Annotated in this window: 116 protein-coding genes, 1 pseudogene and 1 riboswitch (2 of these 118 running past the window's edge); of the genes and pseudogenes, 67 read left to right on the forward strand and 50 right to left on the reverse strand. The window is 68.5% G+C overall.

The window, feature by feature from the left end; genetic code table 11:
• From D7316_RS25930 to D7316_RS25955, 6 genes are all read right to left on the reverse strand, one after another.
• Positions 1–99, reverse strand: partial view of a VOC family protein gene (locus tag D7316_RS25930; protein WP_124710815.1) — the 5' end (the start) only. The gene continues 339 nt to the left of window position 1, outside the view; only the first 99 of its 438 coding nucleotides appear in the window; it begins with the start codon at positions 97–99; its stop codon lies beyond the left edge, outside the window.
• 64 nt (positions 100–163) lie between these two features.
• A complete protein-coding gene (locus tag D7316_RS25935) occupies positions 164–766 on the reverse strand; it encodes a DUF1707 SHOCT-like domain-containing protein (RefSeq protein WP_124710816.1) in 603 nt (200 codons plus the stop codon).
• Positions 767–807: 41 nt separating this feature from the next.
• Positions 808–3,552 (reverse strand): patatin-like protein, encoded by a 2,745-nt coding sequence (locus D7316_RS25940; RefSeq protein WP_124710817.1) that lies wholly within the window; start codon positions 3,550–3,552, stop codon positions 808–810.
• A 32-nt stretch (positions 3,553–3,584) separates the two neighbouring features.
• The gene (locus D7316_RS25945) at positions 3,585–4,319 is read right to left on the reverse strand and encodes an alpha/beta fold hydrolase (RefSeq protein ID WP_124710818.1); all 735 of its coding nucleotides are present in this window, start codon (positions 4,317–4,319) and stop codon (positions 3,585–3,587) included.
• Between the two features lie 149 nt (positions 4,320–4,468).
• Complete coding sequence (locus D7316_RS25950; RefSeq protein ID WP_124710819.1) at positions 4,469–4,804, reverse strand: histone-like nucleoid-structuring protein Lsr2; 336 nt, start codon at positions 4,802–4,804, stop codon at positions 4,469–4,471.
• A gap of 213 nt (positions 4,805–5,017) precedes the next feature.
• Positions 5,018–5,815 (reverse strand): hypothetical protein, encoded by a 798-nt coding sequence (locus tag D7316_RS25955; protein ID WP_232017084.1) that lies wholly within the window; start codon positions 5,813–5,815, stop codon positions 5,018–5,020.
• Position 5,816: 1 nt separating this feature from the next.
• Between D7316_RS25955 and trhO the strand changes: the two genes are divergently transcribed.
• From trhO to D7316_RS25985, 6 genes are all read left to right on the forward strand, one after another.
• Positions 5,817–6,713: an oxygen-dependent tRNA uridine(34) hydroxylase TrhO gene (gene trhO / locus D7316_RS25960; RefSeq protein WP_124710820.1), complete on the forward strand. Its 897-nt coding sequence runs from the start codon at positions 5,817–5,819 to the stop codon at positions 6,711–6,713.
• Complete coding sequence (locus tag D7316_RS25965; protein WP_408610056.1) at positions 6,710–7,804, forward strand: CobW family GTP-binding protein; 1,095 nt, start codon at positions 6,710–6,712, stop codon at positions 7,802–7,804. Before trhO ends, D7316_RS25965 begins: the two co-directional genes overlap by 4 nt.
• Positions 7,805–7,968: 164 nt before the next feature.
• Positions 7,969–9,090, forward strand: coding sequence for an N-acetylmuramoyl-L-alanine amidase (locus D7316_RS25970; RefSeq protein WP_124710821.1), 1,122 nt, complete (start codon positions 7,969–7,971; stop codon positions 9,088–9,090).
• 47 nt (positions 9,091–9,137) lie between these two features.
• Positions 9,138–10,073 carry an SDR family oxidoreductase gene (locus D7316_RS25975; protein WP_124710822.1) on the forward strand — a complete coding sequence of 312 codons (936 nt, stop codon included), beginning with the start codon at positions 9,138–9,140 and terminating at the stop codon, positions 10,071–10,073.
• Positions 10,070–10,843 carry a fructosamine kinase family protein gene (locus D7316_RS25980; RefSeq protein WP_124710823.1) on the forward strand — a complete coding sequence of 258 codons (774 nt, stop codon included), beginning with the start codon at positions 10,070–10,072 and terminating at the stop codon, positions 10,841–10,843. Before D7316_RS25975 ends, D7316_RS25980 begins: the two co-directional genes overlap by 4 nt.
• A 9-nt stretch (positions 10,844–10,852) precedes the next feature.
• Positions 10,853–11,413 (forward strand): nucleosidase, encoded by a 561-nt coding sequence (locus D7316_RS25985; RefSeq protein WP_408610057.1) that lies wholly within the window; start codon positions 10,853–10,855, stop codon positions 11,411–11,413.
• Positions 11,414–11,428: 15 nt separating this feature from the next.
• On the opposite strand, the gene D7316_RS25990 is transcribed toward D7316_RS25985, so the two are convergent.
• From D7316_RS25990 to D7316_RS26005, 4 genes are read right to left on the reverse strand one after another with little or no spacing between them, the layout of a single operon-like run.
• Entirely contained in the window at positions 11,429–12,397 is a 969-nt protein-coding gene (locus D7316_RS25990; RefSeq protein WP_408610058.1) for a DUF6542 domain-containing protein, read from the reverse strand.
• Between the two features lie 34 nt (positions 12,398–12,431).
• A complete protein-coding gene (locus D7316_RS25995; protein ID WP_124710824.1) occupies positions 12,432–13,637 on the reverse strand; it encodes a DNA recombination protein RmuC in 1,206 nt (401 codons plus the stop codon).
• A gap of 59 nt (positions 13,638–13,696) precedes the next feature.
• On the reverse strand, positions 13,697–14,260 hold the full coding sequence (locus D7316_RS26000) for a methylated-DNA--[protein]-cysteine S-methyltransferase (protein WP_124710825.1): 564 nt from the start codon (positions 14,258–14,260) through the stop codon (positions 13,697–13,699).
• Positions 14,257–15,894, reverse strand: coding sequence for a DNA-3-methyladenine glycosylase 2 family protein (locus D7316_RS26005; RefSeq protein WP_124710826.1), 1,638 nt, complete (start codon positions 15,892–15,894; stop codon positions 14,257–14,259). The genes D7316_RS26000 and D7316_RS26005 overlap by 4 nt, the downstream gene beginning before the upstream one ends.
• Before the next feature lie 120 nt (positions 15,895–16,014).
• Here D7316_RS26005 and D7316_RS26010 point away from each other — a divergent pair, with 120 nt between their 5' ends.
• The 10 genes from D7316_RS26010 to D7316_RS26055 all read left to right on the forward strand — a co-directional run bounded on the left by D7316_RS26010 (position 16,015) and on the right by D7316_RS26055 (position 25,244).
• Positions 16,015–16,380, forward strand: a complete 366-nt coding sequence (locus D7316_RS26010) for a hypothetical protein (RefSeq protein WP_124710827.1) — start codon at positions 16,015–16,017, stop codon at positions 16,378–16,380.
• Between the two features lie 90 nt (positions 16,381–16,470).
• Complete coding sequence (locus D7316_RS26015) at positions 16,471–17,736, forward strand: AI-2E family transporter (RefSeq protein WP_232017085.1); 1,266 nt, start codon at positions 16,471–16,473, stop codon at positions 17,734–17,736.
• Between the two features lie 75 nt (positions 17,737–17,811).
• A complete protein-coding gene (ychF, locus tag D7316_RS26020) occupies positions 17,812–18,891 on the forward strand; it encodes a redox-regulated ATPase YchF (RefSeq protein WP_124710829.1) in 1,080 nt (359 codons plus the stop codon).
• 43 nt (positions 18,892–18,934) lie between these two features.
• Positions 18,935–19,426, forward strand: coding sequence for a peptide-methionine (S)-S-oxide reductase (locus D7316_RS26025; protein WP_232017086.1), 492 nt, complete (start codon positions 18,935–18,937; stop codon positions 19,424–19,426).
• A gap of 45 nt (positions 19,427–19,471) precedes the next feature.
• Positions 19,472–21,136, forward strand: a complete 1,665-nt coding sequence (locus D7316_RS26030) for an ABC-F family ATP-binding cassette domain-containing protein (RefSeq protein WP_124710830.1) — start codon at positions 19,472–19,474, stop codon at positions 21,134–21,136.
• Positions 21,137–21,243: 107 nt separating this feature from the next.
• Positions 21,244–22,221: a glycoside hydrolase family protein gene (locus D7316_RS26035; RefSeq protein ID WP_232017087.1), complete on the forward strand. Its 978-nt coding sequence runs from the start codon at positions 21,244–21,246 to the stop codon at positions 22,219–22,221.
• A 194-nt stretch (positions 22,222–22,415) separates the two neighbouring features.
• Positions 22,416–23,387: an alpha/beta hydrolase gene (locus tag D7316_RS26040; RefSeq protein WP_124711590.1), complete on the forward strand. Its 972-nt coding sequence runs from the start codon at positions 22,416–22,418 to the stop codon at positions 23,385–23,387.
• Between the two features lie 42 nt (positions 23,388–23,429).
• A complete protein-coding gene (locus D7316_RS26045; protein ID WP_124710832.1) occupies positions 23,430–23,771 on the forward strand; it encodes a DUF1801 domain-containing protein in 342 nt (113 codons plus the stop codon).
• Positions 23,772–23,780: 9 nt separating this feature from the next.
• Positions 23,781–24,275 carry an HIT family protein gene (locus D7316_RS26050; protein ID WP_124710833.1) on the forward strand — a complete coding sequence of 165 codons (495 nt, stop codon included), beginning with the start codon at positions 23,781–23,783 and terminating at the stop codon, positions 24,273–24,275.
• 93 nt (positions 24,276–24,368) lie between these two features.
• Positions 24,369–25,244, forward strand: coding sequence for an acyl-CoA thioesterase (locus D7316_RS26055; RefSeq protein ID WP_124710834.1), 876 nt, complete (start codon positions 24,369–24,371; stop codon positions 25,242–25,244).
• 72 nt (positions 25,245–25,316) lie between these two features.
• Here the strand turns inward: D7316_RS26055 and D7316_RS26060 are convergent, their stop codons facing one another.
• Positions 25,317–26,027, reverse strand: coding sequence for a DUF427 domain-containing protein (locus D7316_RS26060; protein WP_124710835.1), 711 nt, complete (start codon positions 26,025–26,027; stop codon positions 25,317–25,319).
• Between the two features lie 265 nt (positions 26,028–26,292).
• On the opposite strand from D7316_RS26060, the gene D7316_RS26065 reads away from it, so the two are divergent.
• On the forward strand, positions 26,293–27,534 hold the full coding sequence (locus D7316_RS26065) for an ATP-grasp domain-containing protein (RefSeq protein WP_124710836.1): 1,242 nt from the start codon (positions 26,293–26,295) through the stop codon (positions 27,532–27,534).
• Complete coding sequence (locus tag D7316_RS26070; RefSeq protein ID WP_124710837.1) at positions 27,531–29,594, forward strand: hypothetical protein; 2,064 nt, start codon at positions 27,531–27,533, stop codon at positions 29,592–29,594. The genes D7316_RS26065 and D7316_RS26070 overlap by 4 nt, the downstream gene beginning before the upstream one ends.
• On the opposite strand, the pseudogene D7316_RS26075 reads toward D7316_RS26070, so the two are convergent.
• Positions 29,549–30,954: pseudogene (locus D7316_RS26075) on the reverse strand (amino acid permease). The gene D7316_RS26070 and the pseudogene D7316_RS26075 overlap by 46 nt on opposite strands.
• 173 nt (positions 30,955–31,127) lie before the next feature.
• A complete protein-coding gene (locus D7316_RS26080) occupies positions 31,128–31,634 on the reverse strand; it encodes a MarR family winged helix-turn-helix transcriptional regulator (protein WP_232017088.1) in 507 nt (168 codons plus the stop codon).
• Positions 31,635–31,727: 93 nt separating this feature from the next.
• Between D7316_RS26080 and D7316_RS26085 the strand changes: the two genes are divergently transcribed.
• A complete protein-coding gene (locus D7316_RS26085) occupies positions 31,728–32,375 on the forward strand; it encodes an FMN-dependent NADH-azoreductase (protein ID WP_124710838.1) in 648 nt (215 codons plus the stop codon).
• 33 nt (positions 32,376–32,408) lie between these two features.
• Here the strand turns inward: D7316_RS26085 and D7316_RS26090 are convergent, their stop codons facing one another.
• From D7316_RS26090 to D7316_RS26105, 4 genes are read right to left on the reverse strand one after another with little or no spacing between them, the layout of a single operon-like run.
• On the reverse strand, positions 32,409–32,762 hold the full coding sequence (locus D7316_RS26090) for a Fe-S protein (RefSeq protein WP_124710839.1): 354 nt from the start codon (positions 32,760–32,762) through the stop codon (positions 32,409–32,411).
• Positions 32,763–32,788: 26 nt separating this feature from the next.
• Positions 32,789–33,553, reverse strand: a complete 765-nt coding sequence (locus D7316_RS26095) for a class I SAM-dependent methyltransferase (protein ID WP_124710840.1) — start codon at positions 33,551–33,553, stop codon at positions 32,789–32,791.
• 59 nt (positions 33,554–33,612) lie between these two features.
• Positions 33,613–34,941 carry a diacylglycerol/lipid kinase family protein gene (locus D7316_RS26100; protein ID WP_124710841.1) on the reverse strand — a complete coding sequence of 443 codons (1,329 nt, stop codon included), beginning with the start codon at positions 34,939–34,941 and terminating at the stop codon, positions 33,613–33,615.
• Positions 34,942–34,996: 55 nt separating this feature from the next.
• Positions 34,997–35,464, reverse strand: a complete 468-nt coding sequence (locus D7316_RS26105; RefSeq protein WP_232017089.1) for a nitroreductase/quinone reductase family protein — start codon at positions 35,462–35,464, stop codon at positions 34,997–34,999.
• A gap of 139 nt (positions 35,465–35,603) precedes the next feature.
• Here D7316_RS26105 and cynS point away from each other — a divergent pair, with 139 nt between their 5' ends.
• From cynS to D7316_RS26130, 5 genes are all read left to right on the forward strand, one after another.
• Positions 35,604–36,056, forward strand: a complete 453-nt coding sequence (gene cynS / locus D7316_RS26110) for a cyanase (protein WP_124710842.1) — start codon at positions 35,604–35,606, stop codon at positions 36,054–36,056.
• 84 nt (positions 36,057–36,140) lie between these two features.
• Positions 36,141–36,512 (forward strand): YciI family protein, encoded by a 372-nt coding sequence (locus D7316_RS26115; protein WP_124710843.1) that lies wholly within the window; start codon positions 36,141–36,143, stop codon positions 36,510–36,512.
• Positions 36,496–37,737, forward strand: coding sequence for an RNA polymerase sigma factor (locus tag D7316_RS26120; RefSeq protein ID WP_408610059.1), 1,242 nt, complete (start codon positions 36,496–36,498; stop codon positions 37,735–37,737). Before D7316_RS26115 ends, D7316_RS26120 begins: the two co-directional genes overlap by 17 nt.
• An 88-nt stretch (positions 37,738–37,825) precedes the next feature.
• Complete coding sequence (locus D7316_RS26125; RefSeq protein ID WP_124710845.1) at positions 37,826–38,347, forward strand: hypothetical protein; 522 nt, start codon at positions 37,826–37,828, stop codon at positions 38,345–38,347.
• Positions 38,348–38,495: 148 nt separating this feature from the next.
• Positions 38,496–39,917, forward strand: coding sequence for a purine-cytosine permease family protein (locus tag D7316_RS26130; protein WP_124710846.1), 1,422 nt, complete (start codon positions 38,496–38,498; stop codon positions 39,915–39,917).
• 10 nt (positions 39,918–39,927) lie between these two features.
• Here D7316_RS26130 and D7316_RS26135 read toward each other — a convergent pair whose 3' ends face one another.
• On the reverse strand, positions 39,928–41,511 hold the full coding sequence (locus D7316_RS26135; protein WP_124710847.1) for a PucR family transcriptional regulator: 1,584 nt from the start codon (positions 41,509–41,511) through the stop codon (positions 39,928–39,930).
• An 88-nt stretch (positions 41,512–41,599) separates the two neighbouring features.
• Between D7316_RS26135 and D7316_RS26140 the strand changes: the two genes are divergently transcribed.
• Together D7316_RS26140 and D7316_RS26145 are read left to right on the forward strand one after the other, a co-directional pair.
• The gene (locus tag D7316_RS26140; protein ID WP_124710848.1) at positions 41,600–42,094 is read left to right on the forward strand and encodes a nucleoside deaminase; all 495 of its coding nucleotides are present in this window, start codon (positions 41,600–41,602) and stop codon (positions 42,092–42,094) included.
• Positions 42,091–43,062 (forward strand): isopenicillin N synthase family dioxygenase, encoded by a 972-nt coding sequence (locus D7316_RS26145; protein ID WP_124710849.1) that lies wholly within the window; start codon positions 42,091–42,093, stop codon positions 43,060–43,062. Before D7316_RS26140 ends, D7316_RS26145 begins: the two co-directional genes overlap by 4 nt.
• 110 nt (positions 43,063–43,172) lie before the next feature.
• On the opposite strand, the gene D7316_RS26150 is transcribed toward D7316_RS26145, so the two are convergent.
• Both D7316_RS26150 and D7316_RS26155 read right to left on the reverse strand, forming a co-directional pair.
• Positions 43,173–44,552 carry a S1C family serine protease gene (locus tag D7316_RS26150; RefSeq protein ID WP_232017090.1) on the reverse strand — a complete coding sequence of 460 codons (1,380 nt, stop codon included), beginning with the start codon at positions 44,550–44,552 and terminating at the stop codon, positions 43,173–43,175.
• A 130-nt stretch (positions 44,553–44,682) separates the two neighbouring features.
• Entirely contained in the window at positions 44,683–45,276 is a 594-nt protein-coding gene (locus tag D7316_RS26155; protein WP_124710850.1) for a TetR/AcrR family transcriptional regulator, read from the reverse strand.
• Between the two features lie 113 nt (positions 45,277–45,389).
• Between D7316_RS26155 and D7316_RS26160 the strand changes: the two genes are divergently transcribed.
• Positions 45,390–46,424, forward strand: a complete 1,035-nt coding sequence (locus D7316_RS26160; RefSeq protein ID WP_124710851.1) for an oxygenase MpaB family protein — start codon at positions 45,390–45,392, stop codon at positions 46,422–46,424.
• 16 nt (positions 46,425–46,440) lie between these two features.
• Here the strand turns inward: D7316_RS26160 and D7316_RS26165 are convergent, their stop codons facing one another.
• On the reverse strand, positions 46,441–47,148 hold the full coding sequence (locus D7316_RS26165; RefSeq protein ID WP_232017091.1) for a guanylate cyclase: 708 nt from the start codon (positions 47,146–47,148) through the stop codon (positions 46,441–46,443).
• A 35-nt stretch (positions 47,149–47,183) separates the two neighbouring features.
• Here D7316_RS26165 and D7316_RS26170 point away from each other — a divergent pair, with 35 nt between their 5' ends.
• Together D7316_RS26170 and D7316_RS26175 are read left to right on the forward strand one after the other, a co-directional pair.
• Positions 47,184–47,369 (forward strand): hypothetical protein, encoded by a 186-nt coding sequence (locus tag D7316_RS26170; protein ID WP_124710853.1) that lies wholly within the window; start codon positions 47,184–47,186, stop codon positions 47,367–47,369.
• Complete coding sequence (locus D7316_RS26175; RefSeq protein WP_124710854.1) at positions 47,366–48,418, forward strand: PHP domain-containing protein; 1,053 nt, start codon at positions 47,366–47,368, stop codon at positions 48,416–48,418. The genes D7316_RS26170 and D7316_RS26175 overlap by 4 nt, the downstream gene beginning before the upstream one ends.
• Before the next feature lie 89 nt (positions 48,419–48,507).
• On the opposite strand, the gene D7316_RS26180 is transcribed toward D7316_RS26175, so the two are convergent.
• The gene (locus tag D7316_RS26180) at positions 48,508–49,320 is read right to left on the reverse strand and encodes an ABC transporter permease (protein ID WP_124710855.1); all 813 of its coding nucleotides are present in this window, start codon (positions 49,318–49,320) and stop codon (positions 48,508–48,510) included.
• On the reverse strand, positions 49,320–50,240 hold the full coding sequence (locus D7316_RS26185) for an ABC transporter ATP-binding protein (protein ID WP_124710856.1): 921 nt from the start codon (positions 50,238–50,240) through the stop codon (positions 49,320–49,322). The genes D7316_RS26180 and D7316_RS26185 overlap by 1 nt, the downstream gene beginning before the upstream one ends.
• Positions 50,241–50,364: 124 nt before the next feature.
• Here D7316_RS26185 and D7316_RS26190 point away from each other — a divergent pair, with 124 nt between their 5' ends.
• The 4 genes from D7316_RS26190 (at position 50,365) to D7316_RS26205 (ending at position 53,125) form a co-directional block, all read left to right on the forward strand.
• Positions 50,365–51,531 (forward strand): sensor histidine kinase, encoded by a 1,167-nt coding sequence (locus D7316_RS26190; protein ID WP_124710857.1) that lies wholly within the window; start codon positions 50,365–50,367, stop codon positions 51,529–51,531.
• Positions 51,528–52,187, forward strand: coding sequence for a response regulator (locus tag D7316_RS26195; RefSeq protein ID WP_232017092.1), 660 nt, complete (start codon positions 51,528–51,530; stop codon positions 52,185–52,187). Before D7316_RS26190 ends, D7316_RS26195 begins: the two co-directional genes overlap by 4 nt.
• A gap of 100 nt (positions 52,188–52,287) precedes the next feature.
• Positions 52,288–52,698, forward strand: a complete 411-nt coding sequence (locus tag D7316_RS26200) for a hypothetical protein (RefSeq protein WP_124710858.1) — start codon at positions 52,288–52,290, stop codon at positions 52,696–52,698.
• 35 nt (positions 52,699–52,733) lie between these two features.
• Positions 52,734–52,796, forward strand: a riboswitch (guanidine-III (ykkC-III) riboswitch).
• A 14-nt stretch (positions 52,797–52,810) separates the two neighbouring features.
• The gene (locus tag D7316_RS26205) at positions 52,811–53,125 is read left to right on the forward strand and encodes a DMT family transporter (RefSeq protein WP_124710859.1); all 315 of its coding nucleotides are present in this window, start codon (positions 52,811–52,813) and stop codon (positions 53,123–53,125) included.
• Between the two features lie 28 nt (positions 53,126–53,153).
• Here the strand turns inward: D7316_RS26205 and D7316_RS26210 are convergent, their stop codons facing one another.
• Both D7316_RS26210 and D7316_RS26215 read right to left on the reverse strand, forming a co-directional pair.
• Positions 53,154–53,579, reverse strand: coding sequence for an acyl-CoA thioesterase (locus tag D7316_RS26210; protein ID WP_456298025.1), 426 nt, complete (start codon positions 53,577–53,579; stop codon positions 53,154–53,156).
• A gap of 197 nt (positions 53,580–53,776) precedes the next feature.
• On the reverse strand, positions 53,777–54,562 hold the full coding sequence (locus D7316_RS26215; RefSeq protein ID WP_124710861.1) for a hypothetical protein: 786 nt from the start codon (positions 54,560–54,562) through the stop codon (positions 53,777–53,779).
• Between the two features lie 138 nt (positions 54,563–54,700).
• Here D7316_RS26215 and D7316_RS26220 point away from each other — a divergent pair, with 138 nt between their 5' ends.
• A complete protein-coding gene (locus D7316_RS26220) occupies positions 54,701–55,942 on the forward strand; it encodes a cation:proton antiporter (protein WP_124710862.1) in 1,242 nt (413 codons plus the stop codon).
• Positions 55,943–55,991: 49 nt separating this feature from the next.
• Here the strand turns inward: D7316_RS26220 and D7316_RS26225 are convergent, their stop codons facing one another.
• From D7316_RS26225 to D7316_RS26240, 4 genes are all read right to left on the reverse strand, one after another.
• Positions 55,992–56,309 (reverse strand): transglycosylase family protein, encoded by a 318-nt coding sequence (locus D7316_RS26225; RefSeq protein ID WP_124710863.1) that lies wholly within the window; start codon positions 56,307–56,309, stop codon positions 55,992–55,994.
• A 280-nt stretch (positions 56,310–56,589) separates the two neighbouring features.
• A complete protein-coding gene (locus D7316_RS26230) occupies positions 56,590–57,225 on the reverse strand; it encodes an HhH-GDP family DNA glycosylase (protein ID WP_197718304.1) in 636 nt (211 codons plus the stop codon).
• Between the two features lie 114 nt (positions 57,226–57,339).
• On the reverse strand, positions 57,340–57,534 hold the full coding sequence (locus tag D7316_RS26235; protein WP_124710865.1) for a YbdD/YjiX family protein: 195 nt from the start codon (positions 57,532–57,534) through the stop codon (positions 57,340–57,342).
• Positions 57,531–59,816, reverse strand: a complete 2,286-nt coding sequence (locus tag D7316_RS26240) for a carbon starvation CstA family protein (RefSeq protein ID WP_124710866.1) — start codon at positions 59,814–59,816, stop codon at positions 57,531–57,533. The genes D7316_RS26235 and D7316_RS26240 overlap by 4 nt, the downstream gene beginning before the upstream one ends.
• A 111-nt stretch (positions 59,817–59,927) precedes the next feature.
• On the opposite strand from D7316_RS26240, the gene D7316_RS26245 reads away from it, so the two are divergent.
• Positions 59,928–62,237, forward strand: coding sequence for a glycoside hydrolase family 3 C-terminal domain-containing protein (locus D7316_RS26245; RefSeq protein WP_124710867.1), 2,310 nt, complete (start codon positions 59,928–59,930; stop codon positions 62,235–62,237).
• 208 nt (positions 62,238–62,445) lie between these two features.
• Here the strand turns inward: D7316_RS26245 and D7316_RS26250 are convergent, their stop codons facing one another.
• Positions 62,446–63,825, reverse strand: a complete 1,380-nt coding sequence (locus D7316_RS26250; protein WP_124710868.1) for a cytochrome P450 — start codon at positions 63,823–63,825, stop codon at positions 62,446–62,448.
• A 104-nt stretch (positions 63,826–63,929) separates the two neighbouring features.
• Between D7316_RS26250 and D7316_RS26255 the strand changes: the two genes are divergently transcribed.
• Together D7316_RS26255 and D7316_RS26260 are read left to right on the forward strand one after the other, a co-directional pair.
• Positions 63,930–64,550 carry a TetR/AcrR family transcriptional regulator gene (locus tag D7316_RS26255; RefSeq protein WP_232017093.1) on the forward strand — a complete coding sequence of 207 codons (621 nt, stop codon included), beginning with the start codon at positions 63,930–63,932 and terminating at the stop codon, positions 64,548–64,550.
• A gap of 129 nt (positions 64,551–64,679) precedes the next feature.
• Positions 64,680–65,489, forward strand: a complete 810-nt coding sequence (locus tag D7316_RS26260; RefSeq protein ID WP_124710869.1) for an enoyl-CoA hydratase — start codon at positions 64,680–64,682, stop codon at positions 65,487–65,489.
• Here the strand turns inward: D7316_RS26260 and D7316_RS26265 are convergent.
• Positions 65,484–68,702, reverse strand: a complete 3,219-nt coding sequence (locus D7316_RS26265) for a BTAD domain-containing putative transcriptional regulator (protein ID WP_124710870.1) — start codon at positions 68,700–68,702, stop codon at positions 65,484–65,486. The genes D7316_RS26260 and D7316_RS26265 overlap by 6 nt on opposite strands.
• A gap of 128 nt (positions 68,703–68,830) precedes the next feature.
• Between D7316_RS26265 and D7316_RS26270 the strand changes: the two genes are divergently transcribed.
• Complete coding sequence (locus tag D7316_RS26270; protein ID WP_124710871.1) at positions 68,831–69,538, forward strand: hypothetical protein; 708 nt, start codon at positions 68,831–68,833, stop codon at positions 69,536–69,538.
• Positions 69,539–69,613: 75 nt separating this feature from the next.
• Here D7316_RS26270 and D7316_RS26275 read toward each other — a convergent pair whose 3' ends face one another.
• The 5 genes from D7316_RS26275 to D7316_RS26295 form a co-directional block, all read right to left on the reverse strand.
• The gene (locus tag D7316_RS26275) at positions 69,614–70,759 is read right to left on the reverse strand and encodes an acyl-CoA dehydrogenase family protein (protein ID WP_124710872.1); all 1,146 of its coding nucleotides are present in this window, start codon (positions 70,757–70,759) and stop codon (positions 69,614–69,616) included.
• A gap of 23 nt (positions 70,760–70,782) precedes the next feature.
• Positions 70,783–72,018, reverse strand: a complete 1,236-nt coding sequence (locus D7316_RS26280; RefSeq protein WP_124710873.1) for an acyl-CoA dehydrogenase family protein — start codon at positions 72,016–72,018, stop codon at positions 70,783–70,785.
• A gap of 120 nt (positions 72,019–72,138) precedes the next feature.
• Positions 72,139–72,435, reverse strand: a complete 297-nt coding sequence (locus D7316_RS26285) for a YiaA/YiaB family inner membrane protein (RefSeq protein WP_124710874.1) — start codon at positions 72,433–72,435, stop codon at positions 72,139–72,141.
• A 48-nt stretch (positions 72,436–72,483) separates the two neighbouring features.
• Entirely contained in the window at positions 72,484–73,728 is a 1,245-nt protein-coding gene (locus D7316_RS26290) for an AI-2E family transporter (protein WP_124710875.1), read from the reverse strand.
• A gap of 126 nt (positions 73,729–73,854) precedes the next feature.
• Positions 73,855–76,242 (reverse strand): acetyl-CoA acetyltransferase, encoded by a 2,388-nt coding sequence (locus tag D7316_RS26295; RefSeq protein ID WP_124710876.1) that lies wholly within the window; start codon positions 76,240–76,242, stop codon positions 73,855–73,857.
• 205 nt (positions 76,243–76,447) lie between these two features.
• Between D7316_RS26295 and D7316_RS26300 the strand changes: the two genes are divergently transcribed.
• Together D7316_RS26300 and D7316_RS26305 are read left to right on the forward strand one after the other, a co-directional pair.
• Positions 76,448–76,966 carry a hypothetical protein gene (locus D7316_RS26300; RefSeq protein WP_124710877.1) on the forward strand — a complete coding sequence of 173 codons (519 nt, stop codon included), beginning with the start codon at positions 76,448–76,450 and terminating at the stop codon, positions 76,964–76,966.
• Positions 76,967–77,116: 150 nt separating this feature from the next.
• Positions 77,117–78,328: an acyl-CoA dehydrogenase family protein gene (locus tag D7316_RS26305; protein WP_124710878.1), complete on the forward strand. Its 1,212-nt coding sequence runs from the start codon at positions 77,117–77,119 to the stop codon at positions 78,326–78,328.
• Here D7316_RS26305 and D7316_RS26310 read toward each other — a convergent pair.
• The gene (locus D7316_RS26310) at positions 78,325–78,792 is read right to left on the reverse strand and encodes a hypothetical protein (protein WP_124710879.1); all 468 of its coding nucleotides are present in this window, start codon (positions 78,790–78,792) and stop codon (positions 78,325–78,327) included. The genes D7316_RS26305 and D7316_RS26310 overlap by 4 nt on opposite strands.
• Positions 78,789–79,403, reverse strand: coding sequence for an RNA polymerase sigma factor (locus D7316_RS26315; RefSeq protein ID WP_124711596.1), 615 nt, complete (start codon positions 79,401–79,403; stop codon positions 78,789–78,791). The genes D7316_RS26310 and D7316_RS26315 overlap by 4 nt, the downstream gene beginning before the upstream one ends.
• 196 nt (positions 79,404–79,599) lie before the next feature.
• On the opposite strand from D7316_RS26315, the gene D7316_RS26320 reads away from it, so the two are divergent.
• From D7316_RS26320 to D7316_RS26350, 7 genes are read left to right on the forward strand one after another with little or no spacing between them, the layout of a single operon-like run.
• On the forward strand, positions 79,600–80,103 hold the full coding sequence (locus D7316_RS26320) for an Asp23/Gls24 family envelope stress response protein (RefSeq protein WP_124710880.1): 504 nt from the start codon (positions 79,600–79,602) through the stop codon (positions 80,101–80,103).
• A complete protein-coding gene (locus D7316_RS26325; protein ID WP_197718305.1) occupies positions 80,103–80,456 on the forward strand; it encodes an Asp23/Gls24 family envelope stress response protein in 354 nt (117 codons plus the stop codon). Before D7316_RS26320 ends, D7316_RS26325 begins: the two co-directional genes overlap by 1 nt.
• Before the next feature lie 4 nt (positions 80,457–80,460).
• Positions 80,461–80,643, forward strand: a complete 183-nt coding sequence (locus D7316_RS26330) for a DUF2273 domain-containing protein (protein WP_124710881.1) — start codon at positions 80,461–80,463, stop codon at positions 80,641–80,643.
• Complete coding sequence (locus tag D7316_RS26335) at positions 80,636–81,097, forward strand: Asp23/Gls24 family envelope stress response protein (RefSeq protein WP_124710882.1); 462 nt, start codon at positions 80,636–80,638, stop codon at positions 81,095–81,097. The genes D7316_RS26330 and D7316_RS26335 overlap by 8 nt, the downstream gene beginning before the upstream one ends.
• Complete coding sequence (locus tag D7316_RS26340; RefSeq protein ID WP_124710883.1) at positions 81,094–81,684, forward strand: DUF6286 domain-containing protein; 591 nt, start codon at positions 81,094–81,096, stop codon at positions 81,682–81,684. The genes D7316_RS26335 and D7316_RS26340 overlap by 4 nt, the downstream gene beginning before the upstream one ends.
• Positions 81,681–82,238 carry a hypothetical protein gene (locus D7316_RS26345; protein WP_124710884.1) on the forward strand — a complete coding sequence of 186 codons (558 nt, stop codon included), beginning with the start codon at positions 81,681–81,683 and terminating at the stop codon, positions 82,236–82,238. Before D7316_RS26340 ends, D7316_RS26345 begins: the two co-directional genes overlap by 4 nt.
• A 4-nt stretch (positions 82,239–82,242) precedes the next feature.
• Positions 82,243–83,595, forward strand: a complete 1,353-nt coding sequence (locus tag D7316_RS26350) for a wax ester/triacylglycerol synthase domain-containing protein (RefSeq protein ID WP_124710885.1) — start codon at positions 82,243–82,245, stop codon at positions 83,593–83,595.
• On the opposite strand, the gene D7316_RS26355 is transcribed toward D7316_RS26350, so the two are convergent.
• Positions 83,553–84,488 (reverse strand): hypothetical protein, encoded by a 936-nt coding sequence (locus tag D7316_RS26355; RefSeq protein WP_124710886.1) that lies wholly within the window; start codon positions 84,486–84,488, stop codon positions 83,553–83,555. The genes D7316_RS26350 and D7316_RS26355 overlap by 43 nt on opposite strands.
• Before the next feature lie 110 nt (positions 84,489–84,598).
• A complete protein-coding gene (locus D7316_RS26360) occupies positions 84,599–85,174 on the reverse strand; it encodes an HhH-GPD-type base excision DNA repair protein (protein WP_124710887.1) in 576 nt (191 codons plus the stop codon).
• 116 nt (positions 85,175–85,290) lie between these two features.
• On the opposite strand from D7316_RS26360, the gene D7316_RS26365 reads away from it, so the two are divergent.
• Positions 85,291–85,728, forward strand: a complete 438-nt coding sequence (locus tag D7316_RS26365; protein ID WP_124711597.1) for a hypothetical protein — start codon at positions 85,291–85,293, stop codon at positions 85,726–85,728.
• A 176-nt stretch (positions 85,729–85,904) separates the two neighbouring features.
• Complete coding sequence (locus D7316_RS26370) at positions 85,905–87,422, forward strand: sugar porter family MFS transporter (protein WP_124710888.1); 1,518 nt, start codon at positions 85,905–85,907, stop codon at positions 87,420–87,422.
• A gap of 19 nt (positions 87,423–87,441) precedes the next feature.
• Here the strand turns inward: D7316_RS26370 and D7316_RS26375 are convergent, their stop codons facing one another.
• The 4 genes from D7316_RS26375 to D7316_RS26390 all read right to left on the reverse strand — a co-directional run bounded on the left by D7316_RS26375 (position 87,442) and on the right by D7316_RS26390 (position 91,291).
• Entirely contained in the window at positions 87,442–88,098 is a 657-nt protein-coding gene (locus D7316_RS26375) for a lysoplasmalogenase family protein (RefSeq protein ID WP_124710889.1), read from the reverse strand.
• On the reverse strand, positions 88,095–89,282 hold the full coding sequence (locus D7316_RS26380) for an alpha/beta hydrolase (protein ID WP_124710890.1): 1,188 nt from the start codon (positions 89,280–89,282) through the stop codon (positions 88,095–88,097). Before D7316_RS26380 ends, D7316_RS26375 begins: the two co-directional genes overlap by 4 nt.
• A gap of 48 nt (positions 89,283–89,330) precedes the next feature.
• Positions 89,331–90,173, reverse strand: coding sequence for a hypothetical protein (locus D7316_RS26385; RefSeq protein WP_124710891.1), 843 nt, complete (start codon positions 90,171–90,173; stop codon positions 89,331–89,333).
• Positions 90,174–90,460: 287 nt separating this feature from the next.
• Positions 90,461–91,291 (reverse strand): Rv1157c family protein, encoded by an 831-nt coding sequence (locus tag D7316_RS26390; protein ID WP_124710892.1) that lies wholly within the window; start codon positions 91,289–91,291, stop codon positions 90,461–90,463.
• 276 nt (positions 91,292–91,567) lie between these two features.
• Between D7316_RS26390 and D7316_RS26395 the strand changes: the two genes are divergently transcribed.
• Genes D7316_RS26395 through D7316_RS26415 form a run of 5 tightly spaced genes read left to right on the forward strand, consistent with a single transcriptional unit; the run spans position 91,568 to position 96,601 of the window.
• Complete coding sequence (locus tag D7316_RS26395) at positions 91,568–92,677, forward strand: thiamine ABC transporter substrate-binding protein (RefSeq protein ID WP_408610060.1); 1,110 nt, start codon at positions 91,568–91,570, stop codon at positions 92,675–92,677.
• Complete coding sequence (locus tag D7316_RS26400) at positions 92,653–94,308, forward strand: ABC transporter permease (protein WP_124710894.1); 1,656 nt, start codon at positions 92,653–92,655, stop codon at positions 94,306–94,308. Before D7316_RS26395 ends, D7316_RS26400 begins: the two co-directional genes overlap by 25 nt.
• Positions 94,309–95,328 carry an ABC transporter ATP-binding protein gene (locus D7316_RS26405; RefSeq protein ID WP_124710895.1) on the forward strand — a complete coding sequence of 340 codons (1,020 nt, stop codon included), beginning with the start codon at positions 94,309–94,311 and terminating at the stop codon, positions 95,326–95,328. It abuts the gene before it with no gap.
• Positions 95,325–95,735 (forward strand): (deoxy)nucleoside triphosphate pyrophosphohydrolase, encoded by a 411-nt coding sequence (locus D7316_RS26410; RefSeq protein ID WP_124710896.1) that lies wholly within the window; start codon positions 95,325–95,327, stop codon positions 95,733–95,735. Before D7316_RS26405 ends, D7316_RS26410 begins: the two co-directional genes overlap by 4 nt.
• Entirely contained in the window at positions 95,735–96,601 is an 867-nt protein-coding gene (locus D7316_RS26415; protein ID WP_232017094.1) for an EamA family transporter, read from the forward strand. Before D7316_RS26410 ends, D7316_RS26415 begins: the two co-directional genes overlap by 1 nt.
• 10 nt (positions 96,602–96,611) lie before the next feature.
• Here the strand turns inward: D7316_RS26415 and D7316_RS27235 are convergent, their stop codons facing one another.
• On the reverse strand, positions 96,612–96,788 hold the full coding sequence (locus D7316_RS27235; RefSeq protein WP_164473855.1) for a hypothetical protein: 177 nt from the start codon (positions 96,786–96,788) through the stop codon (positions 96,612–96,614).
• A 229-nt stretch (positions 96,789–97,017) separates the two neighbouring features.
• Between D7316_RS27235 and typA the strand changes: the two genes are divergently transcribed.
• The 7 genes from typA to cofG are packed head-to-tail and all read left to right on the forward strand — an operon-like array spanning position 97,018 to position 106,081.
• On the forward strand, positions 97,018–98,928 hold the full coding sequence (typA, locus tag D7316_RS26420; RefSeq protein WP_124710897.1) for a translational GTPase TypA: 1,911 nt from the start codon (positions 97,018–97,020) through the stop codon (positions 98,926–98,928).
• A 45-nt stretch (positions 98,929–98,973) separates the two neighbouring features.
• The gene (locus tag D7316_RS26425; RefSeq protein WP_124710898.1) at positions 98,974–100,854 is read left to right on the forward strand and encodes an ABC transporter family substrate-binding protein; all 1,881 of its coding nucleotides are present in this window, start codon (positions 98,974–98,976) and stop codon (positions 100,852–100,854) included.
• A complete protein-coding gene (mshB, locus tag D7316_RS26430) occupies positions 100,851–101,783 on the forward strand; it encodes an N-acetyl-1-D-myo-inositol-2-amino-2-deoxy-alpha-D-glucopyranoside deacetylase (RefSeq protein ID WP_269462517.1) in 933 nt (310 codons plus the stop codon). The genes D7316_RS26425 and mshB overlap by 4 nt, the downstream gene beginning before the upstream one ends.
• Positions 101,783–102,157: a facilitated glucose transporter gene (locus tag D7316_RS26435; RefSeq protein ID WP_124710899.1), complete on the forward strand. Its 375-nt coding sequence runs from the start codon at positions 101,783–101,785 to the stop codon at positions 102,155–102,157. Before mshB ends, D7316_RS26435 begins: the two co-directional genes overlap by 1 nt.
• A 53-nt stretch (positions 102,158–102,210) precedes the next feature.
• Positions 102,211–103,335 carry an FO synthase gene (locus D7316_RS26440; protein WP_124710900.1) on the forward strand — a complete coding sequence of 375 codons (1,125 nt, stop codon included), beginning with the start codon at positions 102,211–102,213 and terminating at the stop codon, positions 103,333–103,335.
• Positions 103,332–104,837 carry a flavin-containing monooxygenase gene (locus tag D7316_RS26445; protein ID WP_232017095.1) on the forward strand — a complete coding sequence of 502 codons (1,506 nt, stop codon included), beginning with the start codon at positions 103,332–103,334 and terminating at the stop codon, positions 104,835–104,837. Before D7316_RS26440 ends, D7316_RS26445 begins: the two co-directional genes overlap by 4 nt.
• Complete coding sequence (gene cofG, locus D7316_RS26450; protein WP_124710901.1) at positions 104,834–106,081, forward strand: 7,8-didemethyl-8-hydroxy-5-deazariboflavin synthase CofG; 1,248 nt, start codon at positions 104,834–104,836, stop codon at positions 106,079–106,081. Before D7316_RS26445 ends, cofG begins: the two co-directional genes overlap by 4 nt.
• Positions 106,082–106,143: 62 nt before the next feature.
• On the opposite strand, the gene D7316_RS26455 is transcribed toward cofG, so the two are convergent.
• On the reverse strand, positions 106,144–106,515 hold the full coding sequence (locus D7316_RS26455) for a rhodanese-like domain-containing protein (protein ID WP_124711601.1): 372 nt from the start codon (positions 106,513–106,515) through the stop codon (positions 106,144–106,146).
• A 5-nt stretch (positions 106,516–106,520) separates the two neighbouring features.
• Entirely contained in the window at positions 106,521–107,105 is a 585-nt protein-coding gene (locus D7316_RS26460) for a cupin domain-containing protein (protein WP_124710902.1), read from the reverse strand.
• Positions 107,106–107,494: 389 nt separating this feature from the next.
• Here D7316_RS26460 and fdxA point away from each other — a divergent pair, with 389 nt between their 5' ends.
• Positions 107,495–107,824, forward strand: coding sequence for a ferredoxin (fdxA, locus tag D7316_RS26465; protein WP_124710903.1), 330 nt, complete (start codon positions 107,495–107,497; stop codon positions 107,822–107,824).
• Between the two features lie 9 nt (positions 107,825–107,833).
• Positions 107,834–108,955: a succinyldiaminopimelate transaminase gene (gene dapC, locus D7316_RS26470; protein ID WP_124710904.1), complete on the forward strand. Its 1,122-nt coding sequence runs from the start codon at positions 107,834–107,836 to the stop codon at positions 108,953–108,955.
• A 170-nt stretch (positions 108,956–109,125) separates the two neighbouring features.
• Here the strand turns inward: dapC and dapD are convergent, their stop codons facing one another.
• On the reverse strand, positions 109,126–110,091 hold the full coding sequence (dapD, locus tag D7316_RS26475; protein ID WP_124710905.1) for a 2,3,4,5-tetrahydropyridine-2,6-dicarboxylate N-succinyltransferase: 966 nt from the start codon (positions 110,089–110,091) through the stop codon (positions 109,126–109,128).
• A gap of 38 nt (positions 110,092–110,129) precedes the next feature.
• Between dapD and D7316_RS26480 the strand changes: the two genes are divergently transcribed.
• A complete protein-coding gene (locus D7316_RS26480; RefSeq protein ID WP_124710906.1) occupies positions 110,130–110,876 on the forward strand; it encodes a helix-turn-helix domain-containing protein in 747 nt (248 codons plus the stop codon).
• Here D7316_RS26480 and D7316_RS26485 read toward each other — a convergent pair.
• Complete coding sequence (locus D7316_RS26485; RefSeq protein ID WP_124710907.1) at positions 110,858–111,259, reverse strand: VOC family protein; 402 nt, start codon at positions 111,257–111,259, stop codon at positions 110,858–110,860. The two genes, D7316_RS26480 and D7316_RS26485, sit on opposite strands and share 19 nt — an antisense overlap.
• 79 nt (positions 111,260–111,338) lie before the next feature.
• Positions 111,339–111,629: a zinc-ribbon domain-containing protein gene (locus tag D7316_RS26490; RefSeq protein WP_124710908.1), complete on the reverse strand. Its 291-nt coding sequence runs from the start codon at positions 111,627–111,629 to the stop codon at positions 111,339–111,341.
• Positions 111,630–111,769: 140 nt separating this feature from the next.
• On the opposite strand from D7316_RS26490, the gene D7316_RS26495 reads away from it, so the two are divergent.
• The 3 genes in view from D7316_RS26495 to dapE are tightly spaced (at most 33 nt apart) and all read left to right on the forward strand, a layout consistent with a single transcriptional unit that may run on beyond the window.
• Positions 111,770–112,330: a DM13 domain-containing protein gene (locus tag D7316_RS26495; RefSeq protein WP_408610061.1), complete on the forward strand. Its 561-nt coding sequence runs from the start codon at positions 111,770–111,772 to the stop codon at positions 112,328–112,330.
• Between the two features lie 33 nt (positions 112,331–112,363).
• Entirely contained in the window at positions 112,364–112,714 is a 351-nt protein-coding gene (locus tag D7316_RS26500; protein ID WP_124710910.1) for a VOC family protein, read from the forward strand.
• Positions 112,715–112,733: 19 nt separating this feature from the next.
• Positions 112,734–112,926, forward strand: partial view of a succinyl-diaminopimelate desuccinylase gene (gene dapE, locus D7316_RS26505; protein WP_124710911.1) — the 5' end (the start) only. 911 nt of this gene lie beyond the right edge of the window; 193 of the gene's 1,104 nt are visible here — the first part of the coding sequence; its start codon is at positions 112,734–112,736; its stop codon lies beyond the right edge, outside the window.

The following is a 112,926-nucleotide window of genomic DNA, read 5'->3' on the forward strand; positions in this document are numbered from 1 at the left end:
GTCGCGGCCGAGGACGGTGAGTCCGAGGTCGGTGAAGAAGGCGATCGTCGCTTCGAGGTCTCGGACGGCGATGCCGACGTTCTCGAGTTTGATGGGCATGCGTTGCACGCTACCGGGCCCGGGTCCTCGCGATCGGGGATCTCGAACGTCGCATCCGGAGCCGTCAGGCGCGCTTGATCGTCACCCCGGACATCGCCGAGATCGAACCGGTCACGTTGATCACCGCCCCACCTGGGCGGGTGGGAGGACCACCCTTGTCCTTGATGCTCGACCACCCGGTCTTGGTGAGTGCGGCGTACCGGATCTCGTGGTCCGGACCGAGCCGGAGTTTGACCGTGCTCGTCGACACCTGGAGCGCGAGATCGATCACCGGGCCGGGCAGGGTCGCATTCGTGAAGTCGAGATCGACGGTACCCATCGAACCCGTGACGAGGATGTTCGCGGGTACCTGCCAGATCCCCTTCCGACGCAACGTTTCCCAGTCCACTGTGAACTCCGCGACCGGTGCGACCGATGGGACGCCGGAGGCGGGCTCGGCTCCGTAGCCCACCTGGCTGTCGGGGAAGAGGTGGGTGGCAACCGGCAGATGTTCGAGCACCGCACGCAGGTCGGCCCGGGTCTTGGCGGTGTAGATCAACTGCGAACGATCGTCGAACTCGGCGATCTCCAGGTATCCACCGGACAGGGCGTCGTTGAGGAGGGTGATCGCCCGTTCGCGTTCCGGGTTGCCGACCCTGAGGTGGTCGTCGGAATGATCCTCGGCCATGTCGCCACACTATGGGATCGCGTCGTGAGGCGTCCGCACGGTCAGGCGTCGGCGCTCCCGAAGCATCGCCGCAGCCAGTCACTCGACGCGGACGGGATCTTCGTCAGACCGCGCTCCGATCGGTACACCGCGGACATGGTCTCCATGGCGCGGGCACCGACCGCGGCGTCCCCGGTCGTCTCCGCGAGGAGTCGGATGATGAGGTCCGCGCCGTCGAGCCGGCCGTAGAGGTAGTCGCTCTGGCGGTAGCCGGGTGCGAGGAACGCGCGGAAGTGCGCGAGCGCGTTGCCGTACAGCGGTGGGCGTCCGTCGACGTCCTTCGACAGGGTGGTCGCCTCGAGGGGACTGAACTGACTCACCGCGATGGGGGAGAACTGAGGGATCTTCGACAGCGCCATGACCGGAAAGAGGATCGCGTCCCACTTCGGGAAGCCGAGATAGCGCGATGCGAGAAGCCGGAAATCGTCATCGGTCCAGCCCCGGCCGGGACGTGGCACACCGTCGATGTGTGTTCCCTCCGACATCGCCGTGTGGACCGTCGAGGCGAAGGTGGTCCAGATGAGATTGTTGTCATCCCCGAGGTGCTCGGCGAGCGCGCGTGAATAGTTCTCGAAGAATGTGGTGATCTGACCGCTGAGCGATTCCGGCATCACGCTGCCCGGCAGGTACGCACGCAGCGCGGCCACGAAGTCGGTGTCGTATATCGCGTCGACGACGTTCTCGGGCGCCCGCTGGGTCCGACTCAATTCCTGCCAGACAACCGCTTTGAGGCCGTCGACGTCGATCCGATCCGGACCGCCATGCGCATACAGCTCGTTGATCCCGGCGATGATGAACAGGAAGCGGCGTTCTCGATAGGGGGTGTCGGTCCCCTTGAGGAAGGTGTCCGCCAGCTCGGCGCCCCCGTCCTTCCACGCGGGCAGCGTGCGGACATGTCGCGACAGCGCCGACCGAATACCGGCGGCCTCGGATGAATCCGGTGGGAGCTGCTCGGTACGGATGATTGCTGTCGCGACGCGGTCCGCGATCGCGACCGCCTTCAATCGTTGATACGTCTTCCACGTCGGTTTGAGTGTGGACTCCGCCTCGGCATAGAAGTCGTCGGCGATTCCTTTCGCACTCTCGAGCACGAGGAGTTGCTGGAGAAAGGTGGTGGTCTCCGGAATCGTCAGCTTTTTATCGGCGCCGAGGGCGCTCCGCAGTTCGGCGACCTGCCTCTGCGCGTCGATGGCGACCCGTTTCTGGATCTCGGCCTCGATGTCACCTTTCTGCAGCGTCGCGATATCGCCGATCTCGTCGATCCGCGCGTTCATGTCCCGGAGCCGCAGCAGGTCCTTCAGAAACGAATGACTTGTCAGGGGGCCTTTGATACCCATGAGATCGTCAACAAAACTGCCGGCTCCCCGGGAATAGCTCCTGACGGCCTCGCTCAACGACTTCTTCGGATCGGGTTCGATGTAGACCAGTCGCCGGATCACCTCGTGATGCGCCTCTTCACGCGAGATGGCATCGATCACGAGATCGAATGGTGCGTTGTTCAGCAGTCCACCGTCGATGTAGAGGCTTTCCCCATTCTGGTCCCCCTTCTCGTCCTCTGTGTGCCCTCGGCGCCAGAACGCGATCCGTGACCATCGGCGGTGGGGCGCGTCCGTGCGCGTCACCGCCGTGTTCTGCGGCCCCTGAAAGCGGAACATCTTCCCGAAGTCGGCGTCCTTCACTGTGATCGCGTTCCTGACCTCGGTGAGGAAGCGGCTGAGCGAGACCGGTTGGAACGCCGCGGGAAACGCGGAGGTCGCGCGGGCCGCGAATGCGAGCAGGGGCGTGGCGGTCTCATCGAACGGCAGCACGCTGCGTGGGTCGTCGGTGTGGCCGCTGCGGAACTCCATCACCTGCGCGTAGGAATGGTCGCGCTGGGCCAGCCCACCGGCGCCGGACGGCACCACGACCTCGAACCCGGCCTGATCGGTCGTCGTGACGAACAGTTGGAGTCGGCGCCCCCAGGGGATGAGTGACGTGGGCTCGTCGCCGGGCACCGTCGGCGACCCCGCATCCATCTTCTGCAGGGCGTCCAGCAGATTCTTCGACATCACGTCGGACCGCAACAGCGACGTCGCACGCCATGCCGAGGCGGCGGCCCACACCACCGCGAGTCCGGCCTGCACCTTCAGACCGGCAATTGCCGGTGCACGCAACAGTTTTCGCAGATCGCCTTCGTTGATCCACAGATCACGAAGAGCATCCTGCGGTGCATTGATCGCGATCGCCTTGGCCAGGACGACTCCGTTGATCCCGCCCGCCGACGTCCCGCCGATGATGTCGATGTTCACCGCCAACGGGTGTCCGCGATCTTCCAGATCCGCCAAGACATCGAAATAGACCGCTTCGGTGTCGTATTTGGGGGCCGGTGTGTTCGTCCCCGGGACGAGAAATGGATTCGTCCGGTTACCGCTCTGGCGCGCGCTGTCGAACTTCCGCGACGCCACGATCAGTTTGTGTAGTTCCTTGGTCACGCCGTGCATGTAGACGGCAAGTGACACACCTCCGTAGCAGACGAGGGCGAGGCGGAGTTCGGCCAGTTCGGGTTTCGGCTCAGACTTCTCAGACTTCTCAGACTTCTCAGTCGGCTCAGAGGGCTCAGTCGGCTCAGACGGCGAATCGGATTCGGGCATGAGCGCGGCTCCGGTCTGTGGGGCGAAAGGTCGGCGACATGGTGCGGTGACATGGTGCGACGACTTCGATTCTGCGCGCTTTGGGAATGGGCGGGGAGCACAATGCGCCTCATTCATCCGTCGAAATGACCAGTCGACGCAGGGACCGATCAGACGATCGCGGCGGCGACGGCATCCGGCCGGCTGAGCGCGGCGAGATGACCGCCGGGAATCAGCGACGCCGACAGGCCCAGGCGATCCAGGGCGAGCTGTTGCTGGAAATCGGCGGGGAACAACCGGTCGTCGCGTCCGACGACCACGGTGACGGGGGCGGGCCAGACGTCGAACGGGGTAGCACAGCCCATGATCTCGTCCGATTGTTCGGGCTCGCCCTGGTTCATCGCCTCCGCGACAACAGACTCGGGGACGTCGTGAAAGAACTCTTCCATCTCGTCGATGTCGTCGCCGAGCACCCGGCCGTCGGCCGCGGCACGGGCGACCCTGGCCGGTCCGGCGCCACTGGTGGTGAACCAATGGCCGGGCGTCTCGTGGGGGAGTGGGATCATCGCATTCAGCAGCACGATCCGTGCGGCGTGAACTCGGTGTGCCAGCACCGGTGCGGTGAAGCCGCCCAACGACTGCCCGACCACCACGAGGTCACCGGCCCCGGAAACGTCGACCCCGGAAACGTCGAGCCCGGAAACGTCGACCCCCGAAACGTCGACCCCGGAATCCTGCATCTGCGCCACGCAGGAATCGGTGTAGGTGTGAAAGTCCGCAGTCGGGTCACCCGAGGGCAATTCGAGCGCGACGGCTTGATGGCCACGATCGCTCAGTTCCGCGACGACCCGATGCCAGTACCATGCGCTGCCTCCGGCGCCGGGAATGAGCGCGAATGTCGCCATGGGGCCATGGTAGGCGGCTCCGGCCCGCTCCGAGCGCGATCGGTTCGGTCGGTCGGGCACACGGAACACGAAAGGACCCGGACGCCGCAGCGGTCCGGGTCCTTGTTCAGTGTGCCCGAATGTCGATGAACGACAGTCGAATCAGGTTCTCAGTGCGCGGCTTCGAATGCGTCGATCACGCTGAGCGGGATACGGCCCCGGTCGCTGACGTCGTAGCCGTTCTTGTTGGCCCAGTCGCGGATGGCCTTGGTCTGCTCTTTGCTCCGGGTGGTGGATACCGGCGTCGTGCGCTTGATACCGCGAGCGGAGGTCACCCGCGAGACCGTGATGTATTTGGTCAACGAATCGCGGAATTGGGCCGCGTGCTTCGACGACGTGTCGAACTCGTAGGTCTTACCGTCGAGCGACCAACGCACGGTCTCGTAATCGTCGAGGACCTTGCCGTCGATGTCATCGATGACTTGGACGATTTCTTTCTTCGCCATGGTGAACTCCCTGTCCTCGTGGAGAGAATCTGCTCTCTTGTGAATTCGGCACGACCAACCGGTGCTGTGCGCAATGTCGGCCGGCGGGCTGCATCCGTTGTTTCGCTTTGTTGGTCGCATACATGATAAGCACAGGGAATAAGGAGTTCCTGAGAACCCCTGACCATTCCTTCGGGTATGTCATGAAATCAATCGACAATGCGCCGATCACGATCAAGAAGTCGGTACCGCGGGGGTGGTGGTAACGGCTTCCCGATCTCTTGTGGTGGATACGGAGTCGCGAGAATCCGACTCGGAAATACCGGTCAGGGCTGACGGTGCGCGGTCGCCGGCCGAGATCTCCCGATAACCCGTTGGCGTGACGGCGAATCCGGATCTCGACCGGGATTCGAGGCAGAACAGACCGGCGGTCTCCACGAGGCAAGAAAAGCGCGCGAGCGCAATTGTGTGGCCGTAGTCGACGATTGTGCTGCGGTACAGGACCGGATAGCGATTGGCGCAGGCGCCACGCTGGGGACCTTCGGTGCTCAGTGTCACGAGGTTACGAATCCATCGACAGGCCGCGGGCGTGTCTGTCGGTGGGGTTCCGCGCGACTGTCCGTTCAGCCGGCAGGCCAGTGTCGCGGTCCCATTGGTTCCCGTCGAACAGTTCACCGCGCGGTCGGGTGTCGAGAAATGGAAGCCCGAGGTGTCCACCAATGGCGACTCCGGCGTGACCGACCCCTGGTGGTAGCGCCCGTTGTCGACGCGGGGGGCCAGCGCGACGACGCGACCGATCGTCCAGTTCGGGAGGGCGGTCGCGGTGTCGTCCGTCGTCGGTCCGGTGTCGACGGAGGTCGTGGTGACCTCCGATTCCGTCGAGAGCACGTCGGTCGGCGGCAGGACGATCCGCGACGGCGTCGTGTCGGTCGACACCGAGCACGCCGTGCCGACCGCGGAGGCGAGTACCACCAGGGCGGCGACGACGCACAGGCGTACCGAGCCGCGGTGCAGGCTTCCGTAACCTTGCACTGTGTCGACCCCCAAGATCGTGTTGTTCTACGTGTTCACGCCGCTGGCCGATCCCGATGCCATCCGGTTGTGGCAGCAGGCCGTCTGCGAGCAACACGGCCTGCGCGGCAGGATCATCGTGTCACCTCATGGGATCAATGGCACCGTCGGCGGTGACATCGCCCAGGTCAAAAGGTACGTCAAGGCCACGCGCGCGTATCCCGCGTTCAAGAATGCCGACATCAAGTGGTCGGACGGGACCGGCGACGACTTTCCGCGGCTCAGTGTGCGTGTCCGGCCCGAGATCGTCACGTTCGGCGTGCCCGACGAGGTCCGGGTGGACGAGGACGGCGTCGTCGGTGGCGGCACCCACCTGAGCCCGCGCGCCGTGCACGATCTCGTCGCCGAGCGCGGAGACGAGGTGGTGTTCTTCGACGGGCGCAATCAGATCGAGGCGGCGGTCGGCCGGTTCACCGGCGCGGTCGTGCCGGCCGCACAATCCACCCGGGACTTCGTGCCGCTGCTCGACAGCGGCCGGTTCGACCACCTCAAGGACCGGCCGGTCGTCACCTATTGCACGGGCGGCGTGCGGTGTGAGGTGCTCAGCAGTCTGATGCGGGCGCGCGGCTTCCAGGAGGTCTATCAGCTCGACGGTGGCATCGTCCGCTACGGCGAGGAGTTCGGCGACGACGGTCTCTGGGAGGGATCGCTGTACGTCTTCGACGAGCGGATGACGGTCGACTTCTCCGATCACGTCGCCGTCGTCGGGGAGTGCGCCCGGTGTGGTGCGCCGACCAACTCGGTGTCCAATTTTCCGGACGCGCTCGGTCGCGAGCTCGCCGTGCTGTGCCCGTCGTGTCAGCAGGTCGTCGGGAGCGAGGCGACCGGGGATTCGACCGCGGAGGCGACGGCACGGTGACGTCGGTGCCGCGTGGCGGCCAGGTCCCGGTGGTCGTCGTCGCCGGGTTCCTCGGCTCCGGCAAGACGACCCTGCTCAATCATCTGCTGCGCACCGCGTCCGGGTCCCGTATCGGTGTGTTGGTCAACGACTTCGGGGCGATCAACATCGACGCCATGCTCATCGCGGGACAGGCGGACGGCGCGGTCAGCCTGTCGAACGGCTGCATGTGCTGCAGTGTCGACGCCGACGGTGTCGAAGGTGCCCTGACCCGACTGCTGCGGCCGTCGGCGCGGATCGACGCCATCATCATCGAGGCCAGTGGCATCGCGGAGCCGCGGGCGCTGATCAGGATGATCACCGGGTTCGCCGACCCGCGGCTGCGATACGGCGGTCTGCTGTACGTCGTCGACGCGGCCGACGTGCACGCGCTGCGTACCCGTCACCCCGAGGTCGACAGCCACATCGAGATCGCCGATCTCGTGGTGATCAACAAGTCCGACCTGGTCGACGCGCGCGAACTCGGGCGGATCCGGGAGGCCGTGGCGCAACTCAACGACACGGCGCCGACCGTGGCCACCACCGATGCGGTCATCGACGCGGAACTGTTGTTCGATGCGCGACGTCGGGCTCCCGACGCCCGTCCGCGCAGCGGGCAACTGACCTTCGACGAACTGCTCGTCGACGCCGATGGGGGCCACGATGACTGCGACGGCCAGATTGACTGCGACGGCCAGGATGATTGCGACGCCCACGGGCACCTCCACGACAGCTATGAGTCGGTGGAATTCGTGTCCGAGGCGCCGATGAACCCCCGGCGCCTGGCCGGATTCCTCGAGCGGCCGCCGGCCGGGTGTTATCGCATCAAGGGGGTCGTCGCGTTCGACGTCCCGGCTCACCGGCAGAAGTTCGTCGTGCACGCGGTCGGCGGCTTCGTCCGTGCGGAACGCCGGTCCTGGTCGGGCGAACCGAGGAGGTCCAGCATCGTCGTCATCGGTGCCGGCCTGGTCGCCGATGAGGTGCGGGCGCGACTCGCCGCCGCAGTCGACGACGGTACACACGACGAACACGGCATTCTGAGCATCACCCGGTACCTGGTCACAGCTCCCTAACGGTTTCCATCGGCCCAGGTCGCGAATTTCGCAAACTCTCGTCGGCCTGTTTCACTTGTTACGAATGTGACTAATGTGGCCAGTGTTGCATCTTGGAAGGGAGTGTGGCGCCACCGTCCGACGCCCGTCGGATCGGCGCCCGATGAGTGATGACCCAGCGACGCATGACGAACCCGAGTCCGGCGACCCCGATCGAGTCGACCAATGACGGCCGGCGCGCGAAGGCGGGTGGTCGCCGACTGCGGCTGGCCGTCGCGGCCGTGTCCGCCGTGAGCCTTGCCGTCGGCTCGATGACGATGTCCACCATCGGCGCGCCGCAGGCGGCCGCCGCGCCACTGCCGGCGCCGAAGGTCCTGGTCGGTAAGACGATCTTCCTGGACCCCGGACACCAGGGCAGCGCCGCGGGGCACAGCCTGAACGCGCAGGTCCCCGACGGTCGAGGCGGCAAGAAGGATTGCCAGACCACCGGTGCCACCGCGGTCAACGGCGCCAAGGAACACACCGTCAACTGGCAGATCACCCAGCTCGTCAAGTCCGGTCTGGAGAGCCAGGGCGCCCGTGTGGTGCTCAGTCGGCCCGACGATTCCGGCTGGGGCGGCTGTGTCGATCAGCGTGCGGCGGCTGCGAGCCGATCCGGTGCCGCGGTCGCGGTGAGTCTGCATGCGGACTCCACGACGGCGGGCGCCGACGCGTCCAAAAAGGGCTTCCACATGATCGTGCCGACGCTGCCGGTACCGGACGCGACGGTCAATCGGGTGCAGGGCGGGGAGGGCCGCAAGGCATCCTCGACGATGCGGGATGCATTCGTGAAGGCCGGGTTCCCGGCCGCGAACTACGCCGGGGTCGACAACGGCATCCAGACGCGCTCGGACATCGCGGCGGTCAATCTGACCAAGGTGCCCGCGGTGTTCATCGAGATGGGCAACCTGTCCAACCCTGCTGAGGCCGCGGCGCTCTCGGGCAAGGACGGCCAGCTGAAATACGCCATGGCGATCACCGACGGCATCCTGAACTATGTGCGCGGTCCGGCCGCGGCGCCCGCGCCCGCACCGAACGCCGGGACGCAGAACGCGGCTCCGCCGTCGACGACGCCGGCACCGCAGGGTGACAGCGATGCGGGTCTCGCGACGGTCATCCCGTTCGTCCAGCAGTTGTTGGGCACCGATGACCCGGCCGCCATCGCCCAGTTGCTTCTCGGCCAGGGTCAGGACGTCTCGGCCGAGGTCCTCAAGGCGATGCTGACGGTGATCTACGGACTGTTCGGCGGAAAACTGCCGATCGGCTGATCCTCGGGGTCGGCCTGCCCGGCCCGGACAATCACTAGGGTGGGCTCATGGGGTTCACAGATCTGATCATGATGAAGACTCCGGTACCCACCCTCGGCGGGCGCACCGTGCTCATCACCGGCGCCGCCAGCGGGATCGGCCGGGCGACCGCGCTGGCCACCGCAGCGGCGGGCGCGCACCTCGTGCTGACCGACCTGCACGCGGACGCTCTCGAGACGGTCGTCGTCGAGATCAACGAGGCCGGGGGCTCGGTGGCGTATCACCAGGCCGGTGACATATCGGATCACGACTGGGTGCGATCGTTCGCGAACCAGGTCGATGCCGAGGTCGGCGTGATGGACGTGGTGATGAACATCGCCGGGGTCTCGGCGTGGGGCACGGTGGAGAATCTCGAGCACCGGCACTGGCGCACGATGATCGACGTCAACCTCATGGGTCCGATCCACGTGATCGAATGCTTTGTGCCGCAGATGATTCGACGTGGACAAGGCGGGCATCTGGTGAACGTGTCGTCGGCGGCCGGGCTGCTGGCGTTGCCGTGGCATGCGGCGTACAGCGCCAGCAAGTTCGGTTTGCGTGGGGTCTCCGAAGTCCTGCGCTTCGATCTGCGCCGGCACGGCATCGGCGTGTCGCTGGTGTGCCCGGGTGGGGTGGACACGCCGTTGGTGGACACCGTCGACATCGTCGGCGTGAACCGCGACGATCCGCGGGTCAAGGCCGCGATCGGTCGTTTCCACAAGGTGGCGGTGTCCCCGGAGAAGGCCGCCGCCGCGATCCTCACGGGCATCCGCAAGAATCGCTTCCTCGTCTACACCTCGTTCGACATCCGCTTCGGCTACTGGTGGGCGCGCAAGTTCGCGTTGCCCTACGAGATCGCGATGCGCGTGGCCAACAATCAGTTCGACCATCTCGCGCGGGTGAGCGCGCGGTCGCTCGAACGCGACGCCGCGGCGCAGAACGGCACCGACGTCCCGTCGGCATGACACCGACCTTCCGCAAGGATCGGCGCGATGTCGATTCGGACTTCTTCGCGGCCGAGGCGGCCGGTCTGCGGTGGCTGCGCGACGGCGGCGGACCCGTGGTCGAGGTCCTCGACGTCGGGGACGACTTCATCGAGTTGGCACGCCTGCCGTCGGCGCGCCCGACTGCGGGCGCGGCAACCGCGTTCGGCGCGGCGCTGGCGACCATGCACGATTCAGGGGCGTCGGCGTTCGGCGCCGCACCCGATGGGTACCGCGGCCGACAGTTCATCGGCGAACGTCGACTCGGTTCCGGCACGCATGACCGGTGGGGCGAGTTCTATGCGGCCGAACGTGTGGCGCCCTACGTACAGCCTGCGATCGACGCCGGCAATCTCGACTCCGACGATGCGGCGGCCACCCGCGAGGCCTGCGCGGTGATCGCCGAGGGGACCTTCGATGACGACGATGTCCCCGCCCGCCTGCACGGCGATCTCTGGAGCGGCAACGTGCTGTGGACACCCGACGGGGTGGTGATGATCGACCCCGCCGCCCATGGCGGACATCGCGAGACCGACCTGGCGATGCTGGCACTGTTCGGCTGCCCGATGCTCACGGAGATCATCGCCGGCTATCGACGTGCGCATGACCTGCGGCCCGGCTGGCAGGAGCGGGTCCCGCTGCATCAACTGCATCCGCTGGCGGTGCACGCCGCCGGGCACGGGCCGTCGTACGGCGCGGCGTTGGGGCGGGCCGCCCGGGCGTGCATCGCGCTCGCCGGCCGCGAGCGATAGTTTCTCCGGGTGACGATCGACCGTTCCACCCTCGTGGTGGCCGCGACCCGCGCCGAAGCGCGATACGTGCCCGCCGACACCCGCTTGTTGATCACCGGCATCGGAAAGGTCCGCGCCGCGACCGCGTTGACCCGCGCACTCGCGGGGGACGGCGACGTACCCGTCCGGCAGGTGGTGAACGTCGGTACGGCGGGAGCCCTGCACGATCATCACGCCGGGCTCTATCTCCCGTCGGTCGTCGTCGAACACGACATCAGCGCAACCGAGCTGCGGGCGATGGGCTATCCGGTCGTGGACCGATGGGAGATGGCCGGCGGTGACGGCACGGTGCTGGCGTCGGGTGACACGTTCGTCGCCGACCCGGGACGTCGGGCGACCCTCGCCGCGATCGCCGACCTGGTCGACATGGAGGGGTGCGCGGTTGCGCACGTCAGTGCCGAGTTCGGAGTGCCCTGCCGGATGGTGAAGGTGGTCAGTGACAGTGCCGACGAGGGCGCGTTGGACTGGCCGTCACTCGTCGACGCCGCGGCGCGGCAACTCGGGGAGTGGCTGACCACCGCCGAGTGGTGAGTGCGGGTCGGCAGCTCAGGCGCGGTTACGCGCCCGCGTCGACGGATACTTGGTAGTCGACGTCTGCCGGGTCACTGATTCGTATCGCTCGTGTTCGGCGGGCACTCGGCGTCGCTGCGCCGCGGCCGGTGGTCGCGCGTCGACGGTGGCCGCCTGCGCCAACGGGCGGTCGACGGGATCGTCGGCGGCGTCGATCTGCTCACCCGCCTCGGCACGGTAGACCGCGCCGGCCGAGCGGCGTGCGGGTGTGGCGGCGTCGGTCGCCGTGGGCCGGGCCTCGGCGTCGGGAACCGGACCCTTGGGCCCCGGAGATCTGGGCCCCGGACGTTTGGTGGCCGACTTGCGGACCTGCCCCTCGGGTGTGCCCGCGGTGGCCTGCCGCCGGCCTGGCTCGGCCGCCTGGCCCTTGGCCTTGGTGGGGCGGGCCGCACGCTTGGCGGGGGTGCGTGTGCCGTCCGCGGGCGCCTTCACCGCGGTCGTCTTCGCCTCACCGCTCGCGGCGGGCTTCGATGAGGTCCGTGCACGGCGCTTGCCCGCACCGCCACCCGAACGGTCGCGGGTGAGGAACCAGCGGGCCAGGACCAGGCCGAGTGTGACCAGGAAGGTCAAGGCCATCCACGGGAAGTCGTTCGCGATCGGCAGCAGGACCTTGAAGATCAGGCTCTTCAGACCGGACGAGGCCTGATCGGCGTTGAGGCCATAGAGCGTGATGACGCCGACCAGGAAGGCGATCAGCGGCGGCTGCGCGGCCGCCGTGAACAGCGCCCGCCGACGGACGACGAGCGCGGCAGCGACACAGCCGACCAGGTAGCAGAACTTGAACACGGCGCCGAGGGCATCGGTGTTGCTCGCGTCGATCGCCGCGCCGATACCCGTGATCACGGTTGCGACCAGGACCGCACCCCACCAGGGGACACCGCGCACCGTGGGCAGCACGGACTGCTGATCCAGCGGCACCGCTGAACGCTGTTGGGCAGAAGACACATCTAGACGGTACCGGGTCGATCCTTAAATTCCGCTAACCCCCGGGTGATGTTGCCCATTGGCCGGAGCCGGCTGCGTCGTCACTGGTCCGGATGCCGCCGGCGCTGCGAACGGTGATGTCGATCGGCCCGGCGGAGGTGTGTTCCGGCTCACCCTGCAGGGCGTCCAGCTCGGCGAGCTTGCGAGCTGTCACGCCGACCCGCGCGTCGACCGCCCCGACCGTGGAGTTGAACGATTCGACCGCCCGACGCAGCGAGCCGCCGAGCCGGTCGAGGTGGCCGAGAACCCCGCCGAGCCGGTGATGCAGCTCGGTGCCGAGCTGATGGATGACCGCGGCGTCGCGTGCCATCGCGTCGTGCCGCCAGCCGAGTGCGACCGTCCGCAACAGCGCCACGAGGGTGGCCGGAGTCGTCAGCACGACATTCTTGCCGAACCCGAACTCGATCAGTTCGGCGTCGGCGCGGAGGGCGGCTTCGAGGACCGGGTCGCTGGGTACGAACAGGACCACCATCTCCGGCGTGTTCTCGAACGCGGACCAATATGCCTTCGACGACAGATGCGTGATGTGCGCCCGCATCGCACGGGCGTGGTCGGCGAGCAGACGCGTCGACGTCGCGGTGTCGTCGGCCTCGATCGCCGCGAGATAGGACTGCAACGGCACCTTCGCATCGACCACGATGTCGCGCCCGCCGGCGAGGTGGACCACCATGTCCGGGCGGACCGGACCCGCCGGGCCCTCGACGCCCACCTGGGTCGAGAAGTCACAGTGACGCGACATCCCGGACAGCTCGACGACGCGCTCGAGTTGCAGTTCACCCCATCGTCCGCGCACCTGCGGCGTGTGCAGCGCGTTGGTGAGTTGCCGCGTCTGGGTGCTGAGTTGGGCGGACACCGCGTGCATGCCCCGGACCTGTTCGGTGAGACCGGCATAGGCGCTGATGCGGTGGTGCTCGGTGCGGCGCAATTCGTCGGACAGTTGCGACAGCGTCGCCCGCAGCGGATCCACGATGTGGGCCACCTGTGACCCGATGGCCGACGACTGACGCCGGGCGGCATCCTCACTCGCCGAGGTCAACGAGCGTGCCGCGAGATCCTGCGCCGCGCGCACCGCGTCGAGTTCGGCGCGGGCCGCGGCCACGGTCGCGGCGGACCGGGAGGCATGCGCGAGCCAGCCGATGAGGAGCCCGACGACGATGCCGGCGATCACGGCGACGACCACTGAGGTGTTCATGGGCGCCATGGTGCTCGATGGGTACGACACGTCGTCCCACGCCGTGATCGCCGGCGGGTCGGCAGGGCTCAGTCGAACCGGTAGCCCTCGCGCACGAGCAGTGACCGCTTGATCGGCAGTCCGTATCGGAACCCGCCCAGGGAGCCGTCGCTACGCAGCACCCGATGGCACGGGACGAACAACGCTGCCGCGTTGCGCGAGCACGCGGCGGCGGCTCCGCGGATCGCGGTGGGCGCACCCGACATCTCGGCGAACGCGGTGTAGCTCACCGGCTCGCCGGGCCCGACGGTCCGCAGCACCGGCCATGCCCGTTCCAGGAACGGACCGGAATGCTGCCGCACCTCGACGTCGTCGATCGCGGAAAAGGTTCCCGCGTAATACGATTCGACACTCGCCCGCAAGGCGTCCAGGCCGTCGGTGCGGGCCAGGGTCGCCGGCCGGATCGACCGGTGCACGAGGGCCGTCAGATATTCGGGGTCGTCGGTCCACCCGGATGCGAGGACGCGCTCGGCGTCATCGGCGATGACCGTGAAGGTGCCGTCGGGGGTCGGTATCGAGGTCCATTGCGCTGTCGTCGCAGAGGTGGTCGTCGCAGAGGTGGTCGTTGCCGGGGTGGTGATGGTGGAGGTCATGATGCTCCTTCAGTGAGGTCGTCGGAGTGACTCCGACGACTCGGGGTGGTCGATCGCGGTGACCGCGATCGTGCTGAGGGGGCCCGCGTGGAATGCGTCGTCATCGTCGGATGGCTCAGTATGGGTTCGGTCTCCGACAATCGGTGCCGCCAGAGATGCATCGACGCATAGGACCGCCAGGGTGCCCACCGGCTGCCGGCCGACGCCAGGTCGATGCCGAGGGTCTCGGCGGCCTGGACGACCACCAGATCCCGATCGAGCAGGATGTCCGGGTCGCCGGTCACCCGCATCGCGACGTAGTCGGCGGTCCACCGCCCGACGCCGGGCAGCGCGATCAGTGCGTCGCGGAGGTCGGGGGTGGTCCACCCGGCGTGCAGATCCAGGCGGCCGTCGGCGAGTGCCTGCGCCGCACCGACGATGGCATCGATCCGGCGCCGCGGGCCGGTGAGCACGCGATGTCCGTGCTCCGCGATCGTCGCGGGGTCCGGGAAGAGGGTCCAGTCCGAGTCGGGTCCCGCGGGTCCCTCGGGTCCGTCGTGCCACGGTGCGGGGCGGCCGAGTTCGGCGACCAGTCGCGCCGTGTGATGACGGGCCGCCTTGACGCTGATCTGCTGGCCGATCATCGTCCGGATCAGCGTCTCCGCCGGATCCACCGAACCCGGCACGCGCAGGCCGGGTGCCGCGGCGACGAGCGGGGCCAGCGCCTCGTCGGTGGCGAGCGCACTGTCGGTGCTCACCGCATCGGCGTCGAGATCGAGAAGTCGGCGGAGTCGATTGACCGCGACGCCGAGGTCGCGCATGTCGAGATGGGCGATGCGCGCGGTGATGTACGACTCGGCCGGTTCGACGGTGACGAGGGCCGCTCCGTGCGGCAGGTCGAGGGCCCGCCGATGGCGCCAGCCTCCTCCCGGTAGATCGTCGACGCGCTCGGCCCCGGGCGCGGCGTGCGCGGTGAGAAACCATCGCAGCCACCGCGTGTCGAGTGGCAGGCGGTGGGCCAGTCGCAGCGTCACCTCGCCGACGGCGGCCTGCCCGGTCGATCGGGTCGGCGAGGGGAGGGTGCGCAGGCGCGTCGGGGTGAGTGCGAAGATCTCACGGATGGTGTCGTTGAACTGCCGGATGCTGCGGAATCCGGCGGCGAATGCGATGTCGGACATGGGCATCGACGTGCACTGGATGAGGACGCGGGCGGTGCCTGCGCGGTGGGCGCGGGCCAGCGCGAGCGGTCCCGCCCCGAGCTGTTCGGTGAGCACGCGGTTGAGGTGGCGCGGGGTGTAGCCGAGGTGAGCCGCGAGCCCGTCGACGCCATCGCGCTCGACGATGCCATCGGCGATCAGGCGCATCGCCCGCGATGACAGGTCTGCGCTCGTGTTCCAGCGCGGCGACCCGGGAACCGCGTCGGGGGCACACCGGCGGCAGGCGCGAAAGCCCTCGTGTTGTGCGGCCGCCGCGGTCAGGACGAAATGCACGTTTTGTGGTCGGGGTGTCTGGGCGGGACACGAAGGTCGGCAATAGATCCCGGTGGTGTGCACGACGACGAAGAACTGGCCGTCGAACCGCGCATCGCGCGACGAGACGGCGCGGTAGCAACTGTCGAACTCCAGCGTCGGCGCGAGTTGGGTGGTCGTGGTCACCCCTCCACTCTGGCACCGATCGGGCCGCGGACCTGGCGGGAATCGGACATCGCGACGTCGGGCTGATCGAATCCGACAATATGGTGACGTAGGTAACAATTCCTGGCACCATGAGTCCTCATGAACACACCGTTCGGCGGTGCCCGACAACGAGGTCGGAACCGTGAACCGCAGCTGTCGGAATTTCCGGCGTGGGGGCTCGAGATCATGATGGGTCTGTATGGACCCGACACGATCGAGAAGGCATGCGACCAGCAGAAAGCTCGTGCGCTCGCGCCGGGTGAGCCGGAGGGCCATCCCACGGACAGGCCCTGGGAGGACTGTCTCGACGCCTATGACTGGGCCGCGCCGCGTCCGGTCGTCGACGATCGTGACGTCCGCGGTGCGCCGCCGGCGCCACCGCAACCGGTGTCGCCGATCGTCGTGGAGCTCGAGGCGATCAACGAGCTCGTCCGTTACCTGGAGCGCAAGTTCAAGCGCCACTGAGCCGGGTGTCGCCCGCCGCGTGACGCGCCGGGCGGTCCGACACACGCGTCGGTCTACGCAGACCCGCGACGAGTGTGTGACGATCTGTGCGTGACAGACGAATCGGGTGTTTCCGGCGTTCCGGATGCCCAGGACGCCCCGGACTCCGCGACGACTCATCTCGTCGCACCGAAGGAGACGCGTCCGACCCGCGTCCAGGTGGTGCTGACGGGCCTGCGATCCAGTTCGGTCGTCAGCCTGCAGGTGGTGCTGGTCGTCGCAGCGTTCTGGGTGCTGATGTGGGTGGTCGGCAAGCTCTGGGTGATCCTGCTCCCGATCCTGTTCGCGATCATCGTGTGCACGGTGCTGTGGCCGCCGGTGCGCTGGATGCGCAAGCGCGGTGTCCCACCGGCTGCCGCTTCGCTGGTCATGATGTTGGTCGCCGTCGGCGTGCTGGCCGGTGTGATCAGTGTGATCGTGCCGTCGATCGTCCGCCAGGCGCCGGAGCTGGCGTCACGCGCGACCGACGGTGTGCGCAAGCTGCAGGACTGGATTCAGGGTCCACCGCTCAACATCAAGGATGAGCAACTCGACAACATCGTCGACACGATCACGCACCGGCTGCAATCCAGTGCGTCGTCGATCGCGGCCGGCGTGTTCAGCGGTGTCGGGACCGCGACGTCGATCCTGGTCACCCTGTTCACCGCGTTGATCCTGGTCTTCTTCTTCCTCAAGGACGGACCGAAGTTCGTCCCGTGGCTCGACCGCACCGTCGGCAAGCCCTCGGGTACGCACATCGGCGAGGTGCTGTCGCGGATGTGGAACAGCCTCGGTGGATTCATCCGGACCCAGGCCATCGTGAGCTTCGTCGACGCCACCCTGATCGGCGCCGGGCTGTTCATCCTGCAGGTGCCGCTGGCCGGTGTGCTGGTGGTGATCACATTCCTCGGCGGATTCATCCCCATCGTCGGTGCGTTCGTGGCCGGCGCGCTCGCCGTGTTGATCGCGCTGGTGTCCAACGGCCTGACGACCGCACTGATCGTGCTGGGCATCATCCTCGCCGTGCAGCAACTCGAGGGCAATGTGCTGCAGCCGTGGCTGCAGTCGAAGTCGATGGACCTGCATGCGGTGATCGTGCTGCTCGCGGTGACCCTCGGCGGCACGCTGTTCGGTATCACCGGTGCGTTCCTCGCGGTGCCCGCGGCGGCGTCGCTGGCGGTGATCCTGCGCTACCTGAACGAGCAGATCGCCGAGCGGGCGGGGGAATCTCTGCCGCCGGAGGGGACTGAGGTGACGGCCAATGCCGGCAGCGTCCCCGACGAGGAGCCCGCGTCGGACGCCCCGCAGGACGATCCCGGCACCGCCGACAAGACCTGACGCGGACCGCGGGTGCCGGGCCGCGTGCCCACGCGCCCGTCGGATGCGGGCCGGTGGCCGATAGACTGGCTGTCCGTGAGTCTCACCCTCGGAATCGTCGGTCTTCCCAACGTCGGCAAGTCGACCCTCTTCAACGCGTTGACCCGCAATGACGTGCTCGCGGCGAACTATCCGTTCGCCACCATCGAGCCGAACATCGGCGTCGTCGAGCTGCCGGACAATCGCCTCGATCGCCTCTCGGAGATCTTCAGCAGCGAGCGCATCCTGCCGGCGACGGTGTCGTTCGTCGACATCGCCGGCATCGTCAAGGGCGCGTCGGAGGGGGAGGGGATGGGTAACCAGTTCCTCGCCAACATTCGTGAGGCCGACGCCATCTGTCAGGTCGTGCGGGTATTCGCCGACGACGATGTCGTGCACGTCGACGGTCGCGTGGATCCGCTCTCCGACATCGGCGTCATCGAGACCGAGCTGATCCTGGCCGACCTGCAGACCATCGAGAAGGCCCTGCCGCGCCTGGAGAAGGACGCCCGCAAGAACAAGGATCTCGCCGAGACCGTCGCGGCCACGCAGAAAGCGCAGGAGCTCCTCAACGAGGGCAAGACGCTGTTCTCCCAGAAGGATTCGTTCGACCTGTCGGCGGTTCGCGAACTCCATCTGATGACGGCCAAGCCGTTCCTCTATGTCTTCAACTCCGATGAGTCGGTACTCACCGACGACGCGCGCAAACAGGAACTGCGCGACACCATCGCTCCTGCCGACGCGGTCTTCCTCGACGCGAAGGTCGAGAGTGAACTCCTCGAACTCGACGAGGAGGACGCCCAGGAACTCCTCGACTCCATCGGCCAGACCGAACCCGGCTTGCGGTCGCTCGCCCGCGCCGGTTTCCACACCCTCGGGCTGCAGACCTACCTGACGGCCGGCCCCAAGGAGTCGCGCGCCTGGACCATTCATCGCGGCGACACCGCCCCCAAGGCCGCGGGTGTGATCCACACCGACTTCGAGAAGGGCTTCATCAAGGCCGAGATCGTCTCCTTCGACGACCTCGACGCCGCCGGCACGATGGCCGCGGCCAAGGCCGCGGGCAAGGTGCGCATGGAGGGCAAGGACTACGTCATGCAGGACGGCGACGTCGTGGAGTTCCGCTTCAACGTCTGATCGGGCGCTTGCCCCTTCCCGCGTGGCCCGTACCATCGCCCACGTGGATCTGGAGCACGAGACCGAGGATGTGTATTTCGCGGGCGGCTGCCTCTGGGGCGTGCAGGCATTCATCGCGACGTTGCCAGGGGTGACGTTCACGGAGGCCGGCCGGGCCAACGGCACCAGTCAGTCCGTCGACAGTGAGTACGACGGGTATGCGGAGTGCGTGTGGACCCGATTCGATCCGACCGTCGTGAGCGTCACGCAACTGATGGAGTACTTCTTCGAGATCATCGACCCCTACAGCGTGAACAGACAGGGGCCGGATACCGGCGAGAAGTACCGCACCGGCGTGTATTCCCAGCGGCTGACACACCTCGAGCAGGCGCGCGAGTTCATCGCCGCGAGAGATGACTCCGATCGCGTGGCTGTCGAGGTGCTGCCGCTCGCCAACTACGTCCGTAGTGCGGAAGAACATCAGCATCGGCTCGCACGTTTCCCTGAGGACTCCTGCCATATCCCCGAACGGCTGCTGACCAAGTACCACAGCTGACGCCTGACGATGATGTGCCTCCGATCGAGGTGCGATCATCTCCTCATGACCGCAACACTCGTCGCCAAGGACATCGCCGGCGGGTACGCGCACCGCGTCCTCTTCGATCATCTCGACCTCACCGTGGCGCCGGGCGACGTGATCGGCGTCGTCGGGGCCAACGGGTCGGGCAAGACCACACTGCTGCGGGTACTCGCGGGTGACCTCGCGCCGCTCGACGGCAGGGTGACACGCGCCCCGGCCGACGCCTTCGTCGGCTGGTTGCCACAGGAGCACGCCCGGGTCCCCGGCGAGACCGTCGGGCAGTACGTCGCCCGCCGAACCGGCTGTTCCGCGGCGACGCAGGCCATGGATGCGGCCGCGACCGCCCTCGCCGACCCGTCGTCCGCGTCCGGAGCCGAGGATCCGGCCGAGGTCTACGCCGCCGCGCTCGACCACTGGCTGGTGACCGGTGCCGCCGACCTCGACGAACGTCTGCCCGAGGTCCTCGCGGAACTGGGCCTGGCCGGCGACGCCGTGGCGCCGGAATCGGCGCTGATGACCGACCTCTCCGGCGGGCAGGCCGCACGGGTGGGGTTGGCGGCGCTGCTGTGCTCGCGGTTCGACGTGGTGCTGCTCGACGAGCCGACCAACGACCTCGACCTCGACGGGCTCGCTCGGCTGGAGGGGGTCGTCGACGGTATGCGGGGCGGTGTGGTGCTGGTGAGTCACGACCGGGAGTTCTTGTCCCGCAGCGTCACCGGGGTTCTCGAACTCGATCTCGCGCAACACACCAACACCCTGTTCGGGGGTGGCTACGAGAGTTACCTGCACGAGCGTGAGGTCGCACGTCGGCACCGGCGAGCGGAGTACGAGGAGTTCGCCGAGAAGAAGGCCGATCTGGTCGCCCGTGCGCGAACCCAGCGTGAGTGGTCGAGCCAAGGGGTGCGCAACGCGATGCGCAAGGCTCCGGACAACGACAAGATCCGGCGGCGCGCGGCGACCGAGTCCAGTGAGAAGCAGGCGCAGAAGGTCCGCCAGATGGAGAGTCGGATCGCGCGGCTCGACGAGGTCGTCGAACCCCGCAAGGAGTGGACGCTGGAGTTCACCATCGGGACCGCGCCGCGCTCGAGTTCGGTGGTCGCGACCCTGAACGATGCCGTCGTGCGGCTGGGGGATTTCGCACTCGGGCCGGTCTCGCTCCAGGTGAACGCGGGGGAGCGGATCGGTATCACCGGCCCCAACGGTGCCGGGAAGTCGACACTGTTGCGGTTACTCCTCGGCCGGGTGACCCCCGACGCCGGGACCGCACAGTTGGGTGCCAATGTCGCGATCGGCGAAATAGACCAGACGCGTGCCGAATTCGCGGGATCGCAGCCACTCGCGGAGCGCTTCGAGGAGCTCGTACCGGACTTCACGACCGCCGAGGTGCGAACGCTTCTCGCAAAGTTCGGTCTCCGTGCCGACCACGTCGACCGTGCCGTCGCCGATCTGTCCCCCGGGGAGCGCACCCGGGCCGCGCTGGCCCTCCTGCAGGCGCGGGGCACCAACGTCCTGGTGCTCGACGAACCCACCAACCATCTCGACCTCGCCGCCATCGAGCAACTCGAGTCCGCGTTGGACACCTACGATGGCGCTGTCCTGCTGGTCACCCACGACCGGCGAATGCTGTCGAACGTGCGCCTCGACCGGGGCTGGCACGTCGAGGGCGGTCACGTCACGGAGCAGTGAGCAGCATCGCCGACGGCATCGGGTGAACCCCCGGTCGCCAGTCACGATTTCGCCCGCCTGCGGCCAAAGTTGTGCAGAGTGTGCCCACCGGCACGGATACTGCACCGGTGACCCCAACCAAGCGAACCACGTTCTCCGCCGTCACGGTGGTGTTGCTCGTCGTCGCCGGATTACTCGTCTCGGTTCCGGCCGGCAGCAGCGCCGCACCGTCCGGGTGGCGCTACACGATGGTGGCGTTCAGCAGCGCCAGCGATCGCGACATGGATGTCTACGAGTCGGGGAACGGAACGCAATTCGAACTACTCCGGAGGTCGGCGTACCGACCTCCATCGGGTCGTGTGCGCGACGCCAGCATCTTCCGGAACAGCGATGGCTGGTACTACATCACCTACACGACAGTCGACGGCGCGAACATCGGCTTCGCACGCAGCCGGGACCGCATCAACTGGACGTTCCTCCACAACTACCCGGTGCCGTTCTGCTGCGCCTTCCTGCCGGGCACCGGCGACGGCAAGGGGCTCGGCTCGTCGAGCGGGCCGGGCTCGTCCGGGTCGGCCGGGTCCAGCGACGGTCCGTCGCTGTCGCCGTTCACCACCAAGGCCTGGGCACCCGAATGGTTCGTCGAGGGTGGACGGGTCAACGTCATCCTGTCGATGTCGACCGGTGGTGGCTTCGTGCCCTACCTGATGACGGCGCTCGAGCCATCGCTCCGGTTGTGGAGCCCGCCGGTTCCGCTCGCCGGGATCGGCGCCGACCACATCGACACCACCGTGGTCAAGGTCGGCGCGACCTACCACGCGTTCACCAAGAACGAGACGAAGAAGTTCATCCAGCATGCGGTCGCGTCGTCGCTGATCGGGCCCTATCGCTTCGTCCCTCCCGGAAATTGGGGCACCTACGTCGAGGGGCCCGCCGTGGTGCAGCTGCCCAACGGCGCGTGGCGGATGTACCTCGACGCCTATACCCGGGGAAAGCAGCTGTACTCGGACAGCAGGAACGGATTGCGCACCTGGTCGTCCCCGAAAGAGCTGCCTGGTCTGTCCGGCGCCGTGCGCCACGTCGGGGTGATGCGCGAGCCGGCCTGACTGCGACCCCGGAAGTATCCGCGAAGCGCTGACAACGGCACATCGGGCGGTTAGGCTCACCACTTCAACGGTGGGTGGCTCGCCTCGGTGTCTGACCTCTCGACCATTCATCCCGGGGGCACACATCTGCGCGCAGCGTGGAGGTAATCGATTCGCGCGCGGCGCGGATACGGGGGACGAGAGTGTTTCGATCAATGTGGCGCGTGGCGACGGTCATGTGCCTGACGACATTGTGTGTGGCCACGGCCGCCGCGACCGCGGAAGCCGCACCTCAGGGCGCATACATCACGTCGTTTGTGCAGGAGACCGCCACCCGAGCCGGCGTGTGGGTGCACTCGGCGGCGATGAACAAGAACATCAAGGTGTTCGTGCTCACGCCCCGTCACACGACCGGTCCCCGGCCGACGCTCTACCTGCTCGACGGTGCCGGTGCCCGCGGTGAGGACAGCGGTTGGCTCGAAGCGGGCAACGCCGAGCGGTACTTCGCCGACAAGGACGTGAACGTCGTGCTCCCCACCGGGGCCTATGGGACCTTCTACGCGGACTGGGAGCGGCGCGACCCGGTCGTGGGCAAGCCGATGTGGGAGACCTTCCTGACCAAGGAACTGCCGCCCCTCATCGACGACCGGTTCGACTCGACGGGGTCTCGGGCGATCGCCGGGGTGTCGATGGGTGGGCAGGCGGCATTCACGATCGCCTCGCAGGCCCCCACCCTGTACAAGGCGGTGGCCTCGCTCAGCGGGTGTCCGCCGGTGTCGTCGCCGGAAGGCGAGGCGTACGTGCGGGCGACCCTCGCCCGCGCCGGCGCGGACGCCGGGAACATGTGGGGACCCGTCGGTTCCGCCGGCTGGCGCGACCACGATCCGGCGCTGCACCTCGACCGTTTCCGCGGCAAGAAGCTGTATCTCTACTCGGGAGCGGGTCGCCTCGGACCCGCGGACATGAAACGCCAGGTGACGCCCGAAGAGGGTCTCTACCAGGTCGTCCTCGCCGCGTCGGCGACATTCGAGATCGCCACCAGCACCTGCTCGCAGCGGTTCGCCGAGGATCTGCACAATGCCGGGCTACCGTTCACCGACGCCCTGCAGGTCGTCGGGACCCACCACTGGTACTACTGGGCGAAGGACCTGCCCCGGATGTGGGATTCGATCTCGCCGGCTCTGTGAATCGGTGACCTCGACCCCGGCCGTCGCGACTACGGTGATCCCATGAGCAACGATTGGCGGGCAGCCAGGGTCTCCGAGGTGCGGTCACTGATCATGGCGGCCGAGCCGGGCATCATCGAGGAAGTCAAGTGGCGCAAGCCGTCCAATCCCGATGGTGTGCCGACGTTCTCGCTGGACGGCCTGGTCTGCACGGTGGAGACCTACAAGGACAAGATCAAGGTCACCTTCGCGAAGGGCGCCTCGCTTCCCGATCCCGCGACACTGTTCAACGCCAGTCTGGACGCGGGGACCCGGCGCGCGATCGATGTGAAGGAGGGTGACTCCCTGGATGCGGACGCCTTCACCGGCCTGATCAGTGCCGCGGTCGCGGTGAATCGGGAGTGAACCGGCGACGTGGCGGACTGGCGAGCGGACCGCGTCCGATCCGCGGCGCAGGGCCGCAATCCGACGGTGCTCGCCGAACTGGACACCGTCTTCGCCGTCATCGGTGACACGCAGTTCCTTCCCGGCTATTCGCTGGCGCTCAGCAGGGTTCCGCACGCGGACCGTCTGTCCGACCTCGATCGTCGGAGCCGCCTCCGCTTCCTGGCCGACGTGGATCTGCTCGCCACCGCGGTGGAGAACGTGTGCGCGGCACGGGACCCGATGTATCGCCGGACCAACGTCGAGATCCTCGGGAACACCCACGCGTTCCTGCACGCACATATCTGGCCGCGATACGGGTGGGAGCCCGCCGAGCGCGTGGGCATGCCCGTGTGGCTCTATCCGCAGGATCACCGGACCCATCCCGACCACGCCCTGGCGCCGCGGCACGGACCCCTACGCGCCGCGTTGACGGCGGAGATCGGGCGGCTGAGCGAGTCCGCGGAGTTCCGATGGGATCGGTAGGCGCACAACGGCGCCTGGGGACGTCGCAGCGGCGGTAGCCTTCTCGATGGCCACGATGTGAGTGTCGACACTCGGATGGGAGAACGATCCGGCATGACGCAGGACGCGACCGCCTGGTCCCTCGCGGTACTGCTCGACGTGTTCGACGTCGAGCCCGGTGGACCCGACCGTTTCACCGGCATGACGGGTATCGAGGGCGAGGAGGGCCGCGTCATCGTGGAGGGCACGCAGGTGCTCGCCCAGGCGATCGTGGCGGCCGCAAAACGGTTTCCGGACAAGTCGATCCGATCGGCGCAGGCGGTGTTCGCGCGTGCGGTCATGGTCGGGCCGCCGGTGGAGTTCGACGTCGACGTCGTGCACGAAGGTCGTTCCGTTGCCACCGCGGTCGTCGCGGCGGTACAGAACGGGAAGCGGTGCGCCACGGTGACCGTGCTCGCCGACGTGCCGACCGCCGACCTGATCGCCCACCACCTGCCACGTCCCGCGGTCGCCGGCCCCGACGAGGCCTTCGTCGCGCGGATGCCGTTGCCCGGCCGCGACGTACGACTGGTGGACGTCGAGCACGTCAACAGTCCCGACGAGGTGGGACCACCCGAGCTCTACGCGTGGCTGGCCTACGACCCGGTCCCGCGACGCGCGGATTTGGCCAAGGCTCTCCTGGCACACTTCACCGGCCACCTCGGCATCTCGACCACCATGCGAGCCCATGCCGGGATCGGTACCAGCCAAGCACATCTGACCGTCTCGACCGCGCCGATGACCATCGCGATCAGCTTCCACGAACCGGTCCGCTGGGACGGCTGGATTCTCTACTCCCACGAGAGCACACAGGTCGGTGCCGGGATGTCCTACGTGCGCGGCACCGTGCACACCCAGGATGGCGCGTTGCTGGCGTCGTTCGTCCAGGACGGACTCATCCGCCCGTTGCGCACCACGGACTCGGCAGTCGACTCGAACGCGCGACTGTAGCGCGACCGCCAGACCTCGCGACCGCCAGACCTCGCAGCCGCCAGACCTCGCAGCAGCCAGACCTGGCAGCCGCTAGACCTGGCAGCCGCAGTCGGCGGCTCCCCGGGTCGCCGCGGGCAGCTCCGCGAGAACATCGGCCTTCGCCGGATCGAAGCTGAGATGTCCTCCGATGACGGTGCTCTCCGGCAGAACCTCCTCGTAGCTCCAGGCGACGTCCTCGACCACGACGTCGCCGATGACCGCGGTCCAATACGTGGCCGTGCCCTTGTAGTTGCAGTACGTCGTCAGGTCCCCACGACGAAGCAGATCCGTGCGCACATGGGTGGGCGCCACGTACAGGACCGGAGCCAGCGCTGTTTCGAACACGATGACCGTGTCGGTGGTGTCCACCAAAGTCACGCCGGCGACGTCGACCCGCAGACCTCGGTCCGTCGGCCGGCAGTCGACGCGGTGGTACGGGTTCGGCGGGTACCAGACCAGCTTGCGGCCCTCCTCGTACCACTCGTCGACGGCGGCCCAGGGCACGTGCACGTAACCCGGCGCCTCCGGCTCGGGCTCGGTGGGGAGGTCGCCCACCTCATCGAGCGGAAAGGCGTAGCTGAGGAACTGGCCCGGCCGGTGCACCATGAGCGCTCGCTCCGTGTCGAGCACGGTCCGCCCGTCGCGCACCGCCCTGATGCGCCGCGGATGGGGCTCGACGAACACCAGATCCGTCGGCACGGGGCCGGAGAACCAGCCTGCGGGATTCCCGCTCAGCGGTCCGTGCCCGGCGACGAGGCTCATCGACGACGCCCCGGGCCTGCAGCGCGGGCTCGGACACGGGAATGTCCCATGGCTCTTCCACCTCCGGGGTCGGCTCTCGACGATGCGTGCACAAGGTTAGCCAGCGAGGGGGCATTCCAGCGACATATCGACGATTCCACCTGCGGGTTCGGGGCCCGTCATCGCCGCACCGTCGAACCGCCCCGAGCGGCAGTCGGGCACCTCTGTAGGTTGGTCAGAGGAAAAGCAAGCATGAATCGCGCACGATCAGAGCGAGAGGACATGCATGACCAAGCCCGCGAAAACAGCGAAGAACCCGGACAAAGGGTTTGTGGCACTGCTCGGTTGGAGTCTCGGGGCCATCGAGGCCCTCGATGGATTCGACCGCAGATTTGTGGTGGTGGCGCCCGATTGGGCGCAAGAATATTGCGCTGAACACGACATTCCCTATGTGTCGTGGAACTTCGAACGACTCAACGACCGTTCGCTGGAGATCGCCGAGACGCTGCAGGACATGGGCGTCGACGTCGCGATCCCGCTGTTCGAGGAAACCGTCGAGTGGGCCGGGGCGATCAATTCCGTCCTGATGAACAAGCCGCGGCTGTTCGGACAGGCGATGTTGCTGCGTGACAAGGCACTGATGAAGCGTCGTGCCCAGCTCGGCGGCATCCGCGTCGGCATCTTCGAAGAGGCCCACGACCGCGAGGACGTGGTCCGCTTCCTGCGCAGGGTGAACCAGACCCTGCTCAAGCTCGACGGCGACCCGAACGACCCGATTCACCTGAAGGCATTCGACAAGGCCGGTTGCCTCGGACACCGTGTCATCCGGACGCCAGACGAGGTCGACACGATCCCCGAGGAAGAGTTCCCGGTCCTGATGGAATCCCATCTGGACGGCTGGGAGTTCGCGGTGGAGGCATGGATCCACAACGGCAAGATCAAGTTCCTGAACATCTCCGAGTATGTGACGCTGGGATATTCGGTGTTCGTGCCGGCCACCCCGGAGCTGGAGAAGTACCGTCCGGCGATCACCGCGCAGATCGAGAAGTTGATCAAGACCTTCGACATCGACTTCGGGTTCGTGCATCCGGAGTACTTCGTGACCAACGACGGCGAGATGTACTTCGGCGAGGTCGCCTACCGTCCGCCGGGCTTCAAGGTGTTCGAGTTGCTGGAGCGCGCATACGGTTTCAATGCCTACCAGGCGTTGGTGCTGTCCTTCGATCCGAAGACCACGGAGGAGGAGATCGACGCGTTCTTCCCGCGTGAGGTGGTGGATGCCAGCGGTGTGGCCGGATGTTTCGGCGTGTATCCCCGCCGGCGCGTGGTCTCCAACCTGGAGATCCCCGACGTGACCGCGGACGACGACTACTACGAGACCAACGATCTCGCCGCACCACTGGAGGAGACCGTCACCAAACGCACGGCCTTCGGGACACATTGGGGCCTGCTCTACTTCTTCGGCGAGGACCCCTACCGCATGCGGGATCTGCTGAAGAAGCAGGAAGAACTCGACTTCTACGTATGACATCTGCACGCGATGACGTCGCCGTCGGTCGGGCCCTGGCCTCGCGGATCGAGCAACTCGACCATGCCACGTCGGCGATGCTCGGGGCGCCCGACTTCGCCAAGGTCGGCAAACTGCGTCGGGTGCTCGACGCACTACGTCGGGTGCTGACACAGGAGGGCGGCTGTGCGGCGGTGCGGGAACGTGCTGCCACGCTGGAGAGCGCCGGCGTCTTCGCCGGGTCCGACTGGAATCAGCCGGACATCCTGGTCCCGGCCCTGGTGGGCCCGAGCCTGCGCAGTGAGCACACCGACACGGTGATCCTGGAGTCGACGAGCGAACTGCGGATGGTCGCGATCGCCATGGGCGACTATGTTCACCCGGACATGACGGCCGACGATGCCCGACGTTTCCTGTCGCAGATCCTTGCGATGAACCTCGATCTGCTGCTGGCGCCACCGTCGGAGTCCGAACGCGTCCGGCAGGGTAGTGCCGCCAAGATCACCCGCGCCGTCTTCGGGTACGTCGTCGATCAGATCGGCTACGACGGCGTGCTCGACGAACTCGTCGAGGAGATCTGGCGGATACTCCGCCAGCGGCCGATCCAGGTCGATCACGTGAAGGCGATGGTCACCCGCATGGCGGTGCACCGCAGTGATCCGGATGTGGACCTCGGCACATCGGCGCAGGGACTCGATCGGCTGACCACCGCGCTCTTCGGCCCCACCGAGGCCTGTCGCGAGGATCCGGGCATCGACGTCTATCTGTCTCGGCTGTCGGCGATGGACGCCGAGGGGCTCGAATTCGAGGCCCGCGGATTCGCCCGGGCCATGCACGACACCGGCCTGGTCTCCTCCTACCATGCGGCGCTGGCGCGGTTCCTGGTGACCGACAACGTCTTTCTGCTCCCGGAGGCGCTCGGGCTGTCGGAGGTGGGGCGCAACTGCCTGCTCCGCTACACCGACCTGGTGCAGGAGCTGATCACCCGAACCGTGCATCCGCAGAACGCGCAGTGCCTCTACGGGCTGGCCTTGTTGCTCGATCGCGGCATCCTGCACCAGCCGCCCGTGGTCCCGTCGCTCTGGCGCCAACTGGCGCTGAGACTGTCGCCGTCGGTGACCGAGCGACTGCGGTCGGCGTTCGGCCCGGCGATCGATCCCGAGTCATTGCTCCTCGGGGGTCTGCTCTCGATGCTCGGCCAACCGCTGGGCGTCGGGCAGGGCGACAATCCCACATGCCAGTCGGCCCGCGCGTTGTCGATGTGGGCGTACAACGATCCCGACTACCTGCTGCAGGTGGTGGCGTGGGCGGCGCGCGACGACGAGGTCGTCGCTCATTTCGAAGGTCAGCCCGTGTCGTCGGTGGAGAGTGTCGGCGGCGTCGCGACGGCGGACCCGATCGACCTGGATCCTGTTTCGCTCCTGGTGGTTCCGCATCTCGACCGGATCTATGCCGAGATGGTCCGACGGTGCGCCGATCGTCCCGGCGACCCCCATCGTTGGGTGAACCCCGAGTTCCACGGGTGGTGGTCGGCACGCGGCTTCCGGATCAACGTCGACGTGGAGACCGGCGATCTCGTCGACCTCGACGACTTCATCCGACAGTTCTATGCGGCGTATCACCCCGGCTACAACGGCAACCAGCCGCTCATTCACCCGCAGCCCGCCGGGATCGCGTTCACCGACAGCGCGGCACGCTACGTCGGCTGGCATGCGATCACGATCCTGCGGGTCGCATCGGACCCGAACGGCGACATCCGCGTGTACTTCTTCAACCCCAACAACGACAGCGGTCAGGACTGGGGTGACGACGTGGTGGTCGGGACGGCCGGCAATGGCGAGCGCCCGGGGGAGGGGTCGTTGCCATTCGAGCAATTCGCCTCACGGCTCTACATCTTTCACGCGGACCCACTCGAAGACGGTGCGACCGGCGATGTTCCGGCCGAGGATGTAGCACGGGTCATCGGCTACATCGAACGCAGTTGGGGCGCCGACCGGATGGGTCGGCCGGTGTCGACCGACCCACCCGAGCGTGATCAGCGAGTGCCCACCGGCGACCTGCGGCGCGAGGACGCGACGTAACCGATGCCCACGGCGGCGAACCAGACCGCGCCGACGACGAGCGCCACCCGACCGTCCGCATCGAAGAACAGCAGGATCAACACCAGCACGAGGAACGCGAGCGCCGCCCACGTGGTGACCGGTGCGCCGGGCACCCGATAGTCCGACGCCGGCAGGGCGCCGCTCGCCACCTTCTTGCGGTAGGCCATGTGGCACACCAGGATCGTTCCCCAGATCACGATGATGCCGACCGTCGACACCGAGGTGATGTAGGAGAACGCGTGGTCGGGATCGATGACGTTCACGATCACCCCCACCACCATCACCGCGGCACTGAGCACGATCCCCCGACGGGGACCCTGCGCCCGGACAACCGCGCGAGCGGTGCCGGTGCGTCACCGCGCTGCGCGAGTGAACGCACCATCCGCCCCGTCGAGTAGATGCCCGAGTTGCACGACGACAGTGCTGCGGTGAGCAGCACGAAGTTGACGATGCCGGCCGCGCCGGGGATGCCGATGTAGGAGAACACCGCTACGAACGGACTCTGGCCGGCGTGGAAGTCGCGCCAGCTCCGCACCGACAGGATGACGACGAGCGATCCCACGTAGAAGACACCGATGCGAAACGGCACCGAATTGATGGCCTTGCGCAGCGTCACCCGCGGGTTCTGCGCCTCGCCCGCGGTGACGCCGACGAGTTCCACACCGACGTAGGCGAACATCACGATCTGCAGACTCAACAGCGCGTTGGTGAATCCCGTCGCGAAGAAGCCGCCGTCGTTCCACAGATTCGTCACCGACGGCCCGGTGTCGGGTCCCAGGCCCGAGATGGGCAGCAGGACACCGATACCGACGATGATCATGCCGAGGATCGCGGTGACCTTGATCGCCGAGAACCAGAACTCCGCACGACCGAACATGCCGACCGAGATCAGGTTCGCCCCGAAGAGCACCACCAGCGCGACGAGCGCGGTCACCCAGACGGGGATCGACGGCCACCAGTAGTTGACGTACGTGCCGGCCACGGTGATCTCGGCCATGCAGGTCGTGGTCCACACCGCCCAGTAGGTCCACCCCTGGGTGAATCCGGCGAACCGGCCGAGGAACTCGTCGGCGTACTCGCTGATACCGCCCGAGATCGGCCGATAGATGAGCAGTTCGCCCAGCGCGCGCATCACGATGAAGATCGCCAGGCCGGCCAGTGCATAGGCGAGGATCAGCGCTGGGCCCGCCTTCTCGATCGCACCGCCCGAGCCGTAGAAGAGCCCGGTGCCGATGGCACCACCGATCGCGATCATCTGGATCGTCCGGGTCGTCAGTCCCCGTTGGTAGCCCTCGTCGCGATCCGTGGACGTCCGGACCTCGACGTCGTCGTTCGTCACCACACCGACTCCCTCAGAATTTGTCTGCCGTCAGCGGCCCAATCTAGACGTCGGGATGTGTACCCGATCACGCCGGTCCGACAGACGCGGGCATTCGCGAGAAATGTCCGAAAATCCCGAATCATCCGGGGCTGGTGGCGAATTCGCAGGTCGAGCGGTTTATGGGCCGACGGTCACTGCTCGGAATCCGGGTCGTCGGCCAGGCATGTCGCCGTGCTGTGCTCGACGGCGCCGGAGCAGTCCACCCCGTCCGCGGTCGCCCGCCGGAGCAGTGAGTAGAGCGTCGACTGCTCGGATTCGCTCAACGCCGACAGCACGCGCTGCTCGACGGCGGCCAGGACGTCGTCGATCTCCGCGAGCCGGGCGTCGCCGGTCGGGGTGATGGCGACGGTGTGTCGCCTGCGGTCCCGAGTCGACCGTCGACGCTCGACGAGACTGCCGACCTCCAGGTCGTTGAGCAGACCGACGAGATTTGTCGGATCGATCCGCAGCGCCTCGGCGAGATCGGATTGGGAGCGTTCACCGAAGTCGCGCAGGAGGGTCAGTGCGATCACGTGGCGCGGCCGCAACCCGAAGGTCTCGATGGTGGATTCGCTCTCGGTGCGCATGCGTCGCGCGAGGTGTTCGAGCAGCGGCCCGGCACGACGCTCGAGGGAGGGCGGTGCTGGGATTTCGGTCACATGTGCAGGATATCGCCCTCGGGACCCGCCGTCAGGCACATGCCGTGGTATAGATAGTTTGTGTTAGACAAATCATCTATGGAAGGCGTACCAATGAGTCATCTCCTGCACATCGACTCCTCCATCCAGGGCGACGAGTCGGTGAGCCGCCGACTCACCGCCCGCGCGGTGGTCAAGTGGCGTGAGGCGCACCCCGGTGGGACGGTCTCCTATCGCGACCTCGCCGTGGCGACCATCCCGCACCTGGATGCGGTGACCGGCCCGGCGCGGGCACTGCCACCCGAACAGCACACCGCCGAGCAGGCCGCGTCCTGGGCGTTGAGTGTCGAACTCGTCGAGGAGGTCCGGCGCGCGGACACGGTGGTTCTCGGGCTGCCCCTGTACAACTTCGGTGCCCCGTCGACGGTGAAGTCGTGGGTCGATCACCTGATCGTGCCGGGAGTGTCGGTGAACATGGAGACGCAAGAGGGTCTGCTCGCCGACACCGAATTCATCGTGCTGGCCAGTCGCGGAGGCGGCTACGGACCGGGTACTCCGCGCGAAGGTTGGGACCACGCCGAGGCGTGGTTGCCGCACGGACTCGCCATGGTCGGGCTCGTGCCCCGGTTCATCACCGCCGAACTCACGCTGGCCGACCGCAATCCGGCGATGGCCGAGCTCAAGCCGCTGGCCGCGGAGAGTCTTCGCCAGGCCGAGCAGACGGTCGACGCCCTCTGGGAGTTGGCGAGTCGGACAGCGTGACACCGCCCCGCTCGATCACCAGATGACGGCCGATCACCAGATGACGGCTACGCCCGCCGCGGCCAGGGAGAGCGCCCCCGCGGAGACGAACATCGGTTGTGGCACCGGCTCGCCGGTGCGGCGCTGGCGGGCACTGCCCATGCCCAGCACGCCACCGAGGAGCACCAGGATCACGAGCTTGACGCCGATCTTGGCGTAGTTCAGGTCGATTCCGGCCGGCCGCGGTGCGGCCAGCACGACACCGGTCACCAGTGAGAGCAGCAGGCCGTAGTCCATCAGACGGGTGAAACGGAATCGGCGTGCGGCCGCCTCGGCGGCCCAGGCGCCGAAGGTGATCGCGAACGCGGAGATGTGTACCAGCACAACGACGCTACGGAGTACGTCCACGGGCACAGACTAACCCGCCGGGCCGATCACCGTGGCCGGGTGAGCTCCGCGCGCAACTGATAGAAGGCGAACACACCCACCCGACCGACGATCTCGGTGTATCGGTCGACGACGGCCTCGACGAAGTCGTGCGCCGCAGCGTCGGGCAGGTGGCCGGTCCAGTCGCCGAAACCGACTGTGCACCATTGTGCGAAGGCGTCACGGGACCCGAAGTCCCAGGTCTTGTCGACCACTGTCCGTTCGGCGATCTCGAAGCCGGCGTCGACGACGAGGGTGTCGAACGTGTCGGGGTCCGGATGGACGAACGGTGCGGCGAAGTCGCCGAACGCATCGGCCCAACGATCGTCGCGGGTCACGTCCATGGCGACCTGCTCGACGCTGCGCCGCGGCCCCTCGCAGACGAAGACGACGAGCGCGCGGCCCCCGGGCCGCAACGCCGACGCGATGTTGCGGTAGGCGGTGGCCTGATCGTGCACCCAGTGCAGCGCGTTGAACGAGGTGACCACGTCCACGGCGTCGGTGACGTCGAGGGTCACGACATCGCCGATCTCGAACGTCGCGGCGGTGGCTCGTTGCCGCGCCGCCTCGATCATGCGGGGGCTCGGGTCGATTCCGACGATCGCGCCATGCGGCAGTTGATCGGCGATCTGTGCGGTGACGTAGCCGTCCCCGCACCCGACGTCGAGGACCTGCTCGGTGCCGTCGAGACGCAACAGCGCCAGCGACTCGGCCGCCATCGTCCGCTGCAAGTCGCTGACCACTCCGTACCGGGTGCCGTCCCAATCTGCCACGAGGGACATCGTCGTCCGATCCCGGCCGGAAGGTGAGGTTTCCGCGGAAGTGGTCAGCGTCAGAGCTGCGGTGTGCGCCCCGTGGCGACGTCGACGAGTGCGCGCAGACTGACGTCGCGGGCCCGCCGCCGCGCCGCGACGGCCTCGTTGTCCGCGGGCACCAACAGTCGCAGTCCGGCAGGGTGGCTGCGGAACCGCATGGGCGTCGGCAGGTCGAGCGCCTCGCCGTCGACACCGGCGAACGCACGACCGCTGCGTGACCTGATCTCGAACTCGACGGCGGTGAACTCGTGCCAGAAGGGACTCGCCTTGCGCAGCCCGAGCGCCGACAGGGCCATCAGCTGTGCCGCCTCGGCGCCGGTCGAGGTGGACACCGCGATCACGCCGAGCGTGCCGGTGTCCATCCGACGACGGATACCTGCGTCCGGCGACGCCGTGGCCGCATACGGGTTGTTGGACACCAGGATCATGAAGGACCCGTCGACCGCATCGCCTGCGGGTGTCGTGAACTGGAGGTCGAACGGTTCCGCCATGGGCCCCAGGAGATCCGGCAGCATCGCGGCGGCCGTCTGGGCCTTCTCGGCGCGGTAGGAATCCTGCTGGACGATCGTCGCGTACACCCCGAGCGAGACGTTGTTCACGAAGAGTCGGCCGTTGACGGTCGCATAGTCCACTCGCCGCTCGACGGCATCGCGGAACGCGGTCAGCGTGCGGCGCGGATCGTCGCGATCGAGCCCGAGGTCCAGCGCGAAATGGTTGCGCGTGCCCGCACTCACACACACGAACGGCACGTCGTGTTCGATCGCGATCGAGGCGACGAGGGCCTGGGAACCGTCCCCACCGGCCATCCCGAGGCAGTCGGCTCCGCGCGCGACGGCGTCGCGAGCGAGTTGCTCGAGGTCGTCATCGGGCCCGAGCACGATGGTCTCGACGCCCAGTTCGGCTGCGGCCGAGATGATCCCGAACCGCTCGACTTTCCCGTCGCCGGATTTCGGGTTGCAGATCAGCACCGGCCGGCTCGGTGGTCGACCCTCGCGCGTCTGATCCAGCGCATGGAGGTCAGGGATCAGCGCGTACCGCGTGCAGCCGGTCGCGACCGCGAGCACCGCCATGGCGACCAGCAGTCGGATGATGATCGCCTCGGTGCCGGAGAGCACCTGGGCGAGCGCGACCGCGATCAGGACCAGCCCCAGGATCAGGGCGATCGCGCCGGTGATGCGGCGTGGTCCGCGTTCGGTGACCACCCACCAGGCGCCGGCGACCGAGACGGCGAAACCCGCCAGCCCGATGAGGATGTGGACGCCGCCGCGGATCAGGAACGCCGCCACGGCGAGTCCCAGGACACCGACGCAGACCAGCCCGATGATCGCGCAGACCCGGCGTGACATGCTCGGCACCCCCGCCGGGTGAGTGGTCGCCATGACGTCGGTTCGGTTGCGGCGGTCAGCGCGGCGTCAGGAGAAACGAGCGTGCGCCCGCCTCCCAGGCAGCGTGCAGGTCGGCCGCATCGGGCGTTCCATCGGACCCCACCCCGATCTGGTTGAACTTCGCGAACTGCGCATTCTCGCGGCAGATGTGTGCGTAATGTGCGACGACGCTCGCCTCGTCGGTGAATGCCTCGACGTCGGCGGTGGTGCGCTCGCCGCGGAGTCGGATCTCGACGGGCTCGCCCGTCCGGAGGTTCTTCCCCCACCCGAACGGGGTACCGATCAACAGCTTCTCGCCCTGACGCTGGTAGGCGACCGGAACGGTGTAGTGGCGACCGGATCTGCGGCCGACGATGTAGAGCGTCACCAGACGTCCGCCGACAACCCGATTGAGTCCGGGCGTGGCGAGTAGGACACGAACCACTCGGTTGGCGACGTTCTGCAGCTTCATCGTCTGCGCCCGTTGGGATGTGGAGCCTGTCACGCTCGCAACGCTACACGCAGCGACTGCCTCACTGCGCGGCATCGGGCCACCCGGACCCGGTGCCACGCCCGCTCCGGTGGACACCTCTGCCCGATGTGGTCAAGGTTGAGTGGACCGTTCCCATCGACGAGGAGACCCGATGACCGCACCGATCATGCCGAAGTCCGATGCCGCAGAACTGATCATCGCCGCACGTATACGTCAGGGCCTGTCGTGGTCCGACCTCGCCGAGCGGATCGACGCGCCGCTGGTGTGGACGGTGTCGGCCCTGCTCGGTCAGCACCCGGTCCCGGCGGACAAGGCGACCGTCGTGTGCGAAGTGCTCGGACTCGGCGACGGCGTGATCGAGAGCCTCGTGCGCCAACCCACCCGGGTGGCCGACGACGCTTCCGCATCGGACCCGACGATCTATCGCTTCCACGAGGCGCTCGCCGTCTATGGCCCCGCACTCAAGGAGTTGATCCACGAGGAGTTCGGTGACGGCATCATGAGCGCGATCAACTTCAAGGTCGACTTCGCCCGCCGTGCCGACCCCGACGGCGACCGCGTCGTGATCACTTTCGACGGCAAGTTCCTCGACTACCGGTGGTAGGTGTCGATTTGACGGTCGCCCGATCGTCCTCCTGATACGGGACCCGATCAGGGTCCACACTCGACTCACAGGAGGTAGGTCATCATGCGCTACGCATTGCTCATCAACAACGCCGAACCGGCGCCCGGCGAGATCCCCGCACAGGCCATCGACGAGATGAAGGCCGCGATCCGCGCGTACACCGACGCGCTGCAGGCGGCCGGGGTCCTGGTGGCCGCGGAGATACTCGCGTCGCCGACCGCAACGCAGACCGTCACCCGGCGCGACGGCGATCTGCGCGTACAGGAGGGGCCCTTCGCGGAGACCCGCGAGGCACTCGCCGGTGTGTTCGTGCTCGACGTCGCGGATCACGATGCGGCGATGGCCTGGGCGGAGAAGCTCCCCGCGACGCAGTACGCGGTGGTCGAGGTCCGCAGGTCCGTCCTGTCGTGCGTCGACGGTGTCTGGTCCGATTGACGGCGATCCGCGACCGGCCCACGCGCCGGCGCGCTCGTTCGCCGAGCGCGCCGCGCGGGAGTCGTACGGGCGCCTGCTCGCGGTGCTGGCCGCCCCCACACACGACCTGGCAGGCGCCGAGGATGCCCTCGCCGACGCCTTCGAACGAGCACTGACCCGCTGGCCCGGCGACGGGGTGCCGCGCGATCCCGATGGCTGGCTGCTGACCGTGGCCCGCAACCGGCAGCGTGATCGGTGGCGTTCGGCCGCGGCGCGGACGTCGGTGCCGTTCGACGACGCGGTGCACGACGTCGTCGCCCCCGACGGAACAGTGCCGCCGTTGCGGGACCGCCGACTCGAACTGCTCCTCGTGTGTGCACACCCGGAGATCAACCGGTCCGTCCATGCCGCATTGATGCTCAACACGGTGCTGGGCTACACGGCCGGACAGATCGGACATGCGTTCGCGATCCCCGGCGGCACGATGGCCGCCCGACTGGTCCGGGCGAAACGACGCATCCGGGAACGCGAGTTACCGTTCGCGATCCCCGGGGTCGATGAACTCCCGACCCGCATCGCGCCCGTCCTCGAAGCCATCTACGCCGCGTACAGCATCGAGTGGCCGCGGGTCGATCGAGCACACCGCGCACTGCTGCTGGGACTCGGCGAGGTGCTCACGGAGGTCGCGCCGGACAGCGCCGAGGCACATGGACTCGTCGCGGTGATGGCGTTGTCGAGTGCACGGCTGCCGGCGCGCACCGACGGCCACGGACGATTCGTCCCACTGCCGGAGCAGGATCCGGCCCGGTGGGACCCCGACCTCATCTCGCGCGCGCACGAGCACCTGCGATCCGCGCATCGCCTCGGCGAGGTCGGCCGATTCCAGCTCGAGGCCGCCATCAGCGCGGTGCACTGTGCCCGGCCACCCGGGCGGGCACCCGACTGGCTCACCCTGCGGCCACTGCATGAGGCGCTGCAGGCGGTGGCGCCGACGCTGGGTGGGGCGGTCGCGGTGTCGGCGGTCGTCGCCGAGATCGACGGACCCGCAGCAGGGCTGGCCCGACTCGACGGTGTGGTCGGCGCGGAACGATTTCAGCCCGCGTGGGTGACACGCGCGCATCTGCTGGATCGGCTCGGTCGCGGCGGGGAGGCGGCGGCCGCGTTCGACAAGGCGATCACCCTCACCGTCGATCCCGCCGAACGCCGACATCTGCAGGAGCGGCTGGCGGCAGTCGATCGAAGCTGAAGGTTCGCTGAGAGGAGTGGCTCGCCACGGTCGGTTCCGCGGAATAGCCTCGAACCGGGTCGGGTGACCAACTCCATCGGGAGGAACGATGACTCATTCGAAGGTCCATACGAGACTGGTCCTCGCGGCCGCGACGGTCCTCGGCGCAGCGGCGCTCGCGTCCACGCCGGCAGCGGTGGCGGCGCCGATGGGCCCAACCGGGGTCCAGGCGCTGCGCATCTCCGGCGACATGGAGATCGCGCCGGGCGTCCACGTGCTGAACATCGAGGCGATCGGAGCCCGTGGCGCGGGCGGGCAGACGATGGGCAGATACGAGGCCACCGTGCTCGACGGTCGGAACCCGACGCCGATTCACGTCCGCGGCCCGATCACCTGCATCTATACCCAAGGTGGGACCGCGTCGCTGGTCTATCCGATCACCGGGACGACACCCGAGGTACTGCCCGCTGCGGCGCGCGGAGCCGCGGCCGTCCAGATCACCGTGCGCAAGGGAGTCCGGGGTGCTCCCGACCACGTGGGAGTGATGGGTCCCATGGCGACATCGGCGTTCAAGGGATGCCAGCCCGCGATGACGCCCTTCGTGTTCGACGGTGAGATCGACATCAGGTGAGCTCGGCACCCCACCGTGACGAGGATCGATGCCGGCGCGTGACGTGGAGTCGCGTGACGCGCCGGTGATCGAACTGTTCGGCATGCGCCCTCTCGCAACGGACACTTCGTAAGTTGCCCCGCCCCTCATCGGGCAGCAGAGTTGCGCCATGACCATCGGCGCACCCACCGACAATCCCGACGCGACGGCCACCGCGCCGCAGTCCGGCTACGGCAACAAGGTTCTGGCCGTCGAACCCGGCGGCAACGAGCCGATCCCACTCGATGCGCGTCACGGCAATCCGCGTGGCCTGTTCTGGACCTGGACGGCGCCCAACCTCGAGTTCGCGACGATCTTCGTCGGCGTGATCTCGGTGCTCTACTTCGGCCTGTCGTTCTGGCAGGCCGTCGCCGCGATGGCGATCGGGAACCTGCTCGGCGCCGCGGCCCACTTCCTGCTCTCCGCCGAAGGGCCGCTGCACGGCGTGCCCCAGATGGTGTTGGGGCGCCTCTCGTTCGGTCATCGCGGCAACGTCCTGCCGGCGACGTTCATGGCGGTCATGTGCGGCGTCGGTTGGTTCGCGACCAACAGCGTCAGCGGCGCGTTCGCCCTGTCGACGTTGTTCGGTGTCACGCCGTTGCTCGGACTGGTCATCATCGTGGTCGCGCAGACTGCTTTCGCATTCTTCGGTCACAACCTGGTGCAGCGTTTCGAACGGATCGCCGCACCGGTTCTGGCGGTGGTCTTCGTGATCGCCGCCGTGATCATCTTCAGCAAGTCGCAGGTGTCGACGCCTGCGGCCGACGGTGGGTTCTCGCTGGGCGGCTTCCTGCTGACCGTCGGTGCCGCGTTCGGGTACACGGCCGGCTGGACGCCGTACGCGGCCGACTACACGCGCTATCTGCCGCCCACCGTGTCCAGGTTGCAGACCGGACTCTTCGCGTCGGCGGGGTTGTTCATCTCCTGCACGTTCCTGATGATCGTCGGTGCGGCGTCGGTGACCATCGGCGACCCGACCTCCGACAACCCGACCGAGGCGTTCACCGCGAACCTGCCGACCGCGGTCGCCGACCTCACGCTGCTCGCCATCGCGGTCGGTGCGGTGGCGGCCAACGCGATCAATGTCTACTCGGGCGCCATGGCCTTCGTGACCATGGGCTTCCGGCTGCCCGTCGGGATCCAGCGTGCCCTGGTCACCGTGTTCTTCGGAGTGGTCGGCTTCCTCGTGGCGTGGTGGGCACTGGCCGACGCGGCCGCCTCGTACGAGGCGTTCCTGCTGCTGGTCGCGTATTGGATCGGACCCTGGCTGGGCGTGGTCTTCGCCGACCGGTTGCTCCGCAAGGAACCGCCGTCGCTGGCCCTGCTCTACGACACCCGGTACACCAACTGGGGTGGGGTCGCGGCATTCGTACTCGGATTGGTCGCGTCGGTCCTGTTGTTCTGCAACCAGGAACGATTCGTCGGATACGTGGTCCGGGCGGTTCCGGAACTCGGCGATGTGGGGGCCTTCGTCGGATTCGTGATCGCGTTCGTCGCGTACCTGATCCTGGCCCGCAGGCGTGTCGAGGAGTCCCAGCGGCAGTACGCCTGAGTCCCCGACGTCACCGTGCTGTGCGGCCCGGCATCCGATCGGCCCGGAAGGCGCTGACCGCCAACAGCATTGTCGGATAGGTCGTCGGCGAGGTCGGATCGAAACCGAGCAGACCGCGGATGCGCTCGAGTCGTTGGTACAGACTCTGCCTGCCGATGTGCAGCACCTCGGCCGACCTCGTCGCGCTGCAGCCGTTGCGGAGATGGGCCTCGAGGGTGGTGACCAGACTGGTCGACTGTGCGGCATCGTGCTCGACCAGCGGTGCGATGATCTGCCCCAGCTCCGCGCGGATCCTCGGATGGGATTCGCGGACAACCATTTCGGCGGCGAGTTCGCGACCGGTGAAGACGCTGCCGGAGACCACACCGGCTCGTGTCAGTTCCGCGGCGACGGCCAGGCGGTCGCCGCTGCGCCGCAGGGATTCCGCCATCGCGGTCGACAACTCGGCGCCGGCCGACGGGGTGTCGAGGCGATGCGCGTCGCCCACCACCGCGGTCATCCGACCGGCGGTGAGCGCGCCGGGACCACCGATCGCGGCAGCCACCCGCGCGACGGGATCGTCATCGCCGCCCCCGGCCGTCATCACCAGGGCGTAGACCGTGGCGTCCACGGTGGCCTGCACCAGCCCCGACAACGAGGCGGCGGCGCGCGCGAGCGTGGCCTCGGCCATCCTCGGATCCGGCGCCTCGGCCGCCACGGTGACGACCCGCGTCGACTCTGTGACGGGCACGCCGGCGCTGACGAGCCGCGCGAACAGGTCGGCGCGGCGGATGTGTCGGCCGCCGACGATCTCCTCGACGAGGCGCGCCCCCACCGCCGAACCCCGTGTGCCGGAACGCGTCAGCGCGGCCCCGACCGGGCCCGCCGCCACGTCGAGCAAGGCGGGGATCGACGCGTCCGGCAGGTCGGAGTGGGCGTTGCCGCCGGCGACCAGACGGGCGATCTCGCGATCACGCACGATGACCGGGGCCGCGGCGACCGCGGCGTCGACGATGCGCCAGGCGGAGCGGTCGTCGTCGACGCCGTGGGCGGCGAGCAGCGCGCCCGACGAGCCGATCAATGCGACCGGCCTTCCCGCGGCGGCGGAGACGTGCGCGAGCATGCCGGCGACCCCGCTCGCGGACACCAGATCCCGGTGGAGCGCATCGTCGAGCGCGGCCCGGCGGCGAAGAACGCCGAGTTCACCGGACACGATCGCGGTGTTCGTCTCGCGGCAGACCTCGATGAACGGCAGGACCCGGCGGAGTTCGATGATCGGCAGTCGGCTCGCCGATCCCTCGCGCACCATCTCCTCGGGGATCGTGTCGAAGGTCCGGCCGACCTCGAAGGCGAGGCCCGCGACGCCGCGGTCGGCCAGGTCCCGCACATAGTGGCGCCGGGTGCCGGCGTCGAGACCGCCGAGCCCGAGTCCGGTGGTGAGCAGCAACTCTCCACCGGACAGCAGTGGACCGATCTCGAATATCTCGCTGGAGTGCACCCAGCCGACCGGCACGTCGAGTCGGTCGTGCGCGGTCAACACATGCGGGTCGGCGCCGCCGAGGTGGCGGCTGATCACCGTACGCAGGGTCATGGTGGGCGCGGAGGCAGCGGGCATGAGTTCGACGATATGCACGTTCGGTGATGCCCGCAGGGCGACGAACTGTCAGTTGTGGCATCGGGAGGTCGACGGCAGGCTGATCGTCATGACCACCCGTACCGACGCCGTCCCGGGGCTCGATCCGGCCGTCCTCCTCGAAACCGCGTACCGACAGGCCCGCATCGGACTCGACGAGGGTGGCATCCCGATCGGCGCGGCCCTCTTCTCCGCCGACGGGACACTGCTCGGCGAGGGCCGCAATCGCCGTGTACAGCACGATGATCCGTCGGTGCACGGAGAGACGGACGCCTTCCGCGCGGCGGGGCGGCAACGCGACTACTCGTCGACGATCATGGTGACCACGCTCGCGCCGTGCTGGTACTGCAGCGGCCTCATCCGCCAGTTCGGTATCGGCGCGGTCGTGATCGGCGAGAACCGCACCTTCGGCGGCGGCGAGGAGTGGCTCGCCGACCTCGGCGTGACGGTCACCATCGTCGACGACGATCGCTGCGTGGCCATGATGGCCGACTTCATCGCCGCCGATCCGGCGCTGTGGAACGAGGACATCGGCGTCGCCGGTCCCGAAGGAGAAATCGTATGAGCCACAGTCCGATCCTCACCATCGATCTCGAAGCGTGGCGCGGCGGGGGAGCGGCGGCCGATCAGGTGTGCGCCGCCGTCGACGAGTCGCTGCAGAAGGCCGGGTTCCTGCTCGTCACCGGCCATGGCATCGACCCCGGACTACCCGCCGCGTTGCGGGCCGCTGCCCGCGACTTCTTCGCTCTGCCCGCGACGGTCAAGGACCGGTACTCCGTCGGTGTCGGCGGCCGGGGCTGGATCGGACCGGGGATGGAGGCCAACGGTTATGCCGAGGGCACCGAGACACCGCCTGATCTGAAGGAGACCTACAACTCGGGCGCCCAGACACCCGTGGGCATCCCGGAGATCGACGACTACTGGTTCGCCCCCGACGTCTGGCCCGCGGAGGAGCCGCGGCTGCGCGAGCTGTTCACCGCGTGGACGGCGCAGGTGAAGGCGCTGTCCGACGAGTTGCTCGTCCTGATGTCGGCGTCGCTCGGGCTGGTCGGCGAGCACAATCCGTTCCGGGGGCTGGCGGGAAATGCGACCTGGACGTCGAACATCAACCACTATCCACCGATGGCCGTGGTGGGCGAGCCCGAGCCGGGACAGTTCCGCATCGGTCCGCACACCGACTTCGGCACCGTCACCGTGCTGGACCGCGAACCCGGCGCCGGCGGCCTGCAGGTCTACAGCGACGACGTCGGTTGGGCCGACGCGCCCTACGATCCGGCCGCGCTGACGATCAACATCGGCGACCTGCTCGAATACTGGTCGGGCGGACGGTGGCCGGCCGGGCGTCATCGTGTCCTGCCGCCGCAACCGGACGCGCCGGAGGAGGACCTGGTGTCGCTCATCTTCTTCTACGAACTCGATCACGATGCCGTCGTGACGCCACTGGAGCCGCCGGTAGGGACGCGTGCCGGACTCCCGCCGGTGGTCTCGGGTGACTTCATCAAGGAGCGGCTCGACGCCATCACGGTCGGCTGAGGGCCGCGCCGGACCCGCAACGCGCAAACGGCTCCGTCGGTCAACAGACCGACGGAGCCGCCCCGCTCCCCGGGGTTCTCAGGTGTTCAGGTGCTCGGACCCGTGTGCGCTCAGGGCACCAGACCGAAGGGGCTGCCGCCGAACGGTGTCCGGCCCTGACCGCTGCCGCCATCGTCCGACTGGCCGCCGGACTCGGGAATCGTGGTCTGCTGCTTGTCGACCGCGCTGCCCAGCTTCACCTGGACGGTGCGGGCATCGTTGCCGGATCCCACCGTCACCGGGACGGTCTCGCCGGGTGCATGGGTGAGGATCTGGGCCATCAGGTCGGCGTAGTCGCTGATCGGGGTGTCGCCGACCTTGGTGATCACGTCGCCGTTCTTGATGCCGGCCGATGCGGCTGCGCCGCCGGCCTGAACGCCGCCGACCTGCGCGCCGGTCGCCGATCCGTTGGCCGAGGCCAGCGAACCCTGGACGCCCAGAACGGGTTTCATCGCCTGTCCGTCCTGCAGCAACTCGTTGGCGATCCGCTTGGCCGCGTTGACCGGGATGGCGAAGCCCAGCCCGTAGGCCTGGACGCCGCCGCTGCCGCCCTGGCCGGTGTCGACCGCCGAGTTGACGCCGACGACCTGACCCTGCAGGTTCACCAGCGGGCCGCCGGAGTTGCCGGGATTGATCGGGGTGTCGGTCTGCAGGCCGTTGTAGACGGTGAGGCCCGAACCGCTCTCGTCGCCCGCGGTCACCGTGCGCGAGAGAGCGCTGACGATGCCCGATGTGACCGTGTTGGAGAGGTTCTCGGGGCTGCCCACCGCGACGACCTGTTCGCCGACCTGGAGTCCGCTCGAATCACCGAGTGTTGCCGGGGTGAGCCCGGATGCGTTGGCGAGCTTGATCACCGCGAGGTCGTAGGACGGCGACGTGCCCGTCACCTCGGCGGTGTGGGTCTTGCCGTCGCCGGTGGTGACCGTGATGGCGCTGCCCTGTCCCGCGGCCGCGACGACGTGGTTGTTCGTCAGCACGTACCCGTCCGGGGACAGGATGATCCCGCTGCCCACGGCGGTGCCCTGCGACGTGTTCACCTTGATGTCCGCGGTCGATTTCGATGCGACCTGCGCGGCGTAGGTCACCGACCCGGGTTTGACGTCGGCGGCGTTGGCGGCCGATGCGGGCTGCGAACTGAGCACCGGCACCGAAGGATTGGTGCCGCGATCGAGCAGCGCGCTGCCACCGACGCCCACCGCGCCACCGATGAGGCCGGCCAGCAGCGCGGTGGCGATGATCGGCTTGGTCATCCCGCCGCGGGCTCGGCTGGGGGCGGACGGCGGCGGGTACGCGCCGGCCGCAGTCGAATCCCATTGCGCGTGTGGGTATGCGGTGGGTGGGTAGGTCGACTGGGGGTGGGTGGTCGACTGGGGATGGGCGAAAGGCCCCTGCTGGGTGAGGGGTTCGGTTACCGGGCTCTGGTCGCCATCGGTCGGATGAGGTTCGTTCACGACACCACATTGCCCGGCCAGTATGAGAGCAATGCAAGAGGTGAGCCTCCGGTTTCCTGGCAATTCGCCGGGCGAATCTCAGCATTTTCCGAGGAACTCCGGGACGGGCAGCTGCCGTCCGGCGCGTGACTCAGCGCAGGACAAGCGAAACCGCTCGATCCACCACGGCGTCGAGGTCGTCACCGAGGTGACCGGCGAGCCACTGCTGGGCGAGTTCGGCCATCGCGCCCGTATACAGGGTGGCCACCACTCGGCCGGTGAGTGGATCCGCGTTCTGTTCCGTGGTGATCTCGGTCAACACGAGTTCCATCAAGAGGTCCTGGGTGGCGGCTCGACGCGCGGTGAGCACGGGGTGGGACCGTCCCTCGGTGAACAGGATTCGGCCGCGTCGCGGGTCGTCGGAGCAGAATCCGAGCACCGCGCGGATGCCGGCCGCGGTGCGCGCGCGGATCGAACCGCTCTGCGCCGTCATGGCCGCCTCGACCGCGGTGGCCAGTTCCTCCGCGACCATGTCGTAGAGGGCGCCGAGCAGCGCATCGGTGTCGGTGAAGCTCTCATAGAAGTAGCGACTGTTCAGGCCGCACTCGCGGCAGACCGACCGGACCGACACCCCGGCCGCGCCGGTCTCGCCGAACACGGCGAACGCGGCATCGACGAGCAGACCCCGACGTTCCGCACGGCGGTCGGTGAGGGGGACACCGGCCCACCGGGTGGTGCTCGACATCGGATCAGCGTACGTCGCCGCTGTGCAGATTCCAACAGGTTCTGGTCACAACCGTGACCAGAACGTATTCTGGTCACAACCGTGACCAATACCCGACCGTGAGGACGTGCCCGATGTCGATCTCTCTTGACGTGTTGCCCCGGTTCGACCCGCTGCCGTTTCCGTTGCCGCACCAGTGGGCCGGCACCTGGCTCAACGGTCGCTTCGATGCGACCATCCGGGCGAAGTACTTCCGGGGCATGGAATTCGCGGATCCGGTCGGTGACCCGGGGTGGTTCGGTCCGGACAGCGCCACGTGGCATGTGCACGCGCACACGCCTGCGCTCATCTTCGGCCTACAGTGCGCGTCCTACCTGGAGCGGTTGGACCCGAGCATCTTCTGGATGGGCGTGCACCACTCCCGTCTGGTGGAGAAGACCGACGACGGCGAGCCGACCGGGCGCATCGATCCCGCCGGCGCGGTGACCCGTCTGGGCCACTCGGTGGCGTTCTTCATCGGCACCGCATACGGATCCACAGAGACCGCCGAGCGACTGGCCCGCACGGTGCGGGCGATGCACCACACCATCAAGGGAACCCGTCCCGACGGACTGGCCTACGACGCCGACGATCCGGCGTGGCTGCGGTGGAACTACGCCACGGTGGTGTGGGGGATCGCCACCGCGCACGAGATCTATCATCCGAAGCCGTTGCGCGGTGACGACCTCGACCGCTACTACGGCGAATTCGTGCGGGTCGGACATGCCCTCGGTGGCGCCGATCTGCCGACCACCAAGGCCGAGACGCTGGAGTGCCTCGCCGAATACCTGCCGAAACTGGCGCTGACGCACGGCAATGCGATCGCCACCGGTGCCAACCTCACCAATCCCGCTCAGGCCGCGCTCGACTGGGCCATCCGCGACACCATGCCGGACTGGGCCGCTCAACTGGTGATGCACCGGTCACCGAACCCCATCGAGCGCCGAGCCCGACGCAGCGTCGTGTGGACCGCGTTGAACGGGCTGCACGCCACGATGGGCGAGGCGCCGGAGTTCACTGCCGCGCGGGGCCGGGTGGCAGGCGGCACGACGGTCTCGCACACCGAGCCCGGCTACGTCCCGGGCACCGACCCCGAACTCGATCGGTCGGCGGTCGAGGCGGCGCTCTGACGGCGGCGGGCCGACGTCACCGACGCACCACGATCTCCTCACCGAGGACGGACCCGGGAGTCAGCGGCAGCACGTCGCCGCTCCAGAACCGGCCCGGATCAAACCAATTGGAGTCCTTGGTCGCGTCGAGCAGACCGATCTCGGCATAGGTGATCGCCACGACCTCCGCGCAGTAGGCGGCCTGCAGCCCCACGGTGTGTGCGCGACGCTTCGCGCGCCGGTCACGCGCCAATCGGTCCAGGTAGGGGACGCCGCGGACCACGTCGACGCTGTTGGGCATCCGGCCCCGGAACCAGCGCCCCGCCAGTCGGGCGGTCGCGGGGAACGGTGTGCCGTCGAGTCGCGCGATCACCCGGAGGAGGTCGTCCTCCTGTGCGGTGGTGACATCGGGGGTCAGTTGGCGTAGCCAGCAGTCCTGCCCGTAGCGGTCCATCCACTGCACGACGGCCTCCCGCCCGTCGTGGAGCTGGACGCCGCGATGGTTGCTGCCGGTCCAGACGTCGGTCAGCTTGTCGCCCAGCTCCGCGTGCCAGAGCAGCGGGGGAAGATCATCGATCGCGACCGTCATCGCCACGTGGTTGACCGGCGCATTGGTCAGCGCCTGGATGGCGCGGTCGGGTCCCGAGCGGCCTCGGAAGAGCCAGATGTCGCCGGTGCGCGTGACGTCGAGTGCCTCGTCCAGGCCGATTCCCCGGTCGGCGGGCACGCCCTTTCCTCTGCTCACCAGAGCAGCGTAGATCAGCCACTATCCTCGGACCCATGCACAGCGCATGGAAATGGGTGGGTCTGGCCGGGGCCGTCGGCGTCGCGGCGGGCGGGGTGATGGTCGCCCGAGATCAACGTCAGCGCAACGCCTACAGCGCCGACGACGTGCGGGACCGCCTGCATCGCCGCCACGACGAGGCACAGGCCCGCGAGGATGCGGACGTCGGCGAGTCACCGTGAATCCGCTCGCCGCGCTCGATGCGCCGGTGGATCCGGTGGTGGCGCTGACGCGGATCGCGTGGCTGCTCGAACGCGATCGACAGAGCACCTATCGCGTTGAGGCGTTCCGTAAGGCGGCGCGGGCGGCGCGGCGGGTGGGTGCCGACGAGCTCGCCCGCAAGGCCTCGGCACGCACGCTGACCGACATCAGCGGTATCGGGAAGACCACTGCGGCGGTGATCGTCGAGGCGGTCGACGGTGGACTACCCGGATATCTGGCGGACCTGCAGGCGTCGGCACCCCATTCGCTCGCCGGCGGCGGCCAGGAGATCTACCGTGCCGTACGCGGCGACCTGCACGCGCACACCGAATGGAGTGATGGTGGCGCATCGCTCGAGGAGATGGCGGCCGCGGCAACCGCACTCGGACACGACTGGCTGGCGATCACCGACCACTCACCGCGTCTGACGGTCGCCAACGGGTTGAGCGCCGAACGCCTCGCGCAGCAACTCGAGGACATCGGCGAGCTCAACCGGGAATCGGGCGACGGCGCCCGCATACTGACCGGGATCGAGGTGGACATCCTCGACGACGGCACCCTCGACCAGACCGACGAGATGCTCGGACGACTCGACATCGTCACGGCGTCGGTGCATTCCAAGCTTCGGATGGACGCCGCCCCGATGACGCGGCGGATGGTGGCCGCGGTGTCCGATCCGAGGGTGAACGTGCTCGGACACTGCACCGGCCGACGGGTGACGGGTGGTCGCGGTTCGAGACCCCCATCGGTGTTCGATGCCCGAGCGGTGTTCACCGCGTGTGCCGAGCACGGGACGGCGGTGGAGATCAATTCGCGGCCCGAGCGGGTCGATCCACCCGACGACCTCATCGAGCTCGCGCGCGACCTGGGGTGCCTGTTCGCGATCGATTCCGACGCGCACGCCCCGGGTCAGCTGGACTTCACATCGCTCGGCGCACAGCGCGCCGAACAGCACGGTATCGATGCCGACCGCATCGTCACCACCTGGCCGGTGGACCGGGTGCTGGACTGGGCGGCGTCAGACGTATAGCCGCCGACCGACGAGCCCCTCGGGGGGTGGGCCCGCCGGCCGGCGGTGGCGCACAGTGATCAGGTCGGCCTGGCTCGAATCGGCCTGGTCTACTTGATCTCTGAGCGCAGCACGCGGATCACACCCAGCGTCAATGGGATGGCGATCCACACGATTGCGGACACGAGGAGTCTGGCCCACTCGCCGCCGGTGGCCCAGTCGCCCGACTGGAACGGCATGTTGGTCGTGGACGTGTCGATCCACTGGCCGAGGTTGTCCTTGAACCACGGCACCAGCTCGGTGATCAGCGAAAGTGCCGTCGGCAGTGCGAAGTACGCGACGATCGCACCGGGCGTGTTGAGGATCAGCGCGGCGAATCCGAATCCGAGGAGCAGGCCGAACATCTGCAGCACGAACGAGTTCACCAGGCCTGCCGCGGTGAACGTCCAGGCACCGGCCGGATCGGTGTAGATGATCCCGGCGATCACGTTGCCCACCGCGCCGAGGACGAGCGCGACCACCACGGCTCCGACACCGGCGATGAGCGCGGCCGACAGTTTCGCCGCGACGACCCGCTCGCGACGGGGCTCCATGGTGAATGTGGTGAGTGCGTTGCGTTGACTCCACTCGCCGGTGACCAGGAGGATCGCCAGCACCGGCAGGATGATCGCCGTAGGGATGTTCATCATGCCGAAGAACTCACCGAAGCCCAGATTCTCCGGACTGTTGCGATCGGCGATCAGCATCGCGACGGCCACCACGACGGAGATGACGCCGATGGACGCGGTCAGCCAGAATCCGGCGCGGGTGTCGACGAGTTTGCGTAGTTCGACCGCGGTGAGGCGGGCCAGCGGTATCGGGGCGGTCCGACGATCGGCCGCTGCGGTGTTCGGGACCGCGACGTTCCGGACTGGGGTGCTCATCACTGGACTCCCTGGGGGACTGGTTGTTCGCGCTGGGTCTGTTGGGTGAGTTGCAGGAACATCTCCTCGAGCTGGGCGCCGTCACCGGGCCGGAGTTCGATGAGGGCGATGCCGGTGGCTGCGGCGACCCGCCCGACGTCCTCGGGCGTGGCATCGGTGGTGAAGCCGCCGCCGTCGGCCGGCTGAGCGTGAATACCACTGCGTGACAACGCGTCTGCCAGTGACGTGTCGTCGAGGGACCGGACGCGTGCGCCGTTGGTGGCCAGGAGTTCGTCCTTCGTGCCCTGCGCGACGATCCGCCCCTGCCCGATGACGAGGATCTCGTCGGCGATGATCTCGATCTCGTGCAGCAGGTGTGAGGACAGCAGGACGGTGCCGCCACGGTTCGCGTAGTCCCGCAGCAGGGTGCGCATCCAGTGGATGCCGGCCGGGTCGAGTCCGTTGGCGGGTTCGTCGAGGATCAGGATGTGCGGATCACCGATCAGCGCGTTGGCGATGCCGAGGCGCTGACGCATACCCAGCGAGTAGTTGCGCACCCGGCGGTCGGCCTCGTCGGGAGTCAGGCTGACCATCTCGAGCATCTCGTCGACGCGGGATCGCGGCACGCCCATCGTCATCGCACTGAGTCGGAGGATCTCCGCGCCGGTGCGGCCGGCGTGCTGGGCCGAGGCGTCGAGCAGGACACCGACCTGGGTGGACGGATTCGGGATGTCGCGGTACGCGAACCCGTCGACGGTCGCCGAGCCGGATGTCGGAGGCGTGAGCCCGGCGATGATGCGCATCGTGGTGGACTTGCCTGCGCCGTTGGGCCCCAGGAATCCGGTGACCTGTCCGGACTTGCAGGCGAACGAGACGTCGTCGACGGCCGTGTGGTCGCCATATCTCTTGGTGAGGTGCTCGACGGTGATCATGGTGACCATCGTCGCCGGAGCAGGCAGGCCGCCACATCGGGCGGGAGGCCAGATCGATGTCCGACCAAAGTCGTAGGCCGGTGTGGTCGAGAGTATGAGGTGACCCCGACATCGCCCCGATTACGGTAGGGGTGTGCGCCCCGACGACTACCAACCGCCGTTGACGTGGTGGAGTCACACCTGGCGCCTGGTGCTGATGCTCGTGATCTCCGGGGTCGCCTGGGGTACCCGCGCCGGATACCAGTGGGAGTACGCCCGCTGGTGGTTCGTGACGGACCTCTCGGTCGGACTGCTCACCTACGTCGTGGTGTGGTGGCGCCGTTCCCATCCCGTGGCGGTGGCCACGATCGGCAACCTCGCCAGCATCATCTCGGCGAGTTCGGCCGGTGCCGGCATCCTGGCGATGGTCTCGCTCTCGACGCGCCGGAACTGGCGCGAGATCATCCCGCAGGCGGTGCTCGCCGCTGTCTGCGGCGTCCTCGGCGAAGAGTTCTTCAACGTGCCGGACGTCAACGAGCCGGCGCTGCTGCGGTACGGCATCCTGTTCGCGGTGCTGGCCACGATGATCGGTTGGGGCATGTACATCGGGTCGCGGCGTGAGTTGTTCGCGAGTTGGCGCCAGCGGGCGATCCTGGCCGAGGCCGAGCAGGAAGCCGAGGTCCGCCGGGCCCGGTCGGTCGAACGTGCACGAATTGCTCGCGAGATGCATGATGTTCTCGCCCATAGGATCTCGACGGTGAGCATGTACGCCGGCGCGCTGGCCTATCGTGACGACCTCGATCGGGCACAGGTCAAGGAGACCGCGCAGACGATCCAGGAGACGTCTCATCTCGCGCTCACCGAGCTCCGCGAGGTGCTCGGGGTCCTCCGCGAGGGTCCGGGTGATGCCGATCCCGAACAGCCGCAGGCGGTTCCGCAGGATCTCGACGCCCTCATCGAGGAGGGCCGGGCGGGTGGTACGCGCATCGAGTACTCCTGCTCGGCGGACCTCGCGACGATGGCACCCGCGCGCTTCCGCACGCTGTATCGATGTCTGCAGGAGGCGTTGACGAACGCGCGTAAACACGCACCGGCCGCGGCGGTCACGGTGCGGATCAAGGGTGACCCCGATGTCGGTGTCGACCTGCTCGTCGACAACCCGCTGCCGTTGCGCACCGACCCGACTGACCTGCCGCCGAGATCGGGGCTCGGATTGGTCGGCGTGGCCGAACGGGTCGCGTTGAGCGGTGGAAGGCAGTCGGCGCTGCGGACCGACGATCGGCACTTCGTCCTGCACGTCTGGCTACCGTGGAGCACATGAGCGCCGCCCGCATCATGATCGTCGACGACGACCCGCTGGTCCGTTCCGGTCTGCGGCTGTTGCTCGGTGGCGACCCGGCCCTCGACGTGGTCGCCGAGGCGGGCAACGGCCAGCAGGCCATCGACCGTCACGCCGCGGACCCGGTGGACATGCTGCTGATGGATCTCCGGATGCCGGTGATGGACGGGATCACCGCGACCGCGAGACTCAAATCGATCGAGGACCCGCCGTCGGTGATCGTGCTGACCACCTTCGACGCCGACGACCACGTGGTCCGGGCGCTGGCCGTGGGTGCCGACGGCTTTCTCCTCAAGGACACCGCACCCGAGGACATCGTCGCGGCGATCAAGAATGTGCTGCAAGGACTTCCGGTGCTGAGCCCGTCGGTGACGGCGGCGCTGATCAAGCAGGTCGTGGCGGGCGACGGTGGGGCGGGCCGGTCGACACGGGCACGCGATGAACTCGCAGCGCTCACCGACCGGGAGCGCGACGTGGCGATCTGCCTCGCCAGGGGCGCGTCGAATGCGGAGATCGCGACCGAGCTCTACATGAGTGTGGCGACGGTGAAGGCGCACATCTCGCACATCTTCACCAAACTCGGCACGGCCAATCGTGTTCAGGTCGCGATCCTCATCCACGACGCCGGCCTCGCGTGACGGCGTCCGACCGATCGGCCTGGTGGCGGGAACTCCCGATCCTGTGGAGACTGGATGGCACACGGCATCGCAGCCGTCCCGCTGCACCAGGAGGTCTCTCATGGCGGAGAACAACGGACCATTCGGAATGAGCCCGGACGATTTCGACCGGTTCGCCCGCGAGGCGACGGACGGAGTCCGCGACATGGTCGGCAAGTTCCTGGCCAGCCCCGGCGGCCAGGGATCGTGGTCGGCCATGTTCTCCGACACCGACCGACGGACACACCGGGAACCGGAGACCGCGGGCGAGACCGGCACGGGTGTCTGGGCGGTCTTCGTCGTCAGCGATGACGGTGGTGCCCGTGTCGAGCAGGTGTACGCGAACGAACTCGATGCGCTACGGGCGAACAAGCACAACACCGATCCGCGGCGCAAGGTGCGGTTCCTGCCGTACGGCATCACGGTCAGTGCGCTCGACGAGGACGATGCTCCCGGGGACGATGCTCCCGGGGACCATTCGCCGCCCGAGTGACGAATTTCGGCCCCACCTGGAACGTTGCTAGGGTGGTGGGGTCGATGGGACACACCGGACGAGCCCGCCGTACCCGGCCAGCGACAAGACGGTGGCTCTGGAGGTCACCATCATGTCCTGGCTCGTTCTCGTCGTATCCGGCGTTCTCGAGGCCATCTGGGCGACCGCGATGGGCAAGTCCGAGGGCTTCACCCGTCTCGTGCCCAGCGTCATCTTCGGCGTCGCGCTCATCGCCAGCATGGGCGGACTCGCGTACGCCATGCGCTCGTTGCCGACCGGAACCGCCTACGCCGTCTGGGTCGGGATCGGCGCCACCCTCACCGTCGTCTACGCGATGATCACCGGTGAGGAAACCGTGAGCGTGGTCAAGGTGCTCTGTATCGTCGCGATCATCGGCGGCGTGATCGGCCTGAAGATGGCCGGATGAGTCGGAGCTCGGGCCTCACCACCCGGGCTCATTGCGCCGAACGCAGCGCCGTCCGCCGTTCCTGTGCTTCCCGGAAGCGTCGCTTCTGCACGTCGGTCTCCGGCACGAGTTGGGGAACGGGATGCGGACGCCCGCCGTCGTCGGTGGCCACCATCGTGAAATAGCAACTGTTGGTGTGGCGGCGCTGGCCGGTACGGACATCCTCGGTGTCGACCCGGATGCCGACCTCCATCGAGGTCCGCCCGGTGTAGTTGACCGATGCCGTGAGCGTGAGGATCTCACCCACCCGGATCGGCTCCCGGAAGATGACCCGGTCCACCGAGAGTGTCACCGCGTAGCGGCGCGAATAGCGACTCGCGCATGCGTAGGCGACCTGATCGAGCAGCTTGAGCAACGTGCCACCGTGCACATTGCCCGCGAAGTTCGCCATGTCCGGCGTCATCAGCAGCGACATCGACAGACTGATGCGCTCGGACGACTCGTCGTCGGAGTGTTCGACCGTTCCCGGGTCGTCGAGGGTTTCCATCGTGCGGCTCCAATCGCGGGCTGAGGGCGTCGGTTCCAACCCTTTCATCTACCCGCCGGTCAGGTCGGGCGTGTGCGGTGATCCACAGTGTGGGCACCGCCGCGCCCGACCCGGAGCCTGACGATCTACCGGTGCGGCGGTTCGGCCAGGCCGCGCGCGACGCCCACACCGGCGCCCACACCCGCACCGATCGCGGTGAACGGCGCCGCGGTCACCGCGGCACCGATCGCGGCGCCGGCGATCGGACCCGCCACCAGCCCGGCGGGCAGGAACGGCACACCCGCGACGAGGCCGGCGACCCCGCCGACCAGGGCTCCCGCCGTGGCCAGCGGCGCGCCGACGGTGGCGGTCGCGATCGCGGCGCCGGTCGTCGCGTCGGCGACGGTGGTCGCGGCGACCCGGTCCGATCGGGCCGGGTCGAGTCCCATCGAGTCGCCCGCGGCGGCAACCTGTGCCTCGGCGCCGGCCGCGGCGTCGTTGACCTGGCGGGTCTGCTGCGGGGTCAGCCAGCCGGGCGCCGGTGCCTGCAGATCCCCGGCGCGGACGGTGCCCGGCGCCGGCGCGATCGGGCGGACCGGCGCGACGGGTGTCGGTGCGTGCAGCGACGCGAGGTCGAGCGGTTTGAGGGGCTGCTGGGTCAGCGGCCGGGTGCCCCGCCCGGTCCGTTGCGGGGCCGGCGCAGGGTTCTCGCGATCGGCGACCGGCTGTGGCGCGACGGCGGGGTGTGTGGCCGGAAGGTGCGGCGCCGGGAGGTGCGGTAACGGCATCGGTGCCGGCGCCGCCGGCGCTGCGGACGCCGCGCCCGCCCCGGCGAAGGCGAGCACGACCGGCGCAGATCCGGTGGCGACCAGGGTTGCCATGCGGCGGTGCGGGTTCGGTGCGCGGTGACGGCCTCGTGCGCGATTGCTCATGCTTTCTACCTCCGGCTTGTCGTCGATCACGGTGTTCCGACGGTGGTTCGCGTGGTGGCTGTGCCCGGATGGGTCGGGAACCGGGTGGGCCGGAGATCGCCTGGCAGGACGAGTCGCCCGCTGTGCCAGGATGTCCTCATGTTCCTGCTCGCGGAGGCGTCGTCCGAGGTGGACGCGTCGGCGACCATCTCGCTTTTCTGGATCGCGGTGGTGGCCGTCATCTCACCGCTCATCTCGCGCCTGTCACGGGGGTACATCCCGGACGCGGTGGTCCTGTTGGTGCTCGGGATGGTCGTGGGCCCGAACATGCTCGGCTGGGCGGACTCCGGAGATGTTGCGATCATCAGCCAGATGGGACTCGGTCTGCTGTTCCTGCTGGCCGGCTACGAGCTCGATCCGAAGTTGTTGGGCGGCAAGCCGGGTCGCGTCGCGCGACTGACCTGGCTGGTCGGACTGGTGTTCGCCTGGGGCGCGGTGACACTCGCGGTGTCGTCGCAGAGCTTTTCCACCCACGTCGCGGTGGCCATCGCGCTGACGTCGACGGCGTTGGGCACCCTGTTGCCGATCCTGCGGGAAGCAGGCCTCCTCGACACCCCACTCGGCCGCTCGGTGATGGCACACGGCGCGGTGGGGGAGCTGGGGCCGATCCTGGCGATGTCACTACTGCTGACCAGCCGCAACCTCCCCGGGGCGCTGCTGGTCCTGGTGCTCTTCGGCATCGCCGCGGTGATCATCGGTGTCGTGCCGCAACGGATCGTCGCGCGGCTGCCGGGTGTGCGGCGCGCGGTCACGGTGATGCGCGGGGGCACGATCCAGCTTCCGGTGCGCATCGTGATCCTGTTGCTCGTCTCGCTGATGACGGTGGCGGCGGTGTTCGACCTCGACGTCGTGCTCGGTGCGTTTGCCGCCGGACTCATCCTGCGGCGCCTGATCGGACCCGAGCAGAAAGCCGTGGGGTCGTCGCTGGAGGTGATCGGATTCGGGGTCTTCATCCCGGTCTTCTTCGTCACGTCCGGGATGGGGATCGACATCGCGGCGGTGTTGGGTGAGCCGGGCTTCTGGGCCGTCCTCGTCGTGGCGATCGGCGTGGCCCGGGGTCTACCGGTCTGGTTCAGCGAACGCTACGTCGAGCACGGGGCGAATCTCGAGTTCGGTCACGAACGCGCCCAGCTGGCGCTCTATGCGGCGACGGGCCTGCCCATCATCGTCGCGGTCACCCAGGTCGCCATGGCGTCGGACCTGATGTCGGTCGAGGTCGCGTCCACCCTCGTCGCCGCGGGCGCGACCACGGTGTTGCTGTTCCCGATGATCGCGCGGCTGATCGGTGCGCGACATCCGGGTGCATCTGACGACGTGAGCCGGACCGAGGCGTCGATGTGACGCTCGGCCCGGCTCACGGGTCGATCACGCGGAATGCGCTCTGCAGAGATCAGAGGTTGGCGCCGCACACCGGCCAGGCGCCGGGGCCCTGGGTGGCGAGGACGTTCTCGGCCACCCGGATCTGCTCCTCACGCGAGGCGTTGGCGGCGTTACCGGAACCGCCGTTGGCCTCCCAGGTGCTCTGCGAGAACTGCAGGCCGCCGTAGTAGCCGTTGCCGGTGTTGGTGGACCAGTTGCCACCGCTCTCGCACTGGGCGACTGCGTCCCAGTTGCCGGCGGCCGACGCGTTGGCGGTCACCATGGTGAGCGGGGCGATGGACATCACGCCGACGATTCCGGCGCGGACAGCAAGCTTCTTCATGGTCATGGTCTTCGTTCCTCCTGTCGCCGCCCCGTAGCGGGCTGGGCAGCTGATCTTCGGACCGAGGGCGACGGTACAAGCTGGTAACAGAAAGGTCACGTCAGGTCAGTGACCTGCGGGATTCGGATCACGGCTGGATAACACCGGTGATATTCCGGTGAATTGCCTGCGCATGGCGGCGAATTGCCCGGGGCGGTGCACCATCTGCAATTCGGTCAGCAGTGATGAAGGACACAATTGATTTGTGGTACCGGTCACACCATTTTCGGGGTGGCGGGAGTAGCGCTCAGCCGATATCCCGACGCAGTTCGTGGTCGAGGGAGGCCCGGACGAGGGCGGCGGCCAGTACGGCGGGATCGCCGTCTGCGAGACGGCCGAGCGCCACGGCATCGGCCGGCAATCCGAGCTCATCGGCGACGGCGAGTGCCCGCTCGTCGAAGTAGGGTGCGACCCACTCCCACACCGCTTGCACTTCGCGCAGGAACACGTCCGCGCCGACGGGGCCGATCCCGGTGAACTCCTGGAGCAGTGTCGTGACGCGGGCGGGGTCCCGGTCCGACAACTCGGCCAGGTTGCGGAGATCGCCGTGATGGTCGTCGAGGACCTTGCGCGCGGCTTCCCCCAGCCGTGTCGCGGTGCTCTCGTCATAGCGGACGTAACGGCCGCGACCGAGGGCACCGACCAGACTCTGCCACTGCGCGTCGGCCATCTTCCTCGGCGTGCGGTAACCCGCCGAGAACAGTTCCCGGGCCGCCGCGACCGCGATGTCGGCCGAGATGCGGGCGCTCAGCAGGAGTGCGAGGACCAACAGCTGGAACAGTGGGGCCGGGGTGTCCTTGAGCGTGATCCCCGCATCGTCGGCATACGTCCGGCCGGCCCGCTCCACGAGTGATGCCGCGATCTTGCGCTGCTTCTCGGACACGCCGATTCTCCTCCCGTCGATCGTGGGTGGCCCACGCGATCGCGGTGGACTCGCCTTCTCGACGGGCGTACCCGGTCGGGGGTCCGCGCAATCACGCGGGAAAGCCGTTCGGCGTCAGCAGCACCGGGCGCCGGGATTGCGGTCCTGCTCGGCGTACCGACGCCGCCAGTACTCGCGCTCGGACAGGACGGGTTCGCCCGGGTGTATCCGAGCCGTGTGGTCGACGTAGCGCCGATAGTCACGATCGCCCATCACGCTGCCGACGTACCAGGACACGGCGGCAGCGCCCCGGCGCAGCGTCTCGATCACGGTGACCTCGTCCCGGTCGACGAATCGGCGGCAACCGGGCGCGCCGCCTCGAACTCGTCCCACTCACGTTGCAGCGCCTTCTCCGCGGGGGTGGTGATGAGCCCCCTCGGCCCGAAGATCCTCGATGGCACGGCTTCGTCCTCGGTCGTCGGCATCCCACCGAGACGAATCGACCGGAAGCAGATGTATGCGCCGACGATCGCGACGATCAGGACCAACACGGCGAAGATGATCGACAACGTGCCCTGGATGAACGTGTTGCGGATGACCGCGTCGATCTCGTCGGCGGACTTCGCCGTCTTGAACGTCGTGAGCCCCTGATCCTTGGCGTCGACGAATGCCCGGTGCTGGGCCCAGTATCCGATGGAAGGGTTGTCCGAGAAGATCTTCTGCCACGATGCCGTCATCGTCACGATCAGATCCCAGACGAGCGGGATACCCGAGACCCACACCCACTTCAGCTGACCGCGTTTGACCAGGACCACCGTCACCACCGTGAGGGCGACCGCGGCGAGCAGCTGATTGGCGATACCGAACAGCGGGAAGAGGGTGTTGATGCCGCCGAGCGGGTCGGTGACTCCCATCAGCAGGATCGATCCCCAGAGTGCGCAGACGATGAGGGTGCACAACCAGGCACCGGGCCGCCACGACGGATCCTTGAAACGTTTTGCGCCGGGCAGGTTTCCGATGCCGTCGGAGAGCATGAACCGGGCCACCCGGGTGCCGGCGTCGACGGTGGTCAGGATGAACAATGCCTCGAACATGATCGCGAAGTGGTACCAGAAGGCGCGGAGCTGTTCGCCGCCGATCGCCTCCTGCAACGTGTCGGCCATTCCCATGGCGAGTGTCGGCGCGCCACCGGTCTTCGACACGATCGACGCCTCGCCGACCCCTTCGGCCGCCTGCTGGAAGTGCTCTGCGGTCGCCGGCGTGCCGCCGAGGCCGAGGCCGTTGACATACTCGGCGGCGCCCTCGGCGGTGCCGTCGGTGACGGCCTTCGGTGCGTTCATCGCGAAGTAGAGGTGCTGGTCGAGGATGCATGCGGTGATCAGCGCCATGATCGCGACGAACGACTCGGTCAGCATGCCGCCGTAACCGATGATGCGGGCCTGTCCTTCCTTTGCCAGCATCTTCGGTGTCGTACCCGATGCGATGAGCGAGTGGAATCCGGACAGCGCGCCGCACGCGATGGTGATGAACAGGAACGGGAACAGCGTCCCGGCGAACGCGGGGCCCTGGCCGTTCCATGCGAAGTCGCTGACGGCCGGCGCCTCCATCACCGGACGGACCAGCAGGATGCCCACCGCCAGCAGCGCGATGGTGCCGACCTTCATGAACGTCGACAGGTAGTCGCGGGGAGCCAACAGCAGCCACACCGGTAGCACGGCGGCCGCGATGCCGTAGATGATGATCGCCCAGCTCAGCACGACCGGTGAGAGGCTGAACCAGTCCTGCCCCCACGAGGATTCGCCGACGTAGCGGCCCGCGACGATCGCGCCGAGCAGCAGCACCACACCGATGATCGACACCTCGCTGACGCGACCGGGCCTCAGGTAGCGGAGGTAGACACCCATGAACAGGGCGATGGGGATGGTCATCGCAATGGAGAACACGCCCCACGGGCTTTCCGCGAGCGCGTTGACGACGACCAGCGCGAGGACGGCGATCAGGATGATCATGATGACGAACACCGCGACGATGGCGGCCGTACCGCCGAAGGCGCCGAGTTCGTCGCGCGCCATCTGGCCCAGGCTGCGTCCGCGTCGCCGGGTCGAGATGGACAGGACCAGATAGTCCTGCACACACCCGGCGAACACCGCGCCGATGATGATCCAGATGGTGCCGGGGAGATAGCCCATCTGCGCGGCGAGGACCGGACCCACCAGCGGTCCGGCACCTGCGATCGCCGCGAAGTGATGCCCGAACAACACGCGACGGTCCGTGGGCATGTAGTCGCGGGAATTGTCGAGCAGCTCGGCGGGTGTCGCGTGGTCGTCGCGCGGCTTGACGACCTTCATCTCGATCATCCGCGCATAGAAGCGGTAGGCGATGACGTAGGTGCAGACCGCGGCGAGGACGAACCACACCGCGTTCACCGTCTCGCCGCGGACGAAGGCGACGATCGCCCAGGAGACCGCGCCGATCAGGCCGATGATCGCGAACAGGATCTTCTTCGCCGGCGTCATCGGTGAGCGATCGATGATCGCCACGGGTGGGAGGTCCGGATCGGTCTTGACGTACTCGATGTTCGGATCGTCCGCGCGTTCGTCGGTAACCGTCATCAGCGCAACCTTCCTCGTCTACGAGTGTGGCCCGGGTCACTATACAGCCCGAGGCGATCGCCGATCGTCGGGGACATTGAATCGAGATGCGGGCTCGGGCAGGCTGGCATCATGCCGAGTCCGTCATCGTCGTCGCGTCCGTCGTCGCCCGCCTCGTCCCGTCCGTCACGCCCAATCGATCACCACGCCCGCGCGACCGAGATCGTCGCGGGTCTGTCCGTCGCGGACAAGGCGGCTCTCGGCACCGGGGCGTCCTTCTGGTACACGGTGGGACTGTCCGATGTCGACGTCAGGCCGGTCATGTTGACCGACGGACCGCACGGCATACGCAAGCAGGGCGGCTCGGCAGATGCCCTCGGTCTCAACGATTCGGTTCCGGCCGTGTGCTTTCCGCCCGCAGTCGGGATGGCATCGACATTCGACGCCGATCTGATCGAACGGGTCGGGGATGCCTTGGGCGTCGAGTGCATCGCCGAGCGGGTCGGAGTCCTCCTCGGACCCGGCGTCAACATCAAGCGGTCACCACTCGGCGGACGGAACTTCGAGTACCTGTCCGAGGATCCGTATCTCACGGGCCGGATCGGCGCGGCACTGGTTCGGGGTGTGCAGCGCCACGGGATCGGGACGTCGGTCAAACACTTCGCGGTCAACAATCAGGAGCACGAGCGTCTCCGGGTGAGTGCCGACGTCGATGAGCGCCCGTTGCACGAGATCTACCTCCGGGCGTTCGAACACATCGTCGGTGCTGCGCAGCCGTGGACCGTGATGGCGTCGTACAACCGGATCAACGGCGTGTACGCGACGGAGAACCACTGGCTGCTGACCGAGACCTTGCGTGACCGTTGGGGATTCGACGGTCTGGTGGTGTCGGACTGGATGGCTGTCGACGACCGCGTCGCGGCGTTGGCCGCGGGCCTCGATCTCGAGATGCCGTCGAGCGGTGACCGCGGTCCGGGCGCCGTTCGGGCCGCTGCCGCGGATGACGCACGGACCGCGGCAGCCCTGGAGGCCGCCGCCTGCCGAGTCGTCGAACTCGCGCTCGCGGCCGCGGACAATGCTGTCGACGGGGCGACCTACGACCATGAGGCCCATCACCGTCTGGCACGAGAGGTGGCGCGCCGATGCCCGGTCCTGCTCAAGAACGATCCGGTGGGCGGTCATGGCCCCGTGCTGCCGCTGAGCAGGTCCACCTCGGTGGCGGTGATCGGCGAGTTCGCCCGCACGCCGCGCTATCAGGGTGGCGGGAGTTCCAAGATCAACCCGTTCCGGCTCGACACGGCCCTCGACGAGATGCGTGCACTCGCCGCAACGGACCGGGTCACGTTCGCGCCCGGATTCGCGCTCGGTGCAACCGACTCCGACGGGGACACGGTCGACGGGGACATGGTTGATGAGGCCGTCGCCGCGGCCAGGCAGGCCGACGTCGCCGTGGTCTTCCTCGGTCTGGGCGACGACGATGAATCCGAGGGTTTCGACCGTGCGGACTGGACGTTGCCCGCCCCGCAACTCGACCTGCTCCGCCGGGTGATCGAAGCGAATCCGCGTACGGCGGTGGTGCTCTCGAACGGTGGGGTGGTCGATCTCGACGAGGTCGACGAGGCGCCCGCGGTGCTGGAGGGATGGCTGCTCGGCCAGGCCGGGGGAGGCGCGATCGCCGATATCCTCTACGGACTGGTCGACCCCTCGGGCCGGCTGGCGGAGACGATACCGTTACGGCTGGAGGACAGTCCGGCGTTCCTTGACTTCCCGGGGGAGCAGTTGCATGTGCGCTACGGCGAGGGTGTGTTCGTCGGCTACCGATGGTATGACGCCCGCCGGCTGCCGGTGCGGTATCCGTTCGGACATGGATTATCCTATACAACAATTGAATTCGACGATATCTCGGTTGCCGAGAAAAATGATGGGCTTCATGTCGGTGTGACGGTGTCGAACACCGGTGAACGGCCGGGCCGCGCGATCGCGCAGGTCTACATCGGCCTCGACAAGTCGGTGGTGGCCCGACCACCGCGTGAACTCAAGGCGGTCGGCATCGCCGATCTCGAACCAGGTGAGCACCGTCGGCTCGACATCGAGATCGCGCGATCCGAACTGGCGTATTGGGATCGTGTCGTCGACGGCTGGGTCGTCGAGGGCGGCGAGTATCAGGTGCAGGTCGGCGCGTCGAGTCGCGACATCAGGCTGACGGCCGGCGTCGCAGTGGCCGGCGACGAACGCACCGTTCCGATCTCGGCGTCGTCCACACTCGGTGAGGTTCTCGATCACCCGACGGCCGGCCCCGCGCTGAGGTCCCGTATCGCGTCGACGATGGGCGTCGACGACCTCGATCCGACGATCCTGATGATGGTGTCGTCGTTCCCGATCGGCCGTATCGCGCCGATGCTCGGTTTCGACGAGACCGCGCTCGACGATCTGCTGGCCTAGAAATGCGCTGCGCGGCAGTGCCTTTTCTTCGCCGGCCGCTGGTCGAGTGGCCGACGAACGTAGTGAGGAGGTGTATCGAGACCTCAGGCGGCGATGGTGTCGAGGTGCAGGGTGCGTCGGTTGTAGGCGGGTAGTGGTGTTCTCGGGGCGTGGGCCGCGAGGTGGTCAGTTGTCGTCATTTTGGGATTCCGAGGCATCCGCCCACGGGTCACCCGGTGGGGTCCGTCGCCGTTGTCGTGGGCGTTCGCCGATGCACGGTGACCATCCCGCCGCGTCGCGGCGCGTACGCGACACCACGCGAATGCCACGCTTCCGGCTTCGCCGAGGTGGGTTCGATAGTGAAGTCGCGCAGCAGGATTCGTAGTACCACATCCATCTCCATGTGAGCGAAGGCGGCACCGATGCACCGGCGGGTACCGCCGCCGAAGGGGAGCCACGCCGGGCCGGGTGTGGTCCCGAGAAACCGGCCAGGGTCGAATCGCTCAGGGTCGCGGAACTGACGGCTGTCGTCGTGCAGTTGCGAGATCGCCACGAGGATGTTGTACCCCCGCGGAATCCGGTAGGGCCCCAGCTCGATCGAGTCGGCGACCACGTGGCGTCCGGCGAAGTCGATGACGGGCCGGCTCCGCTGGGTCTCCATGATGGTGGCGAGGCGCAACTCGTTTCCGCCGGCGTCGACCTCGGTGGTCAGCGCGTCGAGCACGTCCGGGTTGCGTTGCAGCCGTTCGACGGCCCAGGCGAGCGTCGTGGCGGTGGTCTCGTGTCCGGCGGCGAGGAGGGCGAGTAGTTCGTCGGCGACCTCCGCATCGGTCATGGCCGAGCCGTCGTCGTATCTGCTCTGCAGCATGAGCGCGAGGATGTCGTCGCGCTCGTCGAGTCGGGGATCGTTGCGCGCCTTGGTGATCAGGGTGTCGATGGTCGATTCGTAGGTTCGCCGGTGTGCCCTGAACGCACGGCGAGGGTCCAGCCGGCCGAGCGAGAAGGGGATGTCCGGAAGAGCCGCCAGCCGGGAGCCTGCGGTCACCATGGGCGGGATGATGTCGCGCAGGGTGTTCAATTCACGTCCGTCTGCGCCGAAGACCGTCCGCAGGATGACGTTGAGTGTCACGCGCATCATCGGCTCGAGGGTCGCGAACGGGGTTCCGGTCGGCCAGGTCCGGGCCTCGGCTTCGAACTCCTCGGCCACGACGGCCTCGTACTGTTTGATGCGCTTGCCGTGCAGCGGCGGTGTGAGCAGCTTGCGACGTCTGCGGTGATCGGTGCCCTCGAGCGCGAACATCGAGCCGTCGCCGAGAATGCGGCCAAGGCTTGGACGCACGTTGTTCACCTGGTCGGTCGGCGTCGTGAACAACTGCTTGGCCATCGTGGGGTCGGCGATCACGACGACGCGGCCGAACACCGGTATCCGAATGGTGAACGCACTGCCGTGACGGCGCGCCAGGGCCGCGACGGTCTGTCGCCTGCGGGTCATGAAGCCGAATCCCTGTATCGCGCTCGGCAGATGCGGGCCGGGCGGCAGCACCGCAGGGCGTGCCTCCGGGCCGGATTCGTGGTCGATGGACGAGGTGATCGGCTGTGCGGAGCGCATGTCCGCACCTCCTTCCCGAGGCGGAGGTGTTGGTACATCGACGTACCAGGGCGACGGTACGCTTACGTACCGCGATTCGGCAAGGGGCGTCGTATCGTTGGGTGGTGTCCGATGCCGTCCTACCCGATGTCGCGACGCCGACCACGTCCGGCGCGGGCGTGCGTCAGCGCCTGCTCGATGCGATGGCCACGTGCCTGATGAACCGGGGCTATCGCGAGACGACGGTGGCGGACGTCGTCCGGGTGGCGAGGACGTCGCGTCGCTCGTTCTATCAGGAGTTCCGCGACAAGCAGGCGTGCTTCGTCGAACTCCTGCGAACCGCCAACGACGCGATGGTGGCGGCGATCGCGGAGGGTGTCGATCGTGACGCCGAGTGGTACACGCAGATCCGCCAGGCCGTCCAGGCCTACGTGGCGGTGACCGAAAAGCACCCGGAGATCGCGTGGAGTTGGATCCGGGAACTGCCGGCACTCGGAGAGTCGGCGCGCACCGTGCAGGTCGAGGCGATGGAGTCGCTGATCGAGGTGTTGGTGCCCCTGACCGATTCGCCGCAGATGCGCGCAGCGGGGATCAGGCCGATGACCCACGAGACCGCGGTCATCATCTGGGGCGGAATCCGTGAGCTGGCGGCGTCGGCGGTGGAGGAGAAGCGCTCGCTCTACACGATCGTCGAGCCGGCGGTGGCGGCCTGCGTCGCGCTGGTCGGCGCCAACATCGAGGCGTGAAGCGATACCCGAAAGTTGTCGTACTACTACATTCGCGCCGATGGCATCGGGCCGGTGTGGCCCCCATTGCTGGCCCCGCGTGCTAGAACGCACAGGGGTCGTCGCATCGGCCCCGGGCAGGAGAGCACCATGTCACAGAGTCCGGACGGATCGGATACCACCGCCGTGACCAGCGAGGTCGAGATCGCGGTCGACGCCCCGCTGGGGATCATCACCCTGTCCGCGCCGCAACGCCGGAACCCGTTGTCGACGAGGACGATGCGGGCCGTCACCGCGGCGCTGAGACGATTCGACGCCGACCCCGAGGTTCGGGTCGTCATCGTCCGGGCGCTCGGTCCGGCGTTCTCCGCGGGCCACGACCTCACCGAACTGGTCGATCGGACTCTCGAGGACGAGCGCGCGGTCTTCGCGACCTGCACCGAGCTGATGACGGCCGTCCACGCGGTCCGGCAGCCGGTGATCGCGGAGGTCGCCGGACTCGCGTTCGCGGCCGGGTGCCAGCTCGTCGCCACCTGCGACCTCGCGGTCGCCGGTGTATCCGCGCGGTTCGCCACCCCGGGTGTGCGGATCGGACTGTTCTGCTCCACCCCGATGGTGGCCCTGACGAGGGCGATCGGGCGTAAGCGCGCCATGCGAATGCTGCTCACCGGCGATCCGATCGACGCGACCACCGCCGCCGACTGGGGCCTCGTGGGCGAGGTCGTCGCCGACGATGAACTGGCCGCCACGGTCCGTGACGTCGCACTGCGGATTGCCTCGTCGAGTGCGTCGACGTTGTCGATCGGCAAACGTGCTTTCTACGATCAGCTCGACCGGCGCGAGGACGAGGCATACGAGCTGATGCAGGAGACGATGGCGGTCAATGCGATGACCTGCGATGCCCAGGAGGGTATGTCGGCGTTCCTCGCGAAACGGGCGCCGGTCTGGACCGACTCATGACGGTGGTGCCACCCGGGCCGCGTCGGCGGTGAGATCGGCCAGGCGTCGCTCGGCACGCGCCTGATATGGCCGGGCGCCGGTGTCGCGGGCCAGCGAGGCGGCGGCACGCAGATCGTCGGCGCCATCCGCGCCGAGGATCGCCCGTGCGGTACCGCGGTAATAGATCGCCGGACCGAGGCACACCAGGCCGGGCCACTGCACGATCATCCCGGACGACCAGTCGGCCACGAATCGGTCCAGCCGTGCACAGAGGTCGCGCGCTGCGGATGCGTGGGCGGCGCTGCGACTGATCGGATAGAGCGCCTCGATCAGCAACGGGACTCGCGCGACGACGCGGGATCCTGTCCACCGGTCGGCGTCGAAGGTCAGTTCCGTGGCGATCTGCAGGGCGCGGTCCAGATCGCCCGACTCGGCCGCACCGAGTGCGATGACCAGGGCGAAGTCGTCATCGATCTCGTCGACGAGGGTGTCGAAGGTGGGCAGCATCGCCGCGAGTCGCCCGTGATGCCACGCCTCGATGGATCGGCTCGTCGCCATCGACGCATCGGTGAGGACTCGGGCACGCTCGGAGAGACCGCCGACGCTGCCGGCGAATCGCTCGGTCAGGGACCGGGCGGCGTCGTAGTCGCCCCGCAGCACGGCGAGCATGACCTGCCACCAGAGCTGCATGGTGTTCAGGTCGGTGCCGTCCCTTTTGCCGACCAGCCGGGCGAACTCGGCAGAGGTTCGTCGGGCCAGTCGGAGGTCGCCGGCCTCGAGGGCGCACACCCGTTGCAGGTGCAGGGCGGTGGCCCGGCGGTCGACATCGCCCGCCGACATCTCGTCGAGGCTGCGGGCGATCTTGCGCCGATCCTCGAGTTGATCGGGCTCCCAGCGGAGCAGGAATTCGGCCAGAGCGATCTCGTAGTCGACGGCCGATCCGCCGTCGGAGGACACCCGCGCGGCACCGAGATGATCGTCGGCGCCGGGCATCCCCAGCACGGTCAACCGGGCCGCCTCGGCTGCGTGCAGCCGCGCAGCGACGTCGGGGTGGATCCGGTCGGCGTGGGTCAGCGCCTCCCGCACCAGGGATGCGTTCGCCGAGAACACGACCCCGAATCCTGACCAGTAACCACCCACGCCGCGGGCGGTCGAGAGCAGGGCGGTGTCGGCGAGCGCGGGCCAGTCCCCGCGTGACCGGCTGATCTCCGCGGCCGCATCGAAGGAGGCGGTGGCCGCAGCGAAGTCACCGATATGGGTGGCGGCGCTTCCGGCGATCCGATGGAGCTCGACGGTCAGCACGTCGTCGTCGAGCGGGAGGCCGAGACCGCGGCGGGCGAGGTCGAGGGCACGGTGATCCGCGTCCGCCTGCAACGCGGTTCGCGCGGCCGTCAGGCACGCAGCCGCCGCGCGGACCGCGGTGTCGTCGTCGACGGCGGACTCGGCCAGGTGGACCGCGATCGCCGACCGATCATCGGGCGACACCGACGTGAGGGCCGATGCGATCCGGGTATGTGCGGCGATGCGTTGTGCACGAGTCGTTGTCGTGAGGATCGCCTCACGGACCGAATCATGGCTGACGCACAGTGCGCCCTCGTCGGAAATCGTCGTCAGTCCGCTCCGGACCAGGGTGACGCCGACGGATCGGTTTCCGGCCGCACCGAGTTCGGCCCACAGGTCGGCGGGCAGGCGGCCACCCATGACCGCCAGGACGGTCACGAGTTCGCGGGCCGGTGCGGTGAGCTCGTCGACACGGGTGGTCACGAGGTCACGGGCCGGCCGGGCCGGGTCGGGTCTGGATCCGACCGCGACGGCATCGCACAACTGTTGGGCGAGAGCCGGATTGCCGAGGCTCTGGTCGGCCAGCTCGGCGTCGTCGACGTCGGGCGAGATGTCGAGGTCGCCGAACCGGTCACCGATCAATTGCCGGATGTCGTCGGGGGAGAGTGCACGCACGGTGACCTCGGAGACGGTTCCGTGGCGGTCGAGAGCGGATCGCACGATGTGCACTGAGTCGTCGTCCGGCAGCCGACACGTCGCGATCACGGTCAGCGGCGCGCGCGGCATGCCGGACACCACGCGCGCCAGCAGTCGGGCGGAGTCGAGATCGAGCCACTGCAGATCGTCGAGCAGCAGGACGGCGCGACCGTGCGCGTGAATGTCGGACCAGAGGTGAGCCGACACCTCGGCGATCATCGATGTCGATTCGCCTGTGGTGCCGAACATCTCCTCGATCGCTGCGAAGACCGTGCCGCCGGCGGCCGGCCGGCCGACGAATCGGCGGGCGACGGCACCGTGCCGGGCGACGAGGTCCTCGGCCAGTGCGGTCTTGCCGATTCCGGACGGTCCGACGAGCAGGACCCCGGTGGGTCGGGTCGCGCCGATCCGCCACACGCCGTCGAGCAGGGCGGTCTCGGCCGCGCGGCCGATGAGTCGGGGGCGGTCCGCGCGGACCCGCGCGGTGACTGCCGGTGGTGGTGATTCGAGGAGCTCCGCCTCGAGGGCGCACGTCTCGGCGCTCGGGTCGAGGCCCAGATCGTCACCGAGCCTGCGCCGCACCCGGCGGATCGTCTCCAGGGCGTCGGCGGTGCGGCCGTCGTCGGACAGCGCCCGCGCCAGCGCACGCGCGGACCCCTCGCGGTACGGGTGACGGTGACACAGCGATGTCAGCAACGTCACCGCACGGTGCGTGTCGCCGACCGTGCGCAGTGCCGCCGCCGCGGATTCGGTGAGTTCCGAACGCATCTCGTCCAGCCGTGCGAGTTCCGGTGCGTAGTCGGCGATGTCGGCGATCTCGGGCAGCGGGTCCCCGCGCCACAGGTCGAGGGCGCGACCGAGCAGGACCGCCGCCGCGGCGGGATCGGTCCGGGCGGCCTGCAGACCCTCCTGGCCGAGGCGGTCGAGAAGGTCGAGGTCGGTCGCCGCGCCGTCGCAGCGCAACACGTAACCGGCGGGCATCGTGTCGATCCGCACCGATCCGGTCGGGCCCAGCAACTTGCGGAGGCGCGAGACGTAACCGTGCAGGGTGCTGGTCGCCGAACGTGGTGGTGCGCCCCGCCACAACAGGTCGGCGACACGTTCGGGTGAGCAGGCGCTGCGCTCGACGGTGAGAATGGCCAGCAACTCGGCGTGCTTGCGTGCGGTCGTGGCGATCGGCGACCCATCGGCAGCGGTCACCGACAGGGGGCCGAGAACCCTGATCGGGATCAACGGATCGGTAGCTGCCACGTCCATCCGTCCGGTGGTCGTCAGGCCCGCCCGTGTCGTCGAGAAATCGGCTTGACCTGGTCCGATTGTGGCGCTGGTGCACGCACCAGCGTCGCACAAGGCTAACACCAGGCAGCACGGTGAAGCTCGACGACATGACACACACAACGCACATCAGCACCACCGCACACATCGAATCCGACGACACACCCGGGCCCTTTCGGTCGCCGAGCTGGCCGGCGCTGCGCAGACTGACCGGCGCGGCCCTGGTGGCCGGCGGCGTCACCTGTATCGCCGGTGGCACCTTGCATCCGATCGTCGCGGGCAAGGCGCACTCGGTGGCCGCGCTGCACGGCGCGGGCGCCCCGTGGGCCCAGATCCTGCTTGCCGTCGGGACGACGCTGCTGCTCCTCGGACTGCCCGGTATGTACGCGTGGCTGGCACCCCGCATCGGCGTCGCCGGATTCGTCGGCGTCGTCGCCTATTTCGTCGGGAATCTCGTCACCGCGACCGGACACCTCACCGTCGAACTGTTCGTCGCCTACCCGTTCGCCCACGATCCGGCGACCGCATGGATCATCGCCGGCGACGACACCATGGTGGGCACCACGGCGTTCGCGATGCTCAACACCGTCGGCGGCCTGGTCATGCTCGCCGGCATGGGACTGCTCGGCGCCAGCCTGATCCGCAATCGGGCTGTCCCGCTGTGGATCGGCGTGCTCACGCTCGTCGGGATGGTGGGTTTCATGGTGCCGCTGCCGGCGGTGGAAGGATTCTCCGGCTTCATCTACGAGGCACCGCGCGGAATCGCGGTGATCGCCATCGGCATTCTCATGCTGCGGAATCGTCTCCACGAACGGTGAACAGACCCAACCGACACCGAAAAGGCCGCTGCCATCCCCCGCGTGATGGCAGCGGCCCAGGGGTTCGCGTCGCGATCAGGTTCGGGTCGACGCCGCGAACCTGGCGAGATGGGCGTCTGCCGAGCCGAATTCGTATTCGACCGCCGTGAGCCGGCGGAAGTAATGGCCGATGGCCAATTCCTCCGTCATCCCCATGCCGCCGTGGAGTTGCACCGCGTTCTGACCGATGAAGCGGGCCGCACGGCTGATCGTGGCCTTGGCCGCGGACACCGCTGCCGCCCGTTCCGCCGGGTCCGCATCGAGGGTCAGGATCGCGTAATACTGTGCTGCGACCGCCTGTTCGAGTTCGATGTGCATGTCGACCATCCGATGCTGCAGCGCCTGGAAGCTGCCGATGGGCTGACCGAACTGCTGACGCTGCTTGGCGTACTCGACGGTGTCGGAGAAGACCTTGCGCATCGCGCCCACCGCCTCGGAGACCACCGCTGCGGTCGCCTCGTCCCAGGCCTGCTCGAGGAGCGGCAACGCACCACCCTCGGGCCCGATCAGGGCATCGGCGTCGACCTTCAGGTCGGTGAAGACGAGGTCGGCCGCTCGGCGGTCGTCGATGGTGCGCAACTCGTGCACCGTCAGGCCGTCCGGAGTGTGCTCGCCGAGGTCGATCAGGAACAGCGAGATGCCGTCGCGGTCGCGATCCTGCCCGGACGTGCGGGCGCTGACGATCAGGTGATCGGCGATCGGAGCGGACGTGACGACAGCCTTCGCCCCGTGCAGAACCCAGGCGTCACCCGAGCGTTCGGCGCGGGTCGCGACATGATCGAGTCGTCCACCCGATCCGTCCTCGACCGTCGCCAGTGCCGACAGGGCGCTGCCTGCCGCGATCTCCTGTGCGATGGCGACGGCGCGGTCGTGACCGGTGCGCGCGAGCAGGCGCGCACCGAGTACGACGGTGTCGATGAACGGTTCGACGACCAGTGCGTATCCCAGCGCCTCTGTGACGACCATCAGTTCCTCGGGTCCGCCGTCGTCGCCGCCGACCGATTCGGGCAGACAGGCGCCGATGACGCCGAGTTCATCGGCGAATGCTCGCCAGATCTCGGGTTGCCAACCGTCGCCCATCTTCGCCGCTTCGCGACTCGCGGCCAGATCGTATCGGGCGCCGAGGAATTTGGTCAGGCCGTCCCGGAGCAGTTGCTGTTCAGGCGTGAGGGTGAAGTCCATGATGATGTGCTCCCGTCGATTCTCTAGCCGAGCCCGAGTGCGGCTTTGGCGAGGATGTTGCGCTGGATCTCGTTGCTGCCGGCATAGATCGATCCGGCCCGGTCGTTGAGATAGTGCAACGGCGAAACCGCCTGCCAGTCTTCGCCGCTCACATACCCGTCGGCGGGTGGTCGGTACTGGGCGATCGGTCCGCCGGGCACGGCGGCGTGGGGTTGATAGACCCGGCCGTGTGGCCCCGCGGCCTCGAGATCGATCTCGGTGATCCGTTGGCTGAGTTCGGTTCCCAGGATCTTGAGCATCGACGCCACGGAGCCCGCGTCGCCGCCCGAACTCATCGCCGCCAGCGCCCGGTACTCCAGGACCTCGAGGATCTTGGCCCGTACCCGGGCGTCGGCGAGCTTCGCCGCGAAGGCCGGCTCATCGATGAGTGGCCCACCCGACGGGCCGGTGACCGTTGCCGCACGGTCGGCGATGTTCTCGCAGTTCACCTGGAGAGCGGGCGCGACGGCGCCGCCACCCCGCTCGAAGATCAACAGGTACTTCGCCACGGTCCAACCGTCGTCGATGGCGCCGAGCACGTTGGCTTTCGGGACCCGCACGCCGTCGAAGAAGACCTGTGCCTGGATCTGCTCACCGGAGGCCATGACCAGCGGCTGGACCTCGATGCCCGGTGAGTTCATGTCGATGAGCAGGAAGGTGATGCCCTGCTGTTTGCGCTCCTGCCGGGAGGTGCGGACCAGACAGAAGATCCAGTTGGCCTCCGCGGCATGGGTGGTCCAGATCTTGCTGCCGGTGACGACGAGGTCGTCCCCGTCGCTGACCGCCGCCATGGACAGCGACGCCAGGTCGGAGCCCGACTCGGGCTCGGAGTAGCCCTGGCAGAAGAAGACACTGCCGTCCAGGATGCCCGGCAGGAAGTGATCCTTCTGTTCGGGTGTGCCGAAGGCCATGATCGCGTGCGAGACCATCCGAATCCCCATGGGGGACAGCGCGGGTGCACCCGCAAGGACGGATTCGCGGCTGAAGATGTAGTGCTGGGTCTGCGTCCAGTCGCATCCGCCGTACTCGACCGGCCATGCCGGTGCCGCCCAGCCGCGGGCGTGCAGGATGGCCTGCCACTTCATGGACGCCTCGTGGTCGGCGTACACGCTGGTCCGCAGTCGGCCGGCCGCACGCAGGTCGGGGGTGAGGTTGGCGTCGAGGAACTCACGCACCTCGTCGCGGAACGCGATGTCGGTATCCGACCAGGTCATGTCCATCGAGTTGTCACCTCTGTCTCCACGCGGCGATACGGCGCGGGCGCGGCGTATCAGATATATGTAACCGCTTGGAATGTACTTCAGGTCACGTCGCGGGGAAAAGTCGGATGCCCGGTTCCGTCAGGCGACCCGATTGAACGGGTCGTGCTCGGCCATGATCTTGTCCATCCGGGCCTCGTCGAGGCGTGCGCGGACCGTCGTCTGTTCCTGCCTATCCCGCACCACCTTGGCCAGGGTGAAGGTGCTCGAGGTGAGGAACAGTGCCGTGATGGCGAGGAAGCCGCGCTGCCAGGGGTCCAGGGGGAGATAGAGGATGCCGACGACGGCCGTCGCGAGACTGACTGCGAAGGCGATCGCCGACTGCAGGTAGTAGGCGGCGGTGGTGGGGGTCTGGGGGATCTCATTCGAGTTGCTCATGCGGATCAGATTCCCAGGAGCGACGGCCGCCCGGATGCGTGTGACTACTCAGTTCGGCTGAGTAGACCCGCCGGAATCGTCGGGTGTGGCCGACCGATCGGGTTCATCGGCCGCGTCCGCCGGTGGAGTGGGGGTGCCGACCGGGGCCGGCGGTGGCGAATCCGGGGGTGTCGAATCCGGCGGTGGCTCCACCGCATCCGCTGAGTCCGGCGGTGTGACCGCCTCCTTGGGTGCCGACGAGGCGAGCAGTACGTCCGCCCAGCGGGTCGCGGGATCGATGTCGATCAGCAGGGCCTTGGACATCAGGGTCAGCGGGACGGCGAGGATCGCGCCCAGCGGTCCGATCACCCACGCCCAGAACACCAGTGACAGGAAGGTCAGGGTGGTCGAGAGCCCGACCGCATCGCCGACGAATTTCGGCTGGATGACGGACTGGATGATCACGTTGATGACGCTGTACACCGCGATCACGAGCAACATCTGGCCGACGCCGCCGTCGAGCAGGGCGAGCAGGGCGGGCGGGATGAGCCCGATGACGAACCCGATGTTGGGGATGTAGTTCGTGATGAACGAGAGCAGACCCCAGAGGACCGGCAGGGGCACGCCGATCAGCCAGAGGAAGCCGGTGTCGAAGACCGCGACGATCAGACCGAAGACGGTCGAGACCAGGAGGTAGCTGCGGGTACCGCGGGCGAAGCTGCTGAATGCGCCTGCGATGTCGGCTCGCTGGTTGCGCAGGAAGTTGATCCGTTTGTCGAACGAGATCGCGTCGGCCGACATGAACAGCAGCAGCGCGAGCACCAGGACCAGCGACGACGCGATCGACAGGGTGCTCTCGAGCAGGGTGGTCACATAGCCGAGCGCCTTGCCCGGGTCCATGTGCGAGATGGTCTGATGCACCTTGTCCTGGCTGACCCCGTGATCGGTCAGCAGTTTCTGGAAATTGTCGAGCAGTTGCTGGAACTTGTCCGAGTACTCCGGCAGGATCGTCGCCAGCCGGGCGACGGAGAAGACCAGGGAGCCGAAGAGCGCCAACAGGATTCCGTACACGGCGAGCAGCGTCGCGAGGAACGCGACCCAGGTCGGCAGGCCCTTGCGCCGCAGCCACGCCGGAATCGGTTGCACGGCGACGGTCAGCATCAGGGCGAGAAAGATCGGTCCGACGAGTCCGGCGACCGCTTTCATCCCACCGACCGTGACGATCAGACCGGCGATGGTGAGCAGCACGATCGTCCCGCGGGGGATCGACCAGTCGGCCTTCTCGTCGTCCGTCGCCGATTGCTCAACTGTCATTCATCAGGCCTCTCGTTCACGCCGTTGCGCTGTGCGGCTCGACCGTGTGCGTCCGGTCGGGGAGGTCGCGGGTCGGGGTGATCGTACCCCCGGCCCGCGCGGCGCGGCGTCATCCGAGGCGGGTGGTCACCGACCCGTCCACCGGGGTGGGCGTTTGGTCATGAAGGCGGTGATGCCCTCGATGGTGTCCTGACTGACCAACAGGCTGTCGAGTGCACCGAAGGTCTCCTCGATGGCGTCGATCTCGTCCGGGATGGCGTCCGCGGCGTCCATCGCGCGCAGCGACTCTCGTACCGAGGTCGGCGAACACGCGAGGATCTCCTGCGCCACGGTGCGGGCCAGCGTCATCACCTCTCCGGACGGCGCGATCCTGCTCACCAGACCGGCGGAGAGCGCCTCGGCAGCGTCGAGGCGTCGGCCGGTCAGGATCATGTCCCGGGCCACCGCGCCGCCGACCGCTGCGGGTAGACGGACGAGACCGCCCGCGACGGCGGCCAGTCCCACCCTGGCCTCCGGCAGTCCGAAACTCGCACCTTCGTCGGCGACGACGATGTGACAGGCCAGCGCTATCTCGCAGCCACCGCCCAACGCGTACCCGTTGACCGCCGCGATGACGGGCTTGGGCAGGTGGCGTCGTGAGGTGAGCCCGGCGAATCCGTTCTTGGGCACCTCGAGACCGGCGCCGCCCGTCTGGGCGAGATCGTTGCCGGCCGAGAACGCCTGGTCGCCTGCGCCGGTGAGGATCGCGACCCACAGCTCCGGGTCCGCGAAGTACGCGTCGAAGATGGCGTCGAGCTCCTCGTTTGCCGCCGGGTGCAGCGCGTTTCGTGCGTCCGGTCGGTTGATCGTCACCTCCAGCAGGTGGCCGTCCCGGCGCATGGCGACATGGTCGTAGTGGTCCCGGAACGCGGGAATCGCCGGCGGGTGCCGGCGCAGCATGGATGCGCGACTCACATGGGCGCGGTTGCCGCGTGCCGAGGAACGGACGTAGATGGCCGTGCCGATGGGGTCCTCGCTCGCGAGCAGGTCGAACATCTCGTCGTCGTCGTGCTCGACGTTCGCCACGAACCGGCTGCCGTCGGCGAGGCGGCCGAGCACGATGCCCTTGCGGCTCCCGTCCTTTCCGGGAACCACCGTGTAGGTCTCGAGGGTTGCGGGTCCGTCGGCGTGATCGCGCGGTCGCACGGTCGGTGCGGCGTCGAGGGTCTCCTGAACGCCGGCCGAGTCGCCGGGATGCCAGTCGACGGGACGCGCGCTGTAGACGCCCACCGACGTCTTGCTGATGATCCCGCCGTTGGCGACGACGAGCGCATAGGACTCCGGGGACGTCCGTGCCCGGTCCACGGCCTCGGCGATCGCGTGCATGGAGTAGTTGTTGCCCGGTCCGCCGAAGAACGGGAGTCCGCCGGTCAGTGTGAGTCCGCGCGGGTCGTCGGGCCTCAGCCCGAGTGGATCGATGACGTTCGACACCGCTACCGGGAAACAGCTGTAGATGTCCAGATACGCCACGTCGTCGAGCCCGATCTCGGCGACGTCGAGGGCATGGGAGACGGCGGCGGCGGCCGCCGGTCCGGTCGAGAGGTCGGGCCGGCGCATCAGGGTCTGCTCGCGGGTGTCGGCGTGACCGTGCAGGAACACCCAGCGCGCCGGGTCGATGCCGAGCTCGCGGGCCAGTCGCACCGACATGAGTACCACTGCCGCCGCCTGATTGACCTGATCGCGAGCGACGATGAGGCGGGTGTACGGGTCGGCCACCACACGGTTGTCGGCGTCGACGGTGACGAGTTCGTCGACGGTTCGCGCGGTCGGCGCGGCGGCATGCGGATTCTGCGCCGCGACCCGCGACATCGGGGCGAAGAGCTCGCCCATCGACCGCGCATGGTCCTTGCGCGAGAGGCCGATCCGATGGCGCCGGGCGTTCTCCAGGATCGCGTACTGGGGGAGCGGCGCGATGAGTCCGTGACGTGCTTCCTGGTGCGACGTCAGGCCGGCGATGGCGAACCCACGATCCTCGAGCTGACCGCCGATCTGCTCGGTGTGATCCGGGCGGTCGGCCTCGTCGACCGACGAGACGACGTGGCGCACGGTCGACATCACCTCGGCGCCGAACAGGACGGTCGCCGTCGAGTCGCCGGCGCGGATTCCGGCGGCGAACTCGGTCAGGAGGCTCTGCGGACTATGGCCCCCGGTGACCCCGAGAACGGCGCGCCGGGGGTCCATGCCGACGCGCTTGCCGATCGCTCGCGGCATGTTGTCGGGACGGCCGAGCGGTGACGTCGAGAGCGGGCTCGATTCCTCGAACGTCCGCACGCCGACCACCGTGTCGATCTCGGCGGCGACCGTCGGGGCCGCGACGCCACTGTCGGCCAGGGCGGCGTGCACTGCTCGCGCCGCCAGATCGGCCTCGCAGAGGCCCGCGTAGTCGGCATCGGACAGCCGCTCGGAGGACTGGCCGACACCGACGATGACCGGCGTGTTCGGGTCGAGTTCGGACAGCTGGGCGGATCGCGGCATCGGATGACCTTCCGGGGACGACGTTCGGAGGACGCACCATCTGACCACTGGCCGATGGCATCGTGCTGGATCCCATTAATGCACCCGGTGCCGCCGTGCATCGCACGGACCCCCGAACATGTTCCACCCGATGACATGCGGAAGATTACCGAGTAACGTTGATTACAAGTAATCAGGCGTTGCGGCGCCGTGGAAAGGAATCGAAATGACCGACACCGATACCTCTGTCGCCGGATGGCTCACCGGTCGCCTGCCCGACGACCTGTTCGTCGGCGCGCCTGACGTCCAGGTCGACCGCGAGGAGATCACGATCATCGGCACCATCGCCCCGCCGGAGGTCGACGCGGACGCGGATGACGCAGCGGTCCGAGAGGCCGAGGCCGGCCGGATCGCGCGCTTCCGCGAGACGACGCGCGACCAGCGGATCGAGGTGGCCCGCGAGGCCGAACATCGATTCGAACGCAAGGTGGCGTGGGGTGTGCGGTGCGGTGAGTCGTCCCAACTGTTCACCCATCTCGCGGTCCCGGTGATGACCCGGCTGCGTCAGCCGCAACGGCAGGTGCTCGACACCCTCGTCGCCGCCGGCGTCGCGCGCAGTCGGGCGGATGCCCTGTCGTGGTGTGTGAAACTCGTCGGCCGGCACACGGATTCATGGCTGGGCGAGCTGCGGGACGCGATGAGCAAGGTCGATGAGGTCCGCGACGCCGGGCCGACGGTGAACTGAGTCGGCGGTGAATTGAGCCGGCGGTGAACTGAGTCGGCGGGGGGTTTCGGTCACCGGGGTTGCAAGGGTTCTGCCGCCGAGGGCGGGCGACGACACTGTCTTCGCCGACCTGCACCGAGGCTGGTCCTGCACGACAGAAAGGTTCCCGCCGTGACCGTCACGACCGACCGGAGCTCTTACACCGACGCCGAACTCGATGAGGTGTTCGCGCCGATATTCGCACGAATCGCCGAGGGCGCCGTCGCGCGCGAAGTGGACCGCGCACTCGCCTACGACGAGGTGGCGTGGCTGAAGGAGGCGAGGTTCGGCGCGCTGCGGGTGCCGGTGGCGCTCGGCGGTTACGGCGCGTCGGTGCGCCAGCTCTTCCGGCTCCTGATCGACCTGGCGGCGGCCGAATCGAATCTGCCGCAGGCGTTGCGGGTGCACTGGTCGTTCGTGGAGGACCAGTTGCTCGCCGACGACGGGGAGGCACGTGACACGTGGCTGCGTGCGGTCGCGGCCGGCACTCTCGTCGGGAACGCGATCACCGAACCGGGCGCGGGAGCGATCGACCGCTACCAGACCCGCCTCACCCCCGACGGTGACGGCTGGGTGCTCGACGGGACGAAGTACTACAGCACGGGCAGCCTCTACTCGGATCACATCCTCGTCGCGGCCGATCAGGACGGTGAGCGCGTCTCGGTGCTGGTCGACGCGGATGCACCGGGCGTCACCCAGCACGACGACTGGGATGGCTTCGGTCAGCGGCTGACCGCCAGTGGCACAACGGATTTCAACGGCGTGACGGTGTCAGGGGACCGGATTCTCGGGCCGGGTTACGGCGGCGCGGGACGCACGTACGCCACCGCCTACCTACAGCTGGTACAGCTGTCGGTGCTGGCCGGCATCGCCCGGCGCGCCTTGGACGACACGACCGCGTGGGTCCGTGACCGCACCCGGACCTACACCCACTCGCCCGCGGATCTGCCCCGGCACGATCCGTTGGTGCAGCAGGTGATCGGCCGGTTGTCGTCGGCGGCCTACACGGCCAGGACGCTGGTGCTCGACATCGCCGCCGAACTCGACGAACTGCTGGACGCGGGCGGTCAGGACGACGTCCTGCTCGACCGGGTCGAGTTCGACGTCGCCCGGGCGCAGCAGGCGGTCATCACCACCGTGCTCGACGCCACGACCCAACTCTTCGAGACCGGCGGTGCGTCGATCACCGCGGAGTCGCTGCGGCTCGACCGCCACTGGCGCAATGCCCGGGTCATCTCCGTGCACAACCCGTTGATCTACAAGTTGCAGGCCATCGGCGACCATGTGCTGAACGGTGCGGACCTGCCGTATGCGTGGAGCGCCGGGCAGAAACCGTCCACCTAGACCAACCACTCCCGCGTGTAGACGTCCTGCCACCGCACGGTGATGTTGCGCCGTGCGGTGGTCGTCGTCCGCGGACCCAGGGCCGACACCAGCACATCGTCGACGACGTCGCGGACCTCCTCGGAGTCGGCCATCAGGTCGTCGCGGTACTCCGCGATCAGGCCGATCCGGACGGCGGTGACGGTGTCACCGTTGCCGTCGATCGCCACGAACACGACCAGCCTGCCCAACAGTGCGCGTACGCGAATGGACAAGAGCTGCTTGATGATCCGGTCGCTCACCAAGACGCCCGGGCTGTCGGTGACCAGGGTCCGGGCGGGACGGCGGACGCGGCCCAGGTTGGCCGAGATGGCGTCGATCAGGCGCGCGACGTCACCGGCCGGCTCGTCGAGCCGACGACCCGCCTCCACCAGCCACGCGTCCGTCTCGTCGGAGTGCTCGTCGTCGATGTAGATGTCGTTCACGGTCGCGCTCCTCTCGGGTCCTGGTGGGTCGGTGTGTCGCGGTCCGGTCTGTCGCGGGCGGTCGTCGGGGGCGCACCCGGCCTCCACGGGGCCAGACGCACCGACAGGTACTTCCTGCTCCGCTGCAGATGCCCACGGACCGATCCCGTGCTGATCTGCAACACCCGTGAGATCTCCTCGGTGGAGAGCCCTTCGGTCTCGCGCAGCCACCAGGTGGCCCGCGACGTGGTCGGCAGATTACGCAGCTCGGCACGCAGCGCGTCGACCAACGAGGCGTGCTCGGCTTGATCGGCGGGCAGCGGCTGGGGGTCGGCGAGGTCGGCGAATCGTTCCTCATCGGTCGGGATCTCGCGATGCCTGCGGTGATGATCGACTGTCTTGCGGTGCGCGATGGAGAACATCCAGGTCCGGAACGAGCTTCGGAACCCGAAGTCGGGCAGCCCTTTCCATGCGTGTAGGAGCGTGTCCTGGGCGAGATCCTCGGCGGCGAGCGGGTCGCTGATCATCCGGCGCAGGTACCGCAGCAGACCGGGGGAGACCCGGGCCACGAGCACCCCGAACGCCTCGCGGTCGCCGACCGCGGCCGCTGCGGCCAGTTCGTCGTCCGACATCGATGTCAGCGACAACGTCGGGGTTCCCGGCCCCGGCCGGCCCCGGGCAGCAGCACCCGCGCCGTTCCCGCCGCCCGCCGTCGAAGCGTCGATGTGATCGGCATCACCTGAATTGCTGCGTGCACTTTCCGTGTCCACTGCGACTGACTCTATACAGGGGTTGCAAGGACCCGTTCAGGAGAACGAAGGAGTTCGCATGTCGGATACGACCAATCGTCCGCAGATGGCCACCGCCGATTCGGGCGCCGTCGGCGTGTCCGCGCCGACGCCCGGTACCGGCCTGGCCCTGGCCAAGAACGATTCCGCACTGGTCGGTGACCGCGGCCGGACCTCGATATCGGACACGGTGGTCGCGAAGATCGCCGGCATCGCCACCCGGGAGATAGACGGTGTGCACGACGTCGGGGGCGCGACCGAACGCGTCGTCGGCAAGGTTCGCGACGTCCTGCCGGGCACCACCACGAGCACCACCCAGGGCATCGGGGTCGAGGTCGGCGAACGGCAGGCCGCCGTCGACGTGTCCATCGTGGCCGACTACGGGGTCGCGATCCACCAACTGGCCGCCGCGATCCGCCGCAACGTCATCGCCGCCATCGAGCAGATGACGGGTCTCGAGGTCACCGAGGTCAACGTCACGGTGCACGACATCCACTTCGGGGATGACGACGACACCGCCGACGAGGCACCGCGCGTGCAGTGATGACCGAACCGAGCACCTCAGCATCGGCGGGCGAGGTCGCCGACGCGGTGACCGCGATCCCCGGCGTCACCGGCCTGTACGGCGGTGTCTTCGGCGAGATCGCCACCTATCTGCCGGGCGGCCGGGTCAGCGGGGTGGTGCTGTCCGACGACTCGGCGCACATCCACATCGTGGTCGACCTCGGTCACGATCTGCGCGCGGTGGCCGCCGAGACCCGCGAGGTCACCGAGCGACTCACCGGGACCCCGGCGGTCGTCACCGTCGAGGACATCAGCGCCGACGGTGACCTCGCCGCACCCCTACCCGCCGACCCGGTGCTCACCGAGCCCGGTACCCCCGAGAATCGAGGATGACGTCATGGCCAACAACGCGATGATCGGACTGTTCGCCGGCCTGCTTCTGGCACTCGCCGCGATCACCGGAGGTTTCGGCGGCTTCGTGTTCGCCGTGGTCCTCGGCGCGATCGGGCTCGCGCTCGGATTGCAGCGCGACGGTGTGATCGACCTGGGCGCGCTGCTGCGGAGCCGCAACCGTGGCTGAGTCCGCCCTGGACACCCGCGGGGTGCTGACGATCGACGATCGGGTCGGCGAGAAGATCGCCGTCCGGGCGGCGCTGGGCGTCGACGGTGTCGTGCGGCACCAGACGTCGCTCGGCTCCCTGCTGTCCGGTTCCACGCCGGGTCGCGCGCTGGCCGGCGGTGATCACCCGCGGGCCACCGTCGACATGTCGGGGGCCGCCCCGTGGGTGCGGATCGCGATCGCGGTGCGCTGGCCATGCCCGCTCACCGAGGTCTGCTGGCAGGTCCGGTTCGCGGTGGCACGGGATATATTGCGACTGACCGGAATTCGGCCGTCGCGGGTGGACGTCACGGTGGCCGCGGTGCTGTCGGCCGCCGACCTCGCCGACCGCACCGGCGAACAGCGACCCGGATTCGTCGAATTGCCGCCGGCGTCGTCGATCCCGGCGGCCGACGATCGGGAGGAGTTGGCATGAGCGAGACGACCGATCACGTGAAGACCGCGGTCGCCAAGACGGCCGACACCGATGATGAGAAGGTCTTCACCCCTGCCGCCAATCCCGCGGCCGCGATGGTCGGCACACTGCTCGGCCTGGTGATGCTCGGCCTCGTCGTCGTGGTGATCCGGGATCTGCTGATCCGGATCGGCTGGGTGTCGGGCTCCGAGTGGCTGCACGCGGCCGCCGACTGGGTCGCGGGGATCCGGTGGTGGAACTGGATGTGGGCGTTGGCGATCGGGCTCGTCCTGGTCGGTGTGGCGATGATCTGGCTCGCGGTGCGACCACGTCGGCGCACCCACCTGAGTCTGAGCGGGTACGAGGTGATGTGGACACGCCGCGGAGACCTGGCCCGCCGATGCAGCGCCGCGGTGTCGACGATGCCCGGCGTGGATCATGCGTCGACCGTGGTCGGCCGGCGCAAGGTGACCGTCACCGTCACCGCGCATGACGCGGTGGACGGCGACGAGATCGATCGGGTCGTCGGCGCCGTGTTGTCGGCTGTGGCCGAACCGTTTCGTGCCACGGTGAAGCTGTCCAGCCGGCGCGGAGGTGATCGCCGATGAACCGCGGACCCGCAGCGTGGCATCGGCTGACCGTCGGGTTGTTCGGGCTGATCTTCGTCGTGGTGGGGGTGGGCGCGCTGCTGTGGCGCGCCGACGTCGCGCCGGTGCGGGACATGATCGACCGAATCGATCAGGGAGCGGCGGCCCGCCTTGCCGAGACCGGTTGGTGGCCGGCGGTGCTGGTCGCGGTGGCCGTGATCGCGCTGCTGTGGGCGTGGCGTCTGATCGCCGCGACGATCCGGCCGGGCAAGGTCGAGGATCTGGTGCTCGACGGCAGCGATCAAAGTGGAACCCTCACCGTGGCACCCAAACTGATCGCCGCCGCGGTCGGCCAGGACCTGTCCGCCGACCCCACGATCGATCGTGTCGCGGCACAGGCGACCGATGATCGCGGACGCAAGATCATCCGGCTGACGGTGACCGCGGATCCGGCGCACAGCTATGCGGAGATCGCCTCGATCGTCGGTGACGCGGTCGAGGACATCCGGGATGCCGTCGACGGCTCAGGGATTCATGTCCAGGCGATGGTCCACCTGGAGCGGCAACGATCATGATCTCGTGACCCGTCTCGAGGCCGCCGACGCCACCTCGTACTGGCTGTCCGATGCCATACCCAACGACGAGTTCCTGCTGTATTGCTTTGCTGCCGGGGAGAACTCGATCGACGAACTGGCCGACGAGGTGCGCCGTCGGGCGGGCGCCGTCGCCGATCTGGGCCTTCGTGTCCTCGACGTACCGGGCGCGCTCGACTGGCCCCGGTGGGTGTCGCGGACCGTCGTCGAGACCGATGTCGTCGTACATCAGGCCGAGACGTGGGAGGGGTGTCTCGGGCTGGTGGCGTCACTCATGGGCGATCAGTTGGTGGCCTCCCGCGCCCCGTGGCGAGTCCACCTCGTCGGACCGGTCGCCGACACACCGCGGGGGCCCGGGATCGTCGTGGTGTTGCAGATGGTCCACGCTCTCGGTGACGGGCGACGCGGTTCGGCGATCGCGCGGCAACTGTTCGGTGCCGCCGACTCGCCCGCGATCCACGGCGACCGGATGCCGGTGGAGATCGTCGGGCCGGTGGCCGCAGCATGGGGCCTCGTGACCCTGCCGGTTCGGATAGGCCGGATGTGGTGGCTCGGCGCACGCGCCTTTCGCGCCGTCCGCGACCGGGACGCCACGTCCGGCGCGCTCCCGACGTCGGGAGCCGGATTCCCGCCGACCGTGCTCAATCGTCCGCCGGGCGCGCAGCGCTGCCTGCGGGTGATCGTCGTCGATCGCAGCGCGCTTCCGGCCGGGTACACCGTGACCGTCGGTGCGCTGACCGCGATCTCGGTCGCACTCGGCGCCTACCTGGGGGAGGGCGCCCGCCCGCTCGGCATCGAGCTGACCGTCGGGCGTGACCGGCCGTCCCGCGCCCGCAACAACTTTCGCAACGCCGGAATCGATCTGCATCTCGAGATCAACGACCTGGGTGAGCGTGCGAGCGCCATCGCCGGTGAGATCGCCGGTGCCCGTGCCGCGGATGCCGATCCCGCGGCCATCGCGGAGCGACATGCGTCCGCTGCCGCTCCACCGATGCTGACCCGATGGGGGACAAGACTTTTCGATCCGAACCGGACCCCCGATCGGATGACCGGGGTGAGTGTGGTGTCGTCGGTCTACCGGGGCCCCGCCGACCTGACGTTCGGCACCGGTCCGGTGCTGTTCACCGCCGGGTTCCCGGCGCTCTCGCCCGCGCAGGGCCTGACCCACGGCGTGCACGGAATCGGCGGCACCGTCGCGATCTCGGTGACCACGAGCCACCTGGTGATGCCCGACCCGGACCGCTACCTCGGGCTGCTCGACGACGCTCTCGGGCGTGTCCGCGGGATCGGCCGGTGTCAGGACTCGCCGGGTTCGGCCGCACCGCCGGATCGCGGATAGCCGTTGCGTTCGGAACCGTCGGTGATCGCCTGGGCGCCCGAGGACGACGAACCGCCTTTCGGGCCGCGGGTGAGTCGTTTCGGCAGTCGCTCGGCGAGACCACCGAGCGGCGCGACGGTCTGGTTGAGGAGTTCGACGGTCTCGGCGAGTTCGTGCACGGTGTCCTGCATGGCGAGCAGATTCGGCGCGAGCTGGCCGATCACCTCGGTGAGTTCGGTGATCCGATCCAGCGGGCCGTCCGGGGCGATGGCGCGTTCGACCGCACCGTTCTCGCCGACGAGCTGATCGAGCAGCCCGCCGTCCTCGGCCATGCGGTCGAGGACGCCACCGGTTGCCGTCACCTTCTCGAGCACACCGTCCGGGGAGGTCAGCTTGTCGACGATGCCGCCTTCCGAGGTCAGCCGCTCCAGGATGCCCTCGTTCTCGGTGAACTGGTCGACCACCCCGCCGGGACGGGTCAACCGGTCGAGCGGACCGTTCTGCGCGGTGAGGCGGACGAGGATGCCGCCCTCCTCGGTCATCTGATCAAGCAGGCCGCCGGTGGCGGTGAGTTTCTCCAGCAGGCCGTCGGGCGCGGTGAGGCGGTCGACGACGCCGTCCGGGTTGAGCAGACGTTCCAGTGGGCCGCCGGCGGCCAGGATGCGGCCGAACGGCCGGTCCGGACCGAGGAGTTCGGCCAACTGGTTGAGCAGGGCGATCGGCGTGCGGGCGCCGCCGAGTTCGTCTCCGGAGAGGCCCAGGGCGCTGTTGACCTCGTGCTGAACGCTGTTCGCCGTCAATCGGGCGATGGTGACCGCCGACTCGGCAGCGGTCAGCACCACGCCGGTGACCGCGAAGCCCAGGCGGAACGGCAGTTCGACGACGCTGCGTGCATCGACGTTGTTCGAGTCCATGAACTTGACATTAGGCGATGTCAGGGTCGGGTGGGAGGGCAGATGTGATTGTCGGGTGGGAGGGCAGATGTGATTGTCGGGTGGGAGGGCAGCCGGCAGTTGCCGGGAGGTCAGGCCTTGGGCGCCGATTTCTGGGCGGCCTTTGCGGCCTTCTTGAAATCCCGGACCTTCTGCAGCGATTCCGGGTCGATGACGTCGGCGACCGACCGGTACCCGACCTTGCCGTAGTCGCCCACGACCTTCGTCCAGCCGGCCGGCTTGACGCCGAGCTGTTTGGCCAGCAGCGCCGTGAAGATCTTGGCCTTCTGATCACCGAATCCGGGTAGCGCCCGCAGTCGGGCGAACAGGTCGGCCCCGGTCGTCGCCCCGGTCCAGATCCGCGCGGTGTCACCGTCGTACTCGTCGACGACGACCTGCGCGAGAGCCTGCACCCGGCCCGCCATCGACCGGCCGTACCGGTGGATGGCGGGCGGTGTGGCACACAGGTCGGCGAAGGCGTCGGGTTCGGCGGCCGCGATCGCGCCGGGATCCATGCTGCCGAACCGGTCTCGGATCTTCGCGGGTCCGGCGAACGCGCGCTCCATGGGGAACTGCTGATCCAGCAACATCCCGGTCAGCAAGGCGAACGGATCGCTCGAGAGCAGTGCGTCGGCGGCCGGTTCCTGGGCAATCTGAAGATTCGGCATGGGGTCATCTTAGTTAGCCCTAGACTCGGCCCATGGGGATCCGTCGGAGGGGACATTTTTCGCGCGCTCGGAACGTCGGCGCCTGGATCGCCGCGCTGACGCTGAGCGTGGGTGCGATGACGGTCGGGGTGGGCACCGCCTCGGCGATCCCCGAGTACACCGAACCGAATCTGGTGACCACGCTGCGTTGCGACAGTCCCAATCCCTTGCCGGGCCCGCGCATCCCGATCCACGTCGACGTGTTCAACCAGATCCCGTTCCCCGCGGACGGATTGCCCGGACCCGCGATCTCGCTGATCGGCTCGCACCGCGCCCAACCTGCGCCGCTGCTGGACTACACCGTCGAGACGCGGGTGACGTGGCGCAATCTGTCGACGGGTCGTACCGGATCGGTGACCGTGCCGACCCGCGCCCGCATGGTGACCTGGCAGGTCGATCTGCATCCGGGGCGCGGACCGGTCGCATTCACGATTCGGCAGAAGATCGGGCTGATGGCATTCACGCCGATGGTGAATGCCCAGTATTCGAGTTGCTCGGGCCGCGCATCGGCCTGAACCCGGGACGACTCGGGTCCCGTGGCGGATTTCGGTGTCGGATTCGATACCAAATCAGTGCGTGGAAATCCCACGGAACAACGTGATTCGGCTAGTAGCCTGACAAAGGGTCGGCTGTCCACGCCGGCCACGCCCACCGGTTGAGCCGGCGGACCCGAGGGACAGGACCGGACCGCATGTCGCAAGCGCACAATCAGGAGATCGCGGAGCAGCACACCGCGAAAGTCATCGGTGTCACCATCGCCGCCGCGGTCGGCGGCTTCCTCTTCGGTTTCGACAGTTCGGTCGTCAACGGCGCGGTCGACTCGATTCAGGACACCTTCGGACTCGCCGAACTGTTCACCGGATTCGCCGTCGCCATCGCACTTCTGGGGTGTGCACTCGGTGCCTGGTTCGCCGGCCGCCTGGCCGACGTCTGGGGCCGCAAGCGCGTGATGCTGCTCGGCTCGGCCCTGTTCATCATCTCGGCGATCGGCACGGCCTACACGCAGACGGTGTGGGACCTACTGCTCTGGCGTGTGCTGGGCGGCATCGGCATCGGTATCGCCTCGGTGATCGCCCCGGCCTATATCTCGGAGATCGCGCCGGCCCGCTATCGCGGAGCGCTCGCGTCGATGCAGCAGCTGGCGATCACCCTCGGTATCTTCGCGGCCCTGCTGTCGGACACGTTGTTGCAGAACACCGCCGGTGGTCCTGAGCAAGATCTGTGGTGGGGCCTCGAGGCGTGGCGGTGGATGTTCCTGGTCGGTGTGGTGCCCGCCGTGGTCTATGGTCTCCTCGCCCTGATGATCCCGGAGTCGCCCCGCTATCTGGTGGGCCGCAACCGTGACGAAGAGGCTGCACGAATCCTGCAGGAGGTCACCGGCGAGGCCAATCCGCTCGAGCGGGTCAAGGAGATCAAACTCACCGTCAAGCGCGAGGCACGGACGACGCTGAAAGACATCCGCGGGCCATCGTTCGGTCTGCATCCGCTCGTGTGGGTCGGCATCTGGATCGCGATCTTCCAGCAGTTCGTCGGCATCAACGCGATCTTCTACTACTCGACCACGCTCTGGAAGTCCGTCGGCTTCAGCACGGACCAGGCTTTCACGACATCGGTGATCACCTCCGCCATCAATGTCGGCATGACGTTCGTGGCGATCCTGTTCGTCGATCGACTCGGCCGGAGGAACTTGCTGCTCGTCGGTTCGGTCGGCATGTTCATCGGCCTCGTGATGGCGTGTATCGCGTTCACCCAGGCGTCATACAAGCAGACGGGGATGGTAGGTGACGTCGCCTGCACGCCCGGTAACACGAGCAAGGATTGCCTCACTCTGGCCGGGAACTGGGGCGTGGTCGCACTGATCGGCGCGAACCTTTTCGTCGTCGCGTTCGCCGCCACGTGGGGGCCGGTGATGTGGGTGATGCTCGGCGAGATGTTCCCCAACCGCATCCGGGGTGTTGCACTCGGTGTCTGTACCGCAGCCAACTGGCTCGCGAATTTCACCATCTCGATGCTCTTCCCGGAGCTGAGCTCGCGGCTGGGGCTCGGCTGGGTCTATGGGTTCTTCGCCTTCTGTGCCGCAGCCTCGTTCTTCTACGTCCGGGCCAAGGTCCAGGAGACCAAGGGGATGGAACTCGAGGAGATGGACGGTGTGGCCGAATCGCGATTGACGCAGTTCGAGGCGATGCGTTCGGCGAAGGAAAGCAAGTAGCCCCGTCGCGTCAGGGCACTCACTCGTCGTCGGCGAGGCCGGTCATCAGCAGCCACTGGGCCGCGAAATAGCTTGCGAGGACCCATGCCTCGGCCACGGCGGCGAGTCGGTCGTCGCGGATCAGGTGGCGCCGGTTGATGATCGTGAGATCCGACGCGAGGAAGAGCAATCCGCCGGCGCGCATCTGCGGCTGCGGCCGGGCCACCGACGCCGCCGTCGCGGACATCAGTGCGAGGGTGTTGCCATAGGCCCCGAGTACCGGGAGCAGGCGGGGCCGCCGCACGGCCATCACCGTCGCGGATTCGGCGAGGACCGCGGTCCGCACCAGCATGCCGGCGGGGCGCGGCCGAGCTCCGCGCCGGACCATCGCACCGGTCAGGCAGAGTTGTGCGCCGGCGAACAGCGCGGCGCCGATCTGTAGGCGGCGGTCCTTCTGCGCCCCGTCGACCTCGGTGAACTCCTCGAGCAGCATCGCCCGATCGCCGGCCATGGAGAAGGCGACCGCGCCGGCCAGCAAGGCGTTGTCCAGCGGCCGACGCCGGCGCAGGCCGCGCACCATGTGCACGCCGAGAATCGCCAGTGGCACCGGCTTGGTCAGCGCTGCGGCGCGGCGGTCGTGCACCGCTCCGGCCACCGTGGCCGCGGCGGCCGCGGCCACGTAGGCGACAACCGTCACCGATTCGCCAGGCGGGACACGAACCACCGGATGTCGTTGTCGGACAAGGCCTCGAACTGCTGCTGGTTCACCGCGAGATACGTCCTCGCGGTGACACGACGATCCGCGGTGCGGGCATCGTTGAGGTAGCGCAGGGAGAGGGGCACGATCACATTCTGGTCGAACAGGCTCTGCGCCATCATCACCGGGCGGGTGAAGCCCTTGATCGGGACCATGTGGCTGCGGGTCACCGCATCCATGAGTTCACGGTTCTCCGACAACGGTTTGCGGAACAGTGTGCCCAGGTTCGTCCCGGCGACGTCGCGGGTCAGGTCGTCGGCGCACAGTCGGGTCGCCCGGTCGAGCCAGTCGAATCCGGCGTCGGTGAGATACGGGTCGAGGGTGACGGTGGGGCGCGCGTTACGGATGGCGCTGAGCGTGAACAGGACGTCGGCGGAGACACCGGCGGGCATGGTCCCGCTCGACGGGCCGAGACCGCCGATGAGCGTGTCGAATTCGACCGGCACCGAGGACACGGCCGAACCCCGGTAGTCCAGGGTCGGTCCCTGCGCCCGGGTCGCCAGTCGGGCGAGTTCGATGGCGGCGGTGGCGCCCTGGCCCTCGCCGACCACCACCCAGCGGCGGGCGAGGCCGTTCGCGACGTCGCGACTGGCGCGTACGGCGTCGATGATGTTCCGTGCGGTGGTTTCGGTGTCGAAGTACTCCGGTGTCCCCTGGGTGCCCAGGCCTGCGTAGTCCGGGGTCACCACGGCGTAGCCGCGGTCGAGCCATCGTGCGGCCTCGTCGCGGTCGCCGGTGGTCGGCCGCGCGGACGGCGCGCAGCGGTCCGCGATGCCGCGACTTCCGTGTGCCCACACGACGATGGGCCAGCCGCCGGCGGGCGCCCGGCCGACGGGTACCTGGACGGCGCCGGTCGACAGGCGTGCGACGCGGTCGGCGCCGGTGGTCCAGTAGGTGAACGCGTCACCGGCCCCGGCGTGCGCGGCCAGACGGTTCTTGGGCAGATCGCGGTTGGCGAACACGGTGCCGGCAGTCGACCCGGCGGGCGGCTGGGGAGTCGTCGCGGGCGCCGCGTGGGCGACCGTACCGACACCGCCGACGAGGAGCAGGGACGCGGCGAGCGGTAGCGCCGATCGGAGGACCGATCGGTGCGGGAGGCGTCTGTGGGACGTTCGGGTGGACATCGCTATGAGGTTTTCGTTTCCGGTCTCGGGTTGTGGGTGGTTGGGCGGTCAGGCGTCGACGATGCCGATGGCGGGTAGGAAGTAGCAGGTGCGGGCCCCGTTCTGGGCGGTGCCGTAGACCGCGGAGAGGATGGTGCCGTTGCCGGTCTTGACCGGTGCCAGGCGGACACCGGAGAGCATCGGCAGCGCCTTGAGGATCGGCGTGTTCGCGACCGGTTTGAGGTCGGCGAAGCCACCCTGCAGCGTGGCGACGTTGAACCATGCGACCTGCATCTGGCCGTTCGCTCCGCCGCCGGTGGTGGCCGGAACGAACGCGTACGCGGTCTGGCCGTCGTCCACCAGGTTCAGCTTGGGCATCTGGATGCCGAGCAGTTGCTGCAGGGGTGCCAGCGGTTCGGATGCCAGCGGCCACGGGCCGGCGACCGCGCCGGCGCCTGCGGTGACCAGACCCAATGGGTTGTCGGCCGTGGGATCGGTGCAGAACGGTGCGACCGACGGGGTGAGCGGCTGGATGCCGAGGGTGCGCAGGATTGCCAGTGGATCGGTGGTAGCGACGGGCACGGCCGCGCCGTGGCCATCGGCCGGGGCGGTACCGGCCCGGGCCGCGACCTGTTCGCTGGACAGCTGCCCGACGCTCGTCATGATCGCCTGAGCGGCCTCGAGGGCCATCCGATCCACCCCGGCGTCCTTGAGCATGCGCACCGCGGCCGCGAGTTCGCTGTCGAAGGGGATGGCGGGCAGGGTGAGGGTGTTGTCCCCGACGAGTGGGGCGGCCTGGGTGACAGCGGGGACGCCGAGCGCCGCGGTGGCCGCGACGGCCACCCCGGCGACGCCGGCGCGCAGACGATACGACAGACGGGGTGCGCGTGCGGGTTGCGACGTGGCGGCCATGGTGTCTCCTTCATCGACCGGGACACCCGCACAGCCGGATGTCGGCGGTGGTGCGGGTGTGACAGATGTTGCTCAAGTTAAAAGAGAGCACGATCGGTGGGTCGAGTTCAAGTCGCGAGTCCGAGCTGTGACATCGCCGCGACCGGTAGGCAACAGAGACCTGGCCCGGCTGGGTTCGCGCAGGTCACGCGGCAGTGGTGGAGCTCACACCGTCGACCGCCCGCCGATACGACAAGCCCCCGGTCCGAATCGGACCGGGGGCTTGTCGGAGACGAAATGCTGCGTCGTCAGACGATGGCGATGCCGATCGTCGGCACGATGCCGCAGGTGTTGATCCGGTTCTTGTTCTTGGTGGTGACATCGCCGTAGATGGTCGAGATCACGCGACCCTTGCCGGTTTTCGCGATTCCGGTGAAGGTGCCGGGTCCGTCCTTGATGTTGATCTTGGGGTTGCGCTTGAGTTGGACCTGACCGGACCGGCCGTTGTCGATGTTGAGCCAGGTGACCCACAGCTTGCGATTCGGGTTGTTGATCGCCGGGCCGGTGCCGAGGCTGGTGTAGACATAGCCGGCCTCGCCGCGCTTGGGTCCCGGGGCGGGGGCCTGCTGCGGGCCCGCGGTCAGCAGCGCCCGGCCCAGGGAGTTGCCGCCATTCGGGCTGCCGTTGCCCTCCATGCAGCCGAAGCCGATTGTCGGATAAAGGAATTCCTGGATCTTCGGCGCGCCCGGGCCCTTCGGGATCTCCGGATCACCGGGCTTGCGCTCCGCGACCTGCTGACGCTTCAGCTCCGCCCGGCCGGGCTCGCCGAGGAAGTCGATCACGTCCTGCCAGATCGCCTTCGCCCGCGGCGGTAGACCGGGGGCCGATGCCATGGACTTCGCCTGGTTGATCAGCTGCGGATTGATCTTGCCGTCGGGGCCCTTGGTGGCCACCGCGCCGATGATCGCCGGGGCGAACGCGCCCAGCGAGTCGAGCGTGCGCTGGTCGACCTTCGGCGCCGGGGACTTCGGTGCGGGGGAGGCCTCGGCGACGGCGGGCATCGCCAGCGAGGTCGCGGCGGCGATGCTCATCGCGGCGACGGCTGCGCGCCGCACGGAGGTGGTCGCGGGGCGGTGCATGCGGCGTGAACGCAGGCTCTGGAGTACAGGCAAACGCACTGTTTCCGGTCCAATCGGTCGTCGGTGTGCGCCGATGCAGGTCACACACTCCGCTGTCAGTGACTCGGACGCCGGATCGGCGTCGCGCGTCATTCTATGCACCCGCCGACGGCAGGCACTGTTCAGGGAGCCTAACGCGGCCCTGTGTGACTCCTGTGGTTATTGATTCAATTGTTACTAATGTTGTGTAACGGGCCACCAGTCGTGTACCGGGGCCGCAACTGGTTAGATCGAGCCGTGGCGAGACGACGTGCGAGCGGTCCCCGGATCATCCCGACCAGTGCGCGTGGCCGTGGCTGGTGCCGGCGCGAGCTCGGGGCTCGCGGGTACAGCCGTCGCGGACTCGGTCTGGCGCTCAGTGTGGCGGCCGTGGCGACCGTCGTCGCCGGGTGCGGTGACGACGCCCAACCGGGGGCCGAGGTGACCCTGCTGACGCACGAGTCGTTCGCGTTGCCGGATTCGGTGTTCGACACGTTCCGTCAGGAGACCGGGCTGACCCTCAAGGTCGTCAAGTCCGGCGATGCGGGCCAGCTCGCGTCCACGGTGTCGCTGACGCCGGGGTCACCGAAGGCCGACGCGGTCTTCGGCATCGACAACACCTTCGCCTCGCGGCCGATCGACGCCGGTGCGCTCGAGCCCTACGCATCGCCGCTGGTCGCGAACGGGGCGGCCGAGTACGCGATCCCGGATTCGCACGACGAACTCACCGCGGTCGACCGGGGCGACGTCTGCCTCAACGTCGACGACACCCGGTACGCCGACAACGGGCAGGAACCGCCGAAGAGTCTGCGCGATCTGCGGGATCCGAGGTATGCGGCGCAGGCTGCTCTCCTCGACCCCGGGACCTCGTCGCCGGGGATGGCGTTCCTGCTCACCACCATCGGACTGTTCCCGCAAGGGTGGCAGGACTACTGGAAGACGGTAAGTGCCAACGGCGCGACGATGGTGTCGGGCTGGGAGATCGCCTACAACCAGCTGTTCAGTGCCGGTGAGGGCAAGGGCGCCAAGCCGATCGTGCTGTCCTACGCTTCGTCGCCGGCAGCGACTCCGGGCACCTCGGCACTGCTCGACAGTTGCTTCCGTCAGGTCGAATACGTCGGCATCCTGAAGGGGGCGAAGAACCCGACCGGTGCCCGCAAGCTCGTCGACTTCATGCTGGGCCCCGCGGTGCAGGCGGCCCTGCCGTCGGCGATGTACGTGTACCCGGTGCAGAAGGGCACTCCGCTTCCCGATGGCTGGCAGCAGCGCGCGCCGGTGCCGACCTGGACGGTCAGCCTCCCGCCTGCCTACATCGCGGCCAATCGCGAGAAGTGGCTCGAGCAATGGCGCGAGGCCGTCGGACGGTGACGGTCACGCCGCCCGTCGCTTCGCGAGCCTCTGTCGGCCGACTGGGCACGCTCGCACTGCGGGTGGTGCCGGCCGCGTTCATCCTGATCCTGTTCGCCTGGCCGGTCGGGGCGCTCGTCCGGCGGGCTGTCGACGTCGGGTCCGACGCCGGGATCGGTGAGCTCCTACGGCGTACCAATGCACTGGACCTGTTGGGCTTCACGCTCTTCCAGGCTGCCGCGTCGACCGTGCTGGCCCTTGTCGTCGCCGTGCCCATGGTGTGGCTGATCGCCCGCGTCGACATCCCGGGGTCGCTGCTGCTGATGGTGATCGTCACGGTGCCGTTCGTGTTGCCGACCGTGGTCGTCGGCATCGCGTTCCGCGCGCTGCTCGACGGCCCGCTCGCATTCCTCGGCGTCGGGTCGGGACTCTGGCCCATCCTGCTCGCGCACGCGTTCCTCAACGTCGCCGTGGTCGCCCGTGTCGTCGGTGCGGCGTGGCGGTCGCTGGACCCGCGTCAGGCCGAGGCCGCGTACACGCTCGGGGCGGGCCGGGTGCGGGCGTTCGTCGGGGTGGTGCTGCCCCGGTTGATGCCCGCGGTCGGCGGGGCGGCGGCATTGGTGTTCCTGTTCTGCTCCACCAGCTTCGGCGTCATCGTGATCCTCGGCAACGGCGAGATCCGCACGCTGGAGACGGAGATCTACACACAGGCGATCGGATACTTCCGGATCCCTGAGGCGGTCGCACTGTCGATGCTGCAACTCATCGTGGTGGTCGCCGCGTTGCTGCTGACCCGGCTGTTCGGCGACCCCGGGGGAGCTGTCGGCGCCCGGCCCGCCGAGACCAGGTTCCGTCCTCACGGCCGCCAGTGGGTCGCCGTCGCCGCCGCGGTCGCGTGGACGGTCGTGGTGCTGGTGGGGCCGATCGCGGTTCTCGCGGTCCGATCGGTCCGACCGGGCGCCGACGGGGCGTGGACGCTGGACGGTTACCGATCCCTGTCCGAATCGGTGAACGGTGTGACTCCGCTTGACACGCTGCGGTATTCGTTGGGTACGGCCGCGTTGGCGATGGTCATCGCGCTGGTCGTCGGACTGTTGGCGGCGGTCGCGATGCACCGGTCGCGAGGTCGGTGGGCGGCCGCCGGTGACGTGGTCGCGACGATCCCGTTGGGTATCAGCGCCGTGACCCTGGGCTTCGGGTACCTCATCGTGCTGGCGGCGTTGCCGTCCGAGGTCGCATCCTCACCGCTGGTGATCCCGTGTGTGCAGGCCCTCATCGCGATCCCGGTGGTGGTGCGGATCGCGTTGCCCGCGTTGACGTCGGTGCCGGCGCGACTGCGCCAGGCCGCCGCCACCCTCGGTGCCGGACCGCTGCGGGTGTTCCTCACCGTCGAGCTCCCGATGATCGGCAGGTCCCTGTGCGCGGCAGGGGGTTTCGCCTTCGTGATGGCTCTCGGCGAGTTCGGGGCGACCAGCTTCCTGGCGCGCGCCGACACCACCACACTGCCGGTGCTGATCGGCTCGGCGCTGAACCGGCCGGGTGCGGAGAATCTGGCCACCGCGATGGCCGCGTCGATGTTGCTGGTGGGGGTGACCATCGTGGCCGTGGTCCTGGTGGAGGCGCTGCGGCCGCGGACGGGAGCGCTCCTCTAGATGCTCGAGATCGACGCCGTCGGCGTGCGTTACGGCTCGACCGTGGTCCTCGACGACCTCATCTGGACGGTCGGGACGTCGGGGTCGCCGGTGACCGCGCTGCTCGGGCCGTCGGGCTGCGGCAAGTCCACCTTGCTCCGTGCGGTCGCCGGCCTGGAACCGTTGAGCGCCGGGCACATCCGGTTCGACGGCGCCGACCTCGCGAAGGTGCCCGCCCATCGTCGCGACTTCGGCGTGGTGTTCCAGGACGGTCAACTGTTCGGCGGCCGTAGCGTCGAGTCGAACGTCGCCTACGGTCTGCGGATGCGGCGATGGTCGCGGCAGGAGATCCGGGCGAGGGTCGCCGAGATGCTCGACCTCGTCCGCCTACCCGACCTCGGCCGACGATCCGTCGACGAGCTGTCCGGCGGACAGGCGCAGCGGGTGGCCCTGGCCCGGGCGCTGGCGCCGCGACCGCGGCTGCTGTTGCTCGACGAGCCGCTCGCCGCGCTCGATCGGCTGCTGCGCGACCAACTCGCCACCGAGATCGCCGAGATCGTCCGCGCCGCCGCCACCCCGACGATCGTGGTGACCCACGACCACACCGAGGCCGCGCTGATGGGGGACACGATCTCGGTCATGCGGTCCGGTGAGATCGTGCAGAACGCCGCCCCGGAACAGCTCTGGAGCCGACCCGTGGACGAGTGGACGGCCCGGTTCCTCGGCGTCACGTCGGTGATCGACGCCGACGTCTCCGACGCGCAGGCGGCCACACCCATCGGTCCCCTCACGCTCGAGGCGCCCGACGGACGGCATCGGCTGGGCCTGCGTCCGGAGTCGGTGCGCGCCCGACGCCTGTCGGGGCCCGATGCCGCGGTGACGGGGGTGGTCGGGATGGTTGCCGATCTGCCCGCCGGACGTCGACTCCGCGTCGTCACCGAGATCGGCGAGATCGATGCGGTGACATCGGAGCGGGTGGTGATCGGTGATCGCGTCGGGCTGTCGATCGTCGGTGAGCGGGTGGCGGTGATCGGGTCGTGACCGATGCCCGGCTCGTGGTCGCCGGTGCCGTCGTGGATCCGGCCACCCGGCGACTGTTGCTCGCGCAGCGGCGGTACCCGCCCGAGGTCGCCGGGCTCTGGGAGCTGCCCGGCGGAAAGGTCGAGGCGGGGGAGAGTCCGGAGGCCGCACTGCGTCGGGAGCTGCGGGAGGAACTCGACGTCGAGGTGCGGGTGGGCTCGGCCCTGGCCGAGCGGGTCGCCCTGCGTGACGATCTCACCCTGATCGCGTTGCGCGCGCAGATCGTCGCGGGCACGCCGCGTCCCGCCGACCACGAGGCCCTGAGATGGGTGGACACCGTCGGGCTGGGCGAGTTCGCCCGCGACGGCCTGCTCGTGCCCGCCGACGCCGTGTGGGTCCCGGAACTGCTCACCGAACTCGGCGGCTGATGACCGCCATGGTCTCCCGGGGATTCGCCCCGGCGGTGATGATCGTCGGCGCGACCTCGATGTACATCGGTGCCGCGGTCGCCGTGGAGCTCTTCGAGACCCTGTCGCCCGCGGCCGTCGCCTGGCTGCGCATCGCCGGAGCCGCGGTGGTGTTGGTGGTGTGGGTCCGGCCGGGGCGCCCCGCGTGGCGGCCGTCACGGCTGGTGTTGGCGGGGGCGTTCGGCCTCATCACCGCAGCGATGAACATCGCGTTCTACGAGGCTCTGGCCCGTCTGCCGCTCGGTACGACGGTCGCACTCGAGTTCCTCGGACCGGTCGCGGTCGCGGCACTGGGCTCACGCACGCGCCGCGATGTCCTCGCACTGCTGCTGGCGGTGGTCGGGGTCGTCCTCATCGCCGACGTCCGGTGGGAGGGCACCGCGCTCGGCGTGGTGCTGGCGCTGATCGCGGCGGCCTGCTGGGCGGGCTACATCGTGCTCGGCAAACGGGTCGCCCAGCGTGGCCGGGGCCTCGAGGATCTCGCCACCGGTTTCGTCGTCGCGGCGCTGGTGACCTCACCGCTGGCGCTGTTCCTCGGTCCGGCGTTCGCGGGTCACGCGCCGACCGCGTGGTTGTTGCTGCTCGGCCTCGGGCTGGGTGTGGCGTCGACGGCCATTCCGTACGCGCTCGATCAGGTGGTGCTGGCCCGGGTCGGGCGGGCCCGGTTCGCGATCCTGCTGGCGCTGCTGCCGGTCACCGCATCGATCATCGGAGTCGTGGCCCTGCAACAGATCCCGACGCCGGTCGAAGCGGTGGGCATCGTCGCGGTGGCCGCTGCGATTGCCGTCCGGTCCGCCGACGACGACGAGGCCGTGCCCGCGGCATGAGCAGGCCCGGTCAGGCCGCGCGCGCCTTCTTGAGGGCCTTGCCCAGCTGTTTCTTCGACATGTCCGAACTGTCGAGCTTGCGCATGCGATGGATGACCACCGGGCACCGGACGCAGCGGGTGGACTTGCGGCAGCACTTCTTCTTCGCCTTCAGATCCTGCACCGCAGCAGGGTTCACCTTGCCCATACGGGGACGTTAGCATCCCCTAACTTCAGGCTGTCGACGCGATGTGATCGCCGTCTCACGCGGTCGACCGATACCCTGTACAGGTTGAACTGTCCGCCGGCGACCGCCGGGTACCGGTCCGACCTCGTCGTGCCGGCCACCGCCCGCCGGCCCGGGAGCGGGAGCGAGCGGGCCAACTCGACCCCGCATGCCCCGACCTCATGTACGAACCGCAGTGAAAGAGAGCTCAGTGAGCGCTGTCCACAAATTCCGCAACGTCGCGATCGTCGCGCACGTCGACCACGGCAAGACCACGCTGGTCGACGCGATGCTGCGTCAATCCGGCGTTTTCGGCGAACGCGCCGAGCTCGTCGACCGCGTGATGGATTCCGGTGACCTCGAACGCGAGAAGGGCATCACCATTCTCGCGAAGAACACCGCCGTCCACCGTCGGCAGCCCGACGGCACCGAGGTCGTCATCAACGTCATCGACACCCCCGGCCACGCCGACTTCGGCGGTGAGGTCGAACGCGGCCTGTCCATGGTCGACGGCGTGGTGCTGTTGGTCGACGCCTCGGAGGGGCCGCTGCCGCAGACCCGATTCGTGCTGCGCAAGGCGCTCGCCGCCTCGCTGCCGGTCATCGTCCTCGTGAACAAGACCGACCGGCCCGACGCCCGGATCCAGGAAGTCGTCGACGAGACGCAGGACCTGCTCCTCGACCTCGCCTCCGACCTCGACGACGAGGCGGCCGCGGCTGCCGAGCTCGTCCTCGACCTGCCGATCCTGTACGCCTCGGGTCGCGCCGGGATCGCCAGCACAGAGAAGCCCGCCGACGGCGAGGTGCCGGCGGGGGAGAACCTCGACCCGTTCTTCGACGTGCTCCTCGAGCACGTCCCGCCGCCCAAGGGCGACCCCGAGGCGCCGCTGCAGGCGCACGTCACCAACCTCGATGCCTCGGCGTTCCTCGGCCGCCTCGCGCTCGTGCGCATCCACAACGGAACGCTGCGCAAGGGTCAGCAGATCTCCTGGTGCCGCGAGGTCGATGGTGAGGATGTCGTCGAGCGCGCGAAGATCACCGAGCTGCTCGCCACCGTCGGCGTGGAGCGGACCCCGGCCGAGTCGGCCGAGGCCGGCGACATCGTCGCCGTCGCGGGTATGCCGGAGATCATGATCGGCGACACGCTCGCGGATCTGGAGAACCCGCAGCCGTTGCCGCGGATCACCGTCGACGAGCCGGCGATCTCGGTCACCATCGGCACCAACTCCTCGCCGCTGGCGGGGCGCGTGTCCGGGCACAAGCTGACCGCCCGGATGGTCAAGACACGGCTCGACTCCGAACTCGTCGGCAACGTGTCGTTGCGTGTCCTCGACATCGGTCGTCCGGACGCCTGGGAGGTGCAGGGTCGCGGTGAGCTGGCGCTGGCCATCTTGGTCGAGCAGATGCGGCGCGAGGGCTTCGAGCTCACCGTCGGCAAGCCGCAGGTGGTCACCCGCAAGGTCGACGGCAAGGTGCAGGAGCCGTTCGAACATCTGACCATCGACGTCCCCGAGGAGTACCTCGGCGCGGTCACCCAGCTGCTGGCCGCCCGCAAGGGCCGCATGGAGCAGATGAACAACCACGGCACCGGGTGGGTCCGGATGGAGTTCATCGTGCCGTCGCGTGGCCTCATCGGCTTCCGGACGGACTTCCTCACCGAGACCCGGGGCACCGGCATCGCCAACGCGGTGTTCGACGGATACGACTCCTGGGCCGGCGAGATCCGGGCACGCCACACCGGTTCGCTGGTCAGCGACCGTACGGGCAGCGTCACCCCGTTCGCGATGATCCAGCTGGCCGACCGCGGCACGTTCTTCGTCGAGCCGGGCGCGGACACCTACGAGGGCATGGTCGTCGGGATCAACCCTCGCGCCGAGGACCTCGACATCAACGTCACCCGGGAGAAGAAGCTGACCAACATGCGGCAGTCGTCGGCCGACGTCATGGAGACCCTGGCCAAGCCGATGCAGCTCGATCTCGAAGGCGCGATGGAGTTCTGTGCCGCCGACGAGTGCGTCGAGGTGACGCCCGAGGTGGTGCGGGTGCGTAAGGTGCACCTCGATGCCAACACGCGCGCACGGGAGCGCTCGCGGGCGAAGACCCGCGATCAGGCGGCCGGATAGCGGGAGCGTGTTCGCGGTGTTCGGCACCCGCGTGCACGATGATCGATGGGGGTTGTGCTGGTGAAGTCGAGGCGCGCTCTGTTCGCGGTGCTCGTCGCCGGGTTGATCGTCGCGATCGGTGCGTGCTCGGCGAATCCACCACCACCGGTTCGCGAGACGGCACCGCCGGCGACGCCGGCCGAGTACCCGACGGAGAAGACGATCTACATCGCCACCGACTCGGTGGGTGGTGGGTTCAACCCACACATCGGGGCGGACCAGGGGACCGTCACGACGGCGGTCGCGGCGATGACGCTGCCCAGCGCGTTCCGTCCGGTGGACACGCCCGGCGGCGTCGTCTGGCAGCGGCAGGAGGCGTTGATCACCTCGGCCGAGGTGACGTCGACGGAACCGTTCACGGTCACCTATCAGATCCACAACGACGCCCAGTGGTCCGACGGTCTCCCGGTCACCGGCGACGACTTCTCCTACCTCTGGCAGCAGATGTCCCGTCAGCCGAACGTCGTGGCCCCGGCCGGATATCGGCTGATCGACTCCGTGCAGTCGCGGGCCGGCGGCAAGGAGGTCCAGGTGACCTTCGCGCGGCCGTACCCGGCGTGGCGCGAACTGTTCACCGATCTGCTGCCCAGCCACGTCCTGCGGGGTGCCCCCGCCGGCTTCCAGACCGGCATGGACAGCGGGAAACCGGTGTCGGCCGGGCCCTATTCGGTCGTCTCCATCGATCAGACCCGCGACGAGGTGCGGCTGGTGCGCAACGACCGCTACTGGATGAAGCCACCGGACCTCGACCAGGTAGTCCTGCGCCGGGCCGGTACCGCGTCGCAGATGGTCGAATCGGTGCGTTCGGGGGATTCGTCGGTCGTCACCATCGGTGCCGGACCCGCGACGACCGCTGAACTCACCGCTGTGCCGGGTGTGCAGACACGACGCAACCCGACGTCGCGGGCGCTGTCCGTCAGCGTGAACGCACGCACGTCGACGATGCGATCGCTCGACGTCCGGCGGGCCGTCCTCGGCATGATCGACCCGAACCTGGTGACCCTGGCCGGTGCGGGTGACGACATCGTCACGCCCTACGCGAACACGGTGTTCGCACCCACGGACCGCGGGTACTTCCCGGTCGACCGGCCGCGCCCGTCGCCCGACCAGGTGACGGCGTTGCTCACCGACGCCGGTTATAAGCGCGCCGCGCCGGACCCCGGGACGCCGGCGTCGCCGAGCGGCGCGCAGAGCACCGCGCCCTCCGACTCGTCGACGGGAGCGTCGGGGTCCGACTCGAGCACGGCCGGCGATGGCGGCGTCGCGACGGCACCGCTGCCGGCCGGCGTCACGCCGTACCGCAAGGACGGCGAGACCCTCACCGTTCGGGTCGGCGCGATCAGTGGCGATCCGCGCTCGACCTCGGCTGCCGCCAACATCGTCGACCAGCTGCGCGGCCAGGGCGTCCAGGCCGCCGTGGTGGCGCTGCCCAACAGTGAGCTGTACGGCGTCGCCCTGACCAATGCGCGGGTGGACCTGGTGGTCGGCTGGACCGGGCTGGGCGTGCCGCCCGCGGCCGCACTCGCCTCCCAGGTCGACTGTGACCAACCCAAACCGGGCACCGCACCGTCACTGTCGACGCCACCCACACCGACCAGTGTGGCGCCCGGCCAGACCGGTGCGACCGCCGCCGACAGCTACGCCAGCAACATCTCCGGCGTCTGCGACCCGGCACTGATCGGCCTCGCCCGCGGCGCGCTGTCGGCCGTCGATCCCGTCCCGCAGCTGACCGAGGCCGAGCCGCTGCTGGCGGCGCAGTCGACGTACCTGCCCATCTACCAGGACAGCATGCTGGCCGGTCGGACCGGGACGGTGCGCAATGTGCCGCTCACCGGGCCGATCCAGGTGTCGATCTTCGGTGATGCGGTGTCCTGGGAGCTTCCGTGACCCAGGCGAGCGGAGCGACGGGGGATGCGACCGCCGGTGGACGGCGGTTGTTGCTGCTGCACGCCCATCCCGACGACGAGTCGATCATGACCGGCGGCACCATCGCCCGGTATCTCGCCGAGGGCGCGGAGGTCCGGGTGCTCACCTTCACGCTCGGCGAGGAGGGTGAGGTCATCGGGGACGAATGGTCGCAGTTGGCCGCCGACGGTGGCGCCGATCAGCTCGGCGGATACCGCATCCTCGAACTGACCCGCGCGCTCGCCGAGCTGAGTCCGGCCGGCGGGGACGTGCTGCGTCCCCGTTTCCTCGGCGGTGCGGGGCGCTGGCGTGACTCGGGCATGGCGGGCACACCGTCGGCGCAGCACCCGCGCGCACTCGTGCAGGCGTCGCCCGAGGACCTGGTGGACACGCTCGTCGCCGAGATCGTGGATTTCGCGCCGCAGGTCATCGTCACCTACGACGACGCCGGGACCTACGGTCACCCCGACCACATGCTCGTCCACGAGACGACGGTCGCCGCGGTGCCGCGAGCCCTGCCGCAACTGCCCGCAAGCGGTCTCAAGGTGTACGAGTCGGTCACCGAGCGCGCCGCTCTCGATGCCGGACTCGCGTCTGCCGCCGGCCGGGTGCCCGACGGTTGGCGCATGCCGCAGCCGGGTGAGTTGCCCGGTTATCCGGAGTCGGCCATCACCACCGAGATCGATGTGACCGCGTACGTGCCGCAGAAGTCCGCGGCCCTGGCCGCGCACGCCACCCAGGTGACGGTCGCCGCCTCCGGCACCGAATACGCCCTGTCCAACAACATCCTGCAGCCGGTGTTCGATCACGAACACTTCATCCTGACCGGCCGGTGGGGTGGCCGGGCCACCGAGATGTCCGACGGCACCGACGGTGTGCGGGAGACCGACCTGTTCTCCGGGGTCGGCTGATGCGCTGGTCGGATCGACTCCTGCTGGCACTGCTGGTCGTCGACGGGTTCGTCGTCGGCGTGATGTCGGTCGCGTTCGCCTATCTGCGCTTCGGTGGGGTGGCGATCCCCGTGGCGGCGGTCATCGCCGGGTTGGTCAACTGCGTGCTGCTCTGGCTGGCCGCGGGCTACACCGACGGTCCGGTTCGTTGGTTCCCCTTGCTGGCCTGGCTGCTAGCGCTGGTGGCGGGTGGGCTGCCCGGGCCCGGCGGCGACGTCGAGCTGATCCCGGAGGGCCCGTTGATGCTCCCGACGCTGGGTCTGCTGGCCATCGGCGCGGGTCTGCCCGCAGTGCTCGCGTGGTCGGGTCGCCTCCCGGCGGCGGATGACGTCTGACGTCGATGCGGTGCCCGACCGGGGACGTCGCGGCGTGCGGTTAGAGTGAGGGAATGGTCCTGCGGGAGTGGGCTCGGGACGCGCACGCCGCGGTGGACGAAGCCCGGGAAGCATTGCGTCACGTCGCCGACGATCCGGCGTCGCTCACCGACGACGAATGGGTAGCGCTGCTGGGTGCCACCGGTTCCGAACTCGACGCATTGTGCGCTCTGGCGGATTCGGCGCGGCGCCGCGTCACCGACGGTGAGTCGCTGACGTTTGTGGTCAATCGCAACCTCGACACCGCCGTCATCGCCGCCGATCGCGACGACCTGCCTCCGCTGGAATCACTTGTCGACGAGGCCCGGCACCTGGGCGCCACCGAGATCTGCATGCAGGGTCCGATCCCCGTTGACGCACCCGGCGACCAGTACCTGCGGCTGGTCGAACGGATCCACGCGGCCGCCCCCGATCTCCACCTCCACGCCTTTCGGCCACCCGAGGTGCGCGACGCCGCGACGAGGATGGGCATCCCGATCGTCGACTTCCTCCGGCAGGCACACGACGCGGGCCTCGGTTCCGTGCCCGGCACCGCCGCGCAGGTCCTCGACGACGAGGTGCGCGCCTATCTCGGCAACGGCGTCGCGCCGACGGTGCGCGAGTGGGTGGAGACGATCGAAACCGCCCACTCGGTGGGACTGTTCTCCACCGCGACGCTGCTCTACGGGCATGTGGAGACCCCACACCACCAGGTGGCGCACCTGCGTCTGCTCAACGGGATCCAGAGTCGGACCGGCGGTTTCAGCGAACTGATCCTCATGCCGATGGTGCCCGCGATGGCTGCGCCGCACCTCCACGGCGTCGCCACATCGACCGTGTCTCGGCGCGAGACCCGTGCGGTGCACGCGGTCGCACGGCTGATCACCCTGGGACGATTCGATCACCTCCAGGTCGCCTGGACCAAGCACGACCGCGACACCACCGAACAAATCCTCGTCGGCGGCGCCGACGACATCGGCGGCCTGCTCCTCGACGGCGAGCTCATGCCGTCGGCGGGTCAGGAGGCCGGGCGTGTCCTCGATGTCGACGACCTCGTCGACATCGCCGCCCGGGTCGGCCGCGCACCCCGGCAGCGCACCACCGCCTACACCGACCCACCCGCCGATCGCGTGCTCCCGATCCCGCAGGTACGTCCGTGACCGCCGGCCACTCCGACACCCCGGTCGTGGTCGACGTCGCGATCGTCGGCGCCGGATTCGCCGGTATCGGCATGGCCACCCAGTTGGCCCGGCGCGCCCGCGAATCCTTCGTGGTCCTCGAGCGCGCCGATGGTGTCGGCGGGACGTGGCGGGACAACACCTATCCGGGGATCGCCTGCGACATCCCCGCGCACCTCTACTCGTTCTCGTTCCGGCCGCCGTCGGATTGGGCCACTCTGTATCCGCAGGGTGCCGATATCCGCCGCTATCTGGAGCAGACCGTCGCCGACGAAGGTCTGGCGCCGCACATCCGGCTCGGCTGCGGACTCGACCAGGCGCACTGGGATGCCGACAGCGACCGGTGGGAGCTGACCACGGGCGCGGGGCCAATCCTCGCCCGCGTGCTCGTGATGGCCGTCGGCCGGCTCTCCGAGCCGCACGTCCCGGATATCGAGGGACTCGAATCCTTCACCGGCACAGTCGTTCACACGGCGCAGTGGCGTGACGATCTGTTGTCCGGCGGTGAGCGGATCGGTGTGGTGGGCACGGGCGCGTCCGCGGTCCAGGTGATCCCGCACCTCGCCGAGGACGCAGAGGAACTCGTCGTCTTCTCCCGCACGCCGCCCTATGTGGTGCCGCGCGAGGATCGTCGGTTCTCCGACGACGAGCGAGCCGAACTGCGTGTCCCGGAGAATGCGCAGGCGGTGCGCGAACGCATGCTCCTCGACGCCGACAAGGCCTTCGGGCAGCGACTCGGCCTGCATCCGGACATCGACGACATCCGTGCGAGGGCGCTCGGGCACCTGCACCGCCAGGTCGCGAGCCCGTCGTTGCGTGCGGCGCTGACACCGGACTACGAGATCGGCTGCAAACGAATCCTGCTCAGTGACGACTTCTTTCCCACGCTCGAGCGTTCCGACGTCGTGTTCGAGTCGAGCGCGCTCGAGTCGGTCGTCGAATGCAAGGCGCGCGCGGTGAGCGGCAACACCTACGACCTCGACGTCCTGGTGATGGCGACCGGGTTCGAGGCCACGCGGCCTCCCGCCGCGTCCCGTATCCGTGGTCGCCACGGCCGTGTGCTGGGCGACCACTGGGCCGACGGCATGGTCTCCTTTGCCTCGACGGCGGTGGCCGGGTTCCCGAACATGTTCGTCCTCGACGGCCCCAACGCGGCCCTCGGACACAACTCGGCGATCTACATGATCGAGACCCAGCTCGATTACGTCGTCGGCGCGCTGAACTTCTTGGCGGACAGCGGAAGTCGCTCCGTGGAGGTGAGTGCGGCGGCCGAGGCCGCCTACACCGCCGAGATCGACCGGCTGGCCGCTTCGACGGTGTGGCTCACCGGATGCGACAGTTGGTACGTGGACCCCGGGAGCGGGCGACTGACGCTGCTGTGGCCCGGCACCGCGGTGTCGTTCCGCGAACGCAACGGGACCTTCGACCCGCGGCCCTACCTGATCGAACCCCGACTCGTCGACGAGGGAGGTCGGACACCATGACCGGCACAGTATCCGTGGCGGCCGCGCTGGCGGCGGCACGATCCGGAGCACCGATCGATCGCGCACAGGCAACATCCCTGCTGGCCTGCTCGGGCGACGAACTGATCGAACTGCAGGAGATCGCCGCGACGCTGCGCGACGACGGTCTCGCCGCGGTGGGACGTGATCGACAGATCACCTACTCCCGCAAGGTCTTCATCCCACTGACCCGGCTGTGCCGTGATCGGTGTCATTACTGCACGTTCGTCACGGTGCCGGGCAAGCTGGCCCGGGAGGGCCACGGGATGTACCTCGACCTCGACGAGGTCGTCGACATCGCGCGCAAGGGCGCCGAACTCGGCTGCAAGGAGGCGTTGTTCACCCTCGGCGACCGTCCCGAGGCCCGGTGGTCCCAGGCCGGTGAGTGGCTCGCGGCCCGCGGGTACACGTCCACCCTCGACTACGTGCGCGCCGCGGCGGTCGCCGTCCTCGAGGACACCGGACTGCTGCCGCACCTCAATCCCGGGGTGATGAGCGCCGAGGAGATGCGACGCCTGCGCCCGGTCGCCCCGTCGATGGGCATGATGTTGGAGACCACCTCGCGGCGACTGTTCACCGACAAGGGGCAGCCGCATTACGGCAGTCCCGACAAGGATCCGCTGGTGCGCCTGCAAGTGCTGCACGACGCGGGGGCCGAACGCATCCCGTTCACCACCGGCATCCTGGTGGGGATCGGCGAAACCCTCACGGAGAGAGCCGAATCCATCCTGGCGATGGCGGAGGTGCAGCGTGCGCACGGGCACATCCAGGAAGTCATCGTGCAGAACTTCCGGGCCAAGCCGGACACCGCTATGCGGGGGACGCCCGACGCGGAGATGACCGAGTTCCTGGCCGCCGTCGCGGTGGCGCGGATCGTGCTCGGACCGCACATGCGGGTGCAGGCGCCGCCGAACCTGGTGTCGCGCGAGGAATGTGCGGCGCTGGTCGCGTCCGGTATCGACGATTGGGGCGGGGTGTCACCGCTGACCCCCGACCACGTCAACCCCGAACGGCCGTGGCCGAATCTCGACGTCCTCGCCGAGATCACCGCGTCGACCGGGCACACCCTCACCGAACGCATCACGGCGCAGCCGCCCTATGTGCTGGGCGGCGACGAGTGGATCGATCCGTCCCTGGCGCATCATGTCGCCGCGCTGGCCGATCCGGCGACGGGCCTGGCTGCCGCGGTGAAACCGCAGGGCCGGCCGTGGTCGGCAGTCGCCTGACGACCCTCCGACGGCGGCAGTCGCCTGACGACCCTCCGACGGCGGCAGTCGCCGGAGGATGCTCAGCGCGCGGTGTGGGCCGCCTGCAACGCCTCGTAGCCGCCGATCACATCGGTCGCGCGATGCAGTCCGAGCTGCTGCAGCGACGCGGCGGCCAGGCTGGACGTGTACCCCTGGGAACACAGGATGATCCACCGGACGTCGTGGTCGACGGCCTCCGGGATGTGCGCGTCGCTCGCCGGATCGCAGCGCCACTCGAGGACATTGCGTTCGATGACGAGCGCGCCATCGGCCTCACCCTCGACGGCGCGCTGGGCGGCGGGACGGATGTCGACGAGCACCGCGCCGGACGCGAGCTCGTCGGCCACGTCGCGTGCGTCGAGCCGCCGGAGCCGATCGCGGGCGTCGAGCAGCAGGTCGTCGATCGTCGGCATCGAGGTCACTCCGGTTCGTCGGTCAGTTCGGTGCGGGTCCGGCGCAGGGTGGCGTGATCGGTCACGGCGTAGAACGACATGGCGGTCAGCGGCGGCGAATACGCGTGCACGCTGAGTGTAGGTGTGATGGGGCCGGGCGAGGCCTGGGCGCCCGACTCGGTCTGGATGGCGAGCGGGTCGTGGCGCTGCACGTCGTGCACCCAGCCGAGTGGGAAGGCGGCCTGATCGCCGGCGTCCAGGACGCGCAGGGCCAGATCCTGACCAGTCCAGCGATACTCCCGCAGCGACCCCGACAACACCGTGAGCGCACCGAGCGACCCCGCGTGATCGTGCAGTTCGGTCGATCGGTCCGGGGTCCAGCTGATGAGCCAGACGTCGAGATCGTCATTCGAGACCAGGCGCGTCGCCCAGCGCTCGACGGGGTCCCAGTGTCTCGGCAACAGATGGTCGTAGACACCGTCGAGGACGTCGGCGACGCCCTGGTCGGTGATACGCAGCAGATCGGCCGGCCGAAGCCGGGTCGGCAGATTCGCCGGACGGACGTGAGCGGGTTCGAATCGCGGGTCGGGTCGACGCAACGTCGTGGTCATCGTGGTCTCCGAGTCGATGGATGGGTTCGGTTGGTCAGCTACGACAACCCGGACACATCTCGCCCGGAACCACGTCGGTTCGCTCCTGCTCGGTCACGCGTCCCAGGATCACGCGGGCCGTTGTCGGCGTCGAGGGTTCCGCGCGTACTGATCGCAACCGTCGACGGGTGTGTGATCCCCGTTACTCCAGGGCGCCGCTGCGAGGGGAGGGTTCGCTGATGGGCGTCCCCGCCCGATACTCTTGGATGTGGATCGGTGTGCGATCGACCCGACGAGACGGGGATCGCCGCGCGGTCCGAGATGAGGCGCGTCCAGCCCACGCGCCGCCCCGGCAACGACACCGCGACAGCGATCGTTGGCGGCCCGCGAGTTTTGCAGTGAAGGAGAGTGTGGTGACGTACATCATCGCGGAGCCTTGTGTCGACGTTCTGGACAAGGCCTGCGTCGAGGAATGCCCGGTGGATTGCATCTACGAGGGTGGCCGGATGCTCTACATCCAGCCCGACGAGTGCGTCGACTGCGGTGCCTGCGAACCGGTGTGTCCGGTGGAGGCGATCTTCTACGAGGATGATGTGCCCGACGAGTGGGAACCCTACGTGAGCGCCAACGCCGACTTCTTCGACGACCTGGGCTCGCCCGGTGGCGCGAGCAAGGTCGGCAAGACCGACACCGACGCCGCGTTCGTCAAGGGTCTGCCGCCGATGAACGAAGAGGAATGACCTGACGCCGTGAGCACGTCCGGATTCGCGACTCGACGACGCGTCAGCACTCTGTTGCCCGACTTCCCGTGGGACACCATCGGCGGGGCCAGGATGCGGGCGTCCGCCCATCCCGACGGCATCGTCGATCTGTCGGTCGGCACACCGGTCGACCCGGTGGATCCGATCATCCGGGAGGCACTCGCCGCATCGTCGGAGTTCCCCGGATATCCCACGACGATCGGCACCGGCGAGCTGCGTGAGGCCGCGGTCGCGGCGCTCGCCCGTCGATACGGCGCTCCCGGTCTCGACGAATCGGCTGTCCTGCCGGTCATCGGTACCAAGGAGGCGATCGCCGGAATCGTGTCGACGCTCGGCATCGGCGCCGGGGACGTCGTGGTGATCCCGGAGGTCGCGTACCCGACCTACGAGGTCAGCGCATTGTTGGCCGGCGCCACGCCGGTGCGGGCCGACTCCACCGTGCAACTCGGGCCCACCTCGCCCGCACTGATCTTCCTCAACTCACCGTCGAATCCGACCGGCAAGGTGCTGGGCATCGACCATCTGCGCAAGGTGGTCGGCTGGGCACGCGAACGTGGCGCGATCGTGGTGTCCGACGAGTGCTATCTGGGTCTGGCCTGGGACACCGAGGCCTACTCGATCCTCGATCCGCGGGTCAGCGACGGCGACCACACCGGCCTGATCGCGGTGCACTCGCTGTCGAAGGTGTCGAACCTCGCGTCGTACCGTGCGGGCTTCTTCGCCGGCGACCGCGAACTGATCGGTGAGTTGCTCGCGGTCCGCAAGCACGCCGGGCTCATCGTGCCGTTCCCGATCCAGGGTGCGATGGTCGCTGCGCTGAACGACGACGCCCACGCGATCGCGCAGGCGGAACGCTATCGGGCGCGCCGCACGACGCTCCTGGCAGCCGTGCGGGCGGCCGGCTTCCGCGTCGATCACTCCGAGGCGGGCTTGTATCTGTGGGCGACCCGCGACGAGGACAGCCGGGTCACCCTGGACTGGCTGGCCGAACGCGGCATCCTGGCCGCACCGGGTGATTTCTACGGTCCGGCCGGCACCCGCCACGTACGGATGGCGCTGACCGCGACCGACGAGCGCATCGCGGCGGCCGCCGCGCGTCTGACGGCCTGATCGCCGACCCGGTCGACCCTCGCCGACCGAGTGGCCCGCGCCCCGGCTGCCCTTCGCCCCCGCTGCCCTTCGCTGATCGAGTAGCCGTGCGAGCGTAGCGAGCCCGGCGTATCGAGATCACTCCCGCCGCCGACCCGCCTCAAGCCGACCCGCCGCCGACCCGAGCGGCCTCAGTTCTTGTGCAACGCCTCGTTGAGGGCGATCCCGTCGCCCTTCCAGGGCACCACCTCGACAGCGCCGGTGAGGCTGTTGCGACGGAAGAGCAGATTCGACTGGCCGGCCAGCTCGCGTGCCTTGACCGAGGTGCCGTCCGGTCCGGTGACCTTGGTGCCCGCGGTGACGTAGAGCCCGGCCTCGACCACGCAGTCGTCACCCAGCGGGATGCCACAGCCGGAGTTCGCGCCCAGCAGGCAGCGCTTGCCCAGCGCGATGATCTCCTTGCCGCCGCCCGACAGCGTGCCCATGGTGGATGCGCCGCCGCCGATGTCGGAGCCGTCCCCGACGACGACACCGGCCGAGATACGACCCTCGACCATCGACGAGCCCAGGGTGCCGGCGTTGTAGTTGACGAAACCCTCGTGCATCACGGTGGTGCCGGGCGCCAGGTGCGCGCCGAGCCGGACGCGGTCGGCGTCGCCGATCCGCACGCCGCCGGGCAGCACGTAGTCCACCATCCGGGGGAACTTGTCCACGCTGTAGACGGTGACCGGGCCGTGGGCACGCAGCCGAGCGCGGGTCTTCTCGAAACCCTCGATCGGGCAGGGCCCGTGGTTGGTCCACACGACGTTGGTCAGCAGCCCGAAGATGCCGTCGAGATTAGTCCCGTGCGGTGCCACGAGGCGGTGCGACAGCAGGTGCAGCCGGAGGTAGACGTCGTAGGCGTCCGCGGGCTCCGACGACAGGTTGGTGATGGAGGTGCGTACGGCGACCGTCTTGACGCCGCGTGCAGTGTCGGTGCCGACCAGGGCGCGCAGTTCGGTGGGGATGTCGTCGCCCTCGAGGATGACCGTCTCCGCGGTTGTCGGGCTGTCGAGCTCCGGCTCGGGGAACCAGACGTCGAGGACCGAGCCGGGGTCGGCGGATCCTCCGTTGGTCACGGTGGCAATACCGGTTGCGTAAGCGCCATTCGTCGTCACGGGAGCACAGCCTACCGGGACCGGGGACAATGGATTCCATGACCGTCTCGAGCGAGAGTCGCCCGGCGCCCTACCGGGAGCGCAGGGTCGCCGACGTCGCGGGGACCGTGTGGACCGGACGACACGACGCCGGTTCGTCGACGATCCTGCCGGACGGGTGCATGGATCTGATCTGGACCGGTCGGCGGATCCTCGTCGCGGGTCCCGACACCCGGCCCTATGTCCATCACGCCGACGTCGCCGGCGAGATGGTGGGTCTGCGGCTCGACCCCGGTGTCGCGCCGACCGTGCTCGGCTGCGCGGCCGACGAACTGCGCGACACCCGAACCGATCTCGCCGACCTGTGGACGCGGGCGGAGGCGCAGCGGTGGTGTTCGGCCATCGTCGATGCCGACGATCCCGCGTCGGTGCTCGTCGCGCTCACACGTACCCGAGTCGCGGACCGGCCGGCCTGGTTGGGTCCCGTCGTCGCGAATCTGGCCGCGGGACGTCGCATCGACCTCTGCGCCGACGTCGCCGGCGTCACCGCCCGTACCCTGCATCGACAGTCGCTGCACCACTTCGGATACGGCCCCAAGACGTTGCAGCGCATCCTGCGGATGCGGGCGGCGATGACGGATCTCGGCGTCGGCCGGGATCTGTCCGCGGTCGCCTATCGTCGCGGGTTCGCCGACTATCCGCACATGCATCGTGAGTTCGTCGAGCTCGCCGGACACGGACCCGCGACGTTCGCCGTCCGGGCCGGCCACTCGGGTCCGGAAGCGGATCAGCCCAGGGCGCAATAGAAGTCGACGGGGTTGTCGTCGGGGTCGAGGACCACCGCGTAGCGCTGACCCCAGAACGCGTCGAACGGGTCGTGGTGCGATCGGTGTCCGGCCGCGACGAGTGTCGCGTGCAGTTCGTCGACCGCGGCGGGCGACTCGCATTCGAAGGCGGGTGCCATCCGGTGACCGCCGGCCGGCTCGGTCCAGGCCGGTGTGAACGACTGGACGACGTCACGGGTGTCGAACATGACGCGGAAGCCGCCGACGGTCACGTCGGCGTGCGGCTCGTTCTCGGCACCGTCCGGGAAGTCGAGTCCGCACAGGCGATAGAAGGCGATCGCCGCCCCCATGTCGCGGGTGACGATCGAGAGCGCGTTGAGTTTCGGTGATGGCGTTGTGGTCATACCGGTGACCGTAGTGCGTGGATCGGTCGCCGACTTGAACGTTTCGGACAACGTGCTGCCGTGCGGCTCCGGGAGTTGTTCAGCGGGGCAGATGCGCCGGCTGCGGGGGACCGGCCATGTGTGCATGTTGTGCGTGCGCGTCCGCGACGAAGCGATCGGCGTTCTCGCGGGACACGGCGGACGAATTGCCGCAGTACGCGCAGTGCACCGAGTGGTTTCCGCGACCGAACGGGAAGATCGGCAGGAAGAACAACGTGAACCACGTCCTGGTGCGGATCAGGCGCTGGGCGGCCTGGGCGTGACAGAACACGCACTGGAAGTAGAGCACCGCGAGCAACGCCGACGTCTGGCGTCCACCGAAGATGATCATCTGTCGTCCTTCCCCCTGGGGTCAGCCGATCGTATCCGCGGCGGCGTCGGTGTCCGGCGTCGCGCGAGCGGATGTCATCCGCACGACCGACCGGCGCGACACCCGTGTCACCGACTCCCGCGCGGTCTACCGTGGGACCCGTGCCGACCGGGCGCCCCCGACGCCGACGATGGCCGTGGATCGTGGCGGCCCTCGCGGTTGTCGTGGTGGCCGTCGGTGCGCTGATCTTCCAGCCGTGGCTCCTGTTCGTCGACACCGAGGTCGACGACGAGATCCCGGTGGCGGTCACGACGTCGCCGAGCGCGGCGCCCGCCGGACCGGTGGTGATCGCCGCGGGCACTTTCATCGGCCACGAGCACGACACGACCGGTCGGGTCACGGTCATCGAGCGGCCCGATGGCGCCCGGCTGCTCGCCATCGAGAACCTCGAGACCACCACGGGACCCGACGTCAATGTCTGGTTGTCGGCCGCGCCGGTGATCCCGGGCGTACGCGGATGGCGCAGTGCCGCGGGCGCGGACCACGTGGACCTGGGCGACATCAAGGGAAACCGCGGCGATCAGGTGTATCCGATCCCGCCCGGCGTCGACCTCGCCCGCTACCGCGCCGTCGTGCTCTGGTGCGTGCGATTCTCCGTCTCGTTCGGCGCCGCCGAACTCGAGCCGCCGGAGTCTCCGGTCGATCCGGTGCGCGGGCGGTAGATTGCAGGCACACACTCCGACGAGGAGGACCGGATGATCCGCGGGATGCACGCCCTGTTCTACACCACCGAGGAACAGGCCTTACGCGCCTTCATCAAGGACAAACTGCAACTGCCCGCCACCGACACCGGCGGCGGTTGGCTCATCTTCGATGCGCCCGAAGCCGATCTCGGCGTTCATCCCACCGACGGCACCAGTCCGCCGTCGGGCACCGCGGACGTGTCCTTCTACTGCGACGACATCGAGCAGACCGTCGAGGAACTGAAGGGCCGCGGCGTCGAGTTCACCGGAGACGTCGAGGACCACGGATACGGGCTGGTCACCTACTTCCTGGTGCCCGGCGGTTTCCGGGTGCAGCTGTACGAACCCAAGTACGCCAAGTGAGCCGCGATACGGTGGACGGGTGACCACGACCGTCCTCGACCTGCACGCCGATCCCGTCGAGCTGACCGCAGCGCTCGTCGACATCGAGAGCGAATCCCGCGACGAAACGGCCATCGCCGATGCCGTCGAGGCCGCATTGCGTTCCCAGACATCGGGTTTCGAGATCGTTCGGAACGGCAACCGGGTGCTTGCACGCACCGATCTCGGTCGTC

The sequence above is a fragment of the Gordonia insulae genome (assembly GCF_003855095.1).
GTDB classification, from domain to species: Bacteria; Actinomycetota; Actinomycetes; order Mycobacteriales; family Mycobacteriaceae; genus Gordonia; species Gordonia insulae.

Coding starts and splice junctions, on each gene's coding strand:
- D7316_RS26405 (WP_124710895.1), top strand. CDS start 94,309: ATGCTCGAGATCGACGCCGTCGGCGTGCGTTACGGCTCGACCGTGGTC.
- D7316_RS26455 (WP_124711601.1), bottom strand. CDS start 106,515: ATGCCGACGATCGACGACCTGCTGCTCGACGCCCGCGATCGGCTCCGG.
- D7316_RS25950 (WP_124710819.1), bottom strand. CDS start 4,804: ATGGCGAAGAAAGAAATCGTCCAAGTCATCGATGACATCGACGGCAAG.
- D7316_RS26360 (WP_124710887.1), bottom strand. CDS start 85,174: ATGCCGAATCTTCAGATTGCCCAGGAACCGGCCGCCGACGCACTGCTC.
- D7316_RS26220 (WP_124710862.1), top strand. CDS start 54,701: ATGTTCCTGCTCGCGGAGGCGTCGTCCGAGGTGGACGCGTCGGCGACC.
- D7316_RS26115 (WP_124710843.1), top strand. CDS start 36,141: ATGCGCTACGCATTGCTCATCAACAACGCCGAACCGGCGCCCGGCGAG.
- D7316_RS26180 (WP_124710855.1), bottom strand. CDS start 49,320: ATGAGCACCCCAGTCCGGAACGTCGCGGTCCCGAACACCGCAGCGGCC.
- D7316_RS26300 (WP_124710877.1), top strand. CDS start 76,448: ATGACCGACACCGATACCTCTGTCGCCGGATGGCTCACCGGTCGCCTG.
- D7316_RS26320 (WP_124710880.1), top strand. CDS start 79,600: ATGTCGGATACGACCAATCGTCCGCAGATGGCCACCGCCGATTCGGGC.
- D7316_RS26435 (WP_124710899.1), top strand. CDS start 101,783: ATGCGCTGGTCGGATCGACTCCTGCTGGCACTGCTGGTCGTCGACGGG.
- D7316_RS26185 (WP_124710856.1), bottom strand. CDS start 50,240: ATGGTCACCATGATCACCGTCGAGCACCTCACCAAGAGATATGGCGAC.
- D7316_RS26250 (WP_124710868.1), bottom strand. CDS start 63,825: ATGCGCTCCGCACAGCCGATCACCTCGTCCATCGACCACGAATCCGGC.
- D7316_RS26170 (WP_124710853.1), top strand. CDS start 47,184: ATGCACAGCGCATGGAAATGGGTGGGTCTGGCCGGGGCCGTCGGCGTC.
- D7316_RS26325 (WP_197718305.1), top strand. CDS start 80,103: ATGACCGAACCGAGCACCTCAGCATCGGCGGGCGAGGTCGCCGACGCG.
- D7316_RS26125 (WP_124710845.1), top strand. CDS start 37,826: ATGACTCATTCGAAGGTCCATACGAGACTGGTCCTCGCGGCCGCGACG.
- D7316_RS26490 (WP_124710908.1), bottom strand. CDS start 111,629: ATGATCATCTTCGGTGGACGCCAGACGTCGGCGTTGCTCGCGGTGCTC.
- D7316_RS26485 (WP_124710907.1), bottom strand. CDS start 111,259: ATGACCACAACGCCATCACCGAAACTCAACGCGCTCTCGATCGTCACC.
- D7316_RS26380 (WP_124710890.1), bottom strand. CDS start 89,282: ATGTCCACCCGAACGTCCCACAGACGCCTCCCGCACCGATCGGTCCTC.
- D7316_RS25995 (WP_124710824.1), bottom strand. CDS start 13,637: ATGGCGCCCATGAACACCTCAGTGGTCGTCGCCGTGATCGCCGGCATC.
- D7316_RS26280 (WP_124710873.1), bottom strand. CDS start 72,018: ATGGACATGACCTGGTCGGATACCGACATCGCGTTCCGCGACGAGGTG.
- D7316_RS26425 (WP_124710898.1), top strand. CDS start 98,974: ATGGGGGTTGTGCTGGTGAAGTCGAGGCGCGCTCTGTTCGCGGTGCTC.
- D7316_RS26065 (WP_124710836.1), top strand. CDS start 26,293: ATGACCAAGCCCGCGAAAACAGCGAAGAACCCGGACAAAGGGTTTGTG.
- D7316_RS26315 (WP_124711596.1), bottom strand. CDS start 79,403: ATGTCGGACGACGAACTGGCCGCAGCGGCCGCGGTCGGCGACCGCGAG.
- D7316_RS26140 (WP_124710848.1), top strand. CDS start 41,600: ATGACCACCCGTACCGACGCCGTCCCGGGGCTCGATCCGGCCGTCCTC.
- D7316_RS26040 (WP_124711590.1), top strand. CDS start 22,416: ATGTGGCGCGTGGCGACGGTCATGTGCCTGACGACATTGTGTGTGGCC.
- D7316_RS26130 (WP_124710846.1), top strand. CDS start 38,496: ATGACCATCGGCGCACCCACCGACAATCCCGACGCGACGGCCACCGCG.
- D7316_RS26400 (WP_124710894.1), top strand. CDS start 92,653: ATGGCGCGAGGCCGTCGGACGGTGACGGTCACGCCGCCCGTCGCTTCG.
- D7316_RS25940 (WP_124710817.1), bottom strand. CDS start 3,552: ATGAATGAGGCGCATTGTGCTCCCCGCCCATTCCCAAAGCGCGCAGAA.
- D7316_RS26215 (WP_124710861.1), bottom strand. CDS start 54,562: ATGAGCAATCGCGCACGAGGCCGTCACCGCGCACCGAACCCGCACCGC.
- D7316_RS26340 (WP_124710883.1), top strand. CDS start 81,094: ATGAGCGAGACGACCGATCACGTGAAGACCGCGGTCGCCAAGACGGCC.
- D7316_RS26060 (WP_124710835.1), bottom strand. CDS start 26,027: ATGAGCCTCGTCGCCGGGCACGGACCGCTGAGCGGGAATCCCGCAGGC.
- D7316_RS25970 (WP_124710821.1), top strand. CDS start 7,969: ATGACGAACCCGAGTCCGGCGACCCCGATCGAGTCGACCAATGACGGC.
- D7316_RS26030 (WP_124710830.1), top strand. CDS start 19,472: ATGACCGCAACACTCGTCGCCAAGGACATCGCCGGCGGGTACGCGCAC.
- D7316_RS26285 (WP_124710874.1), bottom strand. CDS start 72,435: ATGAGCAACTCGAATGAGATCCCCCAGACCCCCACCACCGCCGCCTAC.
- D7316_RS26370 (WP_124710888.1), top strand. CDS start 85,905: ATGTCGCAAGCGCACAATCAGGAGATCGCGGAGCAGCACACCGCGAAA.
- D7316_RS26265 (WP_124710870.1), bottom strand. CDS start 68,702: ATGGACGTGGCAGCTACCGATCCGTTGATCCCGATCAGGGTTCTCGGC.
- D7316_RS26240 (WP_124710866.1), bottom strand. CDS start 59,816: ATGACGGTTACCGACGAACGCGCGGACGATCCGAACATCGAGTACGTC.
- D7316_RS26270 (WP_124710871.1), top strand. CDS start 68,831: ATGACACACACAACGCACATCAGCACCACCGCACACATCGAATCCGAC.
- D7316_RS26355 (WP_124710886.1), bottom strand. CDS start 84,488: ATGGACTCGAACAACGTCGATGCACGCAGCGTCGTCGAACTGCCGTTC.
- D7316_RS26440 (WP_124710900.1), top strand. CDS start 102,211: ATGGTCCTGCGGGAGTGGGCTCGGGACGCGCACGCCGCGGTGGACGAA.
- cofG (WP_124710901.1), top strand. CDS start 104,834: ATGACCGGCACAGTATCCGTGGCGGCCGCGCTGGCGGCGGCACGATCC.
- D7316_RS26070 (WP_124710837.1), top strand. CDS start 27,531: ATGACATCTGCACGCGATGACGTCGCCGTCGGTCGGGCCCTGGCCTCG.
- D7316_RS26155 (WP_124710850.1), bottom strand. CDS start 45,276: ATGTCGAGCACCACCCGGTGGGCCGGTGTCCCCCTCACCGACCGCCGT.
- D7316_RS26415 (WP_232017094.1), top strand. CDS start 95,735: ATGACCGCCATGGTCTCCCGGGGATTCGCCCCGGCGGTGATGATCGTC.
- D7316_RS26205 (WP_124710859.1), top strand. CDS start 52,811: ATGTCCTGGCTCGTTCTCGTCGTATCCGGCGTTCTCGAGGCCATCTGG.
- D7316_RS26135 (WP_124710847.1), bottom strand. CDS start 41,511: ATGCCCGCTGCCTCCGCGCCCACCATGACCCTGCGTACGGTGATCAGC.
- D7316_RS26160 (WP_124710851.1), top strand. CDS start 45,390: ATGTCGATCTCTCTTGACGTGTTGCCCCGGTTCGACCCGCTGCCGTTT.
- D7316_RS26390 (WP_124710892.1), bottom strand. CDS start 91,291: ATGCACCGCCCCGCGACCACCTCCGTGCGGCGCGCAGCCGTCGCCGCG.
- cynS (WP_124710842.1), top strand. CDS start 35,604: ATGACCGCACCGATCATGCCGAAGTCCGATGCCGCAGAACTGATCATC.
- D7316_RS26330 (WP_124710881.1), top strand. CDS start 80,461: ATGGCCAACAACGCGATGATCGGACTGTTCGCCGGCCTGCTTCTGGCA.
- D7316_RS26290 (WP_124710875.1), bottom strand. CDS start 73,728: ATGACAGTTGAGCAATCGGCGACGGACGACGAGAAGGCCGACTGGTCG.
- D7316_RS26500 (WP_124710910.1), top strand. CDS start 112,364: ATGATCCGCGGGATGCACGCCCTGTTCTACACCACCGAGGAACAGGCC.
- D7316_RS26210 (WP_456298025.1), bottom strand. CDS start 53,579: ATGTCGCTGCTGATGACGCCGGACATGGCGAACTTCGCGGGCAATGTG.
- D7316_RS25935 (WP_124710816.1), bottom strand. CDS start 766: ATGGCCGAGGATCATTCCGACGACCACCTCAGGGTCGGCAACCCGGAA.
- D7316_RS26100 (WP_124710841.1), bottom strand. CDS start 34,941: ATGTCACGCCGGGTCTGCGCGATCATCGGGCTGGTCTGCGTCGGTGTC.
- D7316_RS26085 (WP_124710838.1), top strand. CDS start 31,728: ATGAGTCATCTCCTGCACATCGACTCCTCCATCCAGGGCGACGAGTCG.
- D7316_RS26345 (WP_124710884.1), top strand. CDS start 81,681: ATGAACCGCGGACCCGCAGCGTGGCATCGGCTGACCGTCGGGTTGTTC.
- D7316_RS26045 (WP_124710832.1), top strand. CDS start 23,430: ATGAGCAACGATTGGCGGGCAGCCAGGGTCTCCGAGGTGCGGTCACTG.
- D7316_RS26460 (WP_124710902.1), bottom strand. CDS start 107,105: ATGACCACGACGTTGCGTCGACCCGACCCGCGATTCGAACCCGCTCAC.
- D7316_RS26245 (WP_124710867.1), top strand. CDS start 59,928: ATGCCGAGTCCGTCATCGTCGTCGCGTCCGTCGTCGCCCGCCTCGTCC.
- D7316_RS26200 (WP_124710858.1), top strand. CDS start 52,288: ATGGCGGAGAACAACGGACCATTCGGAATGAGCCCGGACGATTTCGAC.
- D7316_RS25980 (WP_124710823.1), top strand. CDS start 10,070: ATGACACCGACCTTCCGCAAGGATCGGCGCGATGTCGATTCGGACTTC.
- D7316_RS26385 (WP_124710891.1), bottom strand. CDS start 90,173: ATGGCCGCCACGTCGCAACCCGCACGCGCACCCCGTCTGTCGTATCGT.
- D7316_RS26055 (WP_124710834.1), top strand. CDS start 24,369: ATGACGCAGGACGCGACCGCCTGGTCCCTCGCGGTACTGCTCGACGTG.
- D7316_RS27235 (WP_164473855.1), bottom strand. CDS start 96,788: ATGGGCAAGGTGAACCCTGCTGCGGTGCAGGATCTGAAGGCGAAGAAG.
- D7316_RS26275 (WP_124710872.1), bottom strand. CDS start 70,759: ATGGACTTCACCCTCACGCCTGAACAGCAACTGCTCCGGGACGGCCTG.
- D7316_RS26195 (WP_232017092.1), top strand. CDS start 51,528: ATGAGCGCCGCCCGCATCATGATCGTCGACGACGACCCGCTGGTCCGT.
- D7316_RS26260 (WP_124710869.1), top strand. CDS start 64,680: ATGTCACAGAGTCCGGACGGATCGGATACCACCGCCGTGACCAGCGAG.
- D7316_RS26480 (WP_124710906.1), top strand. CDS start 110,130: ATGACCGTCTCGAGCGAGAGTCGCCCGGCGCCCTACCGGGAGCGCAGG.
- D7316_RS26000 (WP_124710825.1), bottom strand. CDS start 14,260: ATGACCTCCACCATCACCACCCCGGCAACGACCACCTCTGCGACGACC.
- D7316_RS26365 (WP_124711597.1), top strand. CDS start 85,291: ATGACGGTCGGGGTGGGCACCGCCTCGGCGATCCCCGAGTACACCGAA.
- D7316_RS26225 (WP_124710863.1), bottom strand. CDS start 56,309: ATGACCATGAAGAAGCTTGCTGTCCGCGCCGGAATCGTCGGCGTGATG.
- D7316_RS25975 (WP_124710822.1), top strand. CDS start 9,138: ATGGGGTTCACAGATCTGATCATGATGAAGACTCCGGTACCCACCCTC.
- D7316_RS26145 (WP_124710849.1), top strand. CDS start 42,091: ATGAGCCACAGTCCGATCCTCACCATCGATCTCGAAGCGTGGCGCGGC.
- D7316_RS26295 (WP_124710876.1), bottom strand. CDS start 76,242: ATGCCGCGATCCGCCCAGCTGTCCGAACTCGACCCGAACACGCCGGTC.
- D7316_RS26010 (WP_124710827.1), top strand. CDS start 16,015: ATGAACACACCGTTCGGCGGTGCCCGACAACGAGGTCGGAACCGTGAA.
- D7316_RS25945 (WP_124710818.1), bottom strand. CDS start 4,319: ATGGCGACATTCGCGCTCATTCCCGGCGCCGGAGGCAGCGCATGGTAC.